The organism is Janthinobacterium fluminis, assembly GCF_028595325.1.
Classification (GTDB): Bacteria; Pseudomonadota; Gammaproteobacteria; order Burkholderiales; family Burkholderiaceae_D; genus Janthinobacterium; species Janthinobacterium fluminis.
The window spans coordinates 737,191-852,533 of sequence record NZ_JAQQXR010000001.1 but is presented as its reverse complement, the minus strand read 5'-3'; the positions used below and the strand labels follow the sequence as shown (position 1 = coordinate 852,533).

At 65.2% G+C, this 115,343-nt stretch carries 94 protein-coding genes, 1 tRNA gene, 2 pseudogenes and 1 riboswitch (2 of these 98 only partly in view); of the genes and pseudogenes, 50 read left to right on the top strand and 47 right to left on the bottom strand.

Annotated elements, in window-relative coordinates; translation table 11 throughout:
- The 4 genes from hpnD to OIK44_RS03815 all read left to right on the top strand — a co-directional run.
- On the top strand, positions 1–648 hold the 3' portion of the coding sequence (gene hpnD / locus OIK44_RS03830; protein WP_273669352.1) for a presqualene diphosphate synthase HpnD. It extends 186 nt beyond the left edge of the window; the window shows 648 of its 834 coding nt (coding positions 187–834); its start codon lies off the left edge, out of view; its stop codon occupies positions 646–648.
- Positions 641–2,005 carry a hydroxysqualene dehydroxylase HpnE gene (hpnE, locus tag OIK44_RS03825; RefSeq protein WP_273669351.1) on the top strand — a complete coding sequence of 455 codons (1,365 nt, stop codon included), beginning with the start codon at positions 641–643 and terminating at the stop codon, positions 2,003–2,005. The genes hpnD and hpnE overlap by 8 nt, the downstream gene beginning before the upstream one ends.
- Before the next feature lie 207 nt (positions 2,006–2,212).
- Positions 2,213–3,004 (top strand): DUF1700 domain-containing protein, encoded by a 792-nt coding sequence (locus tag OIK44_RS03820; protein WP_273669350.1) that lies wholly within the window; start codon positions 2,213–2,215, stop codon positions 3,002–3,004.
- A gap of 69 nt (positions 3,005–3,073) precedes the next feature.
- Entirely contained in the window at positions 3,074–3,880 is an 807-nt protein-coding gene (locus tag OIK44_RS03815; RefSeq protein WP_273669349.1) for a head GIN domain-containing protein, read from the top strand.
- Here the strand turns inward: OIK44_RS03815 and OIK44_RS03810 are convergent.
- The 4 genes from OIK44_RS03810 to thrC form a co-directional block, all read right to left on the bottom strand.
- Positions 3,877–5,118, bottom strand: a complete 1,242-nt coding sequence (locus OIK44_RS03810) for a TIGR03862 family flavoprotein (protein WP_273669348.1) — start codon at positions 5,116–5,118, stop codon at positions 3,877–3,879. The two genes, OIK44_RS03815 and OIK44_RS03810, sit on opposite strands and share 4 nt — an antisense overlap.
- Positions 5,119–5,214: 96 nt before the next feature.
- On the bottom strand, positions 5,215–5,472 hold the full coding sequence (gene moaD / locus OIK44_RS03805; RefSeq protein ID WP_273669347.1) for a molybdopterin converting factor subunit 1: 258 nt from the start codon (positions 5,470–5,472) through the stop codon (positions 5,215–5,217).
- A gap of 16 nt (positions 5,473–5,488) precedes the next feature.
- A complete protein-coding gene (locus OIK44_RS03800) occupies positions 5,489–6,715 on the bottom strand; it encodes a molybdopterin molybdotransferase MoeA (protein WP_273669346.1) in 1,227 nt (408 codons plus the stop codon).
- 7 nt (positions 6,716–6,722) lie between these two features.
- A complete protein-coding gene (gene thrC, locus OIK44_RS03795; RefSeq protein ID WP_273669345.1) occupies positions 6,723–8,207 on the bottom strand; it encodes a threonine synthase in 1,485 nt (494 codons plus the stop codon).
- Positions 8,208–8,402: 195 nt separating this feature from the next.
- Here thrC and OIK44_RS03790 point away from each other — a divergent pair, with 195 nt between their 5' ends.
- The gene (locus OIK44_RS03790; protein ID WP_273669344.1) at positions 8,403–9,206 is read left to right on the top strand and encodes a YoaP domain-containing protein; all 804 of its coding nucleotides are present in this window, start codon (positions 8,403–8,405) and stop codon (positions 9,204–9,206) included.
- A 289-nt stretch (positions 9,207–9,495) separates the two neighbouring features.
- Here OIK44_RS03790 and OIK44_RS03785 read toward each other — a convergent pair whose 3' ends face one another.
- The 3 genes from OIK44_RS03785 to kbl are packed head-to-tail and all read right to left on the bottom strand — an operon-like array spanning position 9,496 to position 13,141.
- Complete coding sequence (locus OIK44_RS03785; protein WP_273669343.1) at positions 9,496–10,902, bottom strand: L-serine ammonia-lyase; 1,407 nt, start codon at positions 10,900–10,902, stop codon at positions 9,496–9,498.
- A 37-nt stretch (positions 10,903–10,939) separates the two neighbouring features.
- Positions 10,940–11,902 carry an NAD-dependent epimerase/dehydratase family protein gene (locus OIK44_RS03780; RefSeq protein ID WP_273669342.1) on the bottom strand — a complete coding sequence of 321 codons (963 nt, stop codon included), beginning with the start codon at positions 11,900–11,902 and terminating at the stop codon, positions 10,940–10,942.
- A 24-nt stretch (positions 11,903–11,926) separates the two neighbouring features.
- The gene (gene kbl, locus OIK44_RS03775) at positions 11,927–13,141 is read right to left on the bottom strand and encodes a glycine C-acetyltransferase (protein WP_273669341.1); all 1,215 of its coding nucleotides are present in this window, start codon (positions 13,139–13,141) and stop codon (positions 11,927–11,929) included.
- Positions 13,142–13,334: 193 nt separating this feature from the next.
- Here kbl and OIK44_RS03770 point away from each other — a divergent pair, with 193 nt between their 5' ends.
- Positions 13,335–13,910 (top strand): helix-turn-helix domain-containing protein, encoded by a 576-nt coding sequence (locus tag OIK44_RS03770; protein WP_273669340.1) that lies wholly within the window; start codon positions 13,335–13,337, stop codon positions 13,908–13,910.
- Positions 13,911–13,980: 70 nt separating this feature from the next.
- Here the strand turns inward: OIK44_RS03770 and OIK44_RS03765 are convergent, their stop codons facing one another.
- The 4 genes from OIK44_RS03765 to OIK44_RS03750 all read right to left on the bottom strand — a co-directional run bounded on the left by OIK44_RS03765 (position 13,981) and on the right by OIK44_RS03750 (position 21,522).
- Entirely contained in the window at positions 13,981–15,870 is a 1,890-nt protein-coding gene (locus OIK44_RS03765) for an SAM-dependent methyltransferase (RefSeq protein WP_273669339.1), read from the bottom strand.
- A 224-nt stretch (positions 15,871–16,094) separates the two neighbouring features.
- Positions 16,095–18,269 (bottom strand): prolyl oligopeptidase family serine peptidase, encoded by a 2,175-nt coding sequence (locus OIK44_RS03760; RefSeq protein WP_273669338.1) that lies wholly within the window; start codon positions 18,267–18,269, stop codon positions 16,095–16,097.
- Positions 18,270–18,462: 193 nt separating this feature from the next.
- A complete protein-coding gene (locus OIK44_RS03755) occupies positions 18,463–20,871 on the bottom strand; it encodes a putative bifunctional diguanylate cyclase/phosphodiesterase (protein WP_273669337.1) in 2,409 nt (802 codons plus the stop codon).
- Positions 20,872–20,880: 9 nt separating this feature from the next.
- Positions 20,881–21,522: a methylamine utilization protein gene (locus OIK44_RS03750; RefSeq protein WP_273669336.1), complete on the bottom strand. Its 642-nt coding sequence runs from the start codon at positions 21,520–21,522 to the stop codon at positions 20,881–20,883.
- A 354-nt stretch (positions 21,523–21,876) separates the two neighbouring features.
- Here OIK44_RS03750 and OIK44_RS03745 point away from each other — a divergent pair, with 354 nt between their 5' ends.
- Complete coding sequence (locus OIK44_RS03745) at positions 21,877–23,673, top strand: GGDEF domain-containing protein (protein ID WP_273669783.1); 1,797 nt, start codon at positions 21,877–21,879, stop codon at positions 23,671–23,673.
- Positions 23,674–23,698: 25 nt separating this feature from the next.
- Here OIK44_RS03745 and OIK44_RS03740 read toward each other — a convergent pair whose 3' ends face one another.
- The 7 genes from OIK44_RS03740 to OIK44_RS03710 all read right to left on the bottom strand — a co-directional run bounded on the left by OIK44_RS03740 (position 23,699) and on the right by OIK44_RS03710 (position 30,869).
- Positions 23,699–25,069, bottom strand: a complete 1,371-nt coding sequence (locus tag OIK44_RS03740) for a tetratricopeptide repeat protein (RefSeq protein WP_273669335.1) — start codon at positions 25,067–25,069, stop codon at positions 23,699–23,701.
- 261 nt (positions 25,070–25,330) lie between these two features.
- Positions 25,331–26,107: a metal ABC transporter permease gene (locus OIK44_RS03735; RefSeq protein ID WP_273669334.1), complete on the bottom strand. Its 777-nt coding sequence runs from the start codon at positions 26,105–26,107 to the stop codon at positions 25,331–25,333.
- Positions 26,104–27,024 carry a metal ABC transporter substrate-binding protein gene (locus OIK44_RS03730; protein WP_273669333.1) on the bottom strand — a complete coding sequence of 307 codons (921 nt, stop codon included), beginning with the start codon at positions 27,022–27,024 and terminating at the stop codon, positions 26,104–26,106. The genes OIK44_RS03735 and OIK44_RS03730 overlap by 4 nt, the downstream gene beginning before the upstream one ends.
- 8 nt (positions 27,025–27,032) lie before the next feature.
- Positions 27,033–28,418, bottom strand: coding sequence for a porin family protein (locus OIK44_RS03725; RefSeq protein WP_273669332.1), 1,386 nt, complete (start codon positions 28,416–28,418; stop codon positions 27,033–27,035).
- Between the two features lie 82 nt (positions 28,419–28,500).
- On the bottom strand, positions 28,501–28,842 hold the full coding sequence (locus OIK44_RS03720; RefSeq protein WP_273669331.1) for a hypothetical protein: 342 nt from the start codon (positions 28,840–28,842) through the stop codon (positions 28,501–28,503).
- A gap of 108 nt (positions 28,843–28,950) precedes the next feature.
- Positions 28,951–29,586 carry a 3'-5' exonuclease gene (locus tag OIK44_RS03715; RefSeq protein ID WP_273669330.1) on the bottom strand — a complete coding sequence of 212 codons (636 nt, stop codon included), beginning with the start codon at positions 29,584–29,586 and terminating at the stop codon, positions 28,951–28,953.
- A 32-nt stretch (positions 29,587–29,618) separates the two neighbouring features.
- The gene (locus tag OIK44_RS03710; RefSeq protein WP_273669329.1) at positions 29,619–30,869 is read right to left on the bottom strand and encodes an Hsp70 family protein; all 1,251 of its coding nucleotides are present in this window, start codon (positions 30,867–30,869) and stop codon (positions 29,619–29,621) included.
- A gap of 214 nt (positions 30,870–31,083) precedes the next feature.
- Between OIK44_RS03710 and OIK44_RS03705 the strand changes: the two genes are divergently transcribed.
- The 5 genes from OIK44_RS03705 to OIK44_RS03685 all read left to right on the top strand — a co-directional run bounded on the left by OIK44_RS03705 (position 31,084) and on the right by OIK44_RS03685 (position 37,119).
- Positions 31,084–33,087 carry an Ig-like domain-containing protein gene (locus OIK44_RS03705; protein WP_273669328.1) on the top strand — a complete coding sequence of 668 codons (2,004 nt, stop codon included), beginning with the start codon at positions 31,084–31,086 and terminating at the stop codon, positions 33,085–33,087.
- Positions 33,088–33,201: 114 nt separating this feature from the next.
- Positions 33,202–34,485, top strand: coding sequence for an extracellular catalytic domain type 1 short-chain-length polyhydroxyalkanoate depolymerase (locus OIK44_RS03700; RefSeq protein WP_273669327.1), 1,284 nt, complete (start codon positions 33,202–33,204; stop codon positions 34,483–34,485).
- A gap of 62 nt (positions 34,486–34,547) precedes the next feature.
- Positions 34,548–35,462 carry a C1 family peptidase gene (locus tag OIK44_RS03695; RefSeq protein ID WP_273669326.1) on the top strand — a complete coding sequence of 305 codons (915 nt, stop codon included), beginning with the start codon at positions 34,548–34,550 and terminating at the stop codon, positions 35,460–35,462.
- Between the two features lie 43 nt (positions 35,463–35,505).
- Positions 35,506–35,910 (top strand): protease inhibitor I42 family protein, encoded by a 405-nt coding sequence (locus OIK44_RS03690; RefSeq protein WP_273669325.1) that lies wholly within the window; start codon positions 35,506–35,508, stop codon positions 35,908–35,910.
- A gap of 105 nt (positions 35,911–36,015) precedes the next feature.
- Positions 36,016–37,119, top strand: coding sequence for a LacI family DNA-binding transcriptional regulator (locus tag OIK44_RS03685; RefSeq protein ID WP_273669324.1), 1,104 nt, complete (start codon positions 36,016–36,018; stop codon positions 37,117–37,119).
- A 51-nt stretch (positions 37,120–37,170) separates the two neighbouring features.
- Here the strand turns inward: OIK44_RS03685 and OIK44_RS03680 are convergent, their stop codons facing one another.
- Positions 37,171–37,590 (bottom strand): YidB family protein, encoded by a 420-nt coding sequence (locus tag OIK44_RS03680; protein WP_273669323.1) that lies wholly within the window; start codon positions 37,588–37,590, stop codon positions 37,171–37,173.
- 173 nt (positions 37,591–37,763) lie between these two features.
- On the opposite strand from OIK44_RS03680, the gene OIK44_RS03675 reads away from it, so the two are divergent.
- Positions 37,764–37,976, top strand: coding sequence for a hypothetical protein (locus tag OIK44_RS03675; RefSeq protein ID WP_273669322.1), 213 nt, complete (start codon positions 37,764–37,766; stop codon positions 37,974–37,976).
- Positions 37,977–38,046: 70 nt separating this feature from the next.
- Here OIK44_RS03675 and OIK44_RS03670 read toward each other — a convergent pair whose 3' ends face one another.
- From OIK44_RS03670 to OIK44_RS03660, 3 genes are read right to left on the bottom strand one after another with little or no spacing between them, the layout of a single operon-like run.
- Positions 38,047–39,195, bottom strand: a complete 1,149-nt coding sequence (locus OIK44_RS03670; protein WP_273669321.1) for an enoyl-CoA hydratase/isomerase family protein — start codon at positions 39,193–39,195, stop codon at positions 38,047–38,049.
- Positions 39,192–39,971, bottom strand: a complete 780-nt coding sequence (locus OIK44_RS03665) for an enoyl-CoA hydratase (RefSeq protein ID WP_273669320.1) — start codon at positions 39,969–39,971, stop codon at positions 39,192–39,194. The genes OIK44_RS03670 and OIK44_RS03665 overlap by 4 nt, the downstream gene beginning before the upstream one ends.
- Complete coding sequence (locus OIK44_RS03660; protein WP_273669319.1) at positions 39,968–41,128, bottom strand: acyl-CoA dehydrogenase family protein; 1,161 nt, start codon at positions 41,126–41,128, stop codon at positions 39,968–39,970. The genes OIK44_RS03665 and OIK44_RS03660 overlap by 4 nt, the downstream gene beginning before the upstream one ends.
- Before the next feature lie 237 nt (positions 41,129–41,365).
- Positions 41,366–41,581: riboswitch (cobalamin riboswitch) on the bottom strand.
- A gap of 139 nt (positions 41,582–41,720) precedes the next feature.
- Here OIK44_RS03660 and OIK44_RS03655 point away from each other — a divergent pair.
- Positions 41,721–42,236: a flavodoxin family protein gene (locus OIK44_RS03655; protein ID WP_273669318.1), complete on the top strand. Its 516-nt coding sequence runs from the start codon at positions 41,721–41,723 to the stop codon at positions 42,234–42,236.
- 3 nt (positions 42,237–42,239) lie between these two features.
- Here the strand turns inward: OIK44_RS03655 and OIK44_RS03650 are convergent, their stop codons facing one another.
- Entirely contained in the window at positions 42,240–43,808 is a 1,569-nt protein-coding gene (locus OIK44_RS03650) for a bifunctional aminoglycoside phosphotransferase/ATP-binding protein (protein ID WP_273669317.1), read from the bottom strand.
- A gap of 108 nt (positions 43,809–43,916) precedes the next feature.
- Complete coding sequence (tssE, locus tag OIK44_RS03645; RefSeq protein WP_273669316.1) at positions 43,917–44,393, bottom strand: type VI secretion system baseplate subunit TssE; 477 nt, start codon at positions 44,391–44,393, stop codon at positions 43,917–43,919.
- 108 nt (positions 44,394–44,501) lie between these two features.
- Here tssE and tssF point away from each other — a divergent pair, with 108 nt between their 5' ends.
- The 8 genes from tssF to tssK all read left to right on the top strand — a co-directional run bounded on the left by tssF (position 44,502) and on the right by tssK (position 57,680).
- Positions 44,502–46,328, top strand: coding sequence for a type VI secretion system baseplate subunit TssF (gene tssF, locus OIK44_RS03640; RefSeq protein ID WP_273669315.1), 1,827 nt, complete (start codon positions 44,502–44,504; stop codon positions 46,326–46,328).
- Entirely contained in the window at positions 46,289–47,365 is a 1,077-nt protein-coding gene (gene tssG, locus OIK44_RS03635; RefSeq protein ID WP_273669314.1) for a type VI secretion system baseplate subunit TssG, read from the top strand. Before tssF ends, tssG begins: the two co-directional genes overlap by 40 nt.
- A gap of 106 nt (positions 47,366–47,471) precedes the next feature.
- Entirely contained in the window at positions 47,472–50,096 is a 2,625-nt protein-coding gene (locus OIK44_RS03630; RefSeq protein WP_273669313.1) for a type VI secretion system Vgr family protein, read from the top strand.
- 19 nt (positions 50,097–50,115) lie between these two features.
- Positions 50,116–52,494: a T6SS effector phospholipase Tle3 domain-containing protein gene (locus OIK44_RS03625; protein ID WP_273669312.1), complete on the top strand. Its 2,379-nt coding sequence runs from the start codon at positions 50,116–50,118 to the stop codon at positions 52,492–52,494.
- Positions 52,491–54,281: a type VI lipase adapter Tla3 domain-containing protein gene (locus OIK44_RS03620; protein ID WP_273669311.1), complete on the top strand. Its 1,791-nt coding sequence runs from the start codon at positions 52,491–52,493 to the stop codon at positions 54,279–54,281. The genes OIK44_RS03625 and OIK44_RS03620 overlap by 4 nt, the downstream gene beginning before the upstream one ends.
- A 45-nt stretch (positions 54,282–54,326) precedes the next feature.
- Entirely contained in the window at positions 54,327–55,991 is a 1,665-nt protein-coding gene (locus tag OIK44_RS03615; protein WP_273669310.1) for a type VI lipase adapter Tla3 domain-containing protein, read from the top strand.
- Between the two features lie 30 nt (positions 55,992–56,021).
- Positions 56,022–56,288 carry a PAAR domain-containing protein gene (locus tag OIK44_RS03610; RefSeq protein WP_273669308.1) on the top strand — a complete coding sequence of 89 codons (267 nt, stop codon included), beginning with the start codon at positions 56,022–56,024 and terminating at the stop codon, positions 56,286–56,288.
- A gap of 57 nt (positions 56,289–56,345) precedes the next feature.
- Complete coding sequence (tssK, locus tag OIK44_RS03605) at positions 56,346–57,680, top strand: type VI secretion system baseplate subunit TssK (protein ID WP_273669307.1); 1,335 nt, start codon at positions 56,346–56,348, stop codon at positions 57,678–57,680.
- Between the two features lie 46 nt (positions 57,681–57,726).
- Here the strand turns inward: tssK and OIK44_RS03600 are convergent, their stop codons facing one another.
- Both OIK44_RS03600 and OIK44_RS03595 read right to left on the bottom strand, forming a co-directional pair.
- On the bottom strand, positions 57,727–59,706 hold the full coding sequence (locus tag OIK44_RS03600; RefSeq protein ID WP_273669306.1) for a methyl-accepting chemotaxis protein: 1,980 nt from the start codon (positions 59,704–59,706) through the stop codon (positions 57,727–57,729).
- A 79-nt stretch (positions 59,707–59,785) separates the two neighbouring features.
- Positions 59,786–60,580 (bottom strand): TorF family putative porin, encoded by a 795-nt coding sequence (locus OIK44_RS03595; protein ID WP_273669305.1) that lies wholly within the window; start codon positions 60,578–60,580, stop codon positions 59,786–59,788.
- A 484-nt stretch (positions 60,581–61,064) separates the two neighbouring features.
- Here OIK44_RS03595 and OIK44_RS03590 point away from each other — a divergent pair, with 484 nt between their 5' ends.
- Both OIK44_RS03590 and OIK44_RS03585 read left to right on the top strand, forming a co-directional pair.
- A complete protein-coding gene (locus tag OIK44_RS03590) occupies positions 61,065–61,565 on the top strand; it encodes an MgtC/SapB family protein (RefSeq protein ID WP_273669304.1) in 501 nt (166 codons plus the stop codon).
- A gap of 79 nt (positions 61,566–61,644) precedes the next feature.
- Complete coding sequence (locus OIK44_RS03585; RefSeq protein ID WP_273669303.1) at positions 61,645–63,183, top strand: CYTH and CHAD domain-containing protein; 1,539 nt, start codon at positions 61,645–61,647, stop codon at positions 63,181–63,183.
- A gap of 35 nt (positions 63,184–63,218) precedes the next feature.
- Here the strand turns inward: OIK44_RS03585 and OIK44_RS03580 are convergent, their stop codons facing one another.
- Both OIK44_RS03580 and OIK44_RS03575 read right to left on the bottom strand, forming a co-directional pair.
- Entirely contained in the window at positions 63,219–63,959 is a 741-nt protein-coding gene (locus OIK44_RS03580) for an SDR family oxidoreductase (RefSeq protein ID WP_420213811.1), read from the bottom strand.
- 143 nt (positions 63,960–64,102) lie between these two features.
- The gene (locus OIK44_RS03575) at positions 64,103–64,762 is read right to left on the bottom strand and encodes a glycoside hydrolase family 19 protein (protein ID WP_273669301.1); all 660 of its coding nucleotides are present in this window, start codon (positions 64,760–64,762) and stop codon (positions 64,103–64,105) included.
- Between the two features lie 419 nt (positions 64,763–65,181).
- On the opposite strand from OIK44_RS03575, the gene OIK44_RS03570 reads away from it, so the two are divergent.
- Entirely contained in the window at positions 65,182–65,727 is a 546-nt protein-coding gene (locus OIK44_RS03570; protein WP_273669300.1) for a DUF2939 domain-containing protein, read from the top strand.
- Positions 65,728–65,830: 103 nt separating this feature from the next.
- Here the strand turns inward: OIK44_RS03570 and OIK44_RS03565 are convergent, their stop codons facing one another.
- Together OIK44_RS03565 and OIK44_RS03560 are read right to left on the bottom strand one after the other, a co-directional pair.
- The gene (locus OIK44_RS03565) at positions 65,831–67,465 is read right to left on the bottom strand and encodes a hypothetical protein (protein WP_273669299.1); all 1,635 of its coding nucleotides are present in this window, start codon (positions 67,463–67,465) and stop codon (positions 65,831–65,833) included.
- Between the two features lie 285 nt (positions 67,466–67,750).
- Positions 67,751–68,131 (bottom strand): annotated as a pseudogene (locus OIK44_RS03560) (transposase); the annotation flags it as partial.
- Between the two features lie 61 nt (positions 68,132–68,192).
- On the opposite strand from OIK44_RS03560, the gene OIK44_RS03555 reads away from it, so the two are divergent.
- Positions 68,193–68,711, top strand: a complete 519-nt coding sequence (locus OIK44_RS03555) for a hypothetical protein (RefSeq protein WP_273669298.1) — start codon at positions 68,193–68,195, stop codon at positions 68,709–68,711.
- Positions 68,712–68,930: 219 nt separating this feature from the next.
- Complete coding sequence (locus OIK44_RS03550) at positions 68,931–71,630, top strand: ATP-dependent DNA helicase (protein ID WP_273669296.1); 2,700 nt, start codon at positions 68,931–68,933, stop codon at positions 71,628–71,630.
- Positions 71,631–71,903: 273 nt separating this feature from the next.
- On the opposite strand, the gene OIK44_RS03545 is transcribed toward OIK44_RS03550, so the two are convergent.
- From OIK44_RS03545 to OIK44_RS03535, 3 genes and pseudogenes are all read right to left on the bottom strand, one after another.
- Entirely contained in the window at positions 71,904–72,935 is a 1,032-nt protein-coding gene (locus OIK44_RS03545) for a hypothetical protein (protein ID WP_273669295.1), read from the bottom strand.
- A 129-nt stretch (positions 72,936–73,064) separates the two neighbouring features.
- A complete protein-coding gene (locus OIK44_RS03540; RefSeq protein ID WP_273669782.1) occupies positions 73,065–73,271 on the bottom strand; it encodes a tyrosine-type recombinase/integrase in 207 nt (68 codons plus the stop codon).
- Between the two features lie 132 nt (positions 73,272–73,403).
- Positions 73,404–74,693, bottom strand: a pseudogene (locus OIK44_RS03535) (IS256 family transposase).
- Positions 74,694–74,760: 67 nt separating this feature from the next.
- On the opposite strand from OIK44_RS03535, the gene OIK44_RS03530 reads away from it, so the two are divergent.
- The gene (locus OIK44_RS03530; RefSeq protein ID WP_273669294.1) at positions 74,761–75,084 is read left to right on the top strand and encodes a tyrosine-type recombinase/integrase; all 324 of its coding nucleotides are present in this window, start codon (positions 74,761–74,763) and stop codon (positions 75,082–75,084) included.
- A gap of 20 nt (positions 75,085–75,104) precedes the next feature.
- Here OIK44_RS03530 and OIK44_RS03525 read toward each other — a convergent pair.
- From OIK44_RS03525 to OIK44_RS03510, 4 genes are all read right to left on the bottom strand, one after another.
- Positions 75,105–75,179, bottom strand: a tRNA-Val gene (locus tag OIK44_RS03525).
- A 95-nt stretch (positions 75,180–75,274) separates the two neighbouring features.
- Positions 75,275–75,985, bottom strand: coding sequence for a DNA polymerase III subunit epsilon (gene dnaQ, locus OIK44_RS03520; RefSeq protein WP_273669293.1), 711 nt, complete (start codon positions 75,983–75,985; stop codon positions 75,275–75,277).
- Positions 75,986–76,055: 70 nt separating this feature from the next.
- A complete protein-coding gene (rnhA, locus tag OIK44_RS03515) occupies positions 76,056–76,493 on the bottom strand; it encodes a ribonuclease HI (protein ID WP_273669292.1) in 438 nt (145 codons plus the stop codon).
- Complete coding sequence (locus tag OIK44_RS03510) at positions 76,486–77,274, bottom strand: class I SAM-dependent methyltransferase (protein ID WP_273669290.1); 789 nt, start codon at positions 77,272–77,274, stop codon at positions 76,486–76,488. Before OIK44_RS03510 ends, rnhA begins: the two co-directional genes overlap by 8 nt.
- A gap of 21 nt (positions 77,275–77,295) precedes the next feature.
- Between OIK44_RS03510 and gloB the strand changes: the two genes are divergently transcribed.
- Positions 77,296–78,099: a hydroxyacylglutathione hydrolase gene (gloB, locus tag OIK44_RS03505; RefSeq protein WP_273669289.1), complete on the top strand. Its 804-nt coding sequence runs from the start codon at positions 77,296–77,298 to the stop codon at positions 78,097–78,099.
- A gap of 30 nt (positions 78,100–78,129) precedes the next feature.
- Here gloB and aceB read toward each other — a convergent pair whose 3' ends face one another.
- Positions 78,130–79,728, bottom strand: a complete 1,599-nt coding sequence (gene aceB, locus OIK44_RS03500) for a malate synthase A (RefSeq protein ID WP_273669288.1) — start codon at positions 79,726–79,728, stop codon at positions 78,130–78,132.
- 158 nt (positions 79,729–79,886) lie between these two features.
- Here aceB and OIK44_RS03495 point away from each other — a divergent pair, with 158 nt between their 5' ends.
- Positions 79,887–80,798, top strand: coding sequence for a LysR family transcriptional regulator (locus tag OIK44_RS03495; RefSeq protein WP_273669287.1), 912 nt, complete (start codon positions 79,887–79,889; stop codon positions 80,796–80,798).
- A gap of 83 nt (positions 80,799–80,881) precedes the next feature.
- Here OIK44_RS03495 and OIK44_RS03490 read toward each other — a convergent pair whose 3' ends face one another.
- The 5 genes from OIK44_RS03490 to OIK44_RS03470 form a co-directional block, all read right to left on the bottom strand.
- Positions 80,882–81,085, bottom strand: a complete 204-nt coding sequence (locus tag OIK44_RS03490; protein ID WP_183677589.1) for a cold-shock protein — start codon at positions 81,083–81,085, stop codon at positions 80,882–80,884.
- 268 nt (positions 81,086–81,353) lie between these two features.
- Positions 81,354–81,728 carry an Hpt domain-containing protein gene (locus OIK44_RS03485; RefSeq protein ID WP_273669286.1) on the bottom strand — a complete coding sequence of 125 codons (375 nt, stop codon included), beginning with the start codon at positions 81,726–81,728 and terminating at the stop codon, positions 81,354–81,356.
- A gap of 12 nt (positions 81,729–81,740) precedes the next feature.
- Complete coding sequence (upp, locus tag OIK44_RS03480) at positions 81,741–82,391, bottom strand: uracil phosphoribosyltransferase (RefSeq protein WP_273669285.1); 651 nt, start codon at positions 82,389–82,391, stop codon at positions 81,741–81,743.
- Between the two features lie 125 nt (positions 82,392–82,516).
- On the bottom strand, positions 82,517–83,104 hold the full coding sequence (locus OIK44_RS03475) for a TetR/AcrR family transcriptional regulator (protein WP_273669284.1): 588 nt from the start codon (positions 83,102–83,104) through the stop codon (positions 82,517–82,519).
- Positions 83,105–84,781, bottom strand: a complete 1,677-nt coding sequence (locus OIK44_RS03470) for an isovaleryl-CoA dehydrogenase (RefSeq protein WP_273669282.1) — start codon at positions 84,779–84,781, stop codon at positions 83,105–83,107. It lies immediately after the preceding gene.
- A 187-nt stretch (positions 84,782–84,968) separates the two neighbouring features.
- Here OIK44_RS03470 and OIK44_RS03465 point away from each other — a divergent pair, with 187 nt between their 5' ends.
- From OIK44_RS03465 to OIK44_RS03450, 4 genes are all read left to right on the top strand, one after another.
- On the top strand, positions 84,969–86,177 hold the full coding sequence (locus tag OIK44_RS03465; protein ID WP_273669281.1) for an acetyl-CoA C-acetyltransferase: 1,209 nt from the start codon (positions 84,969–84,971) through the stop codon (positions 86,175–86,177).
- Positions 86,174–87,514, top strand: coding sequence for an enoyl-CoA hydratase-related protein (locus OIK44_RS03460; protein WP_273669280.1), 1,341 nt, complete (start codon positions 86,174–86,176; stop codon positions 87,512–87,514). Before OIK44_RS03465 ends, OIK44_RS03460 begins: the two co-directional genes overlap by 4 nt.
- Positions 87,515–87,740: 226 nt before the next feature.
- Positions 87,741–89,468, top strand: a complete 1,728-nt coding sequence (locus tag OIK44_RS03455) for a putative bifunctional diguanylate cyclase/phosphodiesterase (protein WP_273669279.1) — start codon at positions 87,741–87,743, stop codon at positions 89,466–89,468.
- Positions 89,465–90,961 carry an HDOD domain-containing protein gene (locus tag OIK44_RS03450; protein ID WP_273669278.1) on the top strand — a complete coding sequence of 499 codons (1,497 nt, stop codon included), beginning with the start codon at positions 89,465–89,467 and terminating at the stop codon, positions 90,959–90,961. The genes OIK44_RS03455 and OIK44_RS03450 overlap by 4 nt, the downstream gene beginning before the upstream one ends.
- Before the next feature lie 201 nt (positions 90,962–91,162).
- Here the strand turns inward: OIK44_RS03450 and aroC are convergent, their stop codons facing one another.
- On the bottom strand, positions 91,163–92,257 hold the full coding sequence (gene aroC / locus OIK44_RS03445) for a chorismate synthase (protein ID WP_273669277.1): 1,095 nt from the start codon (positions 92,255–92,257) through the stop codon (positions 91,163–91,165).
- Between the two features lie 292 nt (positions 92,258–92,549).
- Between aroC and OIK44_RS03440 the strand changes: the two genes are divergently transcribed.
- From OIK44_RS03440 to OIK44_RS03415, 6 genes are all read left to right on the top strand, one after another.
- Positions 92,550–94,811 (top strand): GGDEF/EAL domain-containing response regulator, encoded by a 2,262-nt coding sequence (locus tag OIK44_RS03440; protein ID WP_273669276.1) that lies wholly within the window; start codon positions 92,550–92,552, stop codon positions 94,809–94,811.
- Between the two features lie 166 nt (positions 94,812–94,977).
- The gene (locus tag OIK44_RS03435) at positions 94,978–95,532 is read left to right on the top strand and encodes an iron transporter (protein WP_273669275.1); all 555 of its coding nucleotides are present in this window, start codon (positions 94,978–94,980) and stop codon (positions 95,530–95,532) included.
- Positions 95,533–95,535: 3 nt separating this feature from the next.
- Positions 95,536–97,029, top strand: coding sequence for a carbohydrate porin (locus OIK44_RS03430; protein ID WP_273669274.1), 1,494 nt, complete (start codon positions 95,536–95,538; stop codon positions 97,027–97,029).
- A gap of 8 nt (positions 97,030–97,037) precedes the next feature.
- Positions 97,038–97,382 (top strand): cupredoxin domain-containing protein, encoded by a 345-nt coding sequence (locus tag OIK44_RS03425; protein ID WP_273669273.1) that lies wholly within the window; start codon positions 97,038–97,040, stop codon positions 97,380–97,382.
- Positions 97,383–97,394: 12 nt separating this feature from the next.
- Positions 97,395–98,198, top strand: a complete 804-nt coding sequence (locus tag OIK44_RS03420) for an FTR1 family iron permease (protein WP_273669272.1) — start codon at positions 97,395–97,397, stop codon at positions 98,196–98,198.
- Complete coding sequence (locus tag OIK44_RS03415; protein WP_273669271.1) at positions 98,191–99,573, top strand: 4Fe-4S binding protein; 1,383 nt, start codon at positions 98,191–98,193, stop codon at positions 99,571–99,573. The genes OIK44_RS03420 and OIK44_RS03415 overlap by 8 nt, the downstream gene beginning before the upstream one ends.
- A gap of 89 nt (positions 99,574–99,662) precedes the next feature.
- Here OIK44_RS03415 and OIK44_RS03410 read toward each other — a convergent pair whose 3' ends face one another.
- Positions 99,663–100,109, bottom strand: a complete 447-nt coding sequence (locus OIK44_RS03410) for a CBS domain-containing protein (protein WP_273669270.1) — start codon at positions 100,107–100,109, stop codon at positions 99,663–99,665.
- 185 nt (positions 100,110–100,294) lie between these two features.
- Here OIK44_RS03410 and OIK44_RS03405 point away from each other — a divergent pair, with 185 nt between their 5' ends.
- Both OIK44_RS03405 and OIK44_RS03400 read left to right on the top strand, forming a co-directional pair.
- Positions 100,295–101,605 carry an O-acetylhomoserine aminocarboxypropyltransferase gene (locus OIK44_RS03405; protein ID WP_273669269.1) on the top strand — a complete coding sequence of 437 codons (1,311 nt, stop codon included), beginning with the start codon at positions 100,295–100,297 and terminating at the stop codon, positions 101,603–101,605.
- A gap of 1 nt (position 101,606) precedes the next feature.
- Positions 101,607–102,425: an alpha/beta fold hydrolase gene (locus OIK44_RS03400; protein ID WP_273669268.1), complete on the top strand. Its 819-nt coding sequence runs from the start codon at positions 101,607–101,609 to the stop codon at positions 102,423–102,425.
- Positions 102,426–102,620: 195 nt separating this feature from the next.
- On the opposite strand, the gene OIK44_RS25675 is transcribed toward OIK44_RS03400, so the two are convergent.
- Together OIK44_RS25675 and OIK44_RS03395 are read right to left on the bottom strand one after the other, a co-directional pair.
- A complete protein-coding gene (locus OIK44_RS25675) occupies positions 102,621–102,767 on the bottom strand; it encodes a YhfG family protein (protein ID WP_420213823.1) in 147 nt (48 codons plus the stop codon).
- A gap of 82 nt (positions 102,768–102,849) precedes the next feature.
- A complete protein-coding gene (locus OIK44_RS03395) occupies positions 102,850–104,223 on the bottom strand; it encodes a YihY family inner membrane protein (RefSeq protein ID WP_273669266.1) in 1,374 nt (457 codons plus the stop codon).
- Positions 104,224–104,291: 68 nt separating this feature from the next.
- On the opposite strand from OIK44_RS03395, the gene wrbA reads away from it, so the two are divergent.
- The 8 genes from wrbA to OIK44_RS03355 all read left to right on the top strand — a co-directional run.
- A complete protein-coding gene (wrbA, locus tag OIK44_RS03390; RefSeq protein WP_273669265.1) occupies positions 104,292–104,900 on the top strand; it encodes an NAD(P)H:quinone oxidoreductase in 609 nt (202 codons plus the stop codon).
- Positions 104,900–105,301, top strand: coding sequence for a DUF2069 domain-containing protein (locus tag OIK44_RS03385; RefSeq protein WP_273669781.1), 402 nt, complete (start codon positions 104,900–104,902; stop codon positions 105,299–105,301). Before wrbA ends, OIK44_RS03385 begins: the two co-directional genes overlap by 1 nt.
- Positions 105,298–106,716: an FAD-binding oxidoreductase gene (locus tag OIK44_RS03380; RefSeq protein ID WP_273669264.1), complete on the top strand. Its 1,419-nt coding sequence runs from the start codon at positions 105,298–105,300 to the stop codon at positions 106,714–106,716. Before OIK44_RS03385 ends, OIK44_RS03380 begins: the two co-directional genes overlap by 4 nt.
- Positions 106,713–107,144, top strand: coding sequence for a DUF4124 domain-containing protein (locus OIK44_RS03375; protein ID WP_273669263.1), 432 nt, complete (start codon positions 106,713–106,715; stop codon positions 107,142–107,144). Before OIK44_RS03380 ends, OIK44_RS03375 begins: the two co-directional genes overlap by 4 nt.
- Positions 107,145–107,158: 14 nt before the next feature.
- On the top strand, positions 107,159–109,702 hold the full coding sequence (locus tag OIK44_RS03370) for an ABC transporter permease (protein ID WP_273669780.1): 2,544 nt from the start codon (positions 107,159–107,161) through the stop codon (positions 109,700–109,702).
- Positions 109,699–110,778: a lipocalin-like domain-containing protein gene (locus tag OIK44_RS03365; protein WP_273669262.1), complete on the top strand. Its 1,080-nt coding sequence runs from the start codon at positions 109,699–109,701 to the stop codon at positions 110,776–110,778. Before OIK44_RS03370 ends, OIK44_RS03365 begins: the two co-directional genes overlap by 4 nt.
- A gap of 29 nt (positions 110,779–110,807) precedes the next feature.
- A complete protein-coding gene (locus OIK44_RS03360; protein WP_273669261.1) occupies positions 110,808–112,655 on the top strand; it encodes an ABC transporter transmembrane domain-containing protein in 1,848 nt (615 codons plus the stop codon).
- Between the two features lie 730 nt (positions 112,656–113,385).
- On the top strand, positions 113,386–115,343 hold the 5' portion of the coding sequence (locus OIK44_RS03355; protein WP_273669260.1) for an efflux RND transporter permease subunit. It continues 1,210 nt past the right edge of the window; only the first 1,958 of its 3,168 coding nucleotides appear in the window; its start codon is at positions 113,386–113,388; its stop codon lies off the right edge, out of view.

Below are 115,343 nucleotides of genomic sequence, written 5' to 3'. Positions count from 1 at the left end.
TGGCGCAAGGAAGTGCGGGCCATGTTCGAGGGCGAGCCGACGCATCCGGTGATGCGCGCGCTGCAAGTCCACCTGTCCGTCTACCAATTGGAAGAGAAATACCTGCAGGCCATCATCGACGGCATGGAAATGGATCTGAACCAGACCCGCTACCTCGACTACCCGGCGATGACGCGCTACTGCTGGCACGTGGCCAGCGTCGTCGGCATCCTGTCGGCCAGCATTTTCGGCGCGACCAGGCCGGAAACGCTGCTGTATGCGGAAAAGCTGGGGCACGCCTTCCAGTTGACCAACATCATCCGCGACGTCGGCGAAGACGCCCGCAAGGGCCGCATCTATCTGCCCATCAACGAATTGCAGCAGTTCAATGTGACGGCGGCCGACCTGCTGAACGCCCGCCACAGCGAGAACTTTGAAAACCTGATGCGTTTCCAGGTTGCCCGCGCGCAGAAAGCCTATGACGAGGCGTTCGCGCTGCTGCCGGCCGAAGACCGCCGCGCCCAGCGTCCGGGCCTGATCATGGCCGCCATCTACCGCACCTTGCTGAGCGAAGTCGAGCGCGACGGCTACCATGTGCTCAAGCAACGTATTTCCCTGACACCCATCCGCAAGCTGTGGCTGGCGTGGAAGACCTACGTACGTGGCTAAAAGCAAGCGCGCGGCGCGGGCGCTGCAGATCGCCGTCGTCGGCGGCGGCTGGGCCGGTTGCGCCGCCGCCGTCGAACTGGCGCGGGCCGGCCACGGCGTCACGCTGTTCGAAGCGTCGCGCACGCTGGGCGGCCGGGCGCGCCGGGTCGCGCTGGACGCCGGCGTGCTCGACAACGGCCAGCACATCCTGCTGGGCGCCTACAGCGAAACGCTGCGCCTGCTGAAACTGGTCGGCGTCGAGCCGCGGCGGGCGCTGCTGAACCTGCCCTTGCAAATGCGCTACCCGCCCGGCTCGGGCGGCATGGACTTCGTCGCGCCGCGCTGGCCGGCGCCGCTGCACCTGGCGGCCGCGCTGCTGCGCGCCAAGGGGCTGGCGCGGGCCGACAAACTGGCGCTGGCGCGCTTTTCCAGCACGGCGCGCTGGATGGGCTGGCAGTTGCACCAGGACTGCAGCGTCAGCGAATTGCTGGAACGCTATGACCAGACGGCCCGCCTGAACCAGTTGATGTGGCGCCCGCTGTGCCTGGCGGCCCTGAACACCCCGCCCGAGCGCGCCTCCGCCCAGGTCTTCCTCAGCGTGCTGCGCGACAGCCTGGGCGCAAAACGGGCCGCCTCCGACATGCTGTTGCCGAAAGTCGACCTGAGCGCCCTCTTTCCGGACGCCGCCGCCGCCTTCGCCGTCCGCCACGGCGCTAGCGTCCTCACCGGCGCCACCGTCACCGGCCTGCGGCAACTGGACGGCGGCCGCTGGCAAGTCGAGGCGCGCGGCGAGGCCGCCGGCGGCGCCTTCGACGGCGTCGTCCTGGCGAGTCCGGCCGCGCACGCGGCGCAAGTGCTGGAGAACCTGCAAGATCCGGCAACGTCGTCCATTGCCACCCAACTACAGGCATTCGAAACCGAGGCGATCAGTACTTGCTATCTGCAATACGCGCCCGGGCTGCGCCTGGAGCAAGCATTCTTCGCCCTGGTCGACGCGCCGGCGGCCGGCCACTGGGGCCAGTTCGTCTTCGACCGGGGCCAGCTCGACGCCACCCAGCCGGGGCTGCTGGCCGTCGTCGTCAGCGCTTCCGGCGCCGCCGCGGCGCAGGGCCAGACGGCGCTGGCCGAGGCGATTGCCCGGCAACTGGCCGAGGTGTTCCGCCGCCCCGAACTGGCCTCGCCGGCATGGAGCCGCTTGATCACCGACAAGCGCGCCACCTTCGCCTGCACGCCGGGACTGTCACGGCCCGGCAATGCGACCGGCCTGCCCGGCCTGACGCTGGCCGGCGACTACACGGCCAGCGACTACCCGGCCACCATCGAGGCGGCGGTGCGCAGCGGCGTGCTGGCCGCCGCGGACTATGGCGCGGCCCCATAAGCGCGCCGTATATCCCCCGAGGGCGTCGCCTGCGCCGCGAATAACGCAGCCTGTCGCACGACGCTCGCGCCGGACGCGGCGTTTGCCTACAGTAACACCATCGGCAATGAACTATTTAGAAGGACAAGATATCGGACCGGCGGACCGGCTCGGCCCGCGCGCCGACGCCGCCAGCGTAGTTGGCGCACTGGAATCTGTGAACACATCATGAGCAAACTGGAATTTATCGACGCGCTCAGGCGCGCGCTGGCAGGCTTGCCGCCGGAAACGGTCGCCAAGACGCTGGCCTACTATGAGCAGCGCTACATCGACGGCCTGGCGGCCGGCCGCAGCGAGCGCGAGATCGGCGACGACCTGGGCGAGCCGAAGAAAATCGCCTTGACCCTGCGCGCCAACAGCCATCTGAGCGCCTTCGAGCTGAAGCGCAATCCCGCCAATCTGCTGCGCATGCTGGTGTCCGCGCTCGGCCTGGGCATTTTCAATCTATTCATGGTGGTGCCGGCGATGGTGTATGCGGCGCTGCTGGGGGCCGTCTATGTGGCGGCGCTGACGTTTTACATCGGCGGCATCGCCATCACGGCCGGCGGCCTGGCGGGCGCCAACGAGCTGGTGCTGGACGGGCCGCTGCGCCACCTTTTCGTCAACGGCAACAACGGCGGCGACGGCGCGCCGATGCAAACCCGCATCGCCATCGGCGAGTCGATCATCCAGATCTACCAGGAACCGGCCGCCGGCAATACGGCGGACCAGGCCGACGGCGAGACGGCCGCGGCGTCGACCTCGCAAGTGATCAAGCGGGCCGAGGCGTTTGCCCTCGGCGGCCTGCATGTATCGACCGACCAGGACCGCGACTCGCGCAGCACCCAAACGATGTTCGGCATGGCGATGCTGCTGTTCGGCATCGCGCTCTTCCTGATCAGCCTGACGGCGACGCGATACACCCTGCTCGGCATCAAACGGTATATCGAGATGAACTTCACCCTGCTGAAGGGACGCTAACTATCGGCGCGAACGCGCCAATAATTGGCATTAACAGGCGGCGCAAGCGCCCGTAAAAGAAAGAATCGAATGCGAACACTCATCAAAGTCGGCATCAGCCTGTTGTTGCTGGCCTTCGCGCTGATCGGCGTATCCTACAGCGTGCTGCGGCCGCAGGGCGGATTCAATCCAGGCAGCGGCGCGGGCCGAACCGTGCGCACCGACGTGCGCGCGCTTGGCAAGAACATCACGGGCGTGGAATTGCTCGGCCCGATCAATCTGAACCTCAGCCGCGGCACGACGGCCTCCCTGTCGGTGCGCGGCGAGCAGCGCCTGCTGGCCAATATTGAAACCAGCGAAAGCGGCGGCGTTCTGCACATCGGCCCGAAGGGAATGCTGTTGCACCACCGGCAACCGCTGCAAGTGGAACTGGTGCTGCCGATGCTGCAGCAACTGGAGGTGCGCGGCAGCGGCGACAGCACGGTGAACGGCTTTAGCGGCGAGCGCTTCGTGCTGCGCGTGCATGGCAGCGGCGACGTCACCGTCAACGGCCGCTTCAAGCATGTGGAGGCGAACATCACCGGCAGCGGCGACCTGAGCCTGAACACCGGCAACAGCAACAGCGTGGCGCTGAACTTGATCGGCGTGGGCGGCATCACGGCCACCGGCAGCAGCAAACTGTTGCGCGCGGAACTGAGCGGTTCGGGCAAGCTCGACGCCGAGCACCTGGCGGCCGACCGGGTCGAGGTCATGCTGCAGGGCGCCGGCGAAGCGCGCGTCTTCGCCAAGGAGGCGGCCGACGTGACCTTGCATGGCACCGGCAACATCAACGTCCAGGGCCATCCGGGCCAGCGCAAGTCGAACAGCACCGGCACCGGCGAGATCAACTGGGATTAGGCGGCGCCCGCCAGCCAGGCCAGTGCGCCGGCGCCGGCCGCGCGGCCGCTGGCCAGGCAAGCCGTCAGCAGATAGCCGCCCGTCGGCGCTTCCCAGTCGAGCATCTCGCCGGCGGCAAAGACGCCGGGCATGGCTTTGAGCATCAACGCGTCGAGGCCGTCGAAGCGCACCCCGCCGGCACTGCTGATGGCCTCGTCGATCGGACGGGGCCGCAGCAAGCGCAGCGGCAACATCTTGACCGCCTCGGCCAGGGCCGCCGGATCGGCGAAGGCTTGCGCGCCCAGGCATTCGCGCAACAGACCCGACTTCACGCCCTTGATGCCGAGCCGGCTTTGCAGGTGGCTGGACAGCGAGCGGGCGCCGCGCGGGCGGTCAAGCTCGTCGGCGACGCGCTCCCGGCTCCAGTCCGGCAGCAGGTCGAGATGGATCAGCGCGCTGCCGTCGGCGGCGATCTGCTCGCGCAGCGCGGCCGACAGGGCGTAGATCAGGCTGCCCTCGACGCCGCCGGCCGTGACGACGAACTGGCCCTGCTTGCGCAGCGTCTGGCCGTCGGCGCCCTTGGACGTGATGGCAACGGTGGTCAGCGGGTGGCCGGCGTAGCGGCTGCTGAAATGTTCGCTCCAGCCCGTGTCGAAACCGCAGTTGGCCGGCTGCAGGGGCGCAACCGCGACGCCCCGGTCCCGCAGCAGCGGCACCCAGGCGCCGTCCGAGCCCAGGCGCGCCCAGCTGGCGCCGCCCAGCGCCAGAATCACGGCGTCCGCCGGCGCCGAGCGCTCGCCGTCCGCCGTGGCGAACAGCAAATCGCGGCCGCGCCAGCCGGTCCAGCGGTGGCGCATGTGGAAGGCCACGCCGCTCTCGCGCAGCCGGTGCAGCCAGGCACGCAGCAGCGGCGCCGCCTTCATATCCGTCGGGAACACCCGGCCGGAGCTGCCGACGAAGGTGTCCACGCCCAGGCCATGGACCCAGGCGCGCACGCTGTCCGGGCCGAAGGCGTCCAGCATGGGCCGCAACGATGCGCCCTGCTTGCCGTAGCGCGTGACAAATTCCTCGTAAGGCTCGGCGTGGGTGATATTCATGCCGCCCCGCCCCGCCAGCAGGAATTTGCGGCCGACCGAGGGCATGGCGTCGTAGACGTCGACGCGGGCGCCGCCCGCCGCCAGGGTTTGCGCCGCCATCAGGCCGGCCGGACCGCCGCCGATGACGGCGACGCGAGGGGTGTTGTTGGTGCTAAAAGGCATTGATACGGCTCAGTCTACGTGGAAGTCCCGGCATTTTAGTGCAAACGCGCCCGGAAACGGGTATTTACTGAGCGTATCGCCGCCGGACGGCGACGCTCAGCCGCCCGTCACCGGCGGGAAAAACGCCACTTCGCAGGGGTCCGTCAGCGGCGTGTCGGCATTGCACATGATCTGGTTGCAAGCCATGCGCAGCGAGCGGCCTTCGGCCAGGGCTTCGGCCCAGACGCCGCCGCGGGCGATCAACAAGGCGCGCAACTCGCCGACCGTGTGCAAATGCGCCGGCAAGGCCAACGTTTCCTGGGATGTGCCGAGAGTCTCGCGCACGCTGGCAAAAAACCGCAGCGTTATATTCATAGTGTGTTTGGCTTACTTAATGGAGCAATTCGCTAAAGGGGATGAAGCGGACGCTGTCGCCCGCTTGTATGGTCTGTCCGGGCGGGTTGTCGACGACGCCGTCGCCCCAGACGGTCGAGGTCAGCACGCCCGAGCTTTGATTGGGGAACAGGTCGAGGCCGCCGTTGGCGTTGATGCGGGCGCGCAAGAATTCATGGCGGCGGTCCGCCTTCGGCCAGCTGAAGTCGGCGCGCATGGCGTAGCTCTTGGGCGCCAGCGCGGCGGGGTCCGCAACGCCCTGCAAACGCAGAATGAAGGGCCGCACGAACATCAGGAAAGTAATGAAGCTCGACACGGGATTGCCGGGCAAGCCCAGGAAGAAAGCCTTGCCGACCTCGCCGAAGGCCAGCGGCTTGCCCGGCTTCATGGCGATTTGCCACATCGTCAGGCGCCCTTCCGCCTCGACCGCCGGCTTGACGTGGTCTTCCTCGCCGACGGAAACGCCGCCCGAGGTGATGATCAGGTCGTGCGCCTCGGCGGCCGCGCGCAGCACGGTGCGGGTGGCGTCCAGCGCATCAGGCACGATGCCATAGTCGCTGATCTCGCAGCCCAGGTTCTCCAGCAAGGCGCGCAGGGTGAAGCGGTTGGAATTGTAGATGGCGCCCGGCGCCAGCGGCTGGCCCGGCATGGCCAGCTCGTCGCCGGTGAAAAAGACCGCCACGCGCAATTTGCGCCACACCGGCAACTCGGCCAGGCCGACGGAGGCCGCCAGCCCCAGCTCCTGGCCGCGCAGGCGCGTGCCGGCGGGCAAGATCACGCTGCCCTCGCGGATATCCTCGCCGGCGCGGCGTATCCAGTCGCCGGCCGCCGGCGCGTGGCGCAGCGTCACGACGCCGTCGGCCAGCTCGCACTGCTCCTGCATGACGACGGCGTCGGCGCCGACGGGAATCAGCGCGCCGGTGAAGATGCGCGCCGCCGTGCCCGGCTGCAAAGCCGCGCCGACGTGGCCGGCGGGAATCCGCTGCGACACCGGCAAGCGGGCCGCGCCGCCGGCGCAATCGGCCGCGCGCACCGCGTAGCCGTCCATTTGCGTGTTGTCCTGGGCCGGCACATTCATCGTCGACGTCTGCGCCCGCGCCAGCACGCGGCCGTTCGCCGCCAGCGTCGCCACACTGTCGAGCTCGGCGACGGGACGCGCCGCGCTCAGCAGGAAGTCCAGCGCCTCCCGCACCGCCAGCATCGGTTTTGGTTTATATTCGCTCATTTGCCTCTTACAGCCCCGTATTGGCGCCGATATACGCCTGTATCTTGGCCACGTCGGTGCCCATGACGACGAATTTCTGCGGCAAGTCCTCGATATGCTCGAAACCGGCCGGACGCTCGGCATCCACGCCCAGCGCGTCGAGGATGGTTTCATTGAACTTCGCCGCCAGCGCCGTTTCCAGCACGATCATCGGCACGCCCGGCTGCAGATGCTCGCGGGCCACCTTGATGCCGTCGGCCGTGTGGGTATCGATCGTGATGCCGTAATCGTCGGCGACGTCGCGTATCGTGTCGAGGCGGTCTTGATGCGTCGACTTGCCGGACTGGAAGCCATACTTGGCCACCAGCTTGAACTCGTCGCCGTCGCTGCCCGGCTTGCCGGACAGGTCGAAGCCGCCGGCCGTTTCCACCTTCAGGAACAGGGCGCGCACGCGCGCGCTGTCGCGGCCCACCAGATCGTAGATGAAGCGCTCGAAATTCGACGCCTTCGAGATATCCATCGACGGGCTGCTGGTGTGATACGTCTCGGCCGACTTGCGCACGCGATACACGCCGGTGCGGAAGAACTCGTCGAGCACATCGTTTTCATTGGTGGCCGCCACCAGCTTGGCGATCGGCAAGCCCATCATGCGCGCGATGTGGCCGGCGCAGATATTCCCGAAATTGCCGGACGGGACGGTGAACGACACTTGCTGGCTATTGTCGGTCGTTGCCGCCAGATAGCCGCGGAAGTAATACACGACCTGGGCGACGACGCGCGCCCAGTTGATCGAATTGACGGTGCCGATCTTCTGCGCGGCCTTGAACGGCAAATCGTTGGAAACGGCCTTGACCATGTCCTGGCAATCATCGAACACGCCTTCGACGGCGATATTGAAAATATTCGGGTCTTGCAGGCTGAACATCTGCGCCGTCTGGAAAGCGCTCATCTTCTTATGCGGCGACAACATGAAGACACGGATGCCCTTCTTGCCGCGCATCGCATACTCGGCGGCGCTGCCGGTGTCGCCCGAGGTCGCGCCGAAAATATTCAGCTCGGCCTTATTCTTGGCCAAGGCGTACTCGAAAAAATTGCCCAGCAACTGCATCGCCATATCCTTGAACGCCAGCGTCGGGCCGTTCGACACCCCCTGCAACAACAAGGTCGTCGCGCCGCCCTTGCCCAGGCTCTCCTCCAGCACGCGCAGCGGCGTAATCTCGGCGGCCTTCTCATCGGCGCGGGCGTTGCGGTACACCGCCTTCGTATACGTCTTCGCCGTCAAGGCCCGCAAATCCGCGTCCGGAATATCGGTGGCGAACTTACGCAAAATCTCATAAGCGAGCTCGGCGTAAGACAACTTACGCCAGGCATCGAGTTCGGCGCCGCTCACCTGCGGATACTCGGCGGGCAAATACAGACCGCCGTCGGGGGCCAGGCCGCCCAGCAGAATATCGGAAAATTGTTGAGGAGCGTTTGACGAAGGCGCGGCGGCGCGGGTAGACACGTAATGCATAGAAATAGACAAGTCCGGTTGGGCTAACGGCAAGAAAGCATCGAGTGCCAAGGAGCGGATATTATAGTGCGCCCGGCCCAAGCGTGCGACCCCGTATCATTTCTGCACCACTTCAGTGCTGGGGTCAGGTCTAGACATGGCGGTTTTCTCGCCATTTCAAGCAAAAAACCGCCATGTCTAGACCTGACCCCATTGTTGCTTCCTGTAGAATATTGCTATTCATGTCAGGGAGCCGCCGCAATGACTGATTCGCGCATCATCGAAATTCATCCGGGAAATATCGCCATGGAGCATATTTGTTGCGCGCTGGCCGACGCCAAGTGCGCCGATGGCTACGCGGCGAAGAAGCGTTGGCTGGCGCAGCAGCACGCCGGCGGCTACCGTTTCCAGCGGCTGGATGCCCGCGGCAAGGTGTTTATCGAGTATGTGCCCGCCGAGCAGGCTTGGCTGCCGCTGGATGCGTCCGGTTATATGGTGGTGAATTGCTTTTGGGTTTCGGGCCGCTTCAAGATGCAGGGCCACGGCCGCCGTCTGTTGCAAAGGGTGATCACCGATGCCGCGGCTATGCATGGCCTGGTCGCCGTCACCGGCGAGAAGAAGCGCCCGTATATGAGCGATCCAGCCTATTTTGAGAAGCAGGGCTTTGCCTGCGTCGATACGGCGCCGCCCTATTTCAGGTTGTGGTGCAAGAAGCTGAAGCCGGACGCGCCCACGCCGCAATTCAAGCAATCGGCCAAGGCTGGATGCATCCCGGGGAGCAAGGGCATCGTCGCGTATTACACCAATACTTGTCCGTTCACGGAGTCGTGGACGGGCACCGCGCTGCGCGATTTCGCCGAACGCCGCGGCATTCCCTGCGCCATCCATCGGGTCACCAGCCAGCAGGAGGCGCACGCCTTGCCGATTCCCTGGATTATCAACAGCGTGTTCTACGACGGCGAGTTGGTCACGCTGGAATTGGACAGCGTGAAGCGGCTGGAGGCGCTACTGGCCGCCTGAAGGCAGCGAGTGCCGCCGCAGCGGGAGGACGGCTGCCGCCATTCCGAAACCCGTTCGGCATATCCGAATTCCCTCAATCATTCATTGAAAGATCGGAATTGCTTCACCGCGTTGCGGGCGCGAGTCGTCCCATCGGCCAGCCGGCACTCCAGCGCCCGCCCGCTGCGGCGCGCTGGATGACCCAAGCAGCAGGGTCGACTGCCTACAGCGGGTCCGGCCTATCCACGGCTCAATGTGTTGTATTTTGAGCGAAAACCGCCATGTCTAGACCTGACCCCATTATTGGTTTTTAGCAGGCCGCGTGGTTGACGGTGATGACGTGGATGGCCAGTCCGCCCAGCGAGGTTTCTTTGTATTTGTCTTGCATGTCGGCGCCGGTCTGGCGCATGGTTTCGATGACTTCGTCGAGGCTGACGAAGTGGGTGCCGTCGCCTTTCAGCGCCAGCGAGGCGGCGGTGATGGCTTTGACGGCGCCCATGCCGTTGCGTTCGATGCAGGGGATTTGCACGAGGCCGCCTATCGGGTCGCAGGTCATGCCGAGGTGGTGTTCGATGCCGATTTCGGCGGCGTTTTCGATTTGTTCGTTGCTGCCGCCCAGCGCGGCCACGAGGCCCGCCGCCGCCATCGCGCAGGCCACGCCCACTTCGCCCTGGCAGCCGATTTCGGCGCCGGAGATGGAGGCGTTGCGTTTGCATAGCATGCCGATGGCCGCCGCTGTCAGCATGAAGTTGCGCACGCCGGTCACCGGGTCGCTGGGACGGCAGTCTTCGGCGTAGTAGCGCAGCACGGCCGGGATGATGCCGGCCGCGCCGTTGGTCGGCGCCGTGACGACGCGCCCGCCCGCCGCGTTTTCTTCGTTGACGGCCATCGCGTACAGGCTCACTTGGTGCAGGGCGTCGTGCGGCAGGTCATTGGCGCGGTTGTCCGAGGCTTTGGCTTCTTGCGCCATGTCCCACAGTTTGGCGGCGCGCCGCTTGACGTTCAGGCCGCCCGGCAGTTGGCCGGCCGTTGCCAGGCCGTGGGCGATGCAGTCGCGCATGACGTGCCAGATGTTGTCGATGCCGGCGTCGAGTTCCTCGTTGCCGAGACGTACGCATTCGTTGGCGCGCAGCATGGCGGGGATGGACAGGCCGCTGGCCTTGCCGTGCGCCAGCAATTGGTCCATGGTGTCGAAGGGGTAGACGACCGCCGACGCCGGCTGGGCCGCCGGCGTTGCCGCCTGCTTGGCCTGGGCCTCGCCTTCGGCGTGGATGAAGCCGCCGCCGACGGAGTAGAACACGCGTTCGATGCGGCTGCCGTCGGCCAGTGTCAGCGTGAAGCGCATGCCGTTCGGGTGCTCCGGCAGCGATGCGCTTTTGTGCCACACCAGGCCGGTCGCGGCCGTGAACGGCACGGCGTGGCGGCCCAGCAGTTTGATTTCGCCGGCCGCTTCGACGGCCGCCAGTTTGCTGTCGACCTCGCCGGGCGCGACGCCCTGCGGGGTTTCGCCCATCAGGCCGAGGATGACGGCCTTGTCGGTGGCGTGGCCGACGCCGGTCAGCGCCAGCGAGCCGTACAGCGCCGCCTCGACGCCGACGGCCTGGTCCAGTGACGCGCATTCGATCAGGAAGCGGCGCGCCGCGACCATCGGCCCCACGGTATGGGAACTCGACGGCCCGATGCCGATTTTAAATAGATCGAATACGCTCATGTCCATGGTGTTGTCTCTTTATATTATATTTGTTGTGTCCATATCAGGCCGCCTTGGCCAGATTGACGTCTATGTTTGCCAGCATGTCGGTGACCAGTTGCTGCAGGCCGATGTGCGCTTTCCAGCCCCAGTCCGCCGCCGCTTGGGCGTCGTCCAGGCTTTGCGGCCAGCTGTCGGCGATCGCCTGGCGGCTGTCCGGCTTGTAACTGATTTTGAAGTCAGGCACTTGCTGGGCGATGGCGCCGGCCAGTTGCTCCGGGTTGAATGACAAGCCGGCCACATTATATGCCGAACGTATCTTGATTTGGGCCGGCGGCGCGTCCATTAATTCTATGGTTGCGCGGATCGCGTCGGGCATGTAGATCATCGGCAGCGCGGTCTGCGGGCCGAGGAAGCATTCGTAGCGTTCGCCGCGCAGCGCCGCGTGGAAGATGGCGATGGCGTAGTCGGTGGTGCCGCCGCCCGGTGGCGATTTGTAGCTGATGATGCCGGGGTAGCGGATGCTGCGCACGTCGACGCCGTACTTGCTGAAGTAGTATTCGCACAGGCGTTCGCCAGCCAGCTTGCTGATGCCGTAGATCGTGGTCGGGTCCATCACCGTCATTTGCGGCGTGTTCGCCTGCGGCGTGTTCGGGCCGAAGGCGGCGATCGACGAGGGCCAGAAGATGCGCAGCGGCTTGCCGATTTCGCCGCGCTCGCGCGCCACTTCGAGGATGTTGAGCAGGCCGTCCATGTTCAGGGTCCAGGCTTTCAGCGGCGCCTGTTCGCCGGTGGCCGACAGCAGCGCCGCCAGTTGGTAGACCTGGGTGATGCCTTCTTGCGCGACCAGCGCGGCCAGGCCGGCTTTGTCGAGGACGTCGAGGCGGGTGTAGCGCGCCGCGTTGTAGACGTTGGCGGCGCCGATGTCGCCCGCGATGACGTTTTGCGCGCCGTGCTGCGCGGCCAGCGCGCCCACCAGTTCGCTGCCGATTTGGCCGTTGGCGCCGATGACTAAGATGCGTTCCATATTGATTCTTCCCGATGTTGTTATTTATTGAGTCTTCAGCAGGCCAAGTTCACGCCCCGCCTGTTCGAATGCCGCCAGCACCTTGACCAGTTGTTCGCGGCTGTGCGCGGCCGACAGCTGGACGCGCACGCGCGCCTGGCCCATCGGCACCACCGGATAGAAGAAGCCGGTGACCAGCACGCCCAGTTCGTACAGGCGGGCGGCGAAGCGCTGCGCCACCGGCGCGTCGAACAGCATCACCGGCACGACCGGGTGGCTGCCCGGCTTGATGGTGAAGCCGATGCGTTCGATTTCGCTGCGGAAGAAGGCGGTGTTTTCATGCAGGCGATCGCGCAGTTCGGTCGATTTCGCCAGCCGTTCGAGCACCGACAGCGAGGCGCCGGCGATCGACGGCGCCAGGGTGTTGGAGAACAGGTAAGGGCGCGATTTCTGGCGCAGCGTGTTGATCACTTCCTTGCGCGCCGAGGTGAAGCCGCCCATCGCGCCGCCCAGGGCCTTGCCCAGCGTGCCGGTGATGATGTCGATGCGGCCCATCACCTTGTGGTGCTCGTGGGTGCCGCGCCCGGTCGCGCCCATGAAGCCGGAGGCGTGGCATTCGTCGATCATGACGAGGGCGTCGTACTGGTCGGCCAGGTCGCAGATCTTGTCGAGCTGGGCGATGGTGCCGTCCATCGAGAACACGCCGTCGGTGACGATGACCTTGTGGCGCTTGCCGGCGGCGACGGCGGCCTGCAGCTGCACTTCCAGGTCGGCCATGTCGTTGTGCAGGTAGCGGTAGCGGCCGGCCTTGCACAGGCGGATGCCGTCGATGATGGAGGCGTGGTTCAGGGCGTCGGAGATGATCGCGTCCTGCTCGTCGAACAGCGGCTCGAAGACGCCGCCGTTGGCGTCGAAGGCGGCCGCGTACAGTATCGTGTCTTCGGTGCCGAGGAAGCTGGAAATGGCTTGTTCAAGTTCCTTGTGCACGGTCTGGGTGCCGCAGATGAAGCGCACCGACGACAGGCCGTAGCCGTATTTCTCGGTCGCGGCGATCGACGCCTGCTGGGTTTGCAGGTCGCCGGACAGGCCCAGGTAGTTGTTGGCGCACATATTGATGAGGGTGCGGCCGTCGTCGCAGACCACTTCGGCGCCCTGGCGCGAGGCGATCACGCGCTCCGGCTTGTACAGGCCCTGCTCGCGCAGCGTGTCCAGGTTCTGCTGCAGTCCGCTGAAGAATGTGTTCTTGGTGTGCTCGCTCATTATTACCCTCTTGTCTGTTGGTTTTTGCGGCCGCTTGACCGATTGTCTCGCTATGCTGTACCGTAGCTGCGCAGTGTTGTCCTGACGAGTTTACACTCATTTCCAACAGCACCGATGAAATCCGTTATGTCGAACTCGAATTCAATATAATGGATATTACCCAAGCCTATTGAACTTTGCAAGCACCTCTTAGATGAAAACTACCGTTTCGACCAGTTCCCCGCCCGAAGTGGGCGCCACCTTGCAACGGCTGCGCCTGGCGCGCGGCCTGACCCTGGAGGATTTGTCGCGCATCGCCGGGGTGTCGAAGTCGATGCTGTCGCAGATCGAGCGGGAAAAGGCGAATCCGACCATCGCCATCACGTGGCGGCTGGCGAATGCGCTGGGGGTGGCCATCGGCGAGCTGCTGTCGAGCGCGGAGAAGAGCGTCGAGACGATACGCGTGCTCGACGCGCACGAAACCCCCACCCTGCCCGGCGACCATGCCGGTTATGTGCTGCGCATTCTCGGGCCGATGGAGCTGGCGGGTAAGTACGAGTGGTATGAATTGACGCTGGCGCCGGGCGGCGAGCTGGTGTCGCAGCCGCACGACCCCGGCACGACCGAACATTTGACGCTGTTGCACGGCTCGATGGAGCTGGAGGTCGGCAGCGACAAGCGCAAGGTGAAAGTGGGCGGGACGGCGCGCTATCCGGCCGACCAGCCTCACGCGATCCGCAACGCCGGCAAGGCCGAGGCGAAGGCGCTGCTGGTGGTGATACACCGCTAGGCGGGCAGCGCCAAGGGCCGGGCCCGGCGGGTCCGGCCCCGCGCCTGCGCCGACTTGTCCGCGCCGCCCCTCAGCACACCCTGGCGTGCGCCAGGCGTGTGACGAAGCCCACTTTCAAGCCATCCTGGCGCCCGGACAGGTAGCGCTCGTTCAATTGCTGCGGGCTGAAGCTGTCCACTTCGGCGAAGCCGATCTCGCGCAGCGTCCGGTCCAGCGCCGCCGGATCGAAGTAGCTTTTCCACGTTTCGCCGCGCTCGGCCGCCTTGGACGTCATCATCTGCAGGGCGGTGCGCTCCATCGGTCCCAGCAGGTCGGGATCGGCGCCGTAGTCGAAGACCACGCCGCCGCCCGCCGCGCCCGCCGCGATGAAGCGCAAGGTGTCGTAAACCTCTTCCTGTTCCAGGTACATCGTCACGCCCAGGCAGGAAAAGAACGCCGGCTGGTCGTGGCGGAAGCCGGCCTCGGCCAACCCCGCGGCCAGCGTCGAGCGCTTGAAATCGAGCGCCACGAAGCTTAGCCCATCCGGTTCGGCCATGCCGGCGGCGCGCAGGCGCCCGCGCTTCCACTGCTGCGTGGCGGGCAGGTCGACTTCAAAGATGCGGCTGTCCGGCCGCGCCGCGCCGCGGCAGGCGTAGGTGTCGAGGCCCGCGCCGAGCACCACGTACTGGCGCACGCCGCCCTGCTCCGCGCGCGCCCACGCGTCCTCGGCCAACCGGCTGCGCACCACCAGCGTGGCGCGCAGCGCCTTCGACATCGGGTCGGCGTAGCGCCCGGCGCTGGCGCGCACGGACGCCTCGTCCTCCGGCCCGAGGATTTTCAAGGCGAGCGGATCGTCGAACACCAGGGGCGCGTCCAGCAGTTGATGCACGCCGCGCTGGACCGCCACCATGTAGGCGCTCGGCTTCGGCCCGGCCGCCGCCCCGTCCTGAGGCGCATGCAGCTGCATGATGGCCTGCTGCACGAACGCGATCAGGGGAGCGTCGACGCCGATGCCGCTGGACAGGTCCGGCTCGGCGTGAAAGGCGGCGCGCACCTTGGCCTCCAGCACGGTGTCGGCGCCGCAGTAGGAACTGCGGAACAGCGTTTCCCAGCGCCGCGCCAGCACTTGCACGGCCGGTTCGCCGAGGCCCGCCCCGGCATTCATTTGCTGGCGCAGCTGTTCAATCAGCGGATGCCAGTCCGACTCATGCGCCGCCATGCGCTGCCTGACCTGCTCGAATTCGGCCGGCGCCAGGTGGCGGGCGAACAGGCTGGCGCGCAGGCTGGAATGGGCTTGCTGTATCCAGACCATCATCGGCTCGGTGATGGCGGTGCCCTGCTGCGCCCGTATTTCGCTCTTTTGCATGGTCTGCAGTTTGATGGCCAGGCCGATGTCGCCGCCCGTGGTCCGGTCGAGCAGCTGCATCCAGCGCCGCGCCAGCGCCTGCGCCTGCACGCCGGTGGCCGGCAGCCTCTGTTCGAGCGCATCGCGCACTTGCGGAACCAGTTCCGCCCAGGCGCTGTCCGTCGCTTTGCCGCCTTCGTCCTTGCGCGCGCGCAGGGCGTCCAGCTCGCTGCTTGAAAAATACTTTTCGTACATTGTCATTTTCTCCAGAATCGTGAGCCAATCGGCGATGCTGGTATCCCGCCCGTCGGAGAGTTCCTTCAGCATGTGCCGAAGGCGCTTTCCCAGTCTTTGCCCACGCTGAACCTGCTCGTCGATTGCGGCGATCTGGTGGGTGATGACGTCGATCGGCGAGAGGCCAGCCTCGTCCAGCAGCGCGCCGATGTCGGCCAGGGAGCACCCCAGTTGCTTGAGGGTGTGGATGCGGTGCAGCCGCACCACGTCGTCCTGGTTGTACAACCTGAAACCCTTATCGGAGCGCACGGATGGAGTCAGCAAGCCGATACTGTCGTAGTGATGCAGGGTGCGGACGGTCAGTCCGGCCCGTTTTGCGAGTTCACCAATTTTCAGCAGCATCGTCACTTCCTCCATGCAAACCAGCGTACGTCCTGACGTAAGGTCAGGATCAAGAGAAAAAACGGTATTTTGACAGGAGCGGAAAGAAAATACCGGCAAGCCGCGCCCCGGACCAGCCGCAGACGCCCCCTGGGGGACGGCCGGCGCGCTACGCTTTCACGGCAAGGCAAGACAAAAAAAAGGCGGGCGATGTATCCGCCCGCCCCTTTTCGATACTTCCCGACTTATTCCGCCGCCACCTTGGCCGGCTCGTTCATCCGCAGCGCGCGGCTGAGGAAGCCCCAGCGGTCCGCCACTTCTTCGATCACTTTCGCGGTCGGCTTGCCGGCGCCGTGGCCCGCCTTGCTGTCGATGCGGATCAGGATGGGCGCCGAGCCGCCCTGCGCGGCCTGGGCCGCGGCGGCGAACTTGAAGCTGTGGGCCGGCACGACGCGGTCGTCATGGTCGGCCGTGGTGATCATCGTGGCCGGATAGCAGCGGCCCTTTTTCAGATTGTGCAACGGCGAGTAGGCGTACAGGGCCTTGAACTCGTCGGCGTTGTCGGACGAGCCGTAGTCCGAGGTCCAGGCCCAGCCGATGGTGAACTTGTGGAAGCGCAGCATGTCGAGCACGCCCACCTGCGGGATCGCCGCGGCGAACAACTCGGGCCGCTGGGTCAGCGTGGCGCCCACCAGCAGGCCGCCGTTGCTGCCGCCGCCTATCGACAGCTTCGCCGGCGACGTCACCTTGTTGGCCACCAGCCATTCGGCCGCGCCGATGAAATCGTCGAAGACGTTTTGCTTTTGCAGCTTGGTGCCGGCGATATGCCAGGCCTCGCCGTACTCGCCGCCGCCGCGCAGGTTGGCCAGCACGTAGACGCCGCCCATTTCCACCCAGGCCAGGTTGGCCACGGAGAAGGCCGGCGTCATCGAGGCGTTGAAGCCGCCGTAGCCGTACAGATAGGTCGGGTTGCTGCCGTCAAGCTTCATGCCTTTTTTCGAGACAATGAACATCGGCACCTTGGTGCCGTCGCGGCTGGTAAAGAATTGCTGGCGCACGTCGAAAGCGCTCGGGTCGAAGTCGACCTTCGGCTGGCGGTAGACGCTGCTCTTGCCGGTCTTCATGTCGTAGCGGTAGACGGTGGCCGGCGTCGTGAAGCTCGAATACGTATAGAAGGTTTCGCTGTCGCCGCGCTTGCCGCCGAAGCCGCCGGCCGAACCGATGCCCGGCAACGCCACTTCGCGCACCAGTCTGCCCTTCAGGTCGAACACCTTGACCTGGCTGCGCGCGTCGCTCAGGTACTCGGCCACCAGTTGCTGGTTGACGATGTTGGCCGAGACGAGGGTTTGCGCCGATTGCGGCACGATTTCCTTCCAGTTCGCCGTTTCCGGATGGCGGGTGTCGATGGCGATGACGCGCGAGGTGGGCGCCTTGTTGTCGGTGGTGAACCAGAACACGGGGCCGTCGTTGTCGATGAAGCTGTAGGAGGCGTCGAAGCCGTCGAGCAGCGTGGCGACCTTGCCGTCCTTCTGGCGCAGATCCTTGAAGAAGACGCGGTTCTTGTGCGCCGTGCCCTGGGTCGAGGAGATGATCAGGTAGTGGCCGTCGTCGCTGACGCGGCCGCTGAAGCCCCATTCCTTTTGGTCGGGACGGTCGTAGACGAGCACGTCGGCGCTTTGCGGCGTGCCGATCTTGTGGAAGTACAGCTTCTGGAAGTAGTTGATGTCGGCCAGTTTGGTCGCTTCCTTGGGCGCGTCGTAGCGGCTGTAGAAGAAGCCCGTGCTGTCCTTGGTCCACGAGGCGGCGGAGAATTTCACCCATTTCAGCTCGTCGCTGAGGTCCTTGCCGGTGTCGACGTCGCGCACCTTCCACTCGTTCCAGTCGGAACCGGAGGCGGCCGTGCCGTAGGCCAGGTATTTGCCGTTCGGGCTAACGGACATGCCGGCCAGCGCGACGGTGCCGTCGGCGGCCAGGGTGTTCGGGTCCAGCAGCAGGCGCGGCGTGTCGGCCAGGCTTTTCACTGTGTACAGCACGGCCTGGTTTTGCAAGCCGTCGTTGCGGGTGTAGAAGTAGCGTCCGCCCTCTTTGATCGGCACGCTGAAACGCTCGTAGTTCCACAACTTGGTCAGGCGCTGCTTGATCGCTTCGCGGCCGGGGATCTGGCCCAGGTAGGATTGCGTCAGCTTGTTCTGCGCTACCACCCAGTCGTGGGTTTCGGCGCTGTTGGCGTCTTCCAGCCAGCGGTAGGGGTCGGCGACCTGGGTGCCGTGGTAGTTGTCTTGCTGGTCGACTTGCTTGCTGGCGGGGTAAGCCGCGCCGTCGCCGCTGCCGAAGGCCGAGGCCGGGCAGCTTTGCGCCATCGCGTTGCCGCCTAAGCCGGCGATCAAGCTGAATATCAGGGTTGCGCTACGTAGTTGCATGGGTGTTCCGTTCATCGAGATGCAGGTCGGGATGGCGGCGCCGGGCCGGCGCCGCCGTGACTGGACAGGATGCGGTGGGAGGGAGTCCGACCACTTCTTTCGCCGATGAAATCATAGCGCGGATTGTGACTTTTAAAGCACATTTATAAAGCTGCAATGCCGTATTTTATTCGGCGCGGCGGCCGCGCCGGCGCTAGGCGGGGGCGGCCGGGGCCGTGCCGGGCGCCTGCCATTGCACCAGCCAGGCCGGCAATTGTTCGCAGGGGATAGGCCGACTCATGAAATAACCCTGGCCCTGGTCGCAGCCGAGTTCGGCCAGCAGGCGCCATACGGCCGCGCTTTCGATGCCCTCGGCGACGACGCGCAAGCCCATGTTGTGGCCCAGGTCGATGGTCGAGCGGACGATTTTCTTGTCGCCTTCGTCGTGCTCCATGTTCAGCACGAAGGATTTGTCGATTTTCAGCTCGTCCACCGGCAGCCGCTTCAGGTAGGCCAGCGAGGAGTAGCCGGTGCCGAAGTCGTCGATCGACAAGTCCACGCCCATCGCATGCAGGCGCGCCAGCGTGTGCTGGGCGCGCACCGGGTCGTCCATGATGGCGCTTTCGGTGATTTCCAGGCAGAAGGAGGACGGCGCCAGGCCGTGGTGCGCCAGGATGTCGGCGAATTTCTGCGGCAGGTGCTGGTCCAGCAGGTCGCGCGTGGACAGGTTGACCGACAGCTTCAGGTGCACGCCCTGGGCCGCCAGGTCGCGGCACAGGGCGGCGGACTTTTCCAGCACCCAGCCCGTCAGCACGCGGATGAAGCCGGTCTGTTCGGCGAAGGGGATGAATTCGTCGGGGAAGACGTTGCCGCGCTCCGGGTGGACCCAGCGTATCAAGGCCTCGACGCCAACCACCTGGCCGCTGCCCAGCAGCAGCTTGGGCTGCACGTAGAGGCGGAATTGCTCGCGCTCGATGGCCTTGCGCAGCTCGCTCAGCAGCGACAGGCTTTTTTCGCTCGATTTGTCCATCGCGGCGTCGTAGACGACGGCGCCGTCGTTGCGCAGCTTGGCCGTGTACATCGCCACCTCGGCCATGCTCAGCAGCGCCGCGCCGGAGCCGGCGTGCAGGGGGAAGCCGGCGATGCCGACGCCGGCGCCGATGTCGACCGTCTGCTCCTCCAGCGACAGCGGCGCTTCCAGCGCGCCGAGGATGAGCGCGGCCGTCTGGCGCGCCTGTTCCAGCGTGGCGTCCGGCAGCAGGATGGCGAATTCGTCGCCGCCCAGGCGCGCCAGCTGGGCCGCGCCATGCCGGCCGGCGGCCAGCTGCAGTTGCAGGCGCTGGGCCACCTGGCGCAGCAGCGCGTCGCCGAAGCTGTGCCCCATGATGTCGTTGACGTGTTTGAAGCGGTCCAGGTCCATCATCAGCACGAACACGGCGTGCTCGCGCCTGCCCGCCTCGGCGATGGAGTCGTTCAGCAGCAGCACGAACTGGGCGCGGTTCGGCAAACTGGTCAGCGGGTCCCAGTAAGCGAGCCGGCGGATTTCCTGCTCGCGCTTGGCGATCCCGTCGCGCATGCCGTTGAAGGCCCGCGCCAGCGCGCCGATCTGGTCCTTGCGGCTGACGTCGATGTCGCCCTTGTAGTCGCCCTTTTCCAGGCGTTTCGCCGTCGCCGCCAATTGGCTCAGCGGCTGGGCGATGCGCTTCGCCGTCAGCACGCTGGCCACGGCAGCGACGCCGATGCCGGCCACGCTCAGCGCCAGCAACCGGCGTTTCAGGCTGGTGTATTCGGCCATCGCCTCGTCGATCGAGCGGGCCAGCACGACGCTGGCCGTGCGCGCGCCGTCCTGGCCGATCGGCAGCAAGCGGGCGCTGTAGCGGCTGCCGCCGATGTCGAGGTCGAAGGCGCCGGCCGGGGTGCCCGGCATGCCCTGGATGTCGGCGACGAAGGGATTGAGCGCCGGCGCCGCCAGCGTGGTCGCCGTGGCGAGCCAGACGCCGCCCTCGTCGCGCGTCAAAATCGCCACCTGCAGCGAAGAGATGTCGTACATGTCCTTGACCAGATTGCGGTCGAGCGGAAAGGTCATCACGACGTAGCCGATGGTGATGGGCGCCCGCACGGGCACGGCGACGATCTGGTAGGGGCGGCGGTCGACGATGGCGATGCCGCTGGCGCCGTCGGACTGCCCGCCCCTTTCGATCAGGCCGGCGACCAGTTGGTCCAGGCCGGCCGACTGGGCGGCGTGGGTCGAGACGAGGATGCGGCCCTCGGCGCTGACGAGCATGGTCAGCGCCGCCTTGACGCGCAGCCCGCTGTTGGCCAGCGCCGACTCGATGGTGGCGCGGTCGTCGTCGACGCTGCCGCCGATCGCCGCCACGAAGGCGGTGTCGCGCGCCACGATGCTGGCGCCGAAGCGCAATTTCTGCGCATTCTGGTCGAGCAGGCGCTGGAACACCTTGGCGCCGGTGTCCAGCTCGCCGCCGATGGCGTTGCGGGCATTGCTGGCAATGCCCTGCTGGATGGCCAGCAGGCCCGACACCTGCACGACGACGATGAGGACCAGGAACAGCGTGACGATGCGGCTTTCCAGGCTGCGGAAACTGCGAATGCGGGGCAAGCGCATCGCCGCGCCCTAGAGGCCGGCGTCGGCGGCGCTATCGCCGTCCGCGCCGGCCGGCTTGAGCGTCAGCGTGAACGCGGCGGGGCTGGGCGCGTCGCCGCCCTTGACCAGCAGCGCCTGCTCGGCCGCGGCGCCGCCGACGGCGCGGAAATGCCAGGCCCTCAGCACATATTTGCCGCCGGGCAGTTCGATCCTGGCCGCGCCGGCGCCGTCCGTCTTGGCGAAGTACGGCGTGTCGACCACTTTGACATAGGCCAGCATCTTGTCGTGGATATTGCAGCCCAGCACGACGACGCCGGCCTTGTCGAACACCTGGGGGCTGGCGGCGATGCCCGCGTACAGCTTTTGGTCGAATTTCTTGGCCGGCGAAAAAGAATAGATGTGGTGGCGCACCTTGTCGTTGTTCGGAAAGGCCACGCTGCTGCCGGTCTGCACGACGGTCACCAGGGGCAGGAACTTCAAGCCCTTTTGCTCGATCGAGCCGGCGCGCATGGTCCGCGGCGCCGCCGCGCCCTCCGGCTCGGCGTAGACGACAACGTCGGCCAGCGCCTGGCCGGCGCCGTCGCGCACCTGGACGGCGATGCCGGAGGCGTGGGCGGCGCCGGCGCCCAGGGACAGGAGCAGCAGTGCGGCGCGGCGGGCGGGGATCGGCATCGTATGGCTCTGTTTCAATTGGCTAACGGTGGGGCGGCATGGACGGCGCCGCCGAACGACTATTGTAGCGCTTGCGAAAATGTTCCAAGAAAGATTTATACGACCACGAAGGTTTCCCGCATGAACATCAAGTTGCATTTCATCAAGCGGTAACAATTCGGCATTAACATTGGCATGATGACCATAGCCCGCCGCCCCGCTATGCCGACCGCCCGTGCCACCAAGAAGCCGCCAGTGAACTCTATCGTACCCCTCGTCCTCCCCGTCGCGACGCCCGAGCAGCATGGCGCGGCGCCGCCGTCGAATGTCAGTTACCTCAAGGCCGTGGCGGCGCCGCCGGTCGGCGAGGAGGCGATGTTGCGCGAGCATTTGCTCGACATCCTGGCCGGGCGCAAGCTGAGCGCGCTGTTCCAGCCCATCATCCAGATGCAAAGCGGCGACATCATCGGCTACGAGGGCTTGATACGGGGGCCGTCCGACAGCCCGCTGCACGCGCCGATGAACCTGTTCAAGGTGGCCCGCGCCAACCAGCTGACGCTGGAGGTCGAGCACCTGTGCCGCCAGGTCGTGCTGGAGCGCTTCGCCGAGCTGGACCTGGCGGGCAAGCTGTTCCTCAACGTCAGCCCCGAATGCCTGCTGCTGCGCGACCAACGCCACGGCCACACTCTCGACTACATCGAACGCCTCGGCATCAATCCCGAGCGCGTGATCATCGAACTGACGGAAAACCAGCCGACCTATGACTACGCGCTGATGCGCGAGGCGGTGCTGCATTACCGCACCATGGGTTTCCAGATCGCCATCGACGACCTCGGCGAGGGCTTTTCCAGCCTGCGCCTGTGGTCGGAGCTGCGGCCGGAATATGTCAAGATCGACATGCATTTCATCCAGGGCATCAACAACGACCCCGTCAAGCTGCAATTCGTGCGCTCCATCCAGGAAATCGCGGAAAAATCTGACACGCTGGTGATCGCCGAGGGCATCGAGGCGCAGACCGAGCTGCTGGTGCTGCGCGACCTGGGCGTGGCCTTCGGCCAGGGCTACCACCTGGGCCGGCCGAACGCGGCGCCGGCCAAGGCCCTGCCGGCCGAAGTGGTCAAGGCACTGGGGCGCAACGGCGTCGCAGTCTATCCCCAACGCAGCGGATTCGAGAAAAATGCAGTGACTATCTTTAAACTCTTGCACCGCGTGCAGGCGGTGCCGCCGTCGATGAACAACAACGAGGTCTACGAGATATTTCTGCGTGAGCCCAAGCTGCTGATCATTCCCGTCGTCGACCACGGCGTGCCGCTGGGGCTGATCAGCCGCTTCGACATGATCGACCACTTCGCCCGCCCCTACCAGCGCGAACTGTACGGCAAGAAATCCTGCAAGCTGTTCATGGACGCCAAGCCGCTGATCGCCGACAAGGAAACCAGTTTGCAGGACCTCAGCTTCATCATGGTGCAGGCCGACGCCCACCACCTGTTCAACGGCTTCATCATCACCGACCAGGGCCGCTACCTGGGCATGGGCACCGGCCACGACCTGATGCGCGAAATCACCCAGATGCAGATCAACGCGGCGCGCTACGCCAATCCGCTGACCCAGTTGCCGGGCAACGTGCCGATCAACGAGCACATCGACAGGCTGCTGCAAAGCGGCACGCGCTTCTGGGTCTGCTATTGCGACCTGGACAATTTCAAGCCCTTCAACGACGTCTACGGCTACCGCAAGGGCGACGACGTGATCCAGCTGACCGGCGAAATCCTCAGCCGCCACTGCGACGCCAACCGCGACTTCATCGGCCACATCGGCGGCGACGACTTCATGATCCTGTTCCAAAGCGAGGACTGGGAGACGCGCTGCCACGCGATCCTTGAACAGTTCGCGCGCGACATCCTGGACTTTTACAGCATCGACGACCGCGAGCGCGGCGGCTACATCAGCGAAGACCGCCAGGGCAAGAAAGTGTTTTATTCGCTGATCAGCCTGTCGCTGGGCGCCATCAAGGTCGAGGCGCGGCAGTACTACACGCACCACCAGATCGCCACGGCGGCGGCGGAGGCGAAGAAACAGGCGAAGAAAATCCACGGCAACAGCCTGTTCCTGGACAGGCGCCAGGACACGCAGGGGCGCCGGCCGGTCAGCGCGGAACGGGCCGGCGGCTAACCGCCGCTGCGCCGCTTCCGGCCCTTCAGCCGCGGTGCGTTTGGCGCCATTGCCGCGTCAACTCCAGCGCCGCCGCCACTTCGCCCGAGGTCATTTTGTCGACGAGGGTGTTTTTGCTGCCGCCGGCCGTTTCGTCGCCGGCCTCGGCCGCCAGCGCAATCCACATATAGGCCCGCACCACGTCTTTCACCACGCCGCGGCCGCTGTTGTACATGCCGCCGAGGTTGTACTGGGCCAGCGCGTGTCCCTGTTCGGCGGCCCGGCCGTACCAGCGCACGGCCAGCGCGTCGTCCTGCAACACGCCCTGGCCATTCGCGTACATCACGCCCAGATTGTTTTGCGCGCTGGCGTCGCCCTGGTCGGCCGCCGTCCGATACCAGTGCACGGCGCGCACGTCGTCCTTGTCGACGCCATGCCCGTTGGCATAAATGACCCCCAGGTTGAACTGGGCGTTCGGCGCGCCCTGCTCGGCCGCCTTGCGATACCAGATCAGCGCCTGCTGCAGGTCGCGCTCGACGCCGCGGCCGGCCGCGTACATGCCGCCCAGATTGTATTGCGCCAGCATGTGTCCGTGCGTGGCGGCGCGGCTGTACCACAGGAAAGCCTTGCCTTCGTTTTTCTCGACGCCCTGCCCCCTGGCCAGCATGACGCCGAGATTGAACTGGGCATCGGCGTCGCCCTGCTCGGCGGCGCGCGACAGCCAGGCATAGGCGCGCAACTGGTCCGGCGCCACCCCGCGCCCCTCGGCGTAGGCGACGCCGACCTGCCGCTGGGCGATGGCGGCGCCCTGGGCCGCCGCCTGGCGGAACCAGGCCAGCGCCTGTTCGTCGCTCTGCACCACGCCCTGGCCATGCTTGTAGACCAGGCCCATGTTGAGCTGGGCCGTGGCGTCGCCCTGCAGCGCGGCCTTGCGGAACCAGGCCAGCGCGAGGGCGTCGTTTTGCTTCGCGCCCAGCCCGCGCGCATACGCCTCACCGAGCATGGACTGGGCGCTGGCGACGCCCTGCTCGGAGGCGCGGTAGAACCAGGCCAGCGCCAGCGCGTCGCTTTGCGGCACGCCGCGCCCTTTCTTGTACATCTGCCCGAGGTTTTGCTGGGCCGACGCGTCGCCCTGCAAGGCGGCGCGGCGGAACCAGTACACGGCCTCCTTGTCGCTCTGCGCCGCGCCGCGGCCGTTGTAGTACATCGCGCCTAGATGGTTCTGGGCGAAGGCGAGCCCTTGCAAGGCCGCCAGCCGCAGCCAGATGAAGGCCCGCTCGTCGTCGCGGCCAACGCCCTCGCCCTTCTTGTACATCAGACCAAGGTTGAACTGTGCATAGGCGTTGCCTTGTTCCGCCGCCGTGCGAAACCAGACGTAAGCCTGATAGTTGTCCTTGGAGGTCTGTCGATTATTCATGCTCGTCCCCAGCACTCAAATCAGGTTAGAACCGGACCAAAGCCGGGCCTTCACCGGCACTGGCCGGCGAATCAAAGGAAAGGCGAATTGTTGTTCAAAGTATAAAACTTGGTTCGCCGGGAGCGTTTGATGCGACTCAATGTTGATAGTAAAATGACATCAGATTGTTGAGCCCGTCTTACCGCGGCGGACAAAACAACAAGGGCGCAACGCGGGGGGATTCCGGTTGCGCCCTTGCACGATTGCGGCCGTGGCGGCCGCTTAGTGGGCTTGCCGCTGCGCCTGCGGCTTCGGCCCGGCCGCATACACCAGGATGGCCAACGCCGTCAGGCACCAGACGATCAGTGCGCCGGAAGGCAGGTCGAGCAAAGTCGACAGCACCAAGCCGGCCAGATAGCCGCCGGCGCCCACCGCATACGCCAAAGGCAGGCGCTTGCCGTCCGCATAATGGCGCACCGCCAGGCTGGGCACGATCAGGCTGGTGAACACGAGGTAGACGCCAACCAGTTGCACCGAGGCCGTCACGGCCAGCGCGAAGATCAGGTAAAAGCCTAGCCGGCTGAGCCGTTCATTGAAGAAATACAGCACGGCGCCGATCAACACGGTGCCCAGCAGCGGCGCCAGCAACTGCTGGTAGCGCACCCACAATATCTGGCCGGCGAGCAAATCCTGCAAATGCTCGCCGCCGTGCGGGTTGTGCGCCACCAGCAGCAGGCCGCCGGTGGCGGCCAGGATGAACATCACGCCGATCTGCGCCTCCTGCACGTCGGGCCAGCGCTTTTCCGTCCAGGTCAGCAGCAAGGCGCCCAGCAAGGCGGCGATGCCGGCCGCCACCTGCACGGCCCAGCCCTGCGGGTCGAGGTCGCCGGAACCGGCGACGATGACGCCCAGCGCGGCGATCTGGGCGATCGCCAGGTCGATGAAGACGATGCCCCGCTTGAGCACTTGCGCGCCCAGCGGGATATGCGTGGCCAGCACCAGCAGGCCGGCCAGGAAGGCCGGCAGGATGATCGTCAGATCGAGCGTGCCCAGCGTCATTTCGCCGCGTCCAGCAAGCGTTGCACGGTGCTGTCGAAGAGCGCGAACAAGTCCTTGCTCTTGTCGTCGGCGCCGACGCTGAACGGCAGCACCACGGCGGGAATGTGGGCGCGCTCGGCCAGCCACTGCGAGGCGCGGCCATCCTGGTAGGCGGCGCGCAGCACCATCTTCGCCGGCTGGCGCTGCAACTGCGCCAGCAGCGCCGACAGGTGCGCCGCGCTCGGCTCGACGCCCGGCTTCGGCTCCAGCGTGCCGACCTGGCGCAGGCCCAGCCAGCCCATCAGGTACTCCATGTTTTTATGGTGTTCGACGACGGCCACGGACTTCAGCGGCGCCGCCTGCTTTTCCCATTTCAGCATGGCCGCGTTCCAGCGCGCCGAGAAATCCTTCAGGCGCGCCTGGTACTCGGCCGCGTTGGCCGGGTCGAGCTCGGCCAGGCGCTTGGCCAGCGCCGGCGCCACCAGCGCGATATTGTGCGGGTTTTGCTGGATGTGCGGATTGCCGGCAGCGTGCACGTCGCCCTCGCTGCGGTCGACCTTGCCCGGCACGTCGAGCCGCGGCACCAGGGCGCCGGCCTCGAAATTGCCCGGCTGGCCAGCGGCGATCTTGCCGTTGCCCGACTGCTGCAACAACACCGGCAACCAGCCCACCTCCAGCTCCAGGCCGGTGCAGACGAGCAGGTCGGCGTTGCGCGTGCGCGCGATCAGGCTGGGGCGGGCCTCGATGCGGTGCGGGTCTTGCAGCGCATTGGTGGCGCTCGACGCCTTGATCTTGTCGCCGCCCAATTCCTTGGCCAGCGCCTCCCACTCCGGCTCGCAGGCGAGCACATTGACGGCCGCCTGCGCGGACAGGGACGCCAGCGCCGCGGCGCCGGCCAGCGCCGCGGCCAGCAGCTTCTTGTTGAATATCGATTGCATGCGGGCTCCTAGAAAGCGTGGGCAGCGTGGGTGCCCAGGCTCATGATGTACTGAAGGAAAATCTGATTGTCGACGACGCCGGGACGCGACTTGTCGCGCGCCAGTTGCAGGCGCAGGCGCGAAAATTCGGACGGGCTGTAGTCGAACATCACGCTGCTGCGCGACGGCGAGTAGGCTTCCAGGATGGGCGCGCTGGCCAGCGTCAGGTCGCCGCCCAGCTCGCGGCTGCCGGACGCCAGGCGGTCGTAGCGCAGGCCGGCGCGCCAGCTCGGCATGAACTGGTAGACACCCTGCAGATACCAGCCGGACTGGCTGCTGCGGTAGGCGCCAACGCCCGCGTCGGCGATGTCCAGGCTGCCGTTCTCCTTGCGGCGGAAGTATTCGCCCTGCAGCTTGAAGTTGGTCTTCGTCGCATTGCCGTTCGGTGCCCATTTATAGATGGCGTCGGCAATCCACATGCTCGACTTGCCGTGGAAGGCCAGCGGATTGTCCGCGCCGCTGGCATCCTCGGCGCCGGTGCGCAGATAGGACAGGCCGGCGCGGTAGCTGGACGAAGCGCCGATATCGTCGCCGATGTGGGCGAACACGGACTTGGCGCCGGCGCCGTTTTTATTGCGTTCCTTGCCGGGGAAGGAGGCGCCGCTGGACACTTCCATGCCGAGCTCGATAAATTTGTCGGTCGGCGCCAGCCACTTCGCCTGCACGCCGTCCGCCTTGTACTGGCCGCCGAAGAAGGCCTGGTAAGACAGCGGCGCGTCGACGAAGTCCCAGGTGTGGGCGTGCTGGCCGTTCAAATAGCCTACCGACGACAGGAAGCGGCCGGCGCGCAGATTCAGGCCGTTCGACAAGCCGCGGGTCTGGATGAAGGCTTCCTCGACGCCGACCGTGTCCTCGCCGCTCAGCGCAAACGTCAGCTGGCCGGAGAAGCGCGGGTCGATATTCGCCGCCAGCGTCAGCTCCGACTCGCCCAGGCTGAAACCGCGCTTGCCGGGGCCGACTTCGCCGCCGCTCGGCCGGAAGCCTTGCAGGCGGTACTGTTGCGGGTCTTCCGACAAGCGCGCCATGGTGCCGCCGAGGATCAGCGAAATGTTCGGATTGAAGAGATTGCTGGCGGCCGGCGCCGCCGCTGCCGCCGGCGCGGCGACGGCTTGTTGCGCAAGCGCCTGGGCCGGCGCGGCGGGAGCGGCCTGGGCGCTGGCCACCGCCGTGGCGGCCGTCGCTTCGGCCTGCTTCACGCGCTGCTCCAGCGCCTGCAGGCGCGCCTCGTAGGCATCCTTCATCAGGCGAATCTGCTCGCGGATCGCGGTCAACTCTTTGTCGCTGGCCGAGGCGGCGACGACAGGCGTGGAGAATGAGGCGGCCAGCGCGGCCGCAAGTATGCTGCGTTTAAACATGGGTAAATCCTGTCGAAATAGAATAGATATGACTAGCCCGCGCACGCAAACGGCGCGCACCAGGCGATGGAATAGCTAACGATCAGGACAGGACGGGTGGCGCGCGCGACAAGAAGACGCAGACGGTGCGCAGGCAGGCGGCCGGCGTGGGCCGCGTAATGGTTTGCGGCGCGGCGGCGTGGGTGGCGGGGAAGGAATAGCAAGGCGTGCCGAGCGCCGAGCCGATCTGGGCGAACGCCAGGCACTGGGCGCAGCTTTGGTCGGGCGCCAGCGACTTGCCGGGGCGGCGCTGTTCCTGCTGCTCGCCCGGCTCGGCGCCGCGCGACTCCGACCAGTGCGACATGCCGTGCGCGATCCCCATCTGCTGGGATAGCACCAGCAGAAGCGACAGCAAAGCGAAGGCAAGGGAGCGCGAAAATCTCACGGCGGCGTCAATGATCGGGTTTACATCAATGCCAGCATTGTAATGCGATCGGTAAAATTGCGCCGGATATTTATGCGCTGTCGTTGAGGCAAAGCCAAACCGGCGCCCTTAGCGGCGCGCGGCCAGGGCCTGCTTTTGCAGGTACTGCGGCACCTTGGCCGCGCTCAGGCCGTTCAGCGACACCAGCAGCGCCGGGTCGACGCCGCCCAGGCCGTAGGCGTCGCCGAGGTGGCGGCCGATGTGGATCAGCACCTGCGCCGCCACTTCCGCATCCGATTCGGCCCTGTGCGCCGCGCTCTTGAAGGCGATGCCGAGCTGGCCGGACAACTGGCCCAGCTTGTAGCTGGCCAGGCCGGGAAAGACGCGCCGCGACAGTTTCAGCGAGCACACCAGCCCCTGGTGCGCCGGCACCAGCCCCAGGCGGGCGCTTTCGGCGCGCAGGAATTTTTCGTCGAAGCTGGCGTTGTGGGCCGCCAGCGTGTCCGCGCCGATGAAGTCGAGCAGGCGCGGCAGCACCTCGGCCACGGGCGGCGCGCCGTCCACCATCGCCTGCGTGATGCCGGTCAGGCCCGTGATGAAGGAGGGAATCCTGGCCTGGCAGTTAATCAGCGACACATAGCGCTCCACCACTTGCCCGCCGACGATGCGCAGCGCCGCCACCTCGGTGACGCGCTCGCCCATGTCGGGCGACAGGCCGGTTGTTTCAAAGTCGATCATGACGATCGGTTTGTCAAACACACTCATGGGTTTCCTCTTTCGCGGTGGGTGGCGGATGCTTAGCCGAATTTGCGGACGGCGTCCAGCGCCAGGCCGGCGCCGATGCTGCCGAACAAGTCGCCCTCGACGCGGCGCGCCGACGGCACCAGCGCGCCTATCTGCTCGCGCAACAAGCGCACGCCGCTCGATCCGCCCGTGAAGAAGACGGTGTCGACGGCGCCCGGCGTCACGCCGGCGTCGCGCAGCAGGTTCAGCACGGTCTGCTCGACCGAGCTGCACAGGTGGCCGATGGCCTCGTTGAACTGGCCGCGCTGCAAGATCAGGCTGTGCGCCGGCGACAGGCGCTCCAGCTCCAGTTGCACCTCGGCCGCCTCCGACAGGGCGATCTTGCCCTCCTCCACCTTCATCGCCAGCCAGTGGCCGGCGCGCTGGTCGATCAGCTTTTGCAGGCGGCCCATCTTGTCCTGCTCGCGGGCGTCGCGGCACACATCGGCCAGTTGCACCCAGATCTTCTTGGTGTAAGCCAGATTGATCGTGTGCCAGGTGGCCAGGTTGAAGTAATAGCTCGACGGCACTTCGCTGTTGTTGTTCAGGCGGCTGCCGTAACCGAGCAGCGGCATCACCGACGACAGGCTCAGGTATTTATCGAAATCGGTGCCGCCGATGTGCACGCCGCCGGTGGCGAGGATGTCGTCGCGCCGCTCGGCCTTCCCGGCCCGCTCGGGCGCCAGGCGCACCAGCGAAAAGTCCGAGGTGCCGCCGCCGATGTCGGCGATCAGCACCAATTCCTCGCGCGCGATCTGCGACTCGTAGTCGAAGGCGGCGGCGATGGGCTCGAACTGGAAGGCGACGTCCTTGAAGCCGACGGCGCGGGCCACCTCGGCCAGCGTGTCCTCGGCCAACTGGTCGGCGGCCGCGCTGTCGTCGATGAAGAAGACGGGGCGGCCGAACACGGCCGAGGTGAACTCGCGGCCGGCCGACTGCTCGGCGCGGCGCTTCAGCTCGCCGATGAATTGCGACAGCAGCAGGCGGAAAGGCAGCGCGCGGCCGCCCACCTCGGTCTGGCCGTCGATCAGGCTGGTGCCCAGCAAACTCTTGAGCGAGCGCATCAAGCGCCCCTCGTAACCGGCCAGATAGCCGGCCAGGGCGGCACGTCCGAAGCTGACCTCTTCGTCCTCGGCGTTGAAGAATACGACGGACGGCAAGGTCGTCTTGCCATCTTCGAGGGCCAGCATGGTTGCCTGGCCCGGCCGTACCCAGCCCACTGTGGAATTTGACGTGCCAAAATCGACGCCGCAAGCATTGGCCATGTCGACCCTTCACGTAATAAAGGGGCGTGATGTTACCAGAAGTTTGCGCAAGCCGGGGACAGACCACGATTTTCAAGAAATATTTCTTGGAAATCGTGGTCTGTCCCCGGCTTGAAGCTTGCTCCCGATCAAAATCCTGCCCGGCGCCCGCCTATACCCTTTGGAAATTGCCTGAGCGCCAATGCGGGCGCGCCATTTCAACCGGGGGATGCCCTTGAACCTCACTTCAGCGACGACGGCACGGGCCGCGGCGGCCGTGCTGGCGCTGGCGCTGGCGCTGTGCGCCTGCGGCGGCGGCTCCGCCGAGCAGCAGAGCAGCTCTTGCTCCCTGACCAGCACGGCCGGTTGCGGCGGCAACCCGACCACCCCGACGACGCCGACGACGCCGAGCGATCCGGCCGCGCAGGCGGCCTCGCTGAGTCTGCTCTTCAGCAGCGCCGAATTGCCCTCGGCCGGCGGCGAGGTGACCGTGACGGCCGTGGTGAAGAACGGCGCCAGCGCCGCCCTGCCCGGCGCCGCCATCGCCTTCAGCGCCGACTCCGGCATCCTCACCGGCGCCGAGGCCGTCACGGACAAGAACGGCCAGGCCAAGGTGCTGCTCGGCACGGGCGGCTCGAATATGAACCGGCGCATCAGCGTGCTGGCCAAGGTTGGCGCCAAAAGCGCCAGCGGCGCCGTCGAGGTGGTCGGCACCAGCCTCGCCATCAGCGGCCCGGCCGTGCTCAGCCTGGGCGCCAGCGCCGACCTGACGGTGACGCTGCGCGACTCGGCCAAGCGGCCCATCGCCGGCGCGCCGCTGACCCTGAGCGCGAAAAACGGCAATGCGCTGACGGTCAAGGGCGGCGGGCCGGCCAGCAGCGACGCCCAGGGGCGCATCCTGCTCAGCCTGCTGGGCAGCCGCCTGGGGCCGGAGGCGGTGTCGGTGACGGCGCTGGGCACCGGCGCGGCCATGGCCGTCAGCGTCGAAAGCACCGAGCTGCGCATCAGCCCCGCCGTCGGCGTCGGCCCCGGCGGCGCCGAGGTGCTGGCCGAAGTGGCCACCGGCGCCTGCCAAGCCGTCGACGTGCACTATGAAAAGCTGGGCGTGGGCCAGTCCGGCCAGCTCAACCTGAGCACCTCGCGCGGCCGGCTGTATGCGGACAGCGCCTGCCTGCAGCCGCTGGCCGGCGCCGTCGCCGTCGTCAACGGCAACGCGCCGCGCAACTACCTGTCTTCCGTCAACTCCGGCGTGGCCACGCTGAACGCCAGCATCAGCGGCGGCCCGAGCGCGCAGACGCGCGTCGAGTTCGTCGCGCCGCTGACGCCGACGGCCACCGTCACGCTGCAGGCCGAGCCGGCCGTCATCGGCAGCAACAGCGGCGCCGCCACGACCGAGCGCAGCGTACTGACGGCCGTGGTACGCGACGGCACCGCCGCCAACAACCTGATCAAGGGCGCCACCGTCGTCTACACCATCGTGGCCGACCCCAGCGGCGGTTATCTGGCGCAACCGTCCAGCGACGTCACCGGCAGCGACGGCGCGGCGCGCGCCAGCTATGTGGCCGGCCCGGCCGACAGCGGCAAGGACGGCGCCGTGATCGAGGCGCACATCCAGGGCGCGGGCAACCCCGGCGCCAGCGCGCGGGTGCTGCTGAGCGTGGCCAGGAAGGCGCTGTCGATCCAGTTCGGCACCGGCAACAGCGTGATCGAATACTCGCCCTCGCTGCTGCAGCAGGAGTTCGCCGTGCTCGTCTCCGACAGCGCCGGCAACGGCGTGGCCGACGTCGGCGTCAGCGCCGCGGTCTGGCCGACGCGCTACCGCAAGGGTTATTTTGAGTGGCTGCCGGACAGCGCCAACAGCCCCGACACGGGCAGTTGGGTGATCGCCTGGCCCAATTACATCTGCGCCAACGAGGACTTGGTGCGCAAGGGCATCTATGACGGCGCCTACGATGTGAACGGCAACGGCGTGCTCGACCCTGGCATACCGATCACCGTCAGCGGCAGCGGCAAGACCGACGCGCTGGGCCTGGCACGGATCGCCTTGAACTACCCGCGCGACCGCGGCCAATGGGTGCAAGTCGAACTGACGGTGCGCGGCAGCGTGGCCGGCACGGAAGCGCTGGCCCGCTCGACGCTGTGGCTGCCTGCGCTGGCGAAGGACTTCAGCAACCGCCACGTGACGCCGCCCGGCCAGCAGAGCCCGTATGGCCAGGGGCCTTGCGGCAGCCCGCTCTGATCTCCGCCAAACGTCAACGATTTAAGCTATTTTTTAAGCAGGAACCTCCGCTGCTGGGCTCATGTCCAACTTATCGCATCGGCTCAACTGAGCCGTTCTTTAAGGAGGTGTGGAATGAGTCCGATACGAACCTTGCGCGGGATACTGCTGAATCTGCGGCGGCATTTGCTGCCGATGCTGTTTCTGGCCGTGTTACCGCTGCTATACTGGGAGCTGGCCCATGCGGCCGACGTCCCCTACCACGGCGCCCCCAGCGATGCGGCGATCCGTCGCGCGCACGCAAAAGGACTCGATTTCATTTCCGATCAATGGTGCCTTTTTTATCCACAGATCGCGTCCTGCCCAGGCTCCCCCTTCACTCTACCTGCTGACATTCGTCGTGACGCCCCCCCGGGGATGGTGGCCATTCAAAGCAATTTTTGCGTACTGATTCCCTCGCTGCCCATCTGTCCAAAGGTGGTCGATCCGTCGCTCACTGAAGTGAAGAACTTCGGAACGAATCCCGGCGCGCTGAAAATGTTCAAATACGTGCCACAGAACTTGGGAGCCTCGCGCCCCCTGGTCGTCGCTTTGCACGGCTGCACCCAAAGCGCCTCGGCCTACAACGACGAGACAGGGTGGATTCAGCTTGCCGACAAGTTTCACTTCGCCCTGCTACTGCCGCAGGAAACCGTGCATCAGAATAACTGTTTCAGATGGTTCGAGCCCAATCACAGCGAACGCGGCAAAGGCGAGGCGCTGTCCATCCGCCAGATGATCGAGAAGATGACAGACGATCTGAATATCGATGCGCGGCGCGTGTATGTCTCGGGACTGTCGGCCGGGGGGGCCATGACAGCCGTGATGCTGGCGACCTATCCCGAAGTGTTTGCCGGTGGGGGCATCGTCGCGGGCATACCGTTTCGTTGCGCGAGCAATCAAAATGAGGCGCTGCCCTGCGGCGTAAAGTTATCGCTCTCGCCCGGAAAAATGGCGACGGAGAAGAAGAACATGTCGCCGAAGCAATGGGGCGACTTGGTGCGGCACGCCTCGAACTTCACTGGCCCCTACCCGCCCGTCTCCATTTGGCATGGGAGTGCCGATGATGTGGTTGACCCGCAAGATGAAATCGAACTCATGGAGCAATGGACCGATCTGCTGGGCACGGGACAGACGCCGGCAAAGGAGGAAGTATTGCAAGGTAATAATGCCCGGCTAATTCACCATCAAATATTTTCCAATAGCAGCGGCCATCCCATGGTCGAGACCTTTCTGATCGATAACATGAAACACGCCGTACCCGTCAATCCGGGAGGAAGCGACGCCCAGTGCGGCAAAGAAGTGCAGCCCTACGTGATCAACGCGGGCATCTGCTCCAGCCTTGCCATTGCCAACTTTCTTGGCATCGACAAGCAGTAACAAGCAAGGGCGCATCGCGCCTAGACAAGATCCGAAACATCTCTGACACGAAAGGAACAATTATGCCGACTACCGCATTCGCCATGGGATGGCTGCGCGACCAGCCCGACTTCCGCGACTACACGATAAACAACGATAAGATCACGCCGCAAATGCAGATGCTCGGGCAGGCATCCGTGAAAAGCGATCTGAAAAAAATGGGCGTGCTGCAAGCCAGTACGGCGGCACTGCCCGTCAACACCGACTTGCGCGAATTTTTCCCGGATGTCTACGACCAGGAGCATCTCGGCTCCTGCACCGCGCAAGCCGGCGTGGGCCTCGTCGAATATTTCCAGAACCGCGCCTTCGGCACGCACGCGAGCGCCTCCCGCCTGTTTCTCTACAAAGTCACGCGCGAACTGCTGGGCCTGAAGGGCGACACCGGCGCGTATCTGCGCACCACGATGGCCGCATTGACATTGTTCGGCTGTCCGCCGGAGCAATACTGGGCCTATACCGACCACAAGCCCGAATTCGATACCGAGCCGAACGGCTTTTGCTACGCGTACGCGCAGAATTATCAGGCGATCAGCTATTATCGCCTCGACACGCCAGAGATCTCTCCGGATGAACTCTTGAACACGATCAAGAAGTGGCTGGTCGCCGGCCTACCCTCGATGTTCGGTTTCAGCGTCTACAGCTCCTACACCCAGGCCGGCGAAACCGGCGAAATCCCCCTCCCCGTGCACGGCGAGCGCATTGTTGGCGGGCACGCCGTCATTGCCGTCGGCTATGACGACACCAAGTACATCAAGAACAACGCGCCGGGGGCGAAGGAAACCGTGGGGGCTTTCTTGATCCGTAACTCTTGGGGAAAAGATTGGGGCATCGACGGCTATGGCTGGCTGCCGTACGACTATGTGTTGCAGGCCCTGGCCGTCGATTGGTGGACGCTGACCAAGAGCGAATGGGTCAACTCGCAGCAATTCGGCCTCTAATACGGCGTTTGATACGGCCGACGGAGAAATGGGGGACGCGAGTATGTCGATACCGTATCCGCTGGCGCTGGCGCTGCTCGTCTGCGCCTGCGCCGCCGCCAAGCCGCCGGGGAAATCAGTCACGCTGCTCACCGAGGCCGACGCCGGCCGCACAGTCGAACTGTGCGTCGGCGACACCCTGACTATCTCCCTTCCCGGCAATCTGGGCACCGGCTACGAATGGCAGGTCGGCGTCGTCGACAAGACCATTCTCCGGTCCCGCGGCCAGGCGGAATTTACACCGTCCGGCAGCGCGCCCGGCAGCGGCGGCAACCTTGTCCTGCATTTCGAGGCGATCGGCCAGGGCCGGATGGGCCTCACGCTGCACTACCGGCGGCCATTTGCGAAAACAACTACACCGGCCCGGCGGTTTGACGTGACGCTCCTGGTCGGCACGCCGGCGGCATGACAAATAGATGTATTATTTTTGCCATGTCCGAGCCGGTTTCTTTTGCTTTAAAGTAAGTTTTTGCGGTATGCTGGGTAACTGATGGTGAGTTGCCGGAATGAAATAATGAGAAAACCCAGACCCACCCCAGCGCCCCCCGCCGCCGCCAAACGCCCCGAACGCCGCGTCACCTCCTATGACGTGGCGCTGCTGGCCGGCGTGTCGCAGTCGGCCGTGTCGCGCTGCTTCAAGCCGGGCGCCAGCGTGTCGAAAGCCACCCATGAGCGCGTCATGAAGGCGGCCCGCTGCCTCGACTACATCCCCAACGCGGCCGCGCGCAGCCTGATCACGCGGCGCTCGAACCTGGTCGGCGTCATCATCTCCAGCCTGGCCGGACCGGAGGCGCTGGCCGAGCTGAGCCGGCAAATCACGCAGCGCGGCAAGCGCGCCCTGCTATTCACGCCGACGCGCGAGAACGAACTCGACACCATCCTGTCCGAGGTCTGGCAATACCAGGTCGACGGCGTCATCGCCGCCGCCAGCCTGTCGGAGCGCCAGGTGGCGCAATTCGCCCGCCGCCGCGTGCCCCTGGTCATGTTCAACCGCGGCGCGCACGGGCCGGCCGTCAACGCCGTCGTCTGCGACCAGGCCGCGGCGGCGCGCCTGCTGGTGTCGCGCCTGGCCGAGGCCGGGCACCGCCAGTTTGCCCTCATCGACGGCCCGCAGGACTGCGCCGACGCGCAGCAGCGCCTGCTGGGCGCGCGCATGCGCATCGCCGAACTGGGCCTGCCGGTGCCCGCGGTGGTCGACGGCCACGGCGACTACGCCAGTGGCGGCAACGGCATCCGCGCCATCATCGCCCAGCTCGGGCGCGTGCCGGACGCCGTCATCTGCGGCAAGGACGTGGCGGCCATCGGCTGCCTCGACACGGCGCGCCACGAACTGGGCATCAACATTCCCGGCAAGATGGCGGTGGCCGGCTGCGACGCCGTCGAAGCGTCGGCTTGGCTCAGCCACAAGCTGACGACGCTGCGCCAACCGATACAGAAAATGGCGCAGGCGGCCGCCGACCTGCTCTCCGGCCTGATCGACAACCGCGACGCGGCGCCGCAGCAACGGCTGTTCAACGCTCAGTTGGTCGAAGGGGCCACGGCGCGCCTGGACACGCCAGACAGCCGCGACCTGGCGCTGCGCCTGGCGCTGAACAAACATGGTCTGCTGACCATATAAACGCAGGCGCAAGCGCGAAAGCGCAAGCGCGAAAGCGCGGAAGCGCAAGCGTCAACCGAACAGTTTGCCTTTCAACAGACTCAAGCCCTGCTGCAGCAAATCCTGGTCCGGCACGGCGCCCTGCGGTGTCAGCTTGTCGATAATTTGCGGCAGCAACTGCGCCAGGCCGGCCGACGCCTGTTCGGGTGCCACGCCTGCCTGCTGGGCAAGCTGCGCCACCGTGTCGCCGCCCAGCGCCGAAGCGATCTGCTCGCCCGACACCGGCTGGTTGTCGCCAAGCCCGATCCAGGAAGTTACCTGGTCACCCAGCCCGCTCTCCTGGAACTTTTGCAACAAGGCGGGCAAGCCGCCGGCGCCGTTGATCAAACCCATCACGCCGCTCAATAAATCCGCCTGCGGCGCCGCATCCTGCTGTTGCCCTCCCAGCGCCCCCAATGCCTGCCCCGCCAACTGGTCTAGTAATCCCATCATCGCCTCCTGAGAACGTCACGCTGAAGTGCAGCAATGCGCTGCGGCCCGGCTGGCAATGCACAGTTCGGCATACCGGCCTGTGTCGATTGTACTGCACGGCGGCGAATTTTAATGTTTGATTTACATCAACAAGTGTAGAATTAAATCTCACACTTACTGAGGAGTATCAACGCATGAATATCAATAAAGCAGTAGACAAGGCGTATGAAGGCAAATCCCTCAAGGAAATCGCCGATGCCCCCGTCGATGCCCTGCAAGGCGTGAGCGCCAAGGACGCCGAACTGTTGAAGCAAGCCTTCAACATCAAGACCGTGCGCGACCTGGCAGAATTGAAATACTCGAAATGGGCCAGGGCCATCGTGTTCCTGGCCGATACGGAAGCCTGAGGCCAGTCCGCGCGGCACGCCGGCCCGGCGCGCTGCGCGCCGGGCCGTTCCCCTGCGGAAAACACCGCTTTTATACAGACGCGTTCGCTGAAGCTTGCAGCGGATGGTTTTGCGCCGTCCAGGGCTGGACGAAGAAACGTTCGCCCCACTCCGCGTCGATCTCCGCCAAGCTGGCCGGCTGCCAGCGCGGCCGCATATCCTTCTCGATCAGCAGCGCGCGGATGCCCTCGGCGAAATCCGGCCCCGCCGCACACGCCAGCGACACGCCCAGTTCCAGCTGAAACACCTCGAATAGCGACAAGTGGCGGGCGCGCTCCTGCATGGCGTGCGCCAGCCAGGCCGAGCCGGGACAGCCGTGCCGCAGCGACGCCACGGCTTTTTGCAGCCAGCGCTCGTCGCTGTCGATGCCGCCGATGCGCGCGACGATGGGCGCCAGGCGCGGACCGGCGCACCATGCGTCGATGGCGTCGATATGCCGGCGCAGCGGCCCCGGCTCCGCCGCCTCGCCGGCGTGCTGCGCCCGCGCCAGCACCTCGTCGAGCAGGGCGTGGTTGTCCCCGGCGCGGCCGCTCCATGGCTGGCGCCGCAGTTGCGCGATGACCTCCGCCTTGGCCGCGTGCGCCAGTTGGTAATCGGCCAGTTTGACGAAACGGGCGTCGCTGGCGTCGATGGCGGCGCCGGTCAGCGCCAGGAACAGGCCGAGCCGGCCCGGCATGCGGTTCAGGAACCAGCTGGCGCCGACGTCCGGGTACAGGCCGACCGAGATTTCCGGCATCGCCAGCCGCGATCCCTCGGTGACGACGCGGTGGCTGGCGCCGGCCATCAGGCCGATGCCGCCGCCCATAACTATCCCGTGGCCCCAGCACAGCACGGGCTTGGCGTAGCTGTGGATCAGGTAGTCGAGCCGGTACTCGTCGCTGAAGAAGCGCAGCGCGTAGTCGTTGCCGAGGACGTCGCCGCGCCGCGCCGACGCGTGGTGCTGGCGCATCGAGGCGTACAGGTTCTGCAGATCGCCGCCGGCGCAGAAAGCCTTGTCGCCGGCGGCTTGCAGCACCACCAGCGCGACGGCCGGATCGGCCTGCCACGCCGCCAATTGCGCGTGCAGCAGCACGATCATCTCATGCGACAGCGCGTTCAGCGTCTTCTCGGCGTTCAGCGTGGCGACGCCCAGCGTCGCGCCGCCGGCGCAGGCCAGCGTCTCGAACAGCACGGCGCTCATGCGTTCCGCCATACGGGCGCGCGCTTTTCCAGGAAGGCGTTGACGCCCTCCTTCTGGTCGGCGCTGTCGAACAGGCGCACGAAAGCGGCGCGCTCCTGCGGCAGCATGGCCGCCATCGGCTGCGCGCGGGCGCCCTGGATCAACTGCTTGCACGCCTTGACGCTGGTCGGGCTTTGCCGGGCCGCCTGGCTGGCCAGCGCCAGCGCCCGCGGCAGCGCGGCGCCCCGCTCCACCACCTCCTCGACCAGGCCGATGCGCAGCGCCGTGGCGGCGTCGATGCGTTCGCCGCACAGTATCATGCGCTTGGCCCAGCCCTCGCCGACCAGCCAAGCCAGGTTTTGCGTGCCGCCGGCGCACGGCAGCAGGCCGACGGCCGCTTCCGGCAGCGCCATCTGCGCCTGCGTCTCGACGATGCGCAGGTCGCAGGCCAGCGCGCATTCCAGCCCGCCGCCCATCGCGTAGCCGTTGATCGCGGCGATCGAGACACCGCGAAACCCGGCCAGCGCCTCGAAGGCGGCGCCGAAACTGTCGGCCATGTCGCGCGCCACCGCCAGCTCGCCGCCGGCAAACAGCTTCAGGTCGGCGCCGGCGGAAAAGAACTTGTCGCCGCCGCCGGTCAGCACCAGGCTGTAGATGTCGGCGTTGGCGTTCAACTCGCCGACCAGCCGGCGCAAATCCTTCAGGCTGGCGCCGGTCCAGGTGTTGGCCGGCGGGTTGGCGATGGTGACGACGGCCGTGCTGCCGACGATCTCCACCAGCAGATTCGTATAACTCATAAAAACTCCTCGTTGGCTTCATTGTTTAATAAATGGCGCGCGACGATGACGCGCATGATTTCGTTGGTGCCCTCCAAAATCTGGTGCACGCGCACGTCGCGCAGATAGCGCTCCAGCGGGTATTCGCGGATGTAGCCGTAGCCGCCGTGGATCTGCAGCGCCTCGTTGCAGACGGCGAAACCGGTGTCGGTGGCGAGCCGCTTCGCCATCGCGCAGTAGACCGAGGCGTTGGGCGCGCCGGCGTCCAGCTTGGTGGCGGCCAGGCGCACCATCTGGCGCGCCGCCACCAGCTCCGTCTGCATGTCGGCCAGCTTGAACTGCAGGGCCTGGAACTCGGACAGGCGGCGCTTGAACTGCACGCGCTGGTGCATATACCGCTGCGCGCTGTTCAGCGCCGACTGCGCCGCGCCGACCGAGCAGGTGGCGATGTTGATGCGGCCGCCGTCGAGCCCACGCATCGCCAGCTTGAAGCCGTCTCCCTCGCGCCCCAGCAGGTGCGCGGCCGGCACGCGCACCCGGTCGAAGCTGACGGTGCGGGTGGGCTGGCTGTTCCAGCCCATCTTTTCCTCCTTGCGGCCGTAGCTGACGCCGGCGCTGTCGGCCGGCACGAGGAAGGCCGAGATGCCGCCGGCGCCGGGGCCGCCGGTGCGCGCCATCACCACCAGCGCGTCGGTGGCCCCGGCGCCGGAAATGAAGGCCTTGCTGCCGTCGATCAGATAGTCGGCGCCGGCCAGCGTCGCCGTCGTGCGCAGCGCCGCCGCGTCGGAGCCGGCGCCGGCCTCGGTCAGGCAGTACGAGGCGAGCTTGCGGCCGCTGGCCAGGTCGGCCACCCAGGCGGCGGCCACGGCCGGGCTAGCCCATTCGGCAATCATGGCGGCGGCCATATTGTGGATGGTGATGTAGGCCGTCGTCGACGGGCAGGCGCGGGCCAGCTCCTCGAACACGATGGCCGCGTCCAGCCGCGACAGGCCCAGTCCGCCCAGCGACTCGGGCACATACAGGCCGCAAAAACCCAGCTCGCCGGCGTGGCCGATGACACGGCGCGGGAAAAAGGCGTCGGCGTCCCACTGCGCCGCCTGGGCCGCCATTTCGCCGGCGGCAAACTGCCGCGCCAGCGCCTGGCAGGCGCGCTGCTCTTCGCTCAGTTCGAAGTCCATGACGGCACCCCGCTCAGTTGGACGTGGATAGGAAATTGCAAGATGGGAAAGGATAGTAGACTCATGGAGAAGCTTTCTCAATGCACGGCGCCTGCGCGCCTTCGCTCGTCTGAATATGCCATGCGCATCCGCATGGCGCCCGCCGCGCACCTTCCGTACCCGGCCAGACCCAAGAAAGCACGGCGCGCTCCGCCGTGGCGGCCGCCGGCCGCACCAGAACATCGCCTTCCGCAATGCCTTCTTGAAGATCAACAGGCCGGTATCCGGGCTCGCAAGTCTTGTTACTTCGCCTTCCCAGTCGCGCGCGACCAGTGGCATCCATGAAGTAACCGCACTTGCCTACCGTTGCGGAGGCAGCAGGGGCGTGGCGTTGTACCGACTCAACGCGCACCACTTTCCCGTTTAACGCCAGACAAGAACATGTTCTGGCGCACCTGTTGAATTAAGAGTAACACAACATATTACGTTTACGTAAACGTCATGCAAATTTTATATCGCCGCACCGTTCGATTGATCCGCAACAAAGCTCCACGGCGCGCGCTGTTTAGGCTCGATCACTGGGCCGGCGCTGCCGGCAAGCCGAGGAGGCGACATGCAACCCTGTCTGATTGTGTATTACTCGCGCAGCGGCATGACCGCGAAAGCGGCCACGGCGCTGGCGCGGGCCTGCGGCGCCGACGTCGAGCGCATCCGCGACGTGCAGCCGCGCACCGGCATGCTGGGCTTCCTGCGCTCCGGCTACGAAGCCTTGCGCGGCAAGACGCCGGCCATCGACACGCGCGCGCACGACCCCGCCAACTACGCGCTCACCATCCTCGGCACCCCCGTCTGGGTCGGCCATGTGGCCTCGCCGCTGCGCACCTACCTCGTCAAGCACCGGCAGCGCCTGAACCGCGTGGCCGTGTTTTGCACCATGGGCGGTTCCGGCGCGGAAGAAGCCCTGGCCGACATTGCCGCGCTGTGCGGCAAGCAGCCGGCCGCCACGCTGGCGCTGACGGAACGGCAGATCCGCGATGGCCAGCACGAGGCGATGCTGGCGGCGTTTGCCCGCCGCCTGGTCAGCGAGGGCGCGATGGCGCCGCCCGCGCAACAGCCGGCCGAGGTGTGAGGCTCAGCGGCCCAGCGCCGCGAGCACGGGCCGGCACAGCGCGCGCAGCGTCGCCGCATCCCAGTCCGCCCCCGTGTCCAGGCTCAGCGCCAGCGCGCGTTCGTCGCCGGACAGCGGCTCGCGGTGCGCCAGTTGGTGGGCCAGCACGGCGGCGTCGGCGTCGGACGGATCGCCGCCGGCGCGCGCCCGCGCCGCCACGCGCGCGCGCAGCGTCGCCTCGCCCGCCCGCAGGTCGATGATGAAAAACGGCACGCCCAGCGCGTCGGCCAGCGTGCGGAACAATTGCCGTTGCTGGCGCTGCAGGAAGGTCGCGTCAACCAGCGCCGGCATGCCGGCGCGGACGATGGCGGCCGCCAGCAGGCGCAGGCGCGCGTAGCTGGCCTGCGTGGCCGCCGGACCATACAGGCCGGCGGCGGCCTCGCCCGCCGCGGCCGGCCCGAAGGGGGCGAGGCCTTGCATGCGCTTGCGCTCGACGTCGGCGCGCACCTGCACGGCGCCCAGCAGCTCGACCAGCGCGCCGGCGACGGTCGATTTGCCGCTGCCCGACACGCCATGCAGAATCAGCAGCGCCGCCGGCGCCGGCGCCATCGACTGCAGCGCGAACTGGCGGTAGCGGGCCGACGGCGCCGCCCCGTCCGCGCGCGGCTCCCGCAGGCGCAGCACTTTCCAGCGCACCTGCGCCGCCTCGATCTGGTAATAGCGCAGCACGGCCAAGCCCTCGTAATCGCCGCTGCGCATCAGATAGCCGTTCAGCAGGCGCGCCGCCAGCGCGGGCAAGCCGCGCGCCAGCAAGTCCATGCTGACGAAGGCCAGGTCGCTCATCACGTCGGTCCAGCGCAGGCTCTCGCTGAACTCGATGCAGTCGAACACCTCCACGCGCCCGTCCACGGTGACGATATTCGCGCAATGCAAGTCGCCGTGGCAGTTGCGCACCCGGCCGTCGGCCTTGCGCCGCAAGAACGTGCCGCGCAGCCGCGCCTGCTGCGCCGCTTGCCAGCCGCGCAAGGCGCCGACGCCGCCCGCCTCGTCGGGACCGGCCAGCGCGGCCAGCAGCGCCAGATTGTCGTCGGCCACCTGTTGCAGCACCTGCGGCGTGCCCCAGTGGCTGGTCGGCGGCGCCACGTCGGCGCGCCGGTGGAACGATTCCAGCACGGCCGCCAGCTGGTCGACCTCGTCGGCGCCTAATTGCCCGGCCTCGATGCGCCGGCTCCACAGCGCCTGCTGGGCGAAGGCGCGCATGCGCACGGCATACTCCAGCGGCGGTCCGCCGCCGCTGAAACGGGGTTGGGCCTGGCTGCCGCGCACCGTCACGACGTCCAGGTACAGGGCCGGCGCCAGACGCCGGTTCAGGCGCACCTCTTCCAGGCAAAAGAAGCGGCGCGCGTCGAGCGTGCTGAAGTCAAGGAAATCGAAGCGCACGGCCTTCTTGATTTTGTAGGCGTAGGCGCCCGCCACCAGCACCCAGGAAATATGGGTTTCGATCAATTCGACCGTCGCGCCCGCCTGCTCCAGCGCGCCGACGAGCAAGCGGATCAGATTTTCCTGGGCGGCCAACTGGCTGGGCTCTGACATGGGCAATCCTGAGAATGGCAACGGCGCGGCAAAACGCGGCGCCCGCCCAGCATACCCCGTATCATCCGGCCGCGCCCCTGCGCCGCATCAAAATGCGGCCCCGGGCGGCTAGCCGCGCCGGCACTGGCTGATCGAATACTGCAACGTCGCCGGCTGCAGCACCGCGCTGAAGTTCACCGCCTCGCTCACGGAGGCCAGCCGCAAGGTCGCGGAAATCACAAACTGCAGCCGCTTGCTCGCCCCCGCGTTCAACTCCAGCCGGGCGCGGACGTCGCGCAGCCGCGGTTCATGCCGCTCGATGGCGGCGCGCAGATGGGCGCAGACGGTTTTGCGGTCGGCGTCGCTGGACAGGCAAAAGCCGGAAAAATCGATCAAGCCGTAGTCGAGCATCGAACTGGCCGCATCCGGATACTCGGCCAGCATCGCCTCGGGCAGCACCGTGCGGGTATTCAACAGCGCCTCCAGGTCGCGCGCGACGGCGTCTTTCAATTGTTCCAGCGACAGGCGCGCAAGCAGCCCATCCGCGCCCGCGTAGCAGCGGTCGTCGATCAGGCGGTCAAACAGGCTGGGCAGATATTTGCTCATGCATGCAACGGTAGCAGACTGCGCAACGCGGCAATTGTTTCCCGTCAACAGCCCGCGGCCGATTTGATGCCAGCATCGTAGCGGCCCGTACACGAAAAGGCTCCCACTATGGATAAATTTCAGCCGCACTATGCGCGCGAACTCGGCTTCTTCCGCCGCTTTTCACGCGAGTTTGCCGAGCGCTATCCGAAAATCGCCGCCAACCTGCTGATGCACGGCGAAAGCAGCGAAGACCCGCACGTCGAGCGCATGATACAGGCGTTCGCCTTCCTGACCGCGCGCATTTCCAAGCGCCTCGACGACGACTACCCGCAATTGACGGAAGCGCTGCTGGAAACGCTGTATCCGCATTATCTGCGCGCCTTTCCCAGCTGCGCCATTGCGCGCTTCGACGGCGCGGCGGCAGGCGAGCGGGCCGCGACCATCCCGCGCGCAACGGTGATGAAATCGGCTAAAGTCAGGAACGTCAAATGCACGTTCAAGTCCATTTACGAGGTGAGCATCGCGCCGCTGTCGATCGCCGAGGCACGTTTCCATCCCCATATCGCGGCGCCGCCCTCCATGCCGCTGCCGGCCGGCGTGAGCGCCTCGCTGCGCATTGCCGTGCAGGCGGGTTCGGCGGAGCAAGCGGGGCCGCGCCGCCTGCGCGTGTTCATCGACGGCGACCCCTCGTTCTGCGCGGCCCTGCGCGATGCCCTCTTCCTGCACACGGCCAGCGCCTACGTCGAGGCGGGCGGCGACGGCAAATGGCTGGCGCTGGACGCCATTCCCGTCACGGCGGTCGGCTTCGCCGAAGCCGACGCACTCATTCCGTTTTCCGCGCGCTCGCATCCCGCCTACCGCCTGCTGACGGAATATTTTTGCTTCCCCGACAAGTTCAACTTCTTCGACATCGAACTGGCGCGCCTGGCCGCCGTCCTGCCGCCCGGCTGCCGGGACTTTTCCCTGCACCTGGCGCTCAAGGGCATACCGGCCGACTCCAACCGGGCGCGCATCCTGTCGGCGCTGTCGCCCAAGAACCTGCTGCTGGGCTGCACGCCCGTCGTCAACCTGTTCGAGCAGGCCGGCAACCCGCTGGACGTGACGCACATGAAGTCCGAGTACACGCTGCTGGCGGACCCGGCCCGCGCCTACGCTTACGAGATACACAGCATCGTGGCGGCGCAGATCAAAAAGGACACGGCGGACGGCAGCGCCGGCACCCCGTTCCGGCCGTTCTACGCGCTGCACGCGGGCGAGCAGCCGGACCAGAACAGCCACTACTGGGTGACGCGGCGCGACGACATGGTGGCCGCCACCAGCCCGGGGCACGAAACCAAAATCGCCTTCGTCGACAGCGACTTCAACCCGATGCTGCCGGAAACGGCAACGCTGTCGACGACGCTGCTGTGCAGCAATCGAGACTTGCCCTGCGCACTGGCGGTCGGCTTGCCGGACGGCGACCTGGAAGCCGGCGGCGACCTGGCCCGCGCGCCGATCCATTTCCTGCGCAAGCCGAGCGCGCCGCAGCGCTTCGAGGCCGGGCGCGGTGCCCACTGGCGCCTGATCTCACACCTGTCGCTGAACTTCCGCTCGCTATGCGAGGCCGGCCTGGCCGATTTCCGCAAAATGCTGAGCTTGCACGACCTGCCCCAATCGGCCACCTCGCAGCGCCAGATCATGGGCATCACCGGCCTCGCACACGAAGCCGTCATGTCCTGGGTCGAGGGCAAGCCCCATGCCTTCCTGATGCCCGGCATCGCCATCCGCATGACCCTCGACGAAGAGGCTTTCGTCGGCAGCGGCGTGCACGCGTTCGCGCAATTGATGGATCAATTCCTCGCCCTGTACGGCCAAATCAACCTGTCCACACAATTAATCATCCTGTCCCACAAGACCGGCGAGGAGTTGCTGCGATGCCAACCACGAAGCCCGATGCCGGGCGAGCCTGCGTAATCCAGCGCCTGCTCGACGAGCCCTACCGTTTTCAATTCTTCCAGGCCGTGCGCGTGCTCGAAACCTGGCTGAAACAGCACGGTGCGGCCGGCGAGAACGTGCTGGCCGACTACCTGCGCTTTGAAAACAGCGTCTCGCTGGCCTTCCCCGCCAGCGAAATCGAAGCCCTCTCGGCCGAAGCGGCCGCCCCCATCAGCGACGCTAATACGCTATTAGCCGCCCTGTTCGACCGGACGCTCAAGCATATCCGCATCACGCCCGCCTTCATGGGCTTACTTGGCGCCGGCGGCGCCCTGCCCTATCACTACACCGAGCGCATCGGCAACCAGCTCCACAACGAAAAAAACCACGGTCCGCGCGCCTTCCTCGACACCTTCTCGAACCGGGCGCTGGCATTGACGTATGCGGCCTGGGGCAAGTACCGGATCGAATGCCAGTTCGACGCGCCCGGCAAGGACCGCTTTCTGCACGTGCCGCTGGCGCTCGCCGGCTTCCGGCCCGGCGCCCGCCACGGCGCCGATGCGCAGGCCGTCAGCGACCAGGCGCTGGCCTATTACGCCGGCGTGCTGCGGCAGCGCCCGGTATCGGCCGTCGTCTTGGCGCGCGTGCTGTCCGACTATTTTGGCGTGCCCGTCGCGCTGGAAGAATTTGTCGGCGGCTGGCACGCGCTGGCAAGGGAAAACCAGATGGCGTTCGGCTCCGCCAACGCCGTCATCGGCAGAGCGATCGCCGGAACGCGGGTGTGGCGCCACGACTTGCGCGTGCGCATACGCATCGGCCCCCTCGACGCGCAGCATTACGCGCGCTTCCTGCCGGGCGCCGATGGCGCGGCGACGCTGCGGAACATGCTCGCCGCCTTCGCCGGCGCGCCGCTGCACTACACGGTCCACCCCGTGCTGCGCGGCGCCGACGTCACGCCGCTGCGCTTCGCGGCCGGTGACGCCGTGTGGGGGCGGCGCCTGGGTTTCGACGCCTTCGTCCTGGCCGGGCCCGACGCGCGCGAGCGCGACGACATGTTTTACGAACTACGCCCATAAGGCCAGCCTGTTGACGCTCGACAAGTTGGCGCCCGCGCGAGCGGCTACAGTTGGCAACACCCCTACCGTTCGCGGCGCCAGTCCAACCATCCAGACGGGAGCAGACATGACGACATTTCAGGGCGACACCGCCACCCTGGCCGCGCTGGACCAAACACAGCAAGACCGGCGCCTGCTGCGCATGAGCTTCCCCCGCAACGACGCGCCGCCAAACGCCCTGATGCTGGCCAACCGCCTCGACGCCACCGAAAGCATGTCGCGCGATTTCCGCTACGAAATCGAAGTGCTCAGCGACAGCGCCCACATCCCCCTCAAGGAAGTCACCGGGAAAATGGTCGGCATCGCGCTGGTGCGCGAGGACGGCAAGCTGCGCCACTTCAACGGCTACGTCCACGAATTCAGCCTCGTCAAGACGGATGGCGGCTTCGCCTTTTATCGCATGGTGCTGCGGCCCTGGCTGGCCGACCTGCGCCTGCGCCGCGACTGCGCGACCTTCCAGAACATGTCCACCAGCGAACTGTGCAAAACCATTTTCAGCCGCTACCTGAAACGCCGCTACATGACGCGGCTGGTCGAGGACGACCCCGACGTGACGATGCGCATCCAGCACAATGAAAGCGACCACAACCACCTGCACCGGCGCCTGGAGGCGAGCGGCTGGCATTACTGGTACGAACACGCCCCCGACGGCCACACCCTCTGGCTGGGCGACGACACGCGGCAAGCCGCCCCCATCGACGGCGCGGCGCCCGACATGGCCTTCCACCGCCACTCCGGCTCGCTGGAAGACGACGGCGTCGCCCAGTGGCGCCCGGCGCGCCGCGTCGGCTCCGGCGAAAGCATCGTCGGCAGCTTCGACTTCAAGAGCGCCCGCGCCGCGCAGGGCGAGCGCCTGTCGTCGAACCGCCAGGGCGCCGTGCCCAGCTACGAAGTGTTCGAAGACATGGGGGCATACGGCTTCAATCCGGGCGGCAACGGCGGCGACGCCCTGGCCCAGCGGCGCATGGAGGAACACGACGCGCGCGGCCAGTACTTCGACGCGGGCGGCAACGACCGCAGGGCGCAGCCCGGCCGCTGGTTCACCTTGAGCGGGCATTTCAGCGACGCCCCCAGAGCCGGCGCTGGCGACGCCGACGCCGCACCGGACAGGGTCGGCGAGCGCCAGTATTTGATACTCAGCGTGCACCACCTTGCCAGCAACAACTACCAGGACGGCAGCGCCGCGCCGTCGAGCTACACCAACACCTTCACATGCGTGCGCAAAAGCCTGCCCTGGCGGCCCGGCCGCGGCTTTCACAGCAAGGACACGCGCATGCACGGCGTGCAGACGGCCGTCGTCGTCGGCCCGGCCGGCGAAGAAATCCACACCGACGAATACGGCCGCGTCAAAGTGCAATTCCACTGGGACCGGGCCGGCAAGTTCGACGCCGCCAGCTCGGCCTGGGTGCGCGTGATGACGCCATGGGCCGGCCAGGGCTTCGGCCACATCAGCCTGCCGCGCGTCGGCGACGAGGTCGTCGTCCAATTCCTCGACGGCAATTGCGACCGCCCCCTGATCATCGGCAGCGTCTACAACGCCGCCCGGATGCCGCCGTGGGAGCTGCCCCGGCACAAGACCCAGAGCGGCGTGCTGAGCCGCTCCACCGTCGGCGGCGACGCCGCCCAGGCCAACGCGCTGCGTTTCGAAGACCAGCTCGGCAAGAACGGCGTGCAACTCGGCAGCAGCCACGGCCGCAGCGAACTGAACCTGGGCTGGTTGCGCCAGCCCAACAACGCCGCCGGCGCCGAACCCCGCGGCGAAGGGGCCGAACTGCGCAGCGACGAACACCTGGCGCTGCGGGCCGGCAAGGGACTGTTGCTGTCGGCCTGGAATAGCGCAGGCGCCCGGCAACTGGCGCGCGGCGAATACCTGGCCCTGCTGGAAGAATGCATCAAACTGGCCAGCTCGCTGGGACAGTACGCCGCCGAGCACCAGGCGCTGCCACTCGACAACAAGGAGCAAGAGGCGCTGCAGGCGGCGTTGCAACGGTGGGAACACGGCAGCAACACCTCACCCCGGGGGCAAGACGGCGGCGCGCCCGTCATCGCCGCCAGCGCCCCGGCCGGCATCAGCTTCGCCACGCCGAAAAACATCGTCAGCTATGCCGGCGCCAACCTCGACATGGTGGCGCAACAGCATCTGCAATTGACGGCGGGCCAGCGCTTCAACGTCAACGCCGGCAAAGGCGTTTCCCTGTTCGCGCACAGCGAGGGCATCAGGGCCATCGCCCACAACGGCAAATTGATCCTGCAAAGCCAGCATGACGACACCGCCATCAACTCCGCGAAAAACGTCAACATCACCGCCAACGACAGCAAAATCGTCCTGATGGCCAAGGAACTGCACCTCGTCGCCGAGGACGGCTCCTTCATCAAGATAGGCGCCGGCGGCATCACGCTGGGCAGCAACGGCGACATCCGCCACAAAGCCTCCAGTTTCCCGTTCAGCGGCCCCGCCACCATGCACACGGAATTACCCACCTTCGGCGGCGGCGCGCCGGACCAGCAATTCATCGTCAAATACGGCGCCCACACCGACGCCGCCATGGTTGCCGCCAACCGGCAATTTGAAATTGACATGAGCGATGGCAGCACGATCAAGGGCGTCACCGACGCCGACGGCAAAACCGCCATCTTGCAGCGCGATGCCATGCATATTGCCGACATCCGGATTCTGAAAGACAACAAATAGCGGCGGACAAGGAAAAGCGATGGGATACCCGAAAAAACCATGCGTGATTGGCAAAGACACCAGCGTCCTGCAATGCAATCGCGCCTATGACAAGACGGTCGACGCCCGGCCCAATTTACCCGGCAACATCATCGTGATCCACGGGGTGAACGACGTCGGCACCAGCTTTGGCGCGGTCGAACAGGGGTTGTGTCAGGGGCTAGACGTCAGGTTACACGGCATCAAGTCCGGCCAGGCCAGCCTGTTCATTCCCGGCACCTACCGCATGCCGGAGGCCAAGGACAAAGACATCGTGGAGCCGGACCCGGACGCCGTGTTCTTCAAACGAAAGATGAACGACAACACGCATAGCCCGGTGATTCCGTTTTACTGGGGGTTTCGCGAGCTGAAGGACTCAGCCCAAACGGTGAACGGGCAGCGCACCGACCGCTACGGCAACCGCCTGGACAAAGACCTGTCCAAAGGCGGCGGCCCCTTCGGCAACGCCAGCAACACATTGCCGGACATGTGGAACAAGGGTTTGTACGCCCCCATGGATGTCGGCGGCGACCCGGTTCGGCCGCTGATGACTGCGCCCGGGCGCATCTACATGGTGCTGGCGGCAAAGCGGCTGGCGGCACTGATCGCCATGACCCGCGACTATGACAAGGATGACGTTGTATCGATCGTCGCCCACAGCCAGGGTTGCCTGATATCGCTGCTGGCACAAGCGTTCCTGCTCGACGAAGGGGCGCGGCCTGCCGACACCCTGATCCTGACCCATCCGCCATACAGCCTGGAGGAAGGCACCACGATGTTCTTTGACCTGGTCGAGGGCACCCAGATATTCGGCGGCGGCCAGGACGCGGCGATGGCCGACCAGTATGCCGCCATCGACGCGCGCCAGACTTTTGACGCGCGCCTGCGCACACTCGTCAACATCGTGCAGGGGGTGGCGGCAAAGAAGTGCTCGACACCCGTCTTCGCCGCCTTGGGCGATCAGGCCAAACACCACGGCATGGTGGGCGCGAAATGGAGCGCGGCGGCGGACCGCGACAATCGCGGCAAGGTCTACCTGTACTTCTGTCCGGAAGACATGACGGTAGCATTGGACAACATCAAGGGCATAGGCTGGCAAGGCGTGCCGGACTACCTGAGCGGAACCGCATTATCCAAAACCCGGACAGTGCTGCAGAACCGGCACGGACAATCTACTCCTCCGCCTGGCCAAGAGTTATGGGAGCGCGAAAACCAAGATCGTAAACCCCTCGCCGAACTAGGCCCGAGCTTCTTCCAGCGCGTCTTCACCGACAAGATACGCATTGACCCGGTGAGCAACGCGCCAAAAGCCGTCCTGGTGGGCCAGGCCCCGCACGATTTCGCGCTGCGCGTCAAAGGCGAGGATGGGCGCGAACACGTCGCCGAATCAATCCGGGCGCACCGCGCCGTCAGCAAGGAAGCGCCGTGGCCCGCAAAACAAGGTGGCCAACCGGGTAAGCCTCAGGCGGACGCAGGCAAGCGCGACGGACTGTGCACCATCAACGGCGAAGCCCTGCGCGTTCCCGTTGCGGCCCAGTTGCGCATGGCTGGCCAAATCGACGCCTTAACGTCTTACACCGTTTCCAACAATAGTATTACTTCCGTCAAAAAGCAGGGACCGTTCGAGGACGTCGATCCGATCGACGCCGCCACTGCCGTCACCAGCAAACAGGGAGTCACCGGCCTGCGCGAGGAATTGATTGATGACCCCTCCCCCAACTCCAGGGGGTTCCCCGGTGGCAACTACAAAGAACTGAGCTCGGAAGAAACGAAGAAGGTGGAGCGGATTATAAACAGCAAAAGGAACATCGCCGATCAGGGAAAATTTAAGAGCGTCCGGCCCACCTATGACAAGGGCGGCCCCAAGCTCCTGGTTACCCGCTATGAGACGCCCAATGAAGCGCGCAAGCGTTGGCAGCACGAAGTCAGCCCGAAATCCTTCCACGGCGCGATCATCGGCAACGCCGAGAACCACCGCAATGTCACCGCTTACGATGTCGCGATCGGTGGCGGCAAGGCGTCGAGCGATCCGAGTTTCTACAGGTATTTATGCGCCGTGGCAGATTGGCGATTACAAAAAGATGCTACGGCACCGAGTCGTCCATCAATAATGCGCTGGGAAAAATTTATCGATATATTCAGTATTTATTGGGACGCCGAAACGACACGTCATAAAAATATAATCGAAGGCAGTGCCAACTATTACAGCACCGGGAAAATTCCGGCCTACGTGCCGGCACTGGCAACCGGATTGCCTTCGACTGTCGTCTGCGAAACCCTGGCTGGCAGACGCACGCTACCGACTCCGTCAGCACGCGACGCCAAACCGCCTGTTACTGCCACCAATGCCAATCAAAAAGAAAAAAAGGCTGATGCATGAACGCCAATGCAGAAAAACAGCCTCCTCTGCTATGGCGACATATATTCGGCGCACTGATTGCCTTTCTTATCTTGCTTCCGCTTTGGGGGATTTTTGTACTCCGGTTCATTCAACCCGAAACCATTATCTTGACACAGGAGCAATTCATGAGTAATGAGCGAATATGGCCGATATTGAAATGGTTTGTTTTCTTGCCGTTGGCGATGATAGCGGTGCTCTTTGGCGTGTACTGGGCGATGGCGGTCAAGAATGCTGAGGCAAAATATAAGCAACAAATATTGACAGCGCAACCCAAAATCACAGTCAGTGAGCAGACGAGACGAGAATACGTATTGGAAATCATCGGCCTGGGCGTCACGTTGGACAAGTACCGGCAAGGCAAGCTGTGGGAGGCGCTGCAAAAAGGCAGCCCCCACGTGACGATCCGCGAAGAGGATCCGAAAAAATATCCTTGGACCGATATGGACAAATCCGGAATCGCCGGCGGACGGGGGGGAGATACGCTTGAAAATGGCGCGCAGAACACACCTATGTATTACGGCGTGCCTGTTTTTGATGCTGAGGCGCCGGTATTTAACTCAAGATTAGTTGACAGACCAAACGCCCCTCTCGTGGGTCTGGCCGCAGGAGCGGTTTCGTCCGGCATGGCCTGGCATTTGTTCGTCGTCGGCCCCCGCCGCTTCGCCGAACGGCCCGACCGCATTCTCGACGACGTCTTCGCTTTCTTCGACGCAAACCCCGACGTGCCGTATATCGTCCTCAACTCGGAGGACAGCATGGCATCGCGCGACATATACCGTCCGATTGGCTCGCCGCCGCTGCTCAAAGACGGCTACTACATTCCCGAAATGCCCGACGCCTCGGCTTTGTTTGTGCTGGCCCGACGCGAACGGGTCGACGCGGTGCGACCATTCGCCTTTGATGACGTCCCTCCGGAAGCGAGCGTGGATCAACTCAATCAGTATGGTGTCGCGCGCCGCTTGTTTCTTGCCTACACAGCGCTGGAACGAACAGTTCCCCATCCAGACAAAGAAAAAGATCCAGAAGCGTACACAGAACGCCAGCCGCTCATTGCCGAATGGCTCCCTGTCGCGGCGCAATTCGCCCAACGCCCCGACATTCGCGGAACCGGCGTCAACAACACCCTCAAAGGCGTCGCCCCCTGGGTGCATTATCCACCCAAGAATTGGAAGCCAACCCCATGGTTCCCCATCCCCTGGAATAACGACCAGCTCGACACCTTCGACAGGCTACCCACGCTCGGCTTCCTGCACCGCCCCACCTTCGTCAAGTTCGCCGACGAACACGGCAAGCCGCTGACCCGCCGCGACGAACGGGAAAAGGCGCTGCAGGCCGGCTGGCAGCAAGCGCTGCAGACGCTGCCCGAGGCGCAACGCCTGAAGGCGCCGGCCCGCATCATCGCCGCCACCGGCGGCAACACCGAGCAGTTGATCGCGCTGCACAGCACGCTCAACGCCTACGCGGCCCAAGGCGGCCCGGTCTACGACAACGCCAATTCCGAGCAATTCATCGACACCGACAAGCGCCTGGGCAACACCGGCGCGGCCACGCTGTTCGTGCAAATGGGTATCGGCGTCATCGGCAGTTACCGCAGCGGCGGCGTCAGCGCGGCGATCAACCTGCGCGATGGCAATGAAGCATCCATCGTCCTCATCAGCCCGCCATCGGACGCGGCCCGCAAGGCGCAGCACCGTCCGAACGGCGACGACGTCTTCGGAAACCGCGCCACGCCGATGATAGACCCGGCGAACTATCCGCCGAACTAAGGCAACGAGATGTCCCCATCCATCGCAGATCACGGAGTGTATGCCATGTCAACACCGGCACCGAAGTCTCAAGCAAAACAGCGAACGGGCAAGCGCCGGACATGGTCGCGGTTGAAGTGGTGTGCCATCGCATTTTCAACAATTCTGGCCGTCACCGCCGGAACCCGCTGGGCGATGGCGCTCAAAAATATGGAGGCGAAACCGCAGCCGGCGCCGCAGGTCGCCGTCAGCGAACAGGGCAAGCGGGAATACGTGTTGGAAATCATCGGCCTGGGCGTCACACTGGACAAGTACCGACAAGGCAAACTGTGGGAGGCGCTGCAAAAAGGCAGCCCCCACGTGACAATCCGCGAGCAGGATGCGAAAAAATATCCGTGGGATGCGCAGGAGCGCAAGGGCATGGGCGGTGGGCGCGGCGGCGACTCTCTTGAGAATGGCGCCCAATTCACGCCGATGTACTATGGCGTTCCTGTGTTTAATGCTCAATCACCAATTGCCGACCCTGAAATGGCCGACCAGCCGAATGCGCCATATGTAGGGCTAGCCGCTGGCGCAGTTTCGTCAGGTATGGCATGGCACTTATTCGTGGTTGGCCCCCGCCGCTTCGGCGAACGGCCCGATCGCATTCTCGACGACGTCTTCGCCTTCTTCGACGCGAACCCTGACGTGCCATATATCGTTCTCAATTCGGAGGATAGCATGGGCTCGCGTGACAGCTATCGTCCGGATGGGGCCGCCAAACTTATTAGAGACGGCTACTACATCCCCGAAATGCCCGACGCCTCGGCATTGTTCGTGCTGGCCCGGCGCGAACGGGTCGACGCGGTGCGACCATTCGCCTTTGATGACGTCCCTCCGGAAGCGAGCGTGGATCAACTCAATCAGTATGGTGTCGCGCGCCGCTTGTTCCTTGCCTACACAGCGCTGGAACGAACAGTTCCCCATCCAGACAAAGAAAAAGATCCAGAAGCGTACACAGAACGCCAGCCGCTCATTGCCGAATGGCTCCCTGTCGCGGCGCAATTCGCCCAACGCCCCGACATTCGCGGAACCGGCGTCAGCAACACCCTCAAAGGCGTCGCCCCCTGGGTGCACTATCCGCCCAAGAATTGGAAACCGACCCCGTGGTTCCCCATCCCCTGGAATAACGACCAGCTCGACACCTTCGACAGGCTGCCCACGCTCGGCTTCCTGCACCGCCCCACCTTTGTCAAGTTCGCCGACGAGCACGGCAAGCCGCTGACCCGCCGCGACGAACGGGAAAAGGTGCTGCAGGCCGGCTGGCAGCAGGCGCTGCAGACGCTGCCCGAGGCGCAACGCCTGAAGGCGCCGGCCCGCATCATCGCCGCCACCGGCGGCAACACCGAGCAGTTGATCGCGCTGCACAGCACGCTCAACGCCTACGCGGCCCAGGGCGGCCCGGTCTACGACAACGCCAATTCCGAGCAATTCATCGACACCGACAAGCGCCTGGGCAACACCGGCGCGGCCACCCTGTTCGTGCAAATGGGCATCGGCGTCATCGGCAGCTACCGCAGCGGCGGCGTCAGCGCGGCGATCAACCTGCGCGACGGCAATGAAGCGTCCATCATCCTCATCAGCCCACCATCGGACGCGGCCCGCAAGGCGCAGCACCGCCCGAACGGCGACGACGTCTTCGGAAACCGCGCCACGCCGATGATAGACCCGGCGAATTATCCGCCGAACTGACAGAACAACTCTCCATACAAAGGGAAGCCCATGCGCAACGTCATCCGCTTAAACGATCCCACCAGCCACGGCGGGATTGTCGCCAGTGTCGCCGCCCCCCACTTCACCGTCGATGGCATCGCGGTGGCCCGCGTCGGCGACCGCTGCAGTTGCCCGATACCGGGCCACAGCAATTGCGTCATCGTCGAGGGCGATCCCCAGCACACGATTGACGGCGTCGCCGTCGCCTACGAGGGCCACAAGACGAGCTGCGGCGCGGTGTTGATCTCGACCGCCGGCAACTTCGGCAGGCTCTAGCGTTGTCTGCACGGACAGGCAAGGGCCAATTTGAACGCTTTGCGCGATGAGGAAAATATGGACACACCCGGGAAAATACTGTGGAGCGAAGGCTTGTTTTTGCGCATTCAGCACTTCCAGCAACAAGACCGCAACCATGCCGAGCTCGTGCATCTCACCAAATCCGCCATCCACCCTTTCGTCTGGGGCGTGGGCAACGTCGAAATCGATACTGCGGCGCTGACCACCGACACCTTACGGCTCACGGCGCTGTCGTGTTTGTTTCCGGACGGGGAGGTTTACGCGGCCCCCTCGCGCGACGCCCTGCCCACTCCCGTTCGGCTGGCCGACCTTCCAGCGGCGACGCAAACCTTGACGTTTTATGCCGCCCTGCCGTGCATCAAGGAACATGGCGAAAACTGCGACGCCAACACCGGCGCCCGCTACACGCAGAAGACCGTCACGACCCAGGACCTGTTCACGACGGCCGCCGCCGCGCCAATCAGCTACCTCAAGCCGGCGGTGCGCCTGATTTCCGACGTCGACGTACTGGGATCGTATTCGCATTTTCCCTTGCTCCGGCTGCAACGCAAGGCGACCGGCGGTTTTGAGCTGGACAAGAGCTTCATGCCGCCCAGCCTGACGATCAGCGCCGCGCCCGGCCTGCATGAGCGCATCTGCCAACTGGAGGCGACGCTGCAGGCGAAGGTCGATTCGCTCTACGCCCACCACAGCGAGCCGCGGCAGAACGTGATCGAGTTGCGCACCAGGGACGTTGCGTCGTTCTGGATGCTGCACACGGCCAGCACGGGCTACGCCGCCCTGAGCCACTTCATGGGCAATCCGGATTTGCATCCCGAGCAATTATTCAGGGAGATGCTGGTGTTGGCCGGCGGCTTGATGACTTATTCCAAAACGTTCACGCTCAGGGAACTGCCGGCCTACCGGCACGGCGACCCCGGGCCGGGCTTCGCCGCGCTCGAACACATCATCCATGAGTTGCTCGGCACCGTCATTTCCTCGCAATTCCTGGCCATTCCCCTGCCGATGGAAAAGCCTTCGTTTTATCGCGGTTCGCTGGACGCGGAAAAAATCGATAGGTACACTCAGCTTTACGTGGCGGTGAACGCGAATATGCCGGCGGTCGAGCTGGTCGAGCTGGTCCCCTTGCGCTTCATGGTGGGCTCGCCCGATGACGTCGGCACCTGCGTGCAGTTGTCGCTGCCGGGGGTGCGCCTGGTGCATGCCCCGCAAGTGCCGACGGCGATTCCGGTACGCCCGAGCACGTTATATTTCGAGCTTGAACACCGCGGCGAACTCTACGAGAAAATGCTGAAAGCGAAGGCGATCATGGTGTACGTTCCAAACGTCTTTCATGACATCGAAATCGAATTGATCGCGATCACTTCCTGACGCTGCCCCTGGCGACGGCCAGCGCCGGCCGCCGCGCCTTGCCGGCTCACACCTTGCTCTGGTCCAGCTTGAACACGCTGACGGCCCGCGCCAGCTTGCCCGCCTGGTCCTGCAAGCTCTCGGCGGCGGCGGCGGCCTGCTCCACCAGCGCCGCGTTTTGCTGCGTCACGCCATCCATTTGACCGATGGCCTGGTTCACCTGGGCGATGCCCTCGCTCTGCTCGGCCGTGGCGACGCTAATCTCGCCCATGATTTCCGTCACGCGGCGCACGCTGGCGACGACTTCGTCCATCGTGTTGCCGGCGTGGTCAACGAGCTTGCTGCCGGCCGCCACCTGGGCCACCGAGTCGCCGATCAAGGTCTTGATTTCCTTGGCCGCGCCGGCGCTGCGCTGGGCCAGGTTGCGCACCTCGGCGGCGACGACGGCGAAGCCGCGGCCCTGCTCGCCGGCGCGGGCCGCCTCGACGGCTGCGTTCAGCGCCAGGATGTTGGTCTGGAAGGCGATGCCATCAATGACGCTGATGATGTCGACGATCTTGCGCGACGATTCATTGATCGACGCCATCGTCTGCACCACCTGGTGCACCACGGCGCCGCTCTGCTGCGCCACGTCGGACGCGGACGCCGCCATCTGGTTGGCCTGGCGCGCATTGTCGGCGTTCGCCTTCACGGTGCCGGTCAATTCTTCGATCGAGGCGGCGGTTTCTTCCAGCGAGCTGGCTTGCTGCTCGGTCCTGGCCGACAAGTCGTTGTTGCCGAGCGATATTTCCGCGCTGGCCCGGGCGACGTTGTCGGCGCTGGCGCGCACCTCCAGCAGGACGGCGTGGATCTTGGCGACGAACTGGTTGAAGCCGGCGCCGATGGCCGCCAGCTCGTCGTTGCCGCGCACGGCCAACTTCACGCTCAGGTCGGCGTCGCCGCTGGCCAGGTCCGTCATCGTCTCGCCCAGGCGGCGCAGCGGACGGGTCAGGCGCGAGACGACCAGCACCAGCACGAGCGCCGTGGCGACCGCGCAGATCAGGGCGACCAGCAAGGTGTACAGCAGCAACTCTCGGGACGAGGCCGTCGCCACGCTTTTCGGGAAACTCAGTTGCACGCTCCAGGGGGCGATGTCGGCGTGGATCGCCAGCGGCTGCAGCAGATGCACGATGCCTTGCGCGTCCACATACTCATACGCCTGGCCCTGGCGCACATGCTCCAGCCCGGCGGCCGGCACATCGTCGGCTTTCTTGCCGAGGCGCTCGGGCGCCGGATGGCTGGCGTACAGGCCGCCGTTCGAGATCAGGCTCAGTTGCCCGCCGTCGATGACCTTCAGGCTAGCCAGTATCTTGCTCAAGCGGGTCAGCATGAAATCGGCGCTGGCGACGCCTTTGAATTGCGCCTCGATCATGATCGGCGCGGCCAGCGAAGCCATCAGCACGTTCTTGCCATCGACCGGGTACATATACGGTTCGGTGAAGAAGATGCGGCCGCTGCGTTTCGGCACGTCATACCAGTCGTTGGCGCCGGGCGCCGGGTCGAACACGATAGGTTCGACCTGCATGGCGCCGTTGGCGCCGCGCGTCCAGTAGGGCATGAAGCGCCCCGTGGCGTCGTACCACGGCTTCTTGTCGGCAAACTCGGCGTCCTTGCCGTCGAGCGCGTTCGGCTCCCAAGTGACGGCCGCGCCGATCAAGTCGTCCGAGCCGCCCAGCGTGGCCTTGACCATTTCATTGATCTGTTCGCGCAGCAGCGGTTGGCCGGCCGCCCTGGTCGAGCGCATCGCGCCGCCCAGGTTGACGACGGCGGCCAGATTGCTGCCGATCCGGCTTTGCAGGGCGCCGGCCACTTCGCGGGCCGAGGTGCGCGCCAGCGCCATCGCGGCCGCCTCGGCGCTGGCGCTGCTCTTGATGCCGATCACCGTGGCGGTCATTGCCAGGCTGACGACGACGAGGGCCGTCGCCGCCACGCAAATCTTGCTGTTGAGTGAAAGCTGCAGTCCCGTGCGGCCGCTCATGCTGGCCAGGCGTTTTTCGACATAATTCATGGTCACTATCTTTCTGTGTGCGTGGGGGCGCCGCGCGCAACGCCCCGGAGATGGTCTGCGCTGTCCTGCCGCCTCGATCTCAGAAGGTTTTCGTCAGGGAGAAAACCACGGTGGCGGCCGCCGGATTGGAGATGTCGAGCGCGCCGGACGCATTCGGAATGCCCAGCGTGTAGGCGTCATAGGCGTTACTGGCGCCTTTCGCCTTGGTGTAGGCGGCGGCAACGGTCCAGCCGCCGTCGAACACCTTGGCGACGCCGACTTTGACATCCCGCCAATTCCATATGGCATTGCCGGCGCCGGCCACGCGGCCGTTGCCGGCATGCAGGTTCAGCGTATAGCCCGCTCCCAGGTCGACATTGGCGCCGATGTCCAGATAGCCGGTGCCGCGCGCGCCCTGGATGCCGAAGAAATCCTTGCTCACCGTGTAGTTGTATTTGGCGTAAAGAATTTTGTAGCTGAGGCCGGCGGACAGTTCGCCATAGTCATATTTGATCGCCGTGGGGCCGTATGCGGCGCCCGGATACTTGTAGTAATACAAGGTGGCGTTGTAGCCGACATTGTCGAGCGTGCCGGCGTAGCCGCCGTACACATCCCATTCCACCGTGGCGTTTTCCAGGTAGCGGTCGCTGACCGTGGACAGCCAGGTGCCAAGCGAAAAGCCGCTCGGATGGGCATAGTCGACGCCGCCCTGCAGCGCCGGCTTGCCCCAGCTTTGGCGAAATCCACGGGAAATGTACTGCGACACCACGCTGACGTTGGCCGTCAGCGGCGCGGCCGCTTCCGCGGCCTTGTCTGCGGCATCCTGAGCCTGCGCGGCGAAGCCGCACAGGCTCAGGCACAGCGGCGTCATAAACTGCTTGGCAAATTGATGCACGTTTCGTCCCCTTTGATGATGGTCTGAACATAAGCAGACAGTTCTATGCTGTCCTGGCGCCTGGCGGCGAAAGCTATCTTCAGATCTAACTTGCAAACTGCGAACTGCCGGCGGGGTCGAGGCCGTGCTACATACTGTTCCGATCACTGCATGGCTATGGTAGATGCCATAAAGCAATGTTATCAAAATTGATGGTAGGCGAGAATGTGAGGAAAAGTCAATATTGGTTACGGAAAATTCCTACAAATAGTAGGAATATTCGGTATTTGACGCCGATTCGCCGGGTTAACAACGCCGCCGCGGCGCGCCGACGCCCGGCCACTCTTTCCGATATTGCAAGCCGGCGGCCATCCGGCGCTACAATATGGAAAGCGGCCCGGCGGCGTCCCACCGATCCGGCCACCCCATTCTCAAGGAAAACCGTCATGTTCGAAGCAAGCACGTGCCGCCGCGTCCGGCGCACCCCGCAACACCAGGCGCAGGCATGAACGGCGCCGCAATCAACTACAGCGAAATCGTCTTCCGCCTGTTCGCCGCCGTGCTGATCGGCTGCATCGTCGGGCTAGACCGCAACCTGCACGGCAAGCCGACGGGCATGAAAACCATGGGCCTGGTGGCGCTGGGCGCCTGCCTGGCGACGCTGGCGAGCATGGATTTTGTCACCTGGCGCGGCGGCTACAGCACGGACGCCGTCAGCCGCGCCATCCAGGGCGTCATCACCGGCATCGGTTTCCTGGGCGCCGGCGTGATTGTGCATGACCGCAACACCGAACACGTGCGCGGCCTGACGACGGCGGCCTCGATCTGGGTCACCGCCGCGCTCGGCATCGTCTGCGGCATCGGCACCTGGCAAATCGCCGCCATTGCCATGGGCATGGTGCTGCTGCTGTTTCTGATCGGCCGGCCGCTGGAAAGAATCCTGCACAAAAAATGGCTCAGCAAGAGCAATGAAGAGCGTGATGACATAGCTAAAAACGACGAATGAAGAGGCGCGCATACTGTCGGCAGTGACACGCGCCGCATCAAGCGGCGGCACAGGCAGGCGCCACAATCAAGGAAACAGCGTGGAAATCGAACTCAAACTTTTGCTCGACCCGGCCGACAGGGCGAAACTGCGGCGGCATCCGCTGCTCAAACGCAGCGCCCTTGGCCCGCCGCAGCGCGAGCAGATGCTGTCGATCTATTTCGACACCCCGGACTTCCACCTGTTGCGCCACCGCGCCGGCCTGCGCGTGCGCAAAAGCGCGGGACAGTGGACGCAAACCATGAAGGCCGGCGGCGGCGTCCTTGCCGGCCTGCACCAGCGCCACGAGTGGGAAGGCCCCGTCAAGGGCGCCGAACCAGACCTGGCCGGCTTGCGGCAGTTGCTGGAGCCCGGCTCGCCGTGGGCCGCCGCGCTGGCCGCGCCTGAGCTGCAGGGCAATTTGCAGGCGCTGTTCACGGTGCATGTGCAACGCGACACCTGGAACCTCGACGTCGACGGCGCGGCGATCGAACTGGTGCTCGACGAAGGCAGCATAGAACGCAACGGCGTGGCCTTGCCCATCTGCGAAATCGAACTGGAGCTGAAATCGGGGCCGCCCGAGCGGCTCTTCGAGCTCGCGCTGCGCCTGCTCGAACGCATGCCGCTGCGCCTGGAACACAGCAACAAAGCCGAACGCGGCTACGCCCTGTGCGTGCCGGCCGTCGCCGCGCCGGCCAGGGCGCAGGCGCTGCAACTGGGGCGCCGCGCCAGCGTCGAGGAGGGTTTGCGGGCCATCCTCGGCAACTGCCTGGTCCACATCGAAGCCAACCAGGCCGGCGCGATACGGGGCGATGACACGGAATACGTGCACCAGATGCGCGTCGGTGTGCGCCGCCTGCGCAGCGCCCTGGCATTGTTCGCCGCGGTGGCGCCTTGCCCGGCGGCGCTGCGCGACGACATCGCCTGGCTAAGCGGCGTGCTCGGCGAGGCGCGCGACTGGGACGTGCTGGCGGCCTCGACCCTGGAAGCGCTGGCGGCCGCCCCCGACGGCGCGGCGCAACTGGCACGCGTGCGCGCGCTGCTGCAAACGCAACGGCAACAGCGCCATGCGCAAGCCGCGCAGGCGCTGCAGTCCGCGCGCTACACGGGACTCATGCTGAGCCTGGGCGCCTGGCTGACGGGCGCGGGCTGGCGCCTCGGCTTGGCGGCGGCATCCGCGCGCCGCCTCGACTTGCCGCTGCGGCCATTCGCCGACGCCAGCATCGCCCGCCTGCACCGGCGCGCGCTGAAACGCGGCGGCACGCTGCGCGGCGCCGGTCCGCGCGCCTTGCACCGGCTGCGCGGCGCCGTCAAATCCTGCCACTATGCCGCGCAATTTTTTGCGCCACTGCACAAGGAAAAACGCGTCGACTCCTACCTCGCCGCCGTGGCCGCCATGCAGGACGAACTGGGCTGGCGCAACGACTTGGCCGTCGCCAACGAGCTGCTGCAGCAACTGGCTGCGCAGGACGCCGCCGACATCGCCGCGCTGGGGTATGCGCGCGGCTATCTGCTGGCGCGCCTGGCCCTGGACCGGCGCGGGCTGCGCAAATGCTGGCGCGCGCTGCGGGTGCTGGCGCCGCCCGGCCAGCCGCGCTAAATGAGGGCGGCGATACACCACGCCGCCCCGGTTTGCTATTGCCCTGCCGGCGGATGGCGCAGATCCGTGCACGCCGCCCTGCCGAAATGATCGGACAGCAAGTAGTCGACAAAACTACGCCCGGCATCGGCGGGACTGGCCAATTCATTATTTGCCTTCAATGCCTCGAAGCGGGCGCGCTGCGGGAAAGCGGCGACGCTGGCGCCGCGAATCTCAGCCTGCATCCCCGTGTCGATCACGCCGGGCGCGATGCTGGCGATGCTCAGCCCCGCCACGGCATCAAGCTGCACCGCCCGCGCATGCAGGTCGAGCGCCGCCTTGCCGGCGCCATAGATGCTCCAGCCGGGATAGGCGTTGCGTCCCGCGCCGCTCGACACATGGGCGATGCGCCGGTCGGCGCAGCCCTGGGTCGCGGCAACGAAGGCGTCGGACAACATGATGGGGGCGGCCACGTTGATGGCGAGCGCCCGGGCGATGGCCTGCGCGCCCTGCTGCCCCGGCGCGCCGACGGGGCCCAGCTGTCCGGCATTGTTCAGCAACACGATGCGCGACGCGCCTTGCGCAAAACGCGCCAGTTCGCCGTCGGCCAGCCAACGCGCCAGTGCCGCCGTGTCCGCGAGGTCCAGCGTCACTTCGCGCAATCCGGCGTGGCGGCCGGCCAGCGCCGCATTGCCGCTGCGCGCGATCGCCAGCACGCTGAAACCGCGCCGCAGCAAGGTTTCCGCAAGCGCCTCACCCAAACCCCGGCTATGTCCGGTAATGATTGCCTTATCCATACTCATGTCCCTGCCTTTTCACTGTGCATCGCTTGCGCCGACAACCGGCAACGCGTCTATTTTAATGGCAGCGGCCCGGCGCCGCACGACAGCGAAAGAGGCGGGTCCTGGCGCTATCCGACGAGGCGCGCCGGGGCGGCCGCTCAATGCACCCCGGCGACGCCCAGGGCCTGCCGCGCCCGCACCCAATACGCCTTGCGCTGCTCCAGGCCATTGGTGCCGCCGTTGATGCGCCTGGTCAACTCCGTAAAGATCGCGTTGGCGTCCGCGCTGGCGCTCTTGTCAGCCAGTTCGTTCAAGCCTTTCGACTGCCAAAACCAGGCGCCCGACAGCGCCGCGCCGGCCGGCTGCTGCAACAGGTCCGGATTGGCAAGGGCGTCGATGCCGGTGGATTGGGAAAAGCTCGCATAATTGCTGCGCCCCGTCAACTGAATCAAGCCACGGCCACGGAAGGCCCAACCGTCGCCGCTGGCCTCGTTGCCGTTGCCCATGCGATTCGCATAAACCTTATTGGCCAGCTTTTCCGGGTTGTGGCTATAAGCAATGGCGGTGGCGTCATCGGCGAAGCGCCGCGGCCACACCTGACGCAGGCGCTGCGGCGAATAATTGAGCAATTCCTGCAACTGCTGGAATTCCCCCGACTCCAGCAACACCTGCGCCAAAAACGCCGCCTGCCGTATCGCCGTCGAAACCGAGCAAACACGCATGGCGTCGTTCAGTGGGTCCACCCAGACTGCGGCATGCGCATCCGCATGCCGCATGGTCAACATCGTGGATAGCTGCTCCTTCGTGATCGCGTTCATTTTTTCACCCTCCTCGTGAAACATCCCATGTCCGGAAATGCTCCAGTAAAGCAAAATACCCCGGCCCCATGTACGCTGCGGGGCCTAGACGATAAGACCCGCTTCGAGGCTGGGTGGTTGCAGCGGTTTTATCTGCCAGACGCGTGATATTCCGCCGAATTGTCCGGACTGCGGGTCACGGCAAGGTGATGTCATACTTGATGGTCTGCATGCTGGCGTTGACGGCAATTAATGCACTTGCCCACATGGCGCGCGGGCGGGAATCGCGTGCAATTCTGAGATTACCTGACGGCCGTCAAGTGCGGGATGGCCGCGCGCGCCGCCCATACAAGACTGCGGAATTCCATAGGTTCCAATAAAAATATTGCTAAGATGGCGGCAAGCCATTTACCCCACACATTTCTTCAACAGGACAGCAATTGAAAAAACTCATCACAGGCGGACTTGCCGTATTGGTCGCCGTCGGCGGACTGGCGTATGCGTCGCCGTATTTCGCGCTACACCAAATAAAGACGGCCATCGTCGCGCACGACGCCGATGCACTGTCGGAACACGTTGACTTCCCCGCTTTGCGCGAGAACATCAAAGGGCAACTCATGGCCGCCATGTCGGACAACATGAATACGCCGGAAATGAAAGAAAATCCCCTCTCGGTAATGGGGCAAGCATTCGGCATGACAGTACTGGGGCCGATGGTCGATTCCATGCTCTCCCCCGCCGGCGTGGTGGCGTTGATGCGCTCCGGCGCCAAAGAGGCCGAGGCCGAGCCCGCCATCAAAGGCGACGCGTCCGACGGCGAAGCAAAGCCGGCTTACACGGTCAGCTACACGGGTTTGAACAAAGTCAGCATTCATCCGGCAAACGGTACCAAGAACGAAGGCACGTTCACGCTACGCCGCGAAGGTCTGTGGCATTGGAAGCTCGTCGCCATCGAGTTGCCTGCGAGAGCGCTGTCGGCGCGATAACAGCGGAGACGCGCTCAAGGCACGGCGGGGCCAAAATCTGGCCCGCGCGCCATTGAAGTTGTAAGTGATAGGCCTGGCATTTTGCCGGCCTTGCCAGCAAAAATTACTGCATGGCGCCGGCGCGGGCCTTATCGATTGACCACACGCCGCTCTGCGGATCGGGATAGGCCCGCAGGAAGATCTGCTCGTTCACCCCCGACAGCATCTGCTTGCGCTGCTCGATTCTTTCATCGCGGGTCTGACTGGCGGTGCCGCGCTGATAGCTAGTCAATGCCGCCACCAGATCGCGCTGCAGCGATTGCTGGCCGGGCGTGACCGTGTCGGAAACCAGCTTGCCCAACTCGTAACGCATGATGTGGGTGGACTGGCTGGCCGACTGATTGAGCGTCGCCTTGACCAGCCGCCCTTTTTCATAGGCCAAATCCACGGCGCTGCTGGCTGAGTCGTTGATCTGATGATAGTCGTAATTCTGCGATTGCAGCGTGCCGTCCAGCCGCAACTGGGCGCCCGGCGTAATCGGCATGTGGAAGCTGGCGCTCAACTCGGACTTTTGTTGCTGCGAAATCGAACGGTCGTCCTCGCTATGGCCCGTGATGCTCGTGCTCTGCGACACCTGATAGGAGAAGCTATCCTGCTCCGACGGCCGCATTGGGTTGCTCGACTTCGCGGCCTGCGTGACCGAGGCACTGAAGTCCGCCAGGCCGGTCAGGACGGCGCGGTCCTCGACCGCCAACTCCCATTTGCCAGACTGGACTCCGCCGCCGGACGGCTGGGCCACGGCACCGTAGTTGCTATTCATCCCGACAAACGCATCCTTGAACATAGACATCAGCGCCGCATCGCCCTTGCCGCGCGAAGCAGCCTGGTCAAATTGCTTCAGATAGCTATCCATGGCCTTGGCCTGCTGCTGCGCACTGCCCACGCCGGCAAGCTTGCTCATATCGACACTCACTGCCGCCGTGCCGGACACCCCGCTAAAGCTGAGCTTTCTTTGCGCGCCGTCGGCGTGGAAGGTCAGCGTTTGCGTGCGTTCCGGCTCGCTTGTCGATTTCACCGCGGCGCGCAGATCCACCGACGCCAGCACCGAGGAATCGAATTGCGTCAAGCCCTTCAACTTGAGCTGCGGCGGCTCCTGCGCCATGCCGTCGATGGCCTCCTGGAATGCCGCCGAAAGACCGCCCAGCGCGCGGAGTTCGACGTCGCTGAGTTCGCCGCTACTGGTCATTTGGACGGCCAAGCCGTCGTCCTGACTATCCAAGGCCACCTGGACTTGCGTGCCGCTCTTGGTGGTGATGCTCAGGGTGACCTTGTTGTCGCCAACGCCGTGCAGCGCCGGTGCCGATGCCGTTGCGCCAACCGCGTCGTACGGCGTCGGCTGCGCTCCCGGCGGCGCCAGATGCACCGTTTGCGACACACCCCTGCCGTCGCTTTGAAATTGCTTGAGCAACGCCGCGCCCAGTCCGCTGAAGCGTCCCGCCAGCGAGGACGAGGCAAAATTCCTTCCCATCAGGGCGCTGACCGTATCCTGCGATTTGCTTTCCCAAAGCAGCGGCGCCGCCGTCGCACCCGCCGCTCCCTGCAGGCCGCGCCGGGACGCCGCCATGCTCTCCGGAGTAAGATTGACAATGGTCGAAGGCATCGCCGCTTGGGATGCGGGCGCTTCAACCTTGTTCGTTACAGCCGCAGATGAACGGGCCGATATGGGATTCCAGGCGGGGATTGACGATATGGAGGTCATGGTCACAGTACCTTGCTGAACGAATATACGTTGTTGTGTACCTTAATTATAACCTTCTTTTTTTATTAATAATGTTCTTTTGAGCAACTTCAGTGAGCGCAAGACAAGAAATATGATGACCTCCCTGCCCCCAACAGGCATCGTCAGCAAGAATTGACTTACTCTTACCGGCGCTGCCGTCAGCCGCAGAGCATGGGCGACCTCTTCCGGCTTACAGACGCTGCAACGAACCATGTGCTCGTAATAAATCGCACGAAACCAAACAACTAGACGACAAGCGCAGAGGTAAAAGCCGCTGCGCGACACGTCGAAGACGCGGCACAACAAATCAAGGGGGTATTCGAGTCGCACCGATTTCATGAACGCGTACCGGGCAGCGACTCCCTCGCAAAGTACGCGGTGGCCTTTTTTTAACACGTCCTTTTCCATTCGTTCGACAGCCAGTTCTTTACGAAGCTTGGCCACTTCAGCTTCCAGTTCAGCGACGCTGCGGCTACCTGGCGGTGCCTTGGGGTCTATGCCGCGCTTAGCAGCGCTCACCCAGTTGGCCAAGGTCCCTTTGGGCATCGCGATACGCTGCGCCGCTTCTTCCAGCGTCAAACCCTGCACCAGTACCAGTTTGACCTCCTCGGCCCGGAACTCCGGCGTGTATGTAGTTGATTTCATGTTTTCACTCCCTTTGACAAGTTTATCAAATGGAAGTGTCCGAAAATGTCAGGCTACCTCAATGCTGATCTTCCTTGATACCGAGTTCACTACCCTGGCGCGCTCAAATCCCGACCTTATCAGCATTGGGATAGCGGCCGTAGGCGTAAGTGACTTCTACGCCGAGCGCATCGACTACAGGCACGATGACACAAGCGAATTCGTGCGAGCTGAGGTCATTCCACTGCTGGGAAAAATACCTCGCGCGGCCTGTACGTCCATTGAGCTGGTCAGCCGCTTACGTGGCTGGTTTGATGCGCTGCCCGAGCCAGCGGCCATCCTGTATGACTATCTCATTGACTGGCAACTGCTGCTGATCGCTTTCGCCGGCGACTTGCCGCCCAATGTCGGCACGCACCAGCTGGTGGATCATAAGATCTTTCGGCACTCAGCCTACAGGCTCGGAGAGGTCCTGGTGTATTCGGCAGCCTGGCCACCGCATCATGCGCTGCCCGACGCCCAGGGAAGGCTACTTGAGGTGGCAAGCGGCCACGTCCGGCCAACCATGGAATATCCGGGCAAAATAAGCCCCGAAAAGTGAAAGTTTATGGGGATGTCCAGCAAGCGCACAGCACTCCCCACTTCAGCACCAAGCTCCAACTCCCGGACATCCAACTGCGTGAAATTCTGCGCATTTTCCATGTTGGCAACATGCTATCCTTGAAGGAACAATTCCTGCTAGCTATGGAGCGACTAACGCTCATGTACTCAACAGCTCCCAATGATGGAAAAATGATCCAACAGAAAGGTGTCGGAACAGATGATTACGATTGCCAAACAAATCGAAAATGCGAACAACGCTATATGTCAAAATATAGAATCACTGGTGGATCAGCGGGCGTTACTATCACAAAACGTTCTTTCTCAGCTCCGTAACCTAGTTGAGGGAACTGCAGTCTTTCTCCATAAGAGTTCTTCCGAAGCGGAATTTACCTATGAGGCTATACAACCTGCCCTTGATTTTATCAAAGGCAAGGCGAAGTATAGCTTCCTCGGGAAGTTTCACAAACTACTTCAGAAAATTGCGTCACACTATACGTTAGACGGCGACGCCTCTGAAAGATTAATGCTGAAATACTATGAATATCTTCATCGAATTCGTGGCTTATTATTGAATTTTAGCATTTCAAGCTTAGAAAACCTTGAATCATTCCCCATAGATCTAGATCCATCTTTGCGCGAGTATCATGAGAAGATCGCGGAAAAAATCGAATCTGCACGTTCCACTCCGTTAGACAATTTAGATAGGGACAGGTATTACATTCAAAAAACTCGACCGTTCTTTGTGCGTGGACAAATTTATTACGAGGTCACGTTTTGTCGCGCTATCAATAAAGTAAGTAAGTTTGATCGCATTATTGCTTTTACCCTGATTGACATGACGGATAAGTACTCAGCAATGTTGACACTCCAAAGAGGGTCGATTGAAGTGTTGGAACAAGAAATGCCGATTACTATAATTCGACATTGGGAAATTTCCATACGACCGTGCGAATTTGATAATTACGCTCGTCTATTAGGCATGCAAATTCCCGCCCGAACTAACTCTATAGAGTATCAGTTTTTGATGCGCTGGCTAACAAACAGCGCTGAAGGCTTGGTCGACTTAATCGAAATGCCCGACTATAGGTATGCACCATTAAGAGAAGCAGGCACGAAAGGCAACGTTACTAAGCTGCTGCTTTTCCCTATCTTTGACGAAGTACGAAGACTGGTTCAACGCAGCTCCCCAGGCCAAAACGTGCTTAGGTATCTCGCTGTAAGAATGCATAACCAGACGTTAAAACTAGCATATTCATCCGAAGCATGTAAACTTCTTTCGGGTTTACGCCTACCCTTTAGTTGTATCCCGTTTGACAACATGCCCTTGTGTACCTCTTTGCCAGGTCATAATCCCCGTTTTTGGGATCTCGCTGAGAGCATCGATATCACTGGACGGAAGCATGAACTCCTCGCTCGACGTGTGAAAAACAATATTGAGCACCATGGAATACTCTATACGCCAGCAGCCGAACTTGAGGAGTTTGGAGAGGTATCAAGTTTAATTACCACCTATAACAATGCACTTTACCATAAACATACCGAGCGCCGTCTTGTACTCGATAAAAAAAACGTTTTCATATGTGGTTATGAGAACGAAACAGTATCGATTATCGAAAATCTCCAAAAGTATGCCAAGTTAAAAATCGATGGGTACACCCACGCAGTGGAGCGTTGGCTTAACGAGGCGTCTGTGGCAATTGACGACCCTGCAAAAGTTGTTGCACTTAAGCAGTTGTTTAGCAATTCCCGCGTAGCTCTGGTTTATGGTGCGGCGGGCACAGGGAAATCAACCATAGTGGAGCATATAGCACATTACTTTAATGATAAGCAGAAGCTATTTCTTGCTCACACAAACCCGGCAATAGATAATTTAAAACGAAAAATTAAGGCGCAGAACTCAGAATTCAGGACGATTAATAGCCAAATCAGCCGGAGACTATCCACACAAGAATATGACTTACTCGTTATTGATGAGTGCAGCACTGTTAGCAACTCAGACCTAATCAAAGTTCTAGAGAGAACAACTTTCAAACTATTGGTTTTGGTGGGAGACGTCTATCAGATTGAATCTATTCAATTTGGCAATTGGTTTGAAATAATTCGTTCATTTATCCCCAAGACATCGGTGTTTGAACTAACAACGCCTTATCGAACGAAAAATAGCTCTCTTTTGAAATTCTGGAGCTCCGTTCGAGCTATCAGTGACGACATCACCGAAATCATGGCTAGAAACGGCTATTCAACAGTTCTTGATAACTCATTATTCGAAGCTCAGGAGCAGGACGAAATTATTCTTTGCCTTAATTACGACGGTTTATACGGGATTAACAACATCAATCGCTTTTTGCAAAGCAGCAATCCTGCAACCGCCTTCCATTGGCGCGTCGCGACATATAAAATAAACGACCCTGTTTTGTTTAACGAAAGCGAAAGATTTCGTCCTGTCATCTACAATAACCTCAAAGGTCGCATTGTCGGAATTGAGCGAGATCGGGGAAGGATTCAATTTGACGTCGAACTAGATCGTCCGCTCAGTGAATTCGATGTAGATGGTGATGACCTAGAATGGATGGGTGGTTCAACAGTGCGATTTTCTGTCTATGAGACCACGATGGATGACGATGCTGATGACGACTCATTGAATACTACCGTCCCTTTCCAAGTTGCTTACGCCGTGTCCATTCACAAAGCACAAGGCCTGGAATTTGATGCAGTAAAAATCGTAATTACGGACGCAAACGAAGACGACGTTACACACAGCATTTTCTATACCGCTGTGACACGAGCTCGTGAACGGCTCCGGGTGTTCTGGACGCCGGAAACACAGCAAAACGTCCTGAAGCGTCTACGCCGCGACAGCAGCTCTAAAGACGTAAATATCCTTGCTACGCGTCGCAGCCTTACGCCAGTTAGCTAAAGGACTGTAATGATGGACGAGGTATATTGGCCACACCCTGCTCGGTGCGTTGCCTATGGGAGCGATTCGAGTCCGAGGAGCGATGCCGTCAGGCAAGGGAGCAAGGATGGCCTGTTTAGGGCCACTCCCACCCAGCGTGGTTACCTGGAGGAGCGCTTTGGCCGGTCGTCCCGGCCAGCGACGAGGCAATCCACTCACCAACCTAAATGAACCTCGTGTTGCTCGGCTAGGTGCTATGGAGGCTAGGAACCCAAGAGCAAAAGCGTGGCGGGCTTACCTTATAACACCTGGAATATTTGGAAACCCGGTTAAAGAAAAGAAAGAGTGTCTATCCTGCATAGCCACCAGATCAACCTTTGCTATATGATATCTTTTTGATGGCATACTTTGAGAATAAAGCGAACAATTCAAGTCCGTCGAATCCAACTCCACAACTAATGATGTTATATCCAGGGCGTAACAAGATTTTAAAATTTTATGCTTAACAGATGGAAATTTAATTTTAAATATTTCGTTATATGGTGGTTGAAAATAGCGAATTAGCGCAGCTTCGATCATCCCAATTTTTTGTTTTTTATCCGGCGGATTTCTCATTGCATTCATCAGACGATTTTCATTTTCATCACTGTCATCAGCATCCTTCGCTCTGCCATCTATTGACGTAAGCATTTGCTCATGATCAAACTGATACATAAATATCATAATCTCTTTATCAGGGCAATCATGATTTGTCAAAGCAAGGATTTTTTGAAAAGTTGAATGGCTTTTCAATCGTTCGAGGGCGGACCTGTTTCCTTGCACGCCAAGAGCCTGGCCGATATACAATACCTCGCAATTAGCTAAATCATTGGCCTCAATTAGTCCATGATTCATCAAAGCACTTGCCAAGTAGCTTGCCGGTAGATATGTAACCTCTTTACCCGCCACATTCAAGCTGCGGATCTCCCGATAGGGGTACTTACAATCAATTTTTATCGCATCGTCTTCTAATTCCCAACGATATTGATCAAAGTGCACGCAATGCTCCGCGCCATCGATTCGATAACATATTTCCCCGGACAAGACATCGTCCTTATGAACTAAAGATTCTGAATTAAAGTATGGTAATGGCCTAGCAGCAATTGCGTAGATATGGCATTTTGAAATTTTATCTTCAATCGCCGCATCCATCTCGCCGCCTCGGAGCAACTGATGAGCTGTAATAGTGCCAGTGAAGCTGTTTTGATAACCAATTCCATATTCTGTAACAAACTTCCTTTTCATATTTATCACTACTCCTTCATGTCGTGGGACATCAACAGCCATGGCAGTATTTTCCGCTTCGCATCCATCACCATTGCGTAAAGTCTAAGCATCAATATAATTCCACAAGGAAATTATTTTACATCAATCGCTTGCACTACGTATTTTTGGCCATGCACACCTTTGGCTAGGTCAGTCGAGCTTCCTTGCGAGATCGCGCGCACGAGGATGATAGTAGCGTTTCAGCATTGACAGCGTTTTATGCCCCGTAACGGCGGACAACTCTAGTACGTTGTCGAGCTTTTCGGCTAGACGGCTTGTGCCCTCATGGCGGAGATCGTGGAAATGAAGATCTCCGAGATTAGCGCGTTTTACTGCACGCTCAAAGGCCTTCTTCACGGCATTTGCCAGTTGGAAAGGCCGGACCGTCTTGATGGCGAGGCAGGGCTTCAATCACTTGGACTGCGCGCCTTGTCAGCGGAACATCGCGCGGGACCTGTCAGGAATTTTGTGTGGCGGGGTCAAACTTAGTTAGTTAATCGCGTTCGTGAAGCGCTCGCCGAACATGATGGCGAACTGGTTGGCCGCTTGCTTCCACGTCCGCTGCGGCATCTTCCAATCTTTTTCGATATTACGCAAGGCCAGGTAGAGCAGCTTGCTGGCCGCGTCGTCGCTGGGGAAGTGCCCCCGATTCTTGACGATCTTCCGAAGGCGCATATGCAGGCTCTCAATGGCATTTGTGGTGTAGATGATCGTCCTCACTTCCGGAGGGGACGCGAAGAAGGGAATCACCTGCTGCCATTGGCGCCGCCACATGGCTGCCACGGTCGGAAATTTGGCGCCTCATGGCCCCTCCTCAAACTCATAGAGCACCGCAGCCGCCAGATCCGCGTTGGCGGCTTGGTAGACGGGCTTCAGGCATGCCGCCAGCTCTTTGCGATCCTTCCAGGACGCCAGCGTGGTGGAGTCGCGGATCAGATGCACAATGCAGGTCTGGATCTGCGCCTGCGGATAGACCGCCTCGATGGCCTCGGGGAAGCCGCGCAGGCCGTCGACGACGGCGATCAAGACGTCATCAAGGCCCCGATTTTTGAGCTCGTTAAAAACCTTCAGCCAGAACTTGGCGCCCTCGGTTTGCTCAATCCACAAACCCAGAACCTCCTTGCGTCCATCGGCGCGGATGCCCAGCGCCAGGTACACGGCCTTGTTCTTGACGCTGCCCTCGTCCCGGATTTTGAGCCGCAGCGCGTCGAAATAGACGATGGGGTACATCGCCTCCAGCGGCCGTTGCTGCCACTGCATGACCTCGTCGAGGACTTCATCGGTGATGGTGGAAATGAGGTCCGGCGATACCTGCGTGCCGTAGATCTCCAGCAAATGGGCCTGAACTTCGCGTACTGTGATGCCGCGCGCGTACATGCCGATGACGTGGTCGTCAAAGCCCGGCATGCGGCGCTAGTGCTTGCCCACCCGCTTGGGCTCGAAGCTCGACAGACGGTCGCGCGGCACGTCCAGTTGCAACTCGCCGCCCGGCATCAACACCTTCTTGGGGCTGCTGCCGTTGCGGTGGTTCTTGCCAGCCTGATCCTCGCTCGCCAAATGGTGGCGCAACTCCGCCGTCAGCATGCGCTCGGCCAGCATCTTCTTTAACTACCCAGCCAAGCCGGACCCGCCAAGGATCGACTCGGCGTCCTTGTTCTCGACCTGGGCCAGCAACTGCTCAATCAGTTCAACCGGAAACGGGTACAGCGCCCTCTGCCTCTGAATCGCCACAAGTCTGCTAGACACCCGCGAGCCGTTCAAAATGCCTTCGAACCACATGAAGACTTTGCGAGCGCGTGTAATTCCGATCATCTTCGGCCTTCGACTTTGACTCGCACACTTTCCGTTGGCGGTCTGTGTCGATGGGCTGAAGTCTGCTTGGCGTCGTGCGCTCGTGAAGGCAGGCATGCCGCATGTGAATTTCCACGACCTGCGGCACTCATGCGCAAGCATCATGTTGGGGCTCAGGGTTGATCTTTACACGATCAGTCAGATCCTGGGTCATGCGAATATACAGACGACTCAGCGCTACGCGCACTTGCAGGTGGACGCGCAGCGGGAAGCATTGAACAATGCTATCGCTGCTTGTCGTCACAAAGTAAATTACACTGAAAAATTACACTCAACAAAAAAGCCGACCTTTTTAAATGTCGGCTTTGCATGTAAGTGATTGATTTCACTAGGTATTCTTGGTGGGAAGTGCAAGTTTCGAACTTGCGACCCCTGCAGTGTGAATGCAGTGCTCTACCCCTGAGCTAACCTCCCGAAGCGGGGCGAATTATGACATCCCTCAAAACATTTTGCAAGGAACTGGCAAAAAATCCTGCGTTGGCAGGCGTTTCGCCGCGTCCGCCCCGCGTTTAGCCGGCGGGCGCCGTCAGCGCGCGCCAGATGCAGGCGCCCTTGACGGCCTTGTCCAGACCGGCCAGCGTCGCTTCGTGCTCGGCCAGCTCGTCCGCCGAGGCCGGCTGGAAGATGATGTCGGCCAGCGGCACGTTGTCGAGCGCCTCGCCGTCCGCGCTGACGGCCACCTCTTCCTCCATGCTCAGGCTGTTCTGCCCGCGCGTCATCGACAGGTAGACGTCGGCCAGCAGCTCGGCGTCGAGCAGCGCGCCGTGCAACTTGCGGTGCGAGTTCGACACGCCGTAGCGGTCGCACAGCGCGTCCAGCGAGTTGCGCTTGCCCGGATGCATTTCCTTGGCCTGCACCAGGGTGTCGATGACGTTGCCGATGTGCTCGCTGAAGCTGGGCAGGTTCAGGCGCTTGAATTCCGCGTTCAGGAAGCCCAGGTCGAACGGCGCGTTGTGGATGATGACTTCGGCGCCGGCTATGTACTCGCGCAATTCTTCGACGATGTCGGCGAACTTCGGCTTGTCGCTGAGGAATTCGGTGGTCAGGCCGTGGACGTTCAACGCGCCCTCGTCGGAGTCGCGCTCGGGGTTGATGTAGCGGTGGTAGTTATTGCCGGTCAACATGCGGTTGTGCAGCTCGACGCAGCCGATTTCAAGGATGCGGTCGCCCGTGCGGGGATTCAGGCCGGTGGTTTCGGTATCTACTACGATTTGGCGCATGGGAATGTCAATGAGGGTGTATCGGTAAGCCAGCCGCGCAGTATAGCAAAGCGCGGCGGCGGGCCAGGTGTCAGCGGCGCACGGTGTCGACGCCGCGGTTGGCCAGCTGGTCGGCGCGCTCGTTGCCGGCGTGGCCGGAGTGGCCGCGCACCCAGCGCCATTCGACCTGGTGCACGGCCTGGGCCGCGTCGAGCGCCTGCCACAGGTCGACGTTCTTCACGGGCGCCTTGGCGGCCGTCTTCCAGCCGCGCGCCTTCCAGCCGTGTATCCACTCGCTGATGCCTTTTTGCACGTACTGGCTGTCGGTGTAGAGCACCACGTCGCAGGGGCGCTTGAGGGCGTTCAGCGCCTCTATCACGGCCAGCAATTCCATGCGGTTGTTGGTCGTGTTCAGCTCGCCGCCGAACAGCTCTTTTTCGGCGCCGTCGGCCACCATCAGCGCGCCCCAGCCGCCGGTGCCGGGGTTGCCCTTGCAGGCGCCGTCGGCGTAAATTTCCACTTTATCCATCTTGATGTTCCCGCCTCTTGTTAGTGACCGGCACGCCCGCGGCGGCCGTTGCCGGTTGTTTGGTCCATGCCGGACCGATCAGGCGCATCCCTTTGACGCGCTTGATCGCCTGCACAATATACACGGCGCCCAGATAGGGCCACCAGCGCGCCCCCGCCTGGTCCATGAAAGCGTAGCGGTGCAGCCACTTTTCAGTCCTGCAAGCCGGCGCATAGCAGCCGAAATGGCTCTGGCTGACGCCCAGGTTCAATAATTTTAACCAGTCTTTCATGCGCGGCATAGAGATGAATTCGCCCGCCCGCGGCAGGTAGTGCGAACCGGTCAGCCGGCCGGCCGCCTGGCGCAAGCCCCACAGGCTGGCCGGATTGAAGCCGCAGATGATCAGCCGGCCCTCGGGAATGAGGACGCGCTCGACTTCGCGCAGCACCTGGTGCGGCTCGGCGGCGAACTCTAACACATGCGGCAGCACCACCAGGTCCAGGCTTTGCGAGGCGAACGGCAGTTCGTCGAAATTCAGCACTACGCGGGCGCGGCCGTCGGCCGGCAGCACGGCCTGGGCCGGGGTGGCCATGCGCGTGTCGGCCAACCACTGGTTCGGCATGCGGTTCGCCGCCAGCGCGTCCAGTTGCGGCATGCCGATCTGCACGGCGTTGTAGCCGAAGATGTCGGCCGTCAACTCGTCGAGCCGCGCCTGCTCCCACGCCCGCACGTAGACGCCGGCCGGCGTTTGTAGCCAGCCGTCAAGCGCTATAATGGATTTCTCGGATGTCGCACTGTCCATGCCCAGCCTTTTCTCATACTCATGACCACCACTCCCAAGCCAGCCGTTCGCGTGCTCACCGTCCCCGCCTTCGCCGACAATTACTTATGGCTGATCCACGATGGCGAGCATGCCGCCGTGGTCGATCCCGGCGACGCCGCGCCTGTGCTGGCGGCCCTGCAGGAGCAACAACTGACGCTGACCGCCATTTTACTCACCCACCACCACGCTGACCATATCGGCGGCGTTCCCGCATTGTTGCAGCATTATGCCGTGCCCGTGTTCGGCCCGCGCAATGAGGCTATCACAGCCGTGACGCGGCCGCTTGCGCAGGGCGAGCTGGTGCGCGTGCCCGGCCTGGACTTGACATTCGCCGTGCTCGACGTGCCCGGCCACACGCGGGGCCACATCGCCTATGTGCGCCAGGACGGCGCCGGCGCGCGCTGGTTGTTTTGCGGCGACACCTTGTTTGCGGGGGGATGCGGGCGCCTGTTCGAAGGCACGCCGGAGCAGATGGCGGCGTCGCTGGACAAGCTGGCCGCCCTGCCCGACGACACCGAGGTGTTTTGCGCACACGAGTACACGCTGGCCAACCTGCGCTTTGCCGCCGCCGTCGATCCGGACAATCTGGCGCTGATGGCGCGGGTGCGCATCGAGGCGGCCAAGCGCGCGGACGGCGTGCCGACGGTGCCCACCAGCATAGGCGTGGAAAAGGCCACCAATCCCTTCCTGCGCTTCCGCGAGGCGGCGATTGTCGACAGCCTGGTCGCGGCGGGCCGGCTGGAAGCGGGCGCCGCGCCGGTGGCGGCCTTCGCCGCCCTCAGGCAGTGGAAAAACGGCTTTTAAAGGGGGCGGGCATGGCGCCCGCCCCCGGCCTCAGATTTCCTCGTACAGCGGCAAGGTGAGGAATTCGGCGAACGAGGCCGACGTCGACATTTCCTCGAAGATGTGGGCGGCCCGGACATAGCTGGGGCTGTCGCCGTTGGGCGCCACTTGCTGCACCTTGGCCAGCTCTTCCGGGATCATCGCCCGCACCATGTCGGCCGTGACCTTGCGGCCGTCTTCCAGCACGCCCTTGCTCGAACGTATCCACTGCCACACTTGCGAGCGGCTGATTTCCGCCGTCGCCGCGTCTTCCATCAGGTTGTGAATGGGCACGCAGCCGTTGCCCGTCAGCCAGCTGCCCAGGTAATGGATGCCGACGTTGATGTTGTAGCGCAGGCCCGCTTCCGTGATCGGCGCTTCCGGCTGGAAATTCAACAGGTCGGCGACCTTGACGTCGACGTCGGGGCGCTGCTTGTCGATCTGGTTCGGCTTGTCGCCCAGCACCTTCTTGAACTCCGTCATCGCCAGCTCGACCAGGCCCGGATGGGCGACCCAGCCGCCGTCGTAGCCGTCACTGGCGTCGCGGGCCTTGTCGGTGCGCACGCCGCCCATCGCGATCTCGTTCTTTTCCGCATCGTTCTTGATCGGGATCAGCGCGGCCATGCCGCCGATGGCCGGGGCACCGCGCTTGTGGCAGGTCTTCAGCAGCAGCAAGGCGTAGGCGCGCATGAACGGCGCCGTCATCGTCACCTTGGCGCGGTCGGCCAGGCAGAAGTCCTTGTCGAGCTTGAATTTCTTGATGCACGAGAAGATGTAGTCCCAGCGGCCGGCGTTCAGGCCCGAGCTGTGCTCGCGCAATTCATAGAGGATCTCGTCCATCTCGAAGGCGGCCAGGATGGTTTCGATCAGCACCGTCGCCTTGATCGTGCCCTGCGGCAGGCCCAGCTCGTCCTGCGTCATCACGAAGATGTCGTTCCACAGCCGCGCCTCCAGGTGCGACTCCATCTTCGGCAGGTAGAAATACGGGCCGGCGCCGCGCGCCAGTTGCTCCTTGGCGTTGTGGTACATGAACAGCGCGAAATCGACGATGCCGCCGGAGACGCGCTGGCCGTCGACCAGCACGTGCTTCTCGTCCAGGTGCCAGCCGCGCGGGCGCACGACCAGGGTGGCGATCTTGTCGTTGAGCTTGTAGAACTTGCCGTTCTGCTCCAGCGAAATGGTCTTGCGCACGGCATCCATCATATTCACCTGGCCGGAAATCTGGTTGTCCCAGTTCGGCGTGTTCGAGTCCTCGAAGTCCGTCATATAGCTGTCGGCGCCCGAGTTAAAGGCGTTGATGACCATCTTGCGCTCGACGGGGCCGGTGATTTCCACGCGGCGGCAGGCCAGCGCGGCGGGAATCGGCGCGATCCGCCAGTCGCCGGCGCGGATGTGCGCGGTTTCCGCCAGGAAGTCCGGACGCTCGCCGGCGTCCAGGCGCTTGGCGCGCTCGACGCGCACGGCCAGCAATTGCTGGCGGCGCGGCTCGAACGCGCGGCTCAGCTTGGCGACCAGGGCCAGCGCCTCCGGCGTCAACACGCGTTCGTAGCCGGGCTTGATCTGGCCCGTGATTTGCATTCCTGCCGGCAGCGCGATGGTGGTCTGTGTCATGAAAATCTCCGCATTAGAAAAAGTAATAAATACGTCAAAAGATAAGCGGAACGAATCGCCGCCTTGGTGTTTCATATGCCTTACAGTATATTCACTATAAAGTACGCAAACGAGACTAAAAATCACTTCATCTATGCATTTTTGTCACAAGTGAGGCCATGGGACAATTCAGACAAATCTCCACCTTCGTCGACGTCGTCGCCAAGGGCAGCCTGTCGGCCGCCGCCCGCGCCGAGGGCATCGCGCCGGCGATGATAGGACGGCGCCTGGACGCGCTGGAACAGCGCCTCGGCGTCAAGCTACTGCAAAGAACCACGCGCAAACTGGCGCTGACCGACGAGGGCGCCGCCTTTCTGGAGGATTGCCAGCGCATCCTGGGCGACCTGGCCGACGCCGAGGCGGCCGCGGCAGAGCGCAGCGTCAAGGCCAGCGGCCATTTGCTCATTTCCGCGCCGGCCGGCTTCGGCCGCCAGCACGTCGCGCCGCTGCTGCCCTCCTTCGTCGCCGAACACCGCGACGTCAGCGTCGCGCTGAACTTGAACGACCGCGTCGTCGACCTGATCGGCGAAGGCGTGGACGTCGCCATCCGCATCGCCAGCCTGGCCGATTCCAGCCTCGTCAGCGCCAAGCTGGCCGACAACCAGCGCGTGCTGGTGGCCTCGCCGGCCTACCTGAAGCGCTGCGGCACGCCGCGTACGCTGGCCGACCTGGCCAAGCACAATTGCCTGGCGATCAGCAGCGAAGGCAGCCAGCGCGGCTGGACCTTCCGCGAGAACGGCAAAACCGTCACGCTGAAAGTGTCGGGGAATATGGCTTGCAACGACGGCCAGGTGCTGCACGACTGGGCGCTGGCCGGCAAGGGCCTGGCGTGGCGTTCGATGTGGGAAGTCGGCGCGGAAATCGAATCGGGGCAGTTGGTGGCCGTGCTGGAGCCGTATGCGGCGCCCGGCAACGACATCTACGCCGTGTTCGCCCAGCGCCGCCACCTGCCGCTGCGCATACGCGCCTTCGTCGATTTCTTGCGGCACAGCTATGCGCAACCGGACTACTGGCGGGCCCGCCCGGCCTAGCCTCAGGCGCCGCCCGCGGCGCGTACAGACGAAAAAAAAACCTCGGAGACCGAGGTTTTCTTTATTTCGTTTGATCCAGCGTATTACAGTGGCTGAATGTTCGAAGCTTGCTTGCCCTTAGGACCAGCAGTCACTTCAAAAGAAACGCGTTGGTTCTCTTGCAGGGACTTGAAGCCGTTCGACTGGATAGCCGAGAAGTGAGCGAACAGATCTTCGCCGCCTTCGTCAGGGGTAATAAAGCCGAAACCCTTCGAATCATTGAACCATTTTACGATGCCAGTTGCCATTACAATTTCCTATTTCAGTTAAGTTGGGATTGCTCCCGTTATATCGTTTGAAGCAAGAAAGGAATGACAGACAAACTGCACTACTACCTCGAATCCAACGATTGCCTATTATACCGAATAAAACAGGAAAAATACATTCTCGCTCAAAATAAACTTGCGAGCGCCGCCCCGAGAGGCCAACCGGAAACCTGATCCGTCGTTGCGGCGCGCTGTTTCAGCGGCATAGGAGCCACTATAGCCAAGCTCAGGGCCGCCACTTTGCGCTAGATCAAAGATACAAACCGGAATCTGCCGGCGGCGGGCCGGCCTTCGGATCGCTGGCGGCCCAGGCGAGCAGGCGCGCCACGCCGCCGGCCAGCGCCGGCCAGCCGTCCGCGGCGGCGCCGTCCATGATCCGGCGCAGCAGCTGCTCCAGCCGGCGGCACTCCAGGCCCAGCGCGGCGAAGCCGAAGGTGCCGGCCGAGCCGGCCACGGCGTGCAGCGTCTTGTGCAGCGCCGCCAGCGCGGGCGGCGCCCGCCCCTGCGCCTCGCAGCGGGCCAGCGCCTCGGCGATGGCCGCCATCAGGCCCGGCACATTGGCCGCGTACTTGTCGTTAAGGGCATTCAGGCGGGCACGGAAATCGGGGTCGATCGGCGTTGCCATGCGTGCGCCTTGCTACTTGGTGCCGAAGATGCGGTCGCCGGCGTCGCCCAGGCCCGGCACGATGTAGGCGTGGTCGTCGAGGTGGGAGTCGAGCGCGGCGGCGTACATTTTGACGTCCGGGTGGGCTTTCTGGAACACGCTGACGCCTTCCGGCGCGGCCACCAGGGCCAGGAAGATGATCTGCTCGTCGCTGACGCCGCGCTTTTTCAGCACGTCGACGGCGTAGACGGCCGAATTGCCGGTGGCCACCATCGGGTCGCACAGGATGAAGGTGCGCTCGTTCAGGTCGGGCAGGCGCACCAGGTATTCGACGGGCAGCTTGGTGTCGGGGTCGCGGTAGACGCCGATGTGGCCGACGCGGGCCGACGGCACCAGGTTCAGCAGGCCGTCGCTCATGCCGATGCCGGCGCGCAGGATGGGCACGATGGCCAGTTTTTTGCCGGCGATCACGGGCGCGTCGATCCGCATCAGCGGCGTCTGGATGGGGCGCGTCGTCAGCGGCAGGTCGCGGGTGATTTCGTAGCCCATCAGCAGGGTGATTTCCTTGAGCAGCTCGCGGAAGGTGCGCGTCGACGTGTCGTGCTCGCGCATATGGCTCAGTTTGTGCTGGATCAGCGGGTGGTCGGTGATGAAGAGATTGGGGAAGCGCGGATCTTGTTTCATGGGCTTATGCTCTTTTCTTGGTCAGGACTGCGGCCTCGCTGCGCCGCGCGGCTCACTGTTGTATAGGTATGTGTGCGCATTATCCCAGCCAAAGCGCCACCCTGCAGTGAATTTTGTAAAATAATTTAGAGCAAAAACATGCCGGCCGCCTCGTCGGCCAGCTCGTCCAGGGTGCAACCGCGGCCCGGCTGATACCACTGTATGCTGAAATTGATCGCCCCCATCAGCAGCAGGCGCGCGACCTTGCTGTCGCTCTTGACCATGCCGGCCCGCTGCAACTCCGTCAGCACCGCCTGCCAGACGCGGTCGTAGCGGTCGCGCAGCGCGACGATGCCGGCGCGCCGTTCCGGGCTCAGCGCGCGCCAGTCGTACAGCAGCACGGGAATGAAGTCGTGGCCCTCGGCCAGCACGGTTTCCAGGTGGGCGCGCAGCAGCGCGCGGAATTTCTGCCGCGGCGGCAGCGCGCCGGCGACGATGCCCTCGACGGCCGGCAGGCAGGACAGCAAGCCCTCCTCCATCACGGCGGCGAGGATTTCCTGCTTGCTCTTGAAATGGTAAAAAGGGCTGCCCGAGCGCATGCCGACGGCGTCGGCGATGTCGCGGATGCTGGTGCCGTCGTAGCCGCGGTCGCGGAACAGGCGCGCCGCCGCGCGCACCAGCTCGGCGCGGCGGTTGCCGTCGGCGGCCGCGCCGCAAGTCTGCTGGGCCGTCATCTACGCGCTCAGCGCGCGCGCGAGTATGGCCGCGCAATCGACGCCGGCCGGCAGGCGCCCGTAGGCGCCGCCGGGCTCGCGCGCCAGCCGCGAGGCGACGAAGGCGGCCGACACGCAGGGCGGCGCGTGGCGCAGCAGCAGCGCAGCCTGCACGGCCAGCACGACGCGCTCGGCCAGCACGCGCGCGCCATACTCGTCCGCCTGCGGCTGCGCCAGGTCGGCCAGCAGGCGCGCGGCGAACGCCGCGAAGTCGGCGTCGACCTCGCCGGCCAGCGCCAGTTCGGCCGCCAGCACCTCGCGCGCGGCCGCCGTCCGGCCCAGCGCGCGCAGCAGGTCCAGGCACATCACGTTGCCCGAGCCCTCCCAGATCGAGTTGACGGGAAATTCTCGGTACAGCCGCGCCAGCGGGCCGTCCTCGACATAGCCGCCGCCGCCCATGACCTCCATCGCCTCGGCGCCGAAGCCGGGGCCGCGCTTGCAAATCCAGTACTTGCCGGCCGGCGTCAGCAGCCGCCCCAGCAGCGCCTGGGCCGGGTCGGCGGCCTCGTCGAAGCAGCGCGCCAGCCGCAGCGCGAAGGCCGTCGCCGCCTCCGACTCCAGCGCCAGGTCGGCCAGCACGTTCTGCATCAGCGGCTGCTGCGCCAGCGGCCGGCCGAACGCGGCGCGCCCGCGCGCGTGGTGCAGCGCGTGCGTCAGCGCCGCGCGCATGATGCCGGCGCTGCCCAGCACGCAATCGAGGCGGGTGTGGCTGGCCATCTCGATGATGGTGGGAACGCCGCGCCCCGGCGCGCCCACCAGCCAGGCGTAGGCGCCGGTGAATTCCACTTCGGCCGAGGCGTTGGAGCGGTTGCCCAGCTTGTCCTTGAGGCGCTGCACGCGGATATGGTTGCGGCTGCCGTCGGGCAGGTAGCGCGGCAGGAAGAAGCAGGACAGGCCGCCGTCCGCACCGCCGCGCTGCGCCAGGATCAGGTGGGCGTCGCATTGCGGCGCCGAAAAAAACCACTTGTGGCCGACCACGCGGTGCAAACCGTCGGCGTCGGCGCCGCCGAACAGGCGCGCGGCCTCGTCCGCGGCGACCGGCTCGGCCCGCGTGGTGTTGCTGCGCACGTCGGTGCCGCCCTGCTTTTCCGTCATGCCCATGCCGACCAGGGCGCCGCGCTTGTGCTCGACCGGCAGCGAGCGCGGGTCGTAGTGGCGCGACAGGATCTTCGGCAGCCAGCGCGCGGCGATGTGCGGCGGCGCCTGGCGCAGCGCCGGCACCGCCGCGTAGGTCATCGTCACCGGGCATTGCGCGCCGTTTTCCAGTTGGCCGAAGAGCAGGTACTGGGCCGCCCGCGCCACCTGCGTCTGGCTGCCGTCCCACGGCGAGGCGTGCGCGCCGGCGCCGATCAGCAGCGTCATCAACTGCTGCCAGGCCGGATGGAATTCGACCTCGTCGATGCGCCGGCCGGCGCGGTCGTAAGCCTGCAGGCGCGGGCCGTTGACGTTGGCCTGGCGCGCCAGGTCCAGCGTCTCGGCGCGGCCCAGTTGCGCGCCCAGGGCGCTCAGCGCCGCGGCGGCGCCGCCGCCGCCCTCGCGCTCCAGGGCCTCGCGCAGCGCAGCGTCGCAATCGAATAGATTGACATTCTCGAACGGCGGCGCCTGGTTGAATACTTCGTGCGTGTCGAACTGGTTCATGTCGCGTTCTCCAAGGGATGGAAAATTGCCGTCGCCCCCGCCACAGCCGAGGGCGCAAAACCGGGTCGGTGCGCGGCCGTGGCGCGCGCCCGATGGGGCACAGTAGCGCAAACGCAGAGATCAAGCAAGCGCTTGCTTTGTTAAATTATTGATATTAATATAAACGCAATTTCTTACGGAGGCCGCAATGAGCGAAGCATATCTGTACGAGGCGCTGCGCACGCCGCGCGGCAAGGGCAAGCCGGACGGCAGCCTGCACAGCGTCAAACCGATCGCGCTGCTGGCCGGCCTGATGCGCGAGCTGCAGCGCCGCCACCACCTCGACACGGCCTGCATCGACGACGTCGTGCTCGGCTGCGTCACGCCGGTCGGCGACCAGGGCGCCTGCATCGCCAAGACGGCGGCGCTGGCGGCCGGCTGGGACTGGCGCGTGGCCGGCGTGCAGCTGAACCGCTTTTGCGCCTCCGGCCTGGAGGCGGTCAACCTGGCCGCGCAAAAGGTCCGCTCGGGCTGGGAAGACCTGGTCGTCGCCGGCGGCGTCGAATCGATGTCGCGCGTGCCGATGGGCGCCGACGGCGGCGCCTGGGCGCTCGACCCGGCCACCAATTTCGCCAGCGACTTTCTGCCGCAGGGCATAGGCGCCGACCTGATCGCCACGCTGGACGGCTGGCGCCGCGAGGACGTCGACGCCTACGCGCTGCGCTCGCAGCAAAAGGCGGCCGCCGCCCGCGCCGCCGGCCGCTACGCCTCGTTGATGGCGGTGCGCGACCTGAGCGGCCTGGCCATCCTCGAACAGGACGAGTTCATCAAGCCGCAGACGACACCGGCCGCGCTGGCGGGCCTGAAGCCGTCCTTCGCGGCGGCCGGCGACACGGGCTTCGACAGCCTGGCCCTGCGCAAATACCCGCAACTGGAGCGGGTCGAGCACGTGCACACGGCCGGCAACTCCTCGGGCATCGTCGACGGCGCCGCGCTGGCCCTGGTCGGCAGCGCCGCCGTCGGCACCCGCCTCGGCCTGCGCCCGCGCGCGCGCATCGTCGCCACCGCCGTCACCGGCAGCGACCCCACCATCATGCTGGCCGGGCCGGCGCCGGCCAGCCGCAAGGCGCTGGCCAAGGCCGGCCTGCGCGCCGCCGACATCGACCTGTTCGAGGTCAACGAGGCGTTCGCCGCCGTGGTGCTGCGCTTCATGCGCGAGCTCGACATTCCCGAGGAGAAGGTCAACGTCAACGGCGGCGCCATCGCCCTCGGCCACCCGCTAGGCGCCACCGGCTGCATGCTGCTCGGCACCCTGATCGACGAGCTGGAGGCGCGCCGCCTCAAACGCGGCCTGGTCACGCTGTGCGTCGGCGGCGGCATGGGCATCGCCACCATCATCGAACGGATACCGGCATGATCCATTACAGCAGCAGCGCCACCACCCACATCGCCAGCCTGCACATCGAGGCGCGCGCCGTCAATCCGCTCAGCCGCATGTTCCAGCGCGCGCTCGGCGAGGCCCTCGACCGGCTCGAAGCGCAGCGGCCGCTGGCCGGCGTCGTCGTCAGCTTCGACAGCGCCGCGCCGGCCGCCGAGCACGCGTTCGCGCACCTGATCGCCCTGACGCCGCAGCAGGCCGGCGACTGCATGGCCATGCTGGCGAGCTACCACCAATTGCTGCGCCGCCTGGAAACGCTGGGCCGCACCGTCGTCGCGACGCTGGCCGGCGACATCGACGGCCACGCGCTCGGTTTGGCGCTGGCCTGCCACCGCCGCTACGCGCTGCGCCACATCAGCCTGAGCATGGCGCAGGTCGACAGCGGCCTGACGCCGTCCGGCGGCGCACTGGTGCGCTGCGTGCGCGGCATCGGCCTGCGCGCCGCGCTGCCGCTGCTCACCGAGGGCCTGGCCTGCGAGGCCGACGCGGCGCGGCAGGCCGGCCTGCTGCATGGCGTCGCCGGCGACGCGGCGCAACTGCTGGCGCTGGCCCGCGCCGCCATCGCCGGAGCGGACGCGCCGCTGCAGCCATGGGACGCGCCGCACTACCGCATGCCGGGCGGCACGCCGGCGTCGGCCCCGCTGCAGGCCCTGCTGGCCAGCGCGCCGGCGCAGCTGCGCCAACGCACCGGCGGCCACTACCCGGCGCCGGAGGCGGTGCTGTGCGCCATGGTCGAGGGGGCGCAGGTCGACTTCGCGTCGGCGCTGCTGATCGAGGGCCGCTACTTCTGCCACATCGCCGGCGGGCGCGTCGCCAAGCACCTGATGCGCCTGAACCAGTTGCGCCGCGCCGCGCCGGCCCGCGACGGCGCCTTCGCGGCGGCGCTGCGGGCCGCCCACCAGGGCGAGCTGGCGCAACTGAGGCGCGACGGCCTGGCGCCCGCGCTGATTAACAACGCGGCGCGCGCGGCCGGCATGCGCGCCGCGCCGCCGCAGCCGGAACCGGCGGCGCCGGCCGGCGCGGCCGGGCCGCCGCCCAGCTGCGCCGACGCCCGCGACCGCCTGCTGTACGGACAGTGCGCGGCCGCCCTGGCGGCGCTGCGCCGGGCCGACGCGCCGACGCCGGCCCAGGCCGACCTGCTGTCGGTCGACCAGTGCGGCTTCCCCGCCTTCACCGGCGGCGCCCTCGCCTTCATCGCCGAGCTCGGCGCCGACGCCTTCGGCGCCCGCGCGGCCGCGTTGGCGGCGCGCTACGGCGCCCGCTTCGCGCCACCCGCAGATTGGCAATTATTGACGCAAACCTATAACTTCAATTAATGCAGTGATAATGTATTGACTACTTCGCGCTATTTCCATCGCGCGCGGGCGCCGATATTCTGAATTCCTCGCCTGATATTGCTATTATTCATGTAATTTTTAGCTGTTCAGTGATACATTTCGTCCTGGTACCGCTACATTTTTACCTGGACCAATAAAGGTGACGCCCGGCCTACGAATTTTGTAGAAATTGTGACATGCATTAAAAGAAAGTTTAGAAACACAGATGCTTTCCCGTTCCCCTGCCATAGCCGAGCGCGATCCGCGCGACGCGCTTGACAACCTCATGGAAGAAGCCGGCGACGTCGTGTTCCGGCTCGACCCGCAGGGACGGATTCTGTTCGCCAGCCGCCGCGCGGCGGCACTGATAGGCGCCACGGCGCCGCTGCACGGCGCCGACTTCGCCGCCCTGGCCGACGACGACAGCCAGCTGGCCCTGCGCGCCGCCCTGGACGAGCCGGCCGACGAGCCGCGCCACCTCGACGTGCGCCTGAAAACCCCCGACTGCGAGGTCTGGTTTGCGCTGCGCCTGTCGCGCTGCTGCGGCGCCGACGGCGCGCCGGCGCTGCTGGTGGTCGGGCGCAACACGGCGGCCCAGCACGCCACCGAGGCGCGCCTGCGCCACATGGCCACCCACGACGCGCTGACGGAACTGCCGAACCGCTCGCTGCTGTCGGACCGCATCCGCATGATCATCGCCCAGGCCAGCCGCTCCGGCCAGGGTTTCGCCGTCGCCACCGTCGGCCTGGACGGCTTCAAGAAAGTCAACGACGGCCTCGGCCACCCGGTCGGCGACGCCGTGCTGCGCATGGCGGCTGCGCGGCTGCGCAAAACCCTGCGCGACAGCGACACCCTGGCGCGCGTCGGCGGCGACGAATTCGTCGCCGTGCTGCCCGGCACCGCCAGCGAGGCGCAGATCAAGCTCGTCACCGGACGCCTGATCGCCACGCTGCAGTCGCCCTTCGAGGTCGACGGCCACACGATCTACGTCGGCGCCTCGGTCGGCGTGTCGGTGTATCCGCAGCACGCCGAGGACGAGGTGCGCCTGGTGGCGCTGGCCGACGTCGCCATGTCGCGCGCCAAGGCGACCGGCAAGGCGCGCTGCCAAATCTACAGCCCGCGCCTGTCCGGCCCGCCCGAGCACGACATCACGCTGGAGGCGGCCATGTTCCAGGCCGTGCGCGAGGGCGAGTTCCTGCTCTACTACCAACCCATCGTCGACGCCCGCACGCGGCAGATCCAGGGCTTCGAGACGCTGATGCGCTGGAAGCACCCGACGCTGGGCATGGTGCCGCCGGCCCGCTTCATCCCCATCGCCGAAAGCAACGGCCTGATCAACCTGCTCGGCGCCTGGGCCCTGAAAGCGGCCTGCGTGCAATTGAAGCAATTCGAAGAAGTTGCCAAGCGGCATCTTTATATCTCTGTTAATATTAGCCCCAGGCAATTTCGCAACGATAAATTCCTCGCCGTCCTCGACGATGCGATCGCGTTTTCCGGACTACTTGGTGAGCAATTGGTATTAGAAATTACAGAAGGTACGCTGATGATCGACCCGGTGCACGCCGAGGCGATCCTGGCAAAAATGGCCCAGCGCAAGGCGCGCATCGCCATCGACGACTTCGGCACCGGCTATTCCTCGCTGGCCTACCTGAAGCGCTTCCCCATCTCCGTGCTGAAAATCGACCGCACCTTCATCAAGGACTTGCCCGACTCGGCCAAGGACGGCGCCATCTGCAACGCCGTGCTCGACCTGGCCAAGCACCTCGGCCTGTCGGTGGTGGCCGAGGGAGTGGAAACGGAGGCGCAGATGCACTTCCTCGAATCGCGCGGCTGCCAGTACATCCAGGGTTACCTGACGGGCAAGCCGATGCCGGCCAACGTCGCGCTGGCGGCCCTGAAGGAAAGCACCCACGCGGCCGTGCTGCCGGACGAACTGCGCATGGGCGGCCAATGAAAGCGGGCGCCTTCACGCCGGCCACGCAACTGGGCAAGAACACCCTGGAACTGCTGTGGGCGCGCACCCGCCAACAGGGCGACATGCCCGGCTTCGCCAAGGCCATCAGCGCCATCCTGGGGGCCATGCGCGGCGAGGACGACCGCGAATTCGACATGACGCAGACGGTGCTGTCGGACCCCGTCCTGACGCAGAAAGTGCTGCGCCTGGCCAATAGCGGCATGTATTCGGCCTTCGGCCAAAGCGTCAACACGGTGTCGAAGGCCGTGCTGGTGCTGGGCATCGACGCCATCGGCCACCTGGCGCTGGGGCTGAAACTGATCGAGGAACTGTCGCACGCCACGCCGGACTCCGTCAGCGCCCACATCGAAATGGAAAAGGCCGTGCTGGCCGGCATGGTGGCGCAGCAGGTGGCCAGCAGCGCGGCCAGCCCGAACGCCGAGCAGGCCGTGGTCTGCTCGATGCTGCACACGCTGGGACGCATGATGGTGACGTTCTACATGACCGACTTCTGGGCCACCCTGCAGGCCCACGGCGGCCCCGGCAACGAGAGCGCGGCGGCGCCGGCCATCCTCGGCCTGACGCTGGAGGAAGTCGGCTACGCCACGGCGGCCCACTGGGGCCTGCCGGCGCACCTGATCAGCGGCATGCGGCCGATGGAGGCGACGGCCGCCGGCGTCGAGGTCAGCCGCGCCGACTGGATGGCCGGGCTGTGCACCATGGCCGCGCGCTGCGCCGATTCGCTGTGGCACGACGACGCCGCCGGCGCCGCCGTCGTGACGACGCTGATCGGCCAGTACAGCGACATGCTGGGCGTCGCGCCCGAGGGGCTGGTCGAGGCCGTCGAACGGGCCAAGGAAATGGCGGCGACCGACCTGTCGATCGCGCCGCTGTCGAAACCGGCCGAGCGGCGCGCCAAGGCGCTGGCCTCGACGCGCATGCGCGCCGAAGGCAACCGCCTGCTAATCAGCGGCCTGAGCGACATGCGCGACGCGCTGCCCACGGCCAGCCCGGGCCAGATGGTGTCGATGGCGCTGGAGACGCTGTACCGGGGTTTCGATTTTTCGCGCGCCGTCGCCTTCGTGCACAACCTCAAGGAACACCAGTACGCGGCGCGCATCAGCATGGGCCAGGGCGCCAAGGAGCTGCAGGCGCAGATGGCGTTTGCCGACAGCTACGAGCCGAACGTCTTCCACGCCGCGCTCAGCAGCGACCGCGTGATCTTCATCGAAAACGCCCGCGACCCGAAATTCGCCGCCAAGCTGCCGGCCTGGTGGAAGGCGACGCTGTCGGAAGCGCGCTGCTTCGTCATCCTGCCGCTGCTGTCGAAGGGCCAGGCGACCGGCTTCATCTACGGCGACTGGGACGACAGCTTCCCGCCCATCCAGCTGAACCAGACCGAATTCGGACTGATCAACGACATCCGCGCCCTGCTGGTCAAATCCGTCGACCTGCGCCACCAGCGCGAACTGATCGCCAACAAAGTCGCCTGAGCGCGGACCTGGGGTCTGGCCCCGGCTATCGGCCGAAAAAGCAGGGGTCCGACCCCATGAAGCCGGGTCAGACCCCGGATTGGCGCCGCGGACCAGGGGTCTGACCCCGGCTGTTGGGGGTCTGACCCCGGCTGTTGGCCACCGGAGTTGTTTCGGCAACCAAAAAGCATGGGTCCGACCCCTAACTGCAGCCGCGGAGGATCAGGCCAGCTTCGGCGTGGCGACGCGCACGTCGCCGCACTGGGCGCGGTGCATCAGCGCGTGGTCGATCAGCACCAGCGCCAGCATCGCCTCGGCGATCGGCGTGGCGCGGATGCCGACGCATGGGTCGTGGCGGCCAAAGGTTTCCACCATCACCGGATTGCCGTCCTTGTCGATCGAGCGGCGCGGCGTGCGGATCGACGACGTCGGCTTGATGGCGATCGAGACGGTGATGTCCTGCCCCGTCGAAATCCCCCCCAGCATGCCGCCCGAGTTATTGCCGACAAAACCTTCCGGCGTCAGCTCGTCGCCGTGCTCGGAACCCTTCTGCGCCACCGACTTGAAGCCGGCGCCGATCTCGATGCCCTTCACGGCGTTGATGCCCATCATCGCGTAGGCGATGTCGGCGTCCAGCTTGTCGTAGATGGGCTGGCCCAGGCCGACGGGCACCTTGCTCGCCACCACTTCGATGCGCGCGCCGATCGAATCGCCGTCGCGGCGCAACTGGTCCATCGCCTCCTCCATGCGGGCGATCAGCGCGGCGTCGCCGGTGGCGGCGAAAAACGGGTTGTCGGCCACGTGCTGCCACGACTGGAACGGCACCTCGATGTCGCCCAGCTGGCTCATGCAGCCGTGGAAAACGGTGCCGTACTGCTGCAGCAACCACTTCTTGGCGATGGCCGCCGCGCCGACGACGGGCGCCGTCAGGCGCGCCGACGAGCGGCCGCCGCCGCGCGGATCGCGCACGCCGTACTTGTGCCAGTAGGTGTAGTCGGCGTGGCCGGGGCGGAAGCTTTCGGCGATGTTGCCGTAATCCTTGCTGCGCTGGTCTTCGTTGCGGATGAGCAGAGCGATCGGCGTGCCGGTGGTGACGCCCTGGTATACGCCGGAGAGGATTTCGACGCTGTCGGATTCCTGCCGCTGCGTCACGTGGCGCGAGGTGCCGGGCTTGCGCCGGTCCAGCTCGGGCTGGATGTCGGCTTCCGACAGCGCCAGGCCGGGCGGACAGCCATCGATCACGCAGCCGATTGCCGGGCCGTGCGATTCGCCGAAGGTGGTTACAGTAAACAGCTTGCCAAATGAATTGCCGGACATAGTATGAAGAACGCGAGAGGCTGAAACGACCAATTCTACCAGTCTGCGGCGCCCCGGGCGGCGCTATCGCGCGAGAATCGTGCACTTGGTACGCACCAGTACGATATTGGCGACAGGGCGCGGCAGATTATTATTAAAAATATACTGTTTTTCATAAAACACCACCAATTATGCTGAAATTGCCCCCGCAATGGGGGAATACGCGCTAGAAAACGCCTAAATTATCGTTCCGATTATCAATTCGCTATATACTTATTCATAAGAACACCGAGACATCTTGGAGAAGCGACACATGCCCGCACCGATCACCCCCCTTGAGCATAACAAGGACGATCACGACGATCTGGTATTCTTGGAGGAACATCCGGCGCCGTCTTCCGCGCCGGCCGCGCGCAACGTCTGGCGGGTGATGATCATCGACGATGACGAGGACGTCCACTCGACCACCACCTTCGCGCTGGGCAACCTCGACATGCAGCACCGGCCGCTGGAATTCGTCCACGCCTATTCCGCCGCGCAGGCGCGCGACATGCTCAAGCACGAGCAGGAAATCGCCGTCATCCTGCTCGACGTCGTCATGGAGCAGGACGACGCCGGCCTGCACCTGGTGCGCTACATCCGCGAAACGCTGAAACTGGCCGACGTGCGCATCATCCTGCGCACCGGCCAGCCCGGCTACGCGCCCGAGATCGACGCCATCCGCGACTTCGACATCAACGACTACAAGACCAAGTCCGAGCTGACCCGCATCAAGCTGTTCACGACCGTGACGGCGGCGATCCGCTCCTATGAGCAGATCCGCTCGATCAGCGCCAGCCGGCGCGGCCTGAACCAGATCATCCACGCCAGCACCCAGCTGATGGCCCTGCACGGCGTGCAGAACTTCGCCGCCGGCGTGCTCACGCAAATCGCCGACCTGCTCAACATCAAGGCCGACGGCGTGCTGTGCGTGCAGGAGTGCCCGGACGGCAAATGCCACGAGCTGCTCGTCAGCGCCACCGCCGGCAGCTACGGCCGCCTGCCCTACGGCCACGTCACGGCCGCCGACGACGCGCTGCTCGTCGGCGCCATCGAGCGCACGCTGGAACAGCGCCGCAACATCTACAACCACGACTACGTCACGCTGTACTTCGCCGGCAAGGCCAGCCGCGACTTCGCCGCCTTCCTGCAACTGCCGCGGCCGATCACGGACATCGACGAACGCCTGCTGGAAGTATTCTGCGGCAACGTCGCGGTCGGCCTCGACAACGTCGAACTGGTCAGCCACCTGCACAACGCCGCCTTCTACGACCAGCTCTCGAAGCTGCCCAACCGCACCCGCCTAGTGGAAATCCTCGACGCCACGCTGGCCGGGCCGGCCCGCGACGAGGCCACGCTGTCGCTGGTCGACCTCGACCACTTCGCCGAAACCAACGACGCGCTGGGCCACCAGTTCGGCGACATGCTGCTGGTCGCCGTCGCCGGGCGGCTGCAGTCGCGCCTGGGCCAGCAACTGACGGTGGCGCGGCTGGGCGGCGACATCTTCTGCGTGCTCGGCGACGCCGCCCAGGTGAACCCGGCGATGATACTGGCACTGTTCCAGACCCCCTTCAGCATCGACGGCCAGGACGTGCAGCTATCGGCCACGCTGGGCCTGGTGCGCCTGGGCGAACACGACGGCAGCGGCGCCGACGCGCTGAAGGACGCCGACATCGCCCTGAAGCGCGCCAAGACGCAGCAGCGCGCCGGCCACTTCTATTTCTCGCGCAGCATGGGCGTGGAAATCCGCGAGCGCGTGCGCATGATGCACGCCTTGCGCACGGCCTTCGGGCAGAACCAACTGTTCGTCGTCTACCAGCCGCAAATCGACCTGACGACGCGCCGCCCGGTCGGCGCCGAGGCGCTGCTGCGCTGGCAGACGCCGGACGGCAAGTTCATCTCGCCGGACCGCTTCATCCCCATCGCCGAATACTCGGGCCTGATCATCGAGCTGGGCGAATGGGTGCTGCGCACGGCCTGCCGCGAGCTGGTGCTGCTGCGCGAACAGGGCCACCGCGACTTCATGATGTCGGTGAACGTGTCGCAGGTGCAGTTCCGCCACCCGCACTTCCTCGACATGCTGCGCCAGGCCCTCGACGACACCCAGGCGCCGCCCGAATACATCGAACTGGAAATCACCGAATCGATGGCGATGGAAGAGCCGGACCTGCTCATCAAGATGCTCTGGCAAGTCAAGCAGACCGGCGTCAGCATCGCCATCGACGACTTCGGCACGGGCTTTTCCTCGCTGTCCTATCTGCAGCGGCTGCAAGTGGACCGGCTGAAAATCGACCGCGCCTTCGTCACCGAAATCACCGGCTCGGCGCGCGGCAGCAGCATCGCCGAAATGGTCATCCAGCTGGGCCGCAACCTCGGCCTGGCCGTCATTGCCGAAGGCGTCGAGGACGAGCGCCAGGCGCAAATCCTGCAGGCGCTGGGCTGCCCGCTGGCGCAAGGCTTCCTGTTCGCCCGGCCGATGACGGCGGCGGCGCTGGCCGGCTGGCTCAACAACGACGCCCTCGAAGGCGCCGCCTGAACAGCGGGAACGGCCTTCGATTTCCGGGAAATAGTTTCCCGGAAATCGGGCCCGATTCCCGACTTTTTGTCACCATTTCCCGAATTCCTTAATCCGCATCAAGTACAAAGGTCAATGCGAACAATTATCATTATTGTTCCAGATCAATACTTTATGAAGGATACGTATGCGTTCCACCGTTGTCAGTCTTTTCGGCCGCCTGTCGGCCGTCGCGCTCGCCGCGACGACCTTCCAGGCCGGCGCCGCCGAGTATCCCATCGGCGCCCCGCAGCAGCGCGCCGGCATGGAAATCGCCGCCGTCTACCTGCAGCCGGTGGTGATGGAGCCGGACGGGATGATGCGCAAGGCCGACGAGTCCGACATCCACATCGAAGCCGACATCCACGCCCTGGCCGGCAACCCCAACGGTTTCGAGGAAGGCGCCTGGGTGCCCTACCTGGTCGTGAAGTTCGAGGTCAGCAAGGAAGGCAGCGGGCAGAAGGTCAGCGGCGAATTCATGCCGATGGTGGCCAACGACGGCCCCCATTACGGCGACAACATCAAGCTGTTCGGCCCCGGCAAATACCACGTGCGCTACACCATCCTGCCGCCGTCCGAGAACAAGCACGCCCATTTCGGCCGCCACACGGACCGCCTGACCGGCGTGCGCCCGTGGTTCAAGCCGTTCGAGGTCGAGTACGACTTCACCTACGTCGGCATCGGCAAGAAGGGCGGGTATTGAGCGATGCGTATCTCTTTTGCCTTGAAGCCGCTGGCCGCGGCGGCCCTGCTGTGCGCGGCGTCCGGCGCCGGCGCGGCGTCCCACGGCGCGCGCGAATTGCAGCAACTGGTGGCCAAGCTGGGCGAGCGCATGGAGCGCCTGGAGCAGCGCAACGCCGAGCTGGAGCGCGAGTTGCGCGCCAGCCGCGCGGCCGCGCCGGCCGCCCCGGCGCCGGCCGCCATCGAGCAGCGCGTCACGGCGCTGGAGTCGCAGCAGGCGCGCACCGCCGCCGGCCTGGACAGCGACCGCCTCAGCGAGAACGAGCCTGAGCTGACGTCGCGCCTGAAGGCCGTCGAGATGCAGGCCGAGGGCGCCCGCGGCGCCGCCCGCAAGATCGAGGCGCTGGAGGGCCTGAGCGCCGGCTTCAGCCTGACGACGATGGCGCAGAAACCCTTCGGCGCGGCCGCCGCGAACAGCCAGCTCAATTACCGCGGCGACGCCTTCATCACCATGCCGCTGGGTAAGCTCGGCGCGATCGAGCAGCGCGTCTTCGCCCAGTTCCGCGTCGGCCAGGGCGCCGGCCTGAACGACATGGCCAGCTTCGCCAAGCCGAACGCCAGCGCCTTCCGCGTGCTGGGCGGCCTGCGGCCCGACGACTCCGTCGCCGTGCTGGCGCAGGCCTGGTATCAGGCCAGCATCCCCCTGCCCCTCGGCGGCCACGCGCCGCGCTCGAAGGAGACGCTGGAACTGGGCTTCGGCAAGATGGACCCGTTCGCCTTCTTCGACCAGAACGCGGCGGCCGGCGACGAGACGCGCCAGTTCACCAACACGGTCTTCGTCCACAATCCGCTGCTCGACGCGGGCGGCGACATCGGCGTCGATGCCAACGGCTTCGCGCCCGGCTTCCGCCTGTCTTACCAGAACGCCAGCGCCAAGCCGGAGAGCTGGCGCGTGTCGCTGGGCGTGTTTGGCGCCGGCGCGACGGGCTCGAACTACCAGCGCAGCCTGAGCTCGCCGCTGATGCTGCTGCAGGCGGAAACCCAGCGGCGCCTGTTCGGCGGCCTGCCCGGCAATTACCGCGTGTACGCCTGGCGCAACAGCCAGGCCAGCCATTTCGACGAGAGCGTGACGGAGCCGGAGCGCCACGTCGGCTGGGGCGCGTCGCTGGACCAGCGCGTCGGCGACGGCGTCACGCTGTTCGGCCGCTACGGCCGGCAGCTGCGCGGCCACGTGCGCTTCGACCAGGCGCTGACGCTGGGCGCCGAATTCGGCGGCTCGTACTGGGGCCGTGCCGGCGACAGCGTCGGCATGGCCGCCGGCTGGCTCAACACCAGCCGCGACTACCGCGGCGCCAGCGCCGCCGCCGGCGCCGAGCGGGTCGCCGAGCTGTACTACCGCTACCGCATCAACAAGCAGTTCGAGCTGTCGCCTAACCTGCAGTACATCGGCCGTCCGGCCGGCGACAACAGCGTCGGCGCGATGAAGATCCTCGGCCTGCGCGCCCAACTGAGCTATTGAGACTGACGATGCTGACACCACTGCGCATTACCCTTGGCGGCCTGGCCGCCGCCGCCCTGCTGGCGGCGGCGCCGGCGCCGGCCGCCGACATGCCCACCTTCAACCTGACGATACGCGCCGGCCACTTCGTGCCGGAGACGATCGAGGTGCCGGCCAACACCAAGTTCCGCCTGCTCATCAAGAACGAGGGGCCGGGCGCCGAGGAATTCGAAAGCGTCGAGCTGCGCAAGGAAAAGGTGCTGGCGCCGGGCGCGTCCAGCTTCCTCATCTTCATGCCGCTCAAGCCGGGCAGCTACAAGTTCTTCGGCGAGTTCCACCCCGCGACGGCGCAAGGCCGCTTCGTCGCCAAATGAGGGGGCGCGCACATGGGTAACGCCCTCTTCATCGTCTGGCGCGAAAGCGTCGAGGCGATGCTCGTCGTCGGCATCTTGTACGCCTGGATCAAGCGCAACGACGGCGCCGGCATGCGCGCGCTGTGGGCCGGCGCCGCCGCCGGTATCGCCCTGGCGGCGGCGCTGGGCTGGGCCATGGTCGCCGCGCAGGACGAGCTGTCCGGCGCCGCGCTCGAATGGTTCCAGCTGGCGATGCTGCTCACCGCCGCCGCGCTGATCGTGCAGATGGTGCTGTGGATGCAAAAACACGGCCGCCACATGAAACAGCAGCTGGAAAACGACATGGCGCGCGCGGCGCAGCGCTCGGGCGCCGCCGGCGTCGCCGTCATCGCCGCGCTGGCGATCGCCCGAGAAGGCGCGGAAACCGCCATTTTCCTCTACGGCATGGGGCTCAGCGGCGGCGACGGCACGGCCTTGGCCGCCGGCGCCGCGCTCGGCTTCGCGCTGGCGCTGCTGACGGCCTGGGCCGTCAGCAGCGGGCTGCGCTTCCTCGACTACCGCCAGTTCTTCCGCGTCAGCGGCCTGCTGTTGCTGCTGTTCGCGGCGGCGCTGCTGGCCAGCGCCGTCGACCGCCTGATCGGCGGCGGCTGGCTGCCGGCCCTGGTCGACCCGCTGTGGGACAGCTCGGCGCTGCTCGACGACGCCAGCGGCGGCGGCGCCGCGCTGGCGGCCTTCACCGGCTACCGCGCGCGGCCGTCGCTGACGCTGGCCGCCGTCTACGCGCTGTACTGGCTCGGCATCGTAGTGGCGCAGCGACGACGGGCCAGCCATGGCTAGCATTCCCATCGTCGACATGCGCGCGCGGGCGCGGCCGGCCGGCGGCCGGCTGGCCGCCGTCGGCAGCGCCATGCGCCGCCACCGCAACTGGATACAGGCGGCGCAATGGCTCGTCGTCTTCTTCTACCTGTCGCTGCTGGTGATCCCCGCCTTCATGCCGCTGCCGGCCGAGGACGCGCACCTGTACGACAATCTGCGCCTGTTCGCGCAGTTCCTGTTCTGGGGCATCTGGTGGCCCTTCGTCATGCTCGGCACGATGCTCTTCGGCCGCGTCTGGTGCGGCGTATTCTGCCCCGAGGGCGCGCTGACCGAACTGGCCAGCCGCCACGGCCTGGGCCGCCCTATCCCGCGCTGGATACGCTGGAGCGGCTGGCCGCTGACCGCCTTCATCTGCACCACCGTCTACGGCCAGCTCATCAGCGTATACGAATACCCGCAGGCGGCGCTGCTGATCCTGGGCGGCTCGACGCTGGCGGCCGTGGCCGTCGGCTACTTCTATGGCCGCGGCAAGCGCGTCTGGTGCCGCTACCTGTGCCCGGCCAACGGCGTGTTCTCGCTGCTGGCGAAGATCGCCCCTTTCCACTTCCGCGTCGACCGGCAGGCGTGGCAGCGCGACACGGCGCGCGCGCCGGCCGTCGATTGCGCGCCGCTGATCGACATCCGCCACATGAAAAGCGCGTCCGCCTGCCACGCCTGCGGCCGCTGCAGCGACTACAAGGGCGCCGTCAGCCTGGCGGCGCGCACGCCGGCCAGCGAAATCCTCGCCACCGCCAACCACGAAGTCAAGACGGAAGAGGCGCTGACGCTGTGCCTGGGCGTGATCGGCATCGCCACGGCGGCCTTCCAATGGTCGGCCAGCGCCCGCTTCATCCAGATGAAGACGGCGCTGGCCGACTGGCTGATCGCGCGGGACGCCTTTTTTCTGCTGGAGGACAACGCGCCGTGGTGGTTGCTGACGCACTACCCGGCCGCGCACGACGTGTTCACCTGGCTGGACGGCATCTGCATCTTGCTGTTCATACTCGGCGGCGGCGCCGCGCTGGGCGCCGCGGTGCTGGGCGCCGTGCGGCTGGCGGCCTGGCTGGCCGGGCGGCCGCAGCTGTCGTGGCAGCGGCTGGCGCTGGCCCTGGTGCCGATCGGCGGCGCCGGCATCTTCATCGGGCTGTCGCTGCTGACGGTCGGGCATTTGAAGGCGGAGCGGGTGTCGCTGACGTGGCTGCCCGCCGCCCACGCGACACTGGCCCTGGGCGGCGCCGGATTCTCCGCCTATCTCGGCTGGAAGACCATCGTGGTGAAGGCGTCGGCGCGGCAGTTGCTGGCGTTCGCCGTGCTGCTGCTACCGATTGCGCTGCTGGCCGCCATCTGGAGCGCCTAGCCGGCGGCGCCGAACGGGGCCCCGCCCCGGCGCGCACCATGCAAAACGCCACCGCGAAGGTGGCGTTGGCGTGCGTGCGCTATATGGAATCAGTCCGCAGTTTCCGTCGGCCAGTCGCGGATGTAAGCCTTCAGCATCTTGTTTTCAAAACTCTGCGCCTCCAGCACGGCGCGGGCGACGTCGTAGAACGAGATCACGCCGAGCAGGGTCTTCGCGTTCATCACGGGCAGGTAGCGCGCGTGCTTTTCCAGCATGATGCGGCGCACTTCGTTCACCTCGGTATCCGGCGTGACCGTGATCGGGTGGTCGTCCATATGCTTGCGCACGGTGCCGCCGCCTATCGAACCCTGGTTCTGGTGCAGCGCCTTGAGCACTTCGCGGAAGGTCAGCATGCCGACCAGGTCGCCAAACTCCATCACGACGAGCGAACCGATGTCTTTTTCGGCCATCGTGTTGGCGGCGTCCAGCAGAGGCTGATCAGGCGTAACGGTATAAAGGATATTACCTTTAACCTGGAGAATTTCGGATACTTTCATTTGGGCCGTCCTGTCCGCTTGGTTGGGATGTCTAGTTATTGTATGCCTTCCTAGCGAATGTAGCGTATGCCCCGAGAAAAATCCAGTATTGCGCCGCATCAAAGCGCTCCCGATAGCAAAATACTTATATAAAAGTCGAAATCAGGGTACGATCTGCGCCATTCCAATACTTGGCGGGAGAAATGATGAGCGGTCCGAAGTACCTCGGCTTTGACACCTTGTCGCTGCACGCCGGCGCGGCGCCCGACCCGGCCACCGGCGCCCGCGCCACCCCGGTGTATTTCACGTCCTCGTTCGCCTTCAAGGATTCCGACCACGCCGCCGCGCTGTTCAACATGGAGCGCGCCGGCCACGTCTATTCGCGCATCTCGAACCCCACAAACGCCGTGCTTGAAGAGCGCATCGCCGCGCTGGAGGGCGGCGTCGCCGGCATCGCCACGGCCAGCGGCCAGGCCGCCATGCACCTGGGCCTGACCACGATCGCCGGCGCCGGCTCGCACATCGTCGCCTCGCGCGCGCTGTACGGCGGCTCGCAGAACCTGCTGGCCTACACGCTGAAGCGCTTCGGCATCGACACCACCTTCGTCGATCCGCGCGACCTCGACGCCTGGCGCGCCGCGATCCGCCCGAACACCAAGGTGCTGTTCGCCGAAACGCTGGGCAACCCCGGCCTGGACGTGCTGAACATCCCCGCCGTGGCGCAGCTCGCCCACGAACACCATCTGCCGCTGATGCTGGACGCGACCTTCACCACGCCCTACCTGCTGCGCCCGTTCGAGCACGGCGCCGACCTGGTATTCCACTCCGCCACCAAATTCCTGTGCGGCCACGGCACCGCCATCGGCGGCCTGCTGGTCGACGGCGGCACCTTCGACTGGCAAGCCGCCTACGACAAGACGGGCCGCTTCGGCGAGCTGTGCGAACCATACGACGGCTTCCACGGCATGGTCTTCGCCGAGGAATCGACGGTGGCGGCGTTCGCGCTGCGCGCGCGCCGCGAAGGCTTGCGCGACTTCGGCGCCGTGATGAGCCCGCACAACGCCTTCGCCATCCTGCAGGGCGTCGAAACGCTGGGCCTGCGCATGGACCGCCACGTGGCCAACACGCGCAAGGTTGCCGAGTTCCTGCTGTCGAACCCGGCCGTCGAATCCGTCGCCTACCCGGAGCTGGACTCGCACCCCGACTACGAACTGGCCAAGACGCTGCTGCCGAAAGGCTGCGGCGCCGTCCTCACCTTCAACATCAAGGGCGACCGCGCCGCCGGCCGCCGCTTCGTCGACGCGCTGAAGATCTTCTCGCACCTGGCCAACGTCGGCGACGCCAAGTCGCTGGCCATCCATCCGGCCTCGACGACGCACTTCCGCGTGCCGGCCGAGCAGTTGGCGGCGTCCGGCATCACCGAGGGCACGATGCGCCTGTCGGTCGGCCTGGAAGACGCCGACGACCTGATCGAAGACCTGGCGCGCGGCCTGAAACTGTCACAGAAGGGAGCCTGAGATGATCTTGCAAGTGGAAGGCGTAGACGCCTATTGCTACACCGGCGGCAAGGCGTTCGACGCCAGCCTGCCGAGCGCCGTGTTCATCCACGGCGCGCAGAACGACCATTCCGTCTGGGCTTTGCAGACGCGCTACTTCGCCCACCACGGCTTCAACGTGCTGGCCGTCGACCTGCCGGGGCACGGCCGCAGCAAGGGCGCGGCCAAGGCCAGCGTCGAGGCCCTGTCGCAGTGGCTGCTGGCCCTGCTCGACGCGGCCGGCGTGGCGCGCGCGCTGCTGGTCGGCCACAGCATGGGTTCGCTGATCGCGCTGCAGACGGCGCACGCGGCGCCGGCGCGCGTCAGCCACCTGGCGCTGCTCGGCTCGACCTATCCGATGAAGGTGGCGGATTCGCTGCTGGAGGCGGCCCGCAGCGACGAGCCGAGCGCGATAGACATGGTCAACATCTGGTCGCACTCCTCGGTTGCGCAGAAGCCGTCCTTCCCCGGGCCGGGCTTCTACGCGATGGGCGGCGCGCGCCGGCTCAAGCAGCGCATCTCGCAAATCAATCCGCAGCAGGTGTTTTATACGGACTTCGCGGCCTGCAACAGCTACGCGAACGGCGAGGCGGCGGCCGCATCGGTGCGCTGCCCCACCCTGTTCATCTTCGGTTTGCGCGACATGATGACGCCGGCCAGATCGACGAAACTGCTGACCTCGGCCATCGCCCACGGCAAGGTGGTGCAGGTCGACAGCGGGCACGAGCTGATGGCCGAGCAGCCGGACGCCGTGCTGGACGCCCTGTTCGCCTTCGCCAGGACGCCGTCGGCCACAACTTGAGGCCGGCGGTGCCGATAGCTTGATGGCAAAACCATCATCAAGCTAAGGAATTCGCCCTGGCTGGCGGCGAAGCGCGGCCGCAAACGAGACACGAACGCGCTGGGTAGGCCATGCTAGATTCACATAATGCCAAGCTTGTTAATCAGTACATCGGAGTCCTGATAGCAGTATTGCCCATCCTGGCCTGTTCCTTACTTATCGGATATGCTTGGTCTTGAGCGTGGTCGCAGCCGGCTCAACAGCAGGCTTATCAGTGCCTACCGTGCGTTGAACCAGTCCTTCAAGGCGAAGACTGGCTCGATAGTTCTCGGTCCGCAATTTCAGGAATATCTGGCGTTTCATTTCACTTGTCAACATTCCAATGCTCCCGCGCGATAGGTACATCGCTCCATAGGCATGGTAACGCACCTCGCTTGATATCGAATCAGCGGCGGGCCGCTGAAAAATAGGCGGCCAGCGACTGGCTCAGGCCCTCTTCGACGGCCGCCTCGGTCTGGCGCGCCAGCAGCGCGGCGTCGCGCGCCGCCTCCGCGTCGCGCTCGTCGCTGCCAAGCGCAGGGTAGCCGGCGTTGACGGCCATGCCGCCGAACACGAACAGCCGGTACACATCGGCCACGCTGAGCCGCTGCAAATTCGCCAGCAGCACCCAGTGGTCGGCGCCGTCGCTGATGTGCTTGCCCCACTGCACGCGCACCGCCGCCTCGACGTTGACGCGGCCGACCCAGCCCTGCGCCTGCATCTTGTCGAGCAGATCGCCCATTTCATCGAAGCCCAGCCGCGTGCTGCCGCGGATCGCCCCGGCGCTGACGAGGGCCGAGTCGCCGCTGTGGCAGGCCGTGTACAGCACCTTCAGGATCGCCATCGCGTCGACGAACTCGCCGCCGGGCGCCGCCTCGTGCCACCAGCGCTCGTATTTGACCACCGGCAGCGCCGCCACCAGCAAGGCGCCGATCAGCGTGATCATCCAGCTCAGGTAGATCCAGACGAGGAACAGCGGCAGCGCCGCCAGCGCGCCGTAAATGCGCGAATAGGTGGGAAATTGCTGGATGAAGACGCCGAAGCCGCGCTTGGCCACCTCGAACGCCAGCGCCGCCAGCAGGCCGCCCCAGGCCGCGTCGTGCCAGTCGACGTCGCGGTTCGGCACGGCCATGTACAGCAGCGTGAACGCGCCCATCGTCAGCGACACCGACACCAGCGTGTAGAACACCTTGGCCAGGAAGGGCACGGAGCCGACCAGGTCGCTGGTGGCCATGAACACTTGCGAGGTCAGCGTCAGCGAGATCCCGACCAGCAGCGGCCCCAGCGTGACGATGGCCCAGTACACCAGCAGGCGCTTGGTCCAGCGCCGCTCGCGCTTGACGCGCCAGATGCGGTTGAACACCCGTTCGATCAAGCCCATCATGGCGATCGAGGTGAACACCAGCGTGACGGCGCCGACGGCCGACAGGCGCGTCGCCTTCGCCGCGAACGTCGTCAGGTAGCCGAGGATGTTGTTGGATATCCCCTTCGGCATCACGCTCTGGACGAAATACTGCTCCAGCGCGGCGCGGAAGGTGTTAAATAGCGGAAAAGTCGTGAAGATGGCCAGCGCCAGGGTCAGCAGCGGCACCAGCGCGAAGACGGTGGCGAAGGTCAGGCTGCCGGCCACCTGGGGCAGGCTTTCCTCGCGCAGGCGGCGGCGCGCGAACCGGCCGAGGTCGCGCACTTCCGACCAGGACAGGCCGCGCACCACGGCCAGGCCGCCGTGGCAGGCGCGCGTGAGGTAGTTGAGAGTCGGGGCTATATATTTTAAAAACATGTGATCTAGAGGTAAAAGCACAGGGTTCGCGCTGATGCGCGCCCGCAAAGCGCCCTATAATACCAACCATGAACCGACCTAATCTGATTATTCTTGTATTGTTTTACTCGCGCCACGGTGCGACGCGCAAATTGGCCGAACTGATCGCCCAGGGCATCGAGAGCGTACCCGGCTGCGACGCCCGCCTGCGCACCGTGCCGGCCGTTTCCACCGTCACCGAGGCGAGCGCCCCCGAGGTGCCCGCCGAGGGCGCGCCGTATGTCGAGGCCGCCGATTTGCGCGACTGCGCCGGCCTGGCACTGGGTTCGCCCACGCGCTTCGGCAATATGGCCGCCGCCATGAAGTATTTCTGGGACGGCACGGCCAGCGAATGGCTGGGCGGCACGCTGGCCGGCAAGCCAGCCTGCGTGTTCACGTCCACCGGCAGCCTGCACGGCGGCCAGGAATCGACCTTGCTGTCGATGATGATCCCCTTGTTCCACCACGGTTTGATGGTGCTCGGCCTGCCCTACACGCAGCCGGAGCTGATGACCACGTCCAGCGGCGGCACGCCCTACGGCGCCAGCCACTGGGCCGGCGTGGACGGCGACAAGGCCATCAGCGGCGATGAAAAACGCCTGGCCGTCGCACTCGGCCGCCGCCTGGCCGAGACGGCCAGCAAAATGCAGGGAGCATGATGGAAACCACGATGCAAAAATACTTCCATTGGGGCGCCATCGGCAGCCTGCTGGCGCTGATCGTCTGGTGCGTGCTGTGGGAAATGGCGGTGGCGCCGCTGCATCCGGGCGGTTCGTGGATGGCCTTGAAGGCCGTGCCGCTGCTGATCCCACTGGCCGGCGTGCTGCGCCGCGACGTCTACACGCTGCAATGGTCGTCGATGGTCATCCTACTGTATTTTTCGGAGGGCGTGGTGCGCGGCTACAGCGACAAGGCGGCCCTGTCGTCCCTGATGGGCTGGGGCGAGGCGCTGATCGTCTGCGTCTATTTTGTCTGTGCCGTGCTGTATCTGCGCCCCTATAAGAAGGCGGCCAAGCGCATCGCCAAGGAATTGCTGGACAAGGTCAACCCCGCCAAATGAGCCATTCCGACCCGGCCTTCCTGGCCCATTGCCGCGCGCTGCTGGGCCAGGCCCACGTCCTGACGGACGACGCCGACACGGCGCCCTTCCTGACCGACTGGCGCGGCCGCTTCACCGGCCGCGCGCTGGCCGTGCTGCGCCCCGCCTCGGTCGAGCAGGTGGCCGGCGTCGTGCGCGCCTGCGCCGAGTGGCGCGTGGCGCTGGTGCCGCAGGGAGGCAACACGGGCCTGGTGCTGGGCAGCGTGCCGGACGACAGCGGCAGCGCCGTCGTGCTGTCGCTGGCGCGCCTGAACCGCGTGCGCGGCGTCGACGCCGTCAACCGCACCATCACGGTCGACGCCGGCTGCATTTTGCAGCATGTGCAGGAGGCGGCCGCCCAGGCGGGCTGCCTGTTCCCGCTGTCGCTGGCGGCCGAGGGCAGTTGCACCATCGGCGGCAATCTGTCGACGAACGCCGGCGGCACCGCCGTCCTGCGCTACGGCAACACGCGCGAGCTGTGCCTGGGCCTGGAGGTGGTGACGCCGCAGGGCGAGCTGTGGAGCGGCTTGCGCGGCCTGCGCAAGGACAACACCGGCTACGATTTGCGCGACCTGTTCATCGGCGCCGAGGGCACGCTGGGCGTCATCACCGGCGCCGTGCTCAAGCTGTATCCGCAGCCGAAAGCCTGCATCACGGCGCTGGCGGCCCTGCCCTCGCCGGCCCACGCGCTGCGCCTGCTGACCTTGATGCAAGACCGTTGCGGCGCGAGCCTGACCGGCTTCGAGCTGATGTCGCGCTACTGCCTGGAGCTGGTCGCCGCGCATTTCCCGCAACTGCCGAAGCCGTTCGCCGCGCCGCACGCCCAGTATGTGCTGCTGGAGCTGTCGAGCAGCCAGTCGGAGGCGCACGCCGTCGAGCTGCTGGAGACGAGCATAGGCGCGGCGCTGGAAGCGGACATCATCGAGGACGCCGTGGTCGCCGCCTCGGTGGCGCAGTCGGCCGGCCTGTGGCAGTTGCGCGAGCATATTCCGCTGGCCCAGGCGGCGGCCGGCAAGAACATCAAGCACGACGTGTCGCTGCCCATTTCCAGCCTGGCCGACTTCATCGCCGGCACGGCGGCGCAGCTGGAGCGGGCCTTCCCCGGCGCGCAACTGGTGTGCTTCGGGCACCTCGGCGACGGCAATCTGCATTACAACGTGGCGCCGCCGCCCGGCACGCCGGACCGGCAATTCCTCGCCAACCAGGACGCCATCAACCGCATCGTGCACGACAGCGCCGACAGCTACGGCGGCTCGATCTCGGCCGAACACGGCATCGGCGCCCTCAAGCGCGACGAGCTGGCGCGCTACAAGTCGCCGCTGGAATTGCGCCTGATGCGCGCCGTCAAAACGGCGCTCGACCCGCTCGGCATCATGAATCCCGGGAAGATACTGTGAAGCGGCCGCTTGCCATCCTGCTGCTGGCCGCGCTGGGCGCGCCGGCCGGCGCCCAGACGGTCTACAAATGCAGCGCCGACGGCAAGGTCAGCTACGGCGCCGCGCCTTGCGCCAGCGGCAAATCGGTCGAGCTGAACGTGGCGCCGGCGCCGCAGCCGTCAAGCGCCGACGCGGCGACGCTGGCGCGGCACAAGAAAACCGCCGACCGGCTGGAGGCCGACCGGCTGCGCCGCGAGGCGCAGGAAGACCGCGAGCAAGCCCGCGCCGCCCAGGCCGGCGCGGCGCGGCGCAAGAAATGCGCGGCCTTGGCGCTGCAGCACAAATGGGCCGTCGAGGACGCCCGCGCCGCATCCGACCGGCAGGCCGACAAGGCCAAAGTCAAGGCCCGCCGCAGCGCCGAAAAACTGGCGCTTGAGTGTCCCGCTTGAAGCGCGATCCGCCGATGGTCCGCCTGTCCGGCTGGTTGCTGCTGGGCGAGTGGCGCGCGCACCCGCTGCGCGCCGTCGTCGCCGTCATGGCGATCGCCATCGGCATCGCGCTCGGCTTCGCCATCCACCTGATTAACGCCGCCGCCTTCAACGAATTCTCGGCGGCCGCGCGCAGCCTGTCCGGGCTGGCCGACGTGCAGGTGGCCGGCCGCGAAGCGCTGTTCGACGAGGCGATTTATCCGCGCCTGGCGCAGCGCGAGGGCGTGGCGCAAGCCTCGCCGCTGCTGGAAATCAGCGCCAGCATGCCGCAGCGGCGCGCCGCCCTGAAAATCCTCGGCCTGGACCCGTTCCGCGCCGGCCCCATCTCGCCCGACCTGATCGGCGCGCCGGCCGGCGAGAATGTCTTCGACACCCTGGCCGACGACGCGCTGTTCCTGTCGCCGGCCGCGCAAAGCTGGCTCAAGCTCGACAACGGCGCCACCCTGACGCTGCAAAACGGCGCGCGCGCCGTCGGCCTGCGCGTGGCCGGCTCGCTGCAGCGCGCCCGCGTCGGCCAGCGCATCGGCGTGATGGACCTGGGCGCGGCGCAATGGCGCTTCGACAAGCTGGGGCAGTTGTCGCGCATCGACCTGAAGCTGCGCGAGGGCGTCAACCGCGACGCCTTCCAGGCCGCGCTGGCGCGCGAGCTGGAGCGCGACTTCCCCGGCCGCTTCCTGGTCAGCCAGCCGAACGACGCCGACCAGAACAGCCGCAACGACAATATGAGCCGGGCCTACCGCGTCAATCTGACGGTGCTGGCGCTGGTGGCGCTGTTCACCGGCGCCTTCCTGGTGTTTTCCACGCAGGCGCTGTCGGTGATACGCCGGCGCGGCCAGTTCGCGCTGCTGCGCGTGCTCGGCCTGGAACGCGGCCAGTTGCTGCGCCAGGTTTTGCTGGAGGGCGCCAGCCTCGGCGTGGCCGGCGCCCTGCTCGGCATCGGCGGCGGCTACGCGCTGGCCGCGGCGGCCCTGCACTTCTTCGGCGGCGACCTCGGCGCCGGCTACTTCTCCGGCGTGCGCCCCGAGGCGCAGTTCGCGCCGCTGGCCGCGCTGCTGTATTTCTGCCTGGGCGTCGGCGTCGCGCTGCTCGGCTGCGCCGGCCCGGCGTGGGAGGCGGCCCGCGCCGCCCCGGCCGCCGCGCTCAAGTCCGGCGCCGAGGAAAGCGCGCTGGCGCCGCTGGCCAAGACCTGGCCGGCCCTCGCCTGCCTGCTGGCGGCGGCGCTGGCCACGCGCGCGCCGCCCGTCCACGAACTGCCGCTGTTCGGCTACCTGGCCATCGCCCTGCTGCTGGTCGGCGCCATCAGCCTGATGCCGCAACTGGCGGCCGCCGTGTTCCGCCTGGCGAACCGGGCCTGGCTGGCCGGCCGCCACGCCGGCGCGGCCGTGCCGACGCTGACGCTGGCGCGGCTGGCGAACGCCTCCGGCCAGGCCGGCATCGCGCTCGGCGGCGTGCTGTCGAGCTTCAGCCTGATGGTGGCGATGGCGATCATGGTGTCGAGCTTCCGCGTCTCCGTCGACGACTGGCTGGTGCAGATTCTGCCGGCCGACCTGTACGCGCGCACCGCCTCGGGCGGCGGCACGGCCGCGCTGAGGCCGGGCGAGCAGGCGGCGCTGCGGGCCCTGCCCGGCATGGCCCGCATCAAATTCCAGCGCATCCGCACGCTGGCGCTGGCGCCGGACCGGCCCGGCGTGGCCCTGTTGGCGCGCGACGTCGACGCCGCCGATCCGGGCAATAGCCTGGCCTTGGTCGGCCCGGCGCTGCCGGTGCCGGCCGACGCCAGGCCGGCCTGGGTGTCCGAGGCGGCGGCCGACCTGTACCATTTCACGCCCGGCGCCAGCATCGCCCTGCCGCTGAACGGCCGCCCGCAGACCTTCTTCGTCGCCGGCGTCTGGCGCGACTACTCCAGCCAGAGCGGCGCCATACTGGTCCAGCTGTCCGACTACCGCGCGCTGACGGGCGACCTGGACGTCAACGACGCCGTGATCTGGCTCAAGCCGGGCACCACGGCCGCCGCGCTGCAGCAGCGCATCAGGCAACTGCCCTTCGGCGACATGCTGGAATTCGCCGCACCGACCGAGCTGCGCGAAATGAGCATGAAAATTTTCGACCGCAGCTTCGCCGTCACTTATGTGCTGGAGGCGATCGCCGTCGTCATCGGCCTGTTCGGCGTGGCCGCGACGTTCTCGGCGCAGACGCTGGCGCGCGCCAAGGAATTCGGCATGCTGCGCCACATCGGCGTGACGCGCCGGCAGATCCTCGCCATCCTCGCGCTGGAGGGCGGCGGCCTGACGGCGCTCGGCATCGCCACCGGCTTCGCGCTGGGCCTCCTCATCAGCCTGATCCTGGTCTATATCGTCAACCCGCAATCATTCCACTGGACTATGCAACTTCACCTGCCCTGGACGCTGATCGGCGGCGTCGCCGCCGCGCTGCTGGCCGCCGCCACGCTGACGGCGCTGGTGTCGGGCCGCTACGCCCTGTCGGGCGGCCCAATTCGCGCCGTCAGGGAGGACTGGTGAGGCGCGCCCTCCTGCTGGCGCTGGCGCTGCTGGCGCCGGCCGCGCGGACCGCGCCGCCGGCCTTCGCGCCGGTGACGCCGCTGCCCGCCGGCCAGACGCTGCGCATGCCGGCCGACTTCGGCGCCCACCCCGACTACAAGACGGAGTGGTGGTACGCCACCGGCTGGCTGACAACGGCCTCCGGCAAGCAACTCGGCTACCAGGTGACGTTCTTCCGCAGCGCCACCGAACACGACCGCGCCAACCCCAGCGCCTTCGCGCCTAAGCAGCTCATCATCGGCCACGCGGCGCTGTCCGACCCGGCGCTCGGCAAGCTGCTGCACGACCAGAAAAGCGCCCGCGAAGGTTTCGGCCTGGCTTACGCCAAGGTCGGCGATACCGACGTCAAGCTGGACCACTGGCGCATGGTGCGCGCGGCCGACGGCAGTTACCAGGTCAGCGTGGCGGCGCGCGACTTCACGCTGGCGCTGCGCCTGGCGCCCAGCCAGCCGGTGCTGCTGCAGGGCGAGCGCGGCTACTCGCGCAAGGGGCCGAAGCCGCTGCAGGCCAGCTACTACTACAGCGAACCGCAGTTGCGCACCAGCGGCAGCATCACGCGCGCCGGCGGCAAGGCGGAGGCCGTCAGCGGCAGCACCTGGCTCGACCACGAATGGTCCAGCCAGGTGCTCGACGCCGACGCCAGCGGCTGGAACTGGGTCGGCGCCAACCTCGACGACGGCGGCGCGCTGATGGCATTCCAGATCCGCAGCCGCGCAGGTGGTAAACTATGGGCCCACGCGACATGGCGTGACGCATCCGGTAAGATCACCCAGTACGCGCCCGGGCAAGTCAGCTTTGCCCCGCAAGCGCTCTGGCGTTCGCCGCGCACGCACGCCGAGTACCCCGTCGCCACCGAGCTCACCACAGGCAGCACGGTCTGGCAGATCAAGCCCTTGCAGGACGATCAGGAACTCGATTCGCGGCGCTCGACCGGCGCCGTGTACTGGGAAGGCGCGGTGACGATCAGCCGCGACGGCGTGCCGGCCGGGCGCGCCTATTTGGAAATGACGGGCTACGACAAGCCGATGAAACTATGAATACGCTTACTACTCACACTGCCAACATAATGACCAATAGCACCAGCAGCACCGCAGTCACGCCGTCCGCCGCCCCCACCGAAGCGCGGGAACTGAAAAAAGGCAGCCTGGCCGCGTTCAAGGGCCTGCTGCCCTTCCTGACTCCGTACCGCAAACAATTCATGCTGGCCGGCGTGGCGCTGGTGGTCGCGGCCGCCTCTACGCTGGCCATCCCGGCCGCGTTCAAGCAGATGATCGACCTGGGCTTCGACGGCCCCGCCGGCGGCAAGAGCATCGAGCACGTCGATCTGGTGTTCCTGGCCCTGTTCGGCGTCGCCTCCGTGCTGGCGCTGGCGACGGCGGCGCGCTTCTACACGGTGTCCTGGCTGGGCGAGCGCGTCACCGCCGACATCCGCAGCGCCGTCTACAGCCACGTCGTCACGCAAAGCCCGGAGTTTTTCGAGACGACGCAGACCGGCGAGGTGCTCTCGCGCATCACCACCGACACGACGCTGATCCAGGCCGTCGTCGGCACCAGCATCTCGATGGCGCTGCGCAACGTGCTGCTGTTCGTCGGCGGCCTCGTCATGCTCTTCTTCACCAGCCCGAAGCTGTCGTCCATCATCATCGGCCTGCTGGTGCTGGTCGTCGTGCCCATCGTCGTCTTCGGCCGGCGCGTGCGCAAGCTGTCGCGCGACTCGCAGGACCGCATCGCCGACGCCTCGGCGATGGCCGGCGAAATCCTCAACGCGATGCCGACCGTGCAGGCGTTCACGCATGAAAAGATCGAATCGGCCCGCTTCGGCGCCTCCGTCGAAGGCGCCTTCCAGACGGCGATGCGGCGCATCCGCGCGCGCGCGCTGCTGACCGTCATCGCCATCCTGCTGGTGTTCGGCGCCATCGTCTTCGTGCTGTGGCTGGGCGCCCACGCCGTGCTGGAAGGCACGATGACCGGCGGCGACCTCGGCCAGTTCATCCTGTACGCCTCCATCGTCGCCGGCGCCATCGGCGCGCTGTCCGAAGTGATGGGCGAGGCCCAGCGGGCCGCCGGCGCCACCGAGCGCCTGCTGGAACTGATCTCCGTCAAGTCCGACATCCAGTCGCCGGCCCAGCCGCTGACGCTGCCGCCGCGGGCCGCCAACGGCGCCGCGCTGAGCCTGTCCGACATTTCCTTCTCCTACCCGTCGCGCCCGGACACGGCCGCGCTGGCCCACCTGAACCTCGACATCAAGCCGGGCGAAACGGTGGCCGTCGTCGGCCCTTCCGGCGCCGGCAAGACCACGCTGTTCCAACTGTTCCTGCGCTTCTACGACCCGCAGCGCGGCACCATCAAGCTCGACGGCGTCGACATCACCCAGCTGGAACTGCACACGCTGCGCGACGCCATCGGCATCGTGCCGCAAGACACCGTCATCTTCTCGGCCGACGCGATGGAAAACATCCGCTACGGCCGCGCCGGCGCCAGCGACGCGGAAGTGATCCACGCGGCCAAGCTGGCGGCGGCCCATGAATTCATCGAAAAGCTGCCGCAAGGCTATCAATCCTTCCTGGGCGAGCGCGGCGTGCGCCTGTCCGGCGGCCAGCGCCAGCGCATCGCCATCGCCCGCGCGCTGCTGAAAAATCCGCCGCTGCTGCTGCTCGACGAGGCCACCAGCGCGCTCGACGCCGAATCCGAGCGCCTGGTGCAATCGGCGCTGGAGGCGGCGATGCTGGGCCGCACCACCGTCATCATTGCCCACCGCCTGGCCACGGTGCAGCGCGCCGACCGTATCATCGTCATGGAAGACGGGCAAATCGTGGAAACGGGCACGCACGCCTCGCTGGTGGCGCTGGGCGGCATCTACGCGAATCTGGCGGCGCTGCAATTCCATAGCGTGCATGTAACGCACGCCGCCTGAGGACGGCACGGCGGGGATGACACGGACGCATCATTCACCGGGAAACACCATGAATTGCCGATCAGTTCGGCGCTGTTTCCCGGGATGCCGCCTGTCCCTCTTCGGTATTATTTTACTGGCGCCGCAGGCCAAGCATAGTCGTGGCCAGGTAAATTTGGACGTGTAAAAATATCCGACACATTCCGCCGTTCATTCATGACGCCCCGCAAAAAATTCCGATATAGATTTATTTCAAAAATAAAATCAGCGCAACGGAAATAAATAAACCGGAAAACTTCACGCCGCGCATGAAAAACCATTCATCAAAACAAAATATGATGATTGCGGCCATTTCATCACATTGAAAATTTTCGCGGCACAAAGATATTTATTTCGGCCGCATTTCCGATGCGAATACAATGTTTTCCTTCGCAACTGTCGCTATATTTTACAATTGACGGCTGCACTCCCCCTCCCCAAAAAACAACTCCTTGATAGATCGCGGGATTTTCTAGCTGGCGCGTTTATTGCGGATAGCCAGACAGCGCCAAAAGCATTCGGCTCCGGCAATCGCGCGGCCTAATCCTGCCCGCCGATGTCATTTGCCCGGGCATGTCTCCCTGCTACCCGCCCCAAGCGTCGGGCCGGTTCCGGAGGCCAGGCGCCCTTCAAGGTGAATATCAGCCAGCGCTATTGGCATAGTCAAAACCGACGCCAGTCGGACAGCAATCGGCTAAAAGGGGTGAGCGCCATGTTGCAGTGGATCATCAGGTCAAGCATCACGAACCGCATCTTAGTCACCGCCGCCGCGGGGGCGATACTGGCGACCGGCATTGCCCGCTTGCCGAACGCTCAAGTCGAAATCTTGCCGGACTTCGGCCCGGTGCGCGTGGAAGTCCAGACCGAGGCCCTCGGCCTGTCTCCCGAAGAGGCGGAGAATCTGATCACCAACCCGATGGAGCAGGAGTTCTTCACGGGCATTCCCTGGCTCCACAAGATTCGCTCCAATACGGCGCCCGGGCTGTCGGCCATTGAAATGATTTTCGAGCCCGGCACGAACGATGTGCGCGCGCGCCAGGTGGTACAGGAACGCTTGACGATGGTGCCGGCGCTGCCGGCCGTGTCGAAGCCGCCTTTCGTCATACAGCCGTCCGCGACTGTCGGCCGCACCATGCTGATCTCGATGACCTCGAAGAACATGTCGCTCATCGACATGTCGACGCTGGCGCGCTGGCGCATCCGCCAGCGCCTGCTGTCCGTGCCGGGCGTCTCCAACGTCTCGATCTGGGGACTGCGCGACCGCCAATTGCAGGTCTTGATCGACCCGCACCGCCTGCGCATCAACCGCCTCAAGGTCGAGGACGTGGTCAGGACGGCGGCGAACGCCATGTGGTCCTCGCCGCTGACCCACGTGGAGGCGTCGACCCCGGGCACCGGCGGCTTTATCGACACGGCGAACCAGCGCATTTCGATCAACCACACGCAGCCGATCAAAACCGTCGCCGACCTGGCCAGGATCGCCGTCGACACCGACAGCCCGGTGACCGTGCCGCTGGGCGAAGTGGCCGACCTCGTCGAGGGCCACCAATTGCTGATTGGCGATGCCATCGTCAACGATGGACCCGGCTTGATGCTGGTGGTCGAGCGCTCGCCCGGCACCAGCGTGGCGGCCGTCACCCGCGATGTCGAAAAGGCCCTCAACGCGATGCGCCCCGGCCTGGGCGGAATCACCTTCGACACCGGGGTGTTCCGCGCCGTGTCGTTCGCGCAAACGGCGCGCGCCAATCTTGTCGCCAGCATCGGCATCGGACTGCTGCTGGCCGTGCTTGGGATCGCCGCGTTCTGCCTGAATTGGCGCGTGACGCTCATCAGCGCCGTGGGCATGGCGCTCAGCCTGGTCAGCGCCTGGATGGTGCTGTCCTACTACGACCAGATGCTCAACATGATGATCGTCGCCGGCCTCGTGCTGGCGCTCGCCATTGTCGTCGACGACGCCGTGGTCGTGCTGGACGGCATGCGACGCCGGCTGGCGGAGCGCGGCGCCGGCGGCGGCGCCGAACCGCCCGGCCTGCTGGCGGCCGGCGCGACGGAAATCTGCGGTCCCCTGCTCACCGGGCTGGTCATCGTGCTCATCTCCTTGGCGCCGGTGCTGGCGCTAAGCAACGTCAGCGGCGATTTCGCCAAACCGCTGGCCCAGGCTTACGCGCTGACCGTGGCGCTGTCGATGCTGGTCGCCCTCACCGTCACGACGGCGCTCTCGGCCCTGTTCATGCGCACCCCCGCCGCCGCATCCGGCGACTCGCGCTTCGCCCGCTCGCTGCGCGCCAGGTATGCCGACGCCCTCGGCGGCGCGCTCAGGAACCCCGCCGCCGTGATGGCGGCGGGCGCCGTCGTCGTCATCGCCGGCCTCGGTCTGCTGCCGCGCGTACTCAGTGCGGACCTGCTGCCGCCATTGCAGGACAGGTATCTGGAAGTTGGCATACAGGCGGCGCCGGGCATTTCCCTGCCCGCGATGACGCAGCTGACGACGGCGATGAGCCGCGAGCTGCGCGCCATCCCGGGCGTGGCGGGCGTCGGCGCGCATGTCGGGCGCGCCTCGCAGTCCGACCTGGTGACGGGCGTCGACCGGGCCGACCTGTGGCTGCGCATCGGCGAGCATGCCGACTACGCCGCCACCCTGGCCGCCATCGACAAGGCGCTGGCGGCGAA

What these genes read in the sequence shown, in the direction of transcription:
- upp (WP_273669285.1), bottom strand. Translation starts at nt 82,391, where the DNA reads ATGAAACAAGATCCGCGCTTCCCCAATCTCTTCATCACCGACCACCCG.
- OIK44_RS03750 (WP_273669336.1), bottom strand. Translation starts at nt 21,522, where the DNA reads ATGCCGATCCCCGCCCGCCGCGCCGCACTGCTGCTCCTGTCCCTGGGC.
- OIK44_RS03460 (WP_273669280.1), top strand. Translation starts at nt 86,174, where the DNA reads ATGATCCATTACAGCAGCAGCGCCACCACCCACATCGCCAGCCTGCAC.
- OIK44_RS03685 (WP_273669324.1), top strand. Translation starts at nt 36,016, where the DNA reads ATGAGAAAACCCAGACCCACCCCAGCGCCCCCCGCCGCCGCCAAACGC.
- OIK44_RS03360 (WP_273669261.1), top strand. Translation starts at nt 110,808, where the DNA reads ATGACCAATAGCACCAGCAGCACCGCAGTCACGCCGTCCGCCGCCCCC.
- OIK44_RS03380 (WP_273669264.1), top strand. Translation starts at nt 105,298, where the DNA reads ATGAGCCATTCCGACCCGGCCTTCCTGGCCCATTGCCGCGCGCTGCTG.
- OIK44_RS03655 (WP_273669318.1), top strand. Translation starts at nt 41,721, where the DNA reads ATGCAACCCTGTCTGATTGTGTATTACTCGCGCAGCGGCATGACCGCG.
- OIK44_RS03425 (WP_273669273.1), top strand. Translation starts at nt 97,038, where the DNA reads ATGCTGACACCACTGCGCATTACCCTTGGCGGCCTGGCCGCCGCCGCC.
- OIK44_RS03765 (WP_273669339.1), bottom strand. Translation starts at nt 15,870, where the DNA reads ATGCTGCTGAAAATTGGTGAACTCGCAAAACGGGCCGGACTGACCGTC.
- OIK44_RS25675 (WP_420213823.1), bottom strand. Translation starts at nt 102,767, where the DNA reads ATGAAACGCCAGATATTCCTGAAATTGCGGACCGAGAACTATCGAGCC.
- thrC (WP_273669345.1), bottom strand. Translation starts at nt 8,207, where the DNA reads ATGCATTACGTGTCTACCCGCGCCGCCGCGCCTTCGTCAAACGCTCCT.
- tssE (WP_273669316.1), bottom strand. Translation starts at nt 44,393, where the DNA reads ATGAGCAAATATCTGCCCAGCCTGTTTGACCGCCTGATCGACGACCGC.
- OIK44_RS03450 (WP_273669278.1), top strand. Translation starts at nt 89,465, where the DNA reads ATGAAAGCGGGCGCCTTCACGCCGGCCACGCAACTGGGCAAGAACACC.
- OIK44_RS03510 (WP_273669290.1), bottom strand. Translation starts at nt 77,274, where the DNA reads ATGGACAGTGCGACATCCGAGAAATCCATTATAGCGCTTGACGGCTGG.
- tssK (WP_273669307.1), top strand. Translation starts at nt 56,346, where the DNA reads ATGGACACACCCGGGAAAATACTGTGGAGCGAAGGCTTGTTTTTGCGC.
- OIK44_RS03550 (WP_273669296.1), top strand. Translation starts at nt 68,931, where the DNA reads ATGATTACGATTGCCAAACAAATCGAAAATGCGAACAACGCTATATGT.
- OIK44_RS03395 (WP_273669266.1), bottom strand. Translation starts at nt 104,223, where the DNA reads ATGTTTTTAAAATATATAGCCCCGACTCTCAACTACCTCACGCGCGCC.
- OIK44_RS03590 (WP_273669304.1), top strand. Translation starts at nt 61,065, where the DNA reads ATGAACGGCGCCGCAATCAACTACAGCGAAATCGTCTTCCGCCTGTTC.
- OIK44_RS03545 (WP_273669295.1), bottom strand. Translation starts at nt 72,935, where the DNA reads ATGGCTGTTGATGTCCCACGACATGAAGGAGTAGTGATAAATATGAAA.
- OIK44_RS03630 (WP_273669313.1), top strand. Translation starts at nt 47,472, where the DNA reads ATGACGACATTTCAGGGCGACACCGCCACCCTGGCCGCGCTGGACCAA.
- OIK44_RS03440 (WP_273669276.1), top strand. Translation starts at nt 92,550, where the DNA reads ATGCCCGCACCGATCACCCCCCTTGAGCATAACAAGGACGATCACGAC.
- OIK44_RS03575 (WP_273669301.1), bottom strand. Translation starts at nt 64,762, where the DNA reads ATGAACGCGATCACGAAGGAGCAGCTATCCACGATGTTGACCATGCGG.
- OIK44_RS03810 (WP_273669348.1), bottom strand. Translation starts at nt 5,118, where the DNA reads ATGCCTTTTAGCACCAACAACACCCCTCGCGTCGCCGTCATCGGCGGC.
- OIK44_RS03600 (WP_273669306.1), bottom strand. Translation starts at nt 59,706, where the DNA reads ATGAATTATGTCGAAAAACGCCTGGCCAGCATGAGCGGCCGCACGGGA.
- OIK44_RS03485 (WP_273669286.1), bottom strand. Translation starts at nt 81,728, where the DNA reads ATGGCAACGCCGATCGACCCCGATTTCCGTGCCCGCCTGAATGCCCTT.
- OIK44_RS03420 (WP_273669272.1), top strand. Translation starts at nt 97,395, where the DNA reads ATGGGTAACGCCCTCTTCATCGTCTGGCGCGAAAGCGTCGAGGCGATG.
- kbl (WP_273669341.1), bottom strand. Translation starts at nt 13,141, where the DNA reads ATGAGCGAGCACACCAAGAACACATTCTTCAGCGGACTGCAGCAGAAC.
- OIK44_RS03650 (WP_273669317.1), bottom strand. Translation starts at nt 43,808, where the DNA reads ATGTCAGAGCCCAGCCAGTTGGCCGCCCAGGAAAATCTGATCCGCTTG.
- OIK44_RS03625 (WP_273669312.1), top strand. Translation starts at nt 50,116, where the DNA reads ATGGGATACCCGAAAAAACCATGCGTGATTGGCAAAGACACCAGCGTC.
- OIK44_RS03660 (WP_273669319.1), bottom strand. Translation starts at nt 41,128, where the DNA reads ATGGACTTCGAACTGAGCGAAGAGCAGCGCGCCTGCCAGGCGCTGGCG.
- OIK44_RS03740 (WP_273669335.1), bottom strand. Translation starts at nt 25,069, where the DNA reads ATGAATAATCGACAGACCTCCAAGGACAACTATCAGGCTTACGTCTGG.
- OIK44_RS03470 (WP_273669282.1), bottom strand. Translation starts at nt 84,781, where the DNA reads ATGAACCAGTTCGACACGCACGAAGTATTCAACCAGGCGCCGCCGTTC.
- OIK44_RS03690 (WP_273669325.1), top strand. Translation starts at nt 35,506, where the DNA reads ATGTCGATACCGTATCCGCTGGCGCTGGCGCTGCTCGTCTGCGCCTGC.
- moaD (WP_273669347.1), bottom strand. Translation starts at nt 5,472, where the DNA reads ATGAATATAACGCTGCGGTTTTTTGCCAGCGTGCGCGAGACTCTCGGC.
- OIK44_RS03435 (WP_273669275.1), top strand. Translation starts at nt 94,978, where the DNA reads ATGCGTTCCACCGTTGTCAGTCTTTTCGGCCGCCTGTCGGCCGTCGCG.
- OIK44_RS03400 (WP_273669268.1), top strand. Translation starts at nt 101,607, where the DNA reads ATGATCTTGCAAGTGGAAGGCGTAGACGCCTATTGCTACACCGGCGGC.
- OIK44_RS03680 (WP_273669323.1), bottom strand. Translation starts at nt 37,590, where the DNA reads ATGATGGGATTACTAGACCAGTTGGCGGGGCAGGCATTGGGGGCGCTG.
- OIK44_RS03495 (WP_273669287.1), top strand. Translation starts at nt 79,887, where the DNA reads ATGGGACAATTCAGACAAATCTCCACCTTCGTCGACGTCGTCGCCAAG.
- OIK44_RS03490 (WP_183677589.1), bottom strand. Translation starts at nt 81,085, where the DNA reads ATGGCAACTGGCATCGTAAAATGGTTCAATGATTCGAAGGGTTTCGGC.
- OIK44_RS03820 (WP_273669350.1), top strand. Translation starts at nt 2,213, where the DNA reads ATGAGCAAACTGGAATTTATCGACGCGCTCAGGCGCGCGCTGGCAGGC.
- OIK44_RS03730 (WP_273669333.1), bottom strand. Translation starts at nt 27,024, where the DNA reads ATGCAATCGATATTCAACAAGAAGCTGCTGGCCGCGGCGCTGGCCGGC.
- OIK44_RS03580 (WP_420213811.1), bottom strand. Translation starts at nt 63,959, where the DNA reads ATGGATAAGGCAATCATTACCGGACATAGCCGGGGTTTGGGTGAGGCG.
- OIK44_RS03620 (WP_273669311.1), top strand. Translation starts at nt 52,491, where the DNA reads ATGAACGCCAATGCAGAAAAACAGCCTCCTCTGCTATGGCGACATATA.
- OIK44_RS03385 (WP_273669781.1), top strand. Translation starts at nt 104,900, where the DNA reads ATGGAAACCACGATGCAAAAATACTTCCATTGGGGCGCCATCGGCAGC.
- OIK44_RS03735 (WP_273669334.1), bottom strand. Translation starts at nt 26,107, where the DNA reads ATGACGCTGGGCACGCTCGATCTGACGATCATCCTGCCGGCCTTCCTG.
- OIK44_RS03780 (WP_273669342.1), bottom strand. Translation starts at nt 11,902, where the DNA reads ATGGAACGCATCTTAGTCATCGGCGCCAACGGCCAAATCGGCAGCGAA.
- OIK44_RS03670 (WP_273669321.1), bottom strand. Translation starts at nt 39,195, where the DNA reads ATGAGCGCCGTGCTGTTCGAGACGCTGGCCTGCGCCGGCGGCGCGACG.
- OIK44_RS03770 (WP_273669340.1), top strand. Translation starts at nt 13,335, where the DNA reads ATGAAAACTACCGTTTCGACCAGTTCCCCGCCCGAAGTGGGCGCCACC.
- gloB (WP_273669289.1), top strand. Translation starts at nt 77,296, where the DNA reads ATGACCACCACTCCCAAGCCAGCCGTTCGCGTGCTCACCGTCCCCGCC.
- OIK44_RS03405 (WP_273669269.1), top strand. Translation starts at nt 100,295, where the DNA reads ATGAGCGGTCCGAAGTACCTCGGCTTTGACACCTTGTCGCTGCACGCC.
- OIK44_RS03715 (WP_273669330.1), bottom strand. Translation starts at nt 29,586, where the DNA reads ATGAGTGTGTTTGACAAACCGATCGTCATGATCGACTTTGAAACAACC.
- OIK44_RS03785 (WP_273669343.1), bottom strand. Translation starts at nt 10,902, where the DNA reads ATGGACATGAGCGTATTCGATCTATTTAAAATCGGCATCGGGCCGTCG.
- OIK44_RS03760 (WP_273669338.1), bottom strand. Translation starts at nt 18,269, where the DNA reads ATGCAACTACGTAGCGCAACCCTGATATTCAGCTTGATCGCCGGCTTA.
- OIK44_RS03695 (WP_273669326.1), top strand. Translation starts at nt 34,548, where the DNA reads ATGCCGACTACCGCATTCGCCATGGGATGGCTGCGCGACCAGCCCGAC.
- OIK44_RS03555 (WP_273669298.1), top strand. Translation starts at nt 68,193, where the DNA reads ATGCTGATCTTCCTTGATACCGAGTTCACTACCCTGGCGCGCTCAAAT.
- OIK44_RS03455 (WP_273669279.1), top strand. Translation starts at nt 87,741, where the DNA reads ATGCTTTCCCGTTCCCCTGCCATAGCCGAGCGCGATCCGCGCGACGCG.
- OIK44_RS03725 (WP_273669332.1), bottom strand. Translation starts at nt 28,418, where the DNA reads ATGTTTAAACGCAGCATACTTGCGGCCGCGCTGGCCGCCTCATTCTCC.
- OIK44_RS03675 (WP_273669322.1), top strand. Translation starts at nt 37,764, where the DNA reads ATGAATATCAATAAAGCAGTAGACAAGGCGTATGAAGGCAAATCCCTC.
- OIK44_RS03755 (WP_273669337.1), bottom strand. Translation starts at nt 20,871, where the DNA reads ATGCGCTTGCCCCGCATTCGCAGTTTCCGCAGCCTGGAAAGCCGCATC.
- OIK44_RS03370 (WP_273669780.1), top strand. Translation starts at nt 107,159, where the DNA reads ATGGTCCGCCTGTCCGGCTGGTTGCTGCTGGGCGAGTGGCGCGCGCAC.
- aroC (WP_273669277.1), bottom strand. Translation starts at nt 92,257, where the DNA reads ATGTCCGGCAATTCATTTGGCAAGCTGTTTACTGTAACCACCTTCGGC.
- OIK44_RS03475 (WP_273669284.1), bottom strand. Translation starts at nt 83,104, where the DNA reads ATGACGGCCCAGCAGACTTGCGGCGCGGCCGCCGACGGCAACCGCCGC.
- OIK44_RS03410 (WP_273669270.1), bottom strand. Translation starts at nt 100,109, where the DNA reads ATGAAAGTATCCGAAATTCTCCAGGTTAAAGGTAATATCCTTTATACC.
- aceB (WP_273669288.1), bottom strand. Translation starts at nt 79,728, where the DNA reads ATGACACAGACCACCATCGCGCTGCCGGCAGGAATGCAAATCACGGGC.
- tssF (WP_273669315.1), top strand. Translation starts at nt 44,502, where the DNA reads ATGGATAAATTTCAGCCGCACTATGCGCGCGAACTCGGCTTCTTCCGC.
- OIK44_RS03710 (WP_273669329.1), bottom strand. Translation starts at nt 30,869, where the DNA reads ATGGCCAATGCTTGCGGCGTCGATTTTGGCACGTCAAATTCCACAGTG.
- OIK44_RS03565 (WP_273669299.1), bottom strand. Translation starts at nt 67,465, where the DNA reads ATGACCTCCATATCGTCAATCCCCGCCTGGAATCCCATATCGGCCCGT.
- tssG (WP_273669314.1), top strand. Translation starts at nt 46,289, where the DNA reads ATGCCAACCACGAAGCCCGATGCCGGGCGAGCCTGCGTAATCCAGCGC.
- OIK44_RS03465 (WP_273669281.1), top strand. Translation starts at nt 84,969, where the DNA reads ATGAGCGAAGCATATCTGTACGAGGCGCTGCGCACGCCGCGCGGCAAG.
- wrbA (WP_273669265.1), top strand. Translation starts at nt 104,292, where the DNA reads ATGAACCGACCTAATCTGATTATTCTTGTATTGTTTTACTCGCGCCAC.
- OIK44_RS03415 (WP_273669271.1), top strand. Translation starts at nt 98,191, where the DNA reads ATGGCTAGCATTCCCATCGTCGACATGCGCGCGCGGGCGCGGCCGGCC.
- OIK44_RS03610 (WP_273669308.1), top strand. Translation starts at nt 56,022, where the DNA reads ATGCGCAACGTCATCCGCTTAAACGATCCCACCAGCCACGGCGGGATT.
- OIK44_RS03615 (WP_273669310.1), top strand. Translation starts at nt 54,327, where the DNA reads ATGTCAACACCGGCACCGAAGTCTCAAGCAAAACAGCGAACGGGCAAG.
- dnaQ (WP_273669293.1), bottom strand. Translation starts at nt 75,985, where the DNA reads ATGCGCCAAATCGTAGTAGATACCGAAACCACCGGCCTGAATCCCCGC.
- OIK44_RS03700 (WP_273669327.1), top strand. Translation starts at nt 33,202, where the DNA reads ATGAGTCCGATACGAACCTTGCGCGGGATACTGCTGAATCTGCGGCGG.
- OIK44_RS03745 (WP_273669783.1), top strand. Translation starts at nt 21,877, where the DNA reads ATGTTGCGCGAGCATTTGCTCGACATCCTGGCCGGGCGCAAGCTGAGC.
- OIK44_RS03430 (WP_273669274.1), top strand. Translation starts at nt 95,536, where the DNA reads ATGCGTATCTCTTTTGCCTTGAAGCCGCTGGCCGCGGCGGCCCTGCTG.
- OIK44_RS03815 (WP_273669349.1), top strand. Translation starts at nt 3,074, where the DNA reads ATGCGAACACTCATCAAAGTCGGCATCAGCCTGTTGTTGCTGGCCTTC.
- rnhA (WP_273669292.1), bottom strand. Translation starts at nt 76,493, where the DNA reads ATGGATAAAGTGGAAATTTACGCCGACGGCGCCTGCAAGGGCAACCCC.
- OIK44_RS03665 (WP_273669320.1), bottom strand. Translation starts at nt 39,971, where the DNA reads ATGAGTTATACGAATCTGCTGGTGGAGATCGTCGGCAGCACGGCCGTC.
- OIK44_RS03800 (WP_273669346.1), bottom strand. Translation starts at nt 6,715, where the DNA reads ATGAGCGAATATAAACCAAAACCGATGCTGGCGGTGCGGGAGGCGCTG.